Here is a 115,343-nt window from a genome sequence, read left to right as displayed (position 1 = left end):
GCAAAAAAATACTCTTAAAAAGTCTAAGAGAGTTGAAAAGGAAGCTTAATAAAAGGAATAGCTTGTGGCTTTTGCTTCTGTAAATAATGCTCCTATGCTTTTTTTTAATGATGGGGCAGAAAAAGCAGTCATTTCTAGTATATTTTATAACCCGGAAAAGTTAGAAGAAGCTTCTCTGTATTTAAAGTCAGATGACTTTTATAATAATACGCATCAAATGATATTTAGGGCTATGATTTCTCTTTATGAAAAGAGGGAAAATATTGATCCAATAACTGTCTTTGAAGAAGTATCTGCCTTAACGCCTAAGTCTCAGCTTTTAGGTAATTTTAAAACTTTAACGGGACTGCAAGATTATTTAAGTCTTTTGTCGGGATATCTTCCGACAGATAAAACAATAAATGTTCATGCAAAAATTATAAAAGAATATCGCATTAGAAGAGATGTTTCTAAAATTTCTAGAGAGCTTAATGATTTGGCAAATGATTCTACAAAAAAAGTTGACCAGTTTGTGGAAGAAGCGCAAAGACAGGTTCTTTCAATTGACCTAGATTATTCTAATAAAAATTTACATCATGCAAAAGCTGTTGTTGAAAGAGTACATGCTGAAATATATGAGAGAAGCATGAAAACGCGAGAGGCTAATTTTGGAATTTTAAGTGGGTTTAGAAAAGTGGATGCTCTTATAGGAGGTTTTAGAGATAGCGATTTTATTATTATAGGTGCTCGTCCTAGTGTTGGTAAGACAGCTTTTGCATTAAATATTGCATCAAATATTGCGTTAAGAAGTGATAAAAGAAATAAGGTAGGTTTTTTTTCTCTTGAAATGACTTCAGATGCTTTAATAAAGAGAATAATGGCGTCTATGGCAAATATTGATAGTTTTAAGGTTCAAAATAGCATTTTGTCTGGGCGTGAAATTCAGGCATTAAATGCTGTGGCAAACGATATTAGTAATGCTGAGCTTTATATCGCAGATACTGCCAATATGAGTTTGTTAGCGCTAGCGACTCAAGCTAGGAAGCTCAAGAAATTTTCTGGTGTAGATATAATATTTATTGATTATATTAGTCTTATTTCGCTTGAAGCTAAGAATCTACCAAGGCATGAGCAAGTAGCTTCAATTAGTAAGGCGCTTAAGGAACTTGCAAGGGAGCTTAAAATACCTATTGTTGCATTATCTCAACTTACAAGGGATACTGAAGGAAGAGAGCCTAATCTTGCAAGTTTAAGAGAGTCCGGCGCATTGGAACAGGATGCTGATATTGTTATATTGCTTCATAGAGATAAAGATTTAAAAAGCAGTGGTGGCGAAGAGACGCCAGCAGCACAAACTCAGGTTATTATTGCAAAACATAGAAATGGACCAACGGGAAGAGTTGATATATTGTTTTTGCCTCATGTTGTTAGCTTTGTTAATAAAGATAATGAGAATGAATATTAGAATTTTGTTATGAGATTGCATTTAATATACTGTGTTGAATATAGAAAAGTTTAAGTTTTAATTTCCACACCAATTCCAATGTAATGAAAAGTTAATTTATGCTTATCTAATTTGTTAGTACCTATGTTGTAAACAAGTGAAGAATAATTAATTTTTGTAAATATTTTGAGATTGTATATTGCTTTATTATATTTAAATGTTTCTATTAATACACCAGGCTCTAATTCAAGTCCTATGTTAAGTGTATCTTTTATTTTTATCGGCCTGTAAATAGATTTAACGTCTTTATTATCTTTATTATAAGACAAAAATATTCCAGAGCTTATGTATAGTGCAAATAAGCCTTTTGTAAATAATTCGTATTTTATTCCAGATGAAAATCTATTTGCAAAACTATTTGTTTCAGTTATATCAATATCATAATTTGTTGCAATAGCAAAGTAATACTGTAATTCAGGAATGATTTTGTAATATATCAAACTTCTTGTTTGTATTGGAATCATAAGTTCATAACCAAGAGAAAAATTTTGATTTAGAGTATGAAAAACATTGTCCGAGTTATTTTCATATTCTTGGGTTAAGGTTATTCCAAAACCCCCCACGCTTAAGTAATCTTCCTTATTTGAAAAATTTGTTAAATTTAGATTATTTGTTGTAAAAAGATTTTTAGAATAAAGTCTGTATTGAAACCCGATTCCATTCTCTGCTTTTTGTACTTTTGCATATGTTTCTATATCATGTATTTTGTTTTGATTTTGATAAAAGAGTTGGACTTCAAGCCCGATAGCTTCATTTCTAAAGTCCATTCCAATACTTGTTTTAACAAAATAATCCATAAAGTAGGATAAGTCAAAATAAGTTTCAAGATTTAAGAATCTCATATAGGAATAGTTTATTGCTGAACTTAAGAATCCTCTGTAGTTATAGTTGTCATAATTTTTAGGAAATGGCCGGTGTTGTCTTAGAGCAAAATGTACTAATTGTTGCATTAATCTTCCACCCCAGTTTCCATAAAGTAGATTTTTAATGCCAATGCCTATGTTAATTTCTCCAAAATATTTTATTCCTGATTGAATTAAGAATGGAAAATAATACATAAAGCCAATTTCAAAAAGATCAACTCTTTTTCTAAGATGTTCTGGGTCATCTTTGTATCCTCTAAAAGTTAACATGTGGGCTTCTGCATTTATTATGAAATTATATTTTGACTCGTGGGTAAATATAAGAGAACCACTTCTAAGGTCATCAAAGAAGTCGCTAAATGAGAATCCAAAACCGTCATTTAGTGATTCAAAGTGGTATTTGTCAACTCTGTCATTTTTATATTTTATTGAATAATTGTAAGAATAAGCATTAATGGTCAGGATTGTCATTATTATGTTTATATGAAATTTTGTTAAGCACACTTAGTGAAATATTTTATAATATTTAGGTTTAAATAGGTAGCATTTAAAATGCTTTCTGTTAATTATTATGAATAATTTAAGCTGTATTTTTTTATAGTAATATTTTGTTATTATATAAATGAAAAATATTTTTATTTGAGGTTTTAAATGAGGAAAGTAGCAATTGTTGATGGACTTAGATCTCCAATTACTAAGTTTGGAGGAGTATTGAAGGGGATGGACATTATTGATGTATCCTCAGGCATTATTAAAGCTTTACTTGGAAGAAATAATATTGATAATGTCGATGAGGTTATTATTGGAAATGTGATATCGGCAGGACTTGGGCAAAATATAGCTAGACAAATTGTTTTAAGAGCGAATTTGAGTGAAAGTACTCCTGCTTATACTGTAAATAAGGTATGTGGTTCAGGACTTAAATCTTTAGAGCTTGCTTTTAACTCTATTGTTCTTGGGAATAGTGACATTGTTTTATCTGGAGGCGTTGAGAATTTAAGTAATGCACCTTATCTCTTGCCAAGAGGTGTAAGATTTGATGGTTTAAAATTTGGAGACTTTAAGATAGAAGATTCAATATATAAAGATGCCTTAGTAGATACTCTGAGTGGTACTGTTATGGGGCTTACGGCAGAGAATTTGGCGGAAATGTATGAGATTACAAGAGAAGAGCAGGATGAGTTTGCATATAATTCACATATGAAGGCGAAGGAAGCAAGAGATAGTGGATATTTTGAAGATGAAATATATCCTTTATCAGTTGTTGATAAGAAAACAAAGCTTAAGAATATTATATCTAGTGATGAGGAGATACGAGATAATTTAACTTTAGAAAAACTTGCAACTTTAAAGCCAGTCTTTAAAGAAGGGGGAACTGTTACTGCAGGTAATTCTTCTAGTTTAGACGATGGAGCTTGTTTTTTAGTATTGGCAGGTGAAGATGTTGTCCAGAGGATGGGCATTAAACCTTTAGCTTATATTGGTGGATTTAAAAGTGTAGGGCTTAATCCTCTTCATATGGGATTTGGAGCATATCTTGCTATTGATGAGATAATAAAGAAATTTAGTTTAATCCCTAGTGAAATTGATTTTATTGAGACAAATGAAGCTTTCGCAGCTCAAGCTTTAAGTGTTTTAAAAGCTTTGTATAAAAAGTATAATATAAAAGATAGTAATATTAATGTTAAGGGAGGAGCTATTGCATTAGGGCATCCGTTTGCGGTTAGTGGGGCAAGAATCTTATTAACTCTGGCTCGTCTTATGAAAATTAATAACAAACATAAGGGGGTTGCATCTCTTTGTGTGGGAGGGGGGCAAGGAATAGCTTCTTATTTATATAGATAGGTATGTTGATTATTTTAAAACTAGATTTAAATTTAATGTTTTGCTAAAATTTTGATTATTGATGTAAGGTTGGTTTATGCGTAATTTTTTATGTTTTCTGTTGATTTTTGTGGTAATGGTAAATTCTTTTGCTCAAAATGCTCCTGTTGTGATTGTTAATTTGCACAGTAATGAAATTATTACTAAAACAGAATTTGATTCTAAAGTGAATACTTTAAAGAAAACACAGGGGCGAGATTTAAGTATTGCTGAGAAAAAACAGGTTTTGCAGGTCTTGATAGCTGATATTCTTTTTAGTCAAGAGGCTTTAAAACAAGGAATTAAAGTTGAGGAAGCAGAGGTTATGCAAACGATTAGAACTCAATTTGGACTTACGACTTTTACAGATGAACAAATTAAACAAATGATAGAAAAGCAAGGTACGAATTGGAATGAACTTTTGTCTTCAATGAAGAGATCTCTTTCTGCTCAAAAATTGGTTTTAAAAGTTGCTCAGCCTAAATTTTCAGAAATAAAAACACCAGGTGAAAAGGAAGTGGTTGAGTATTATGAGGCTAATAAAACCAAGTTTGTTAATCCGGATATAGCAAGAGTAAGTCATGTTTTCTTTTCTTCTAAGGATAAAAAGAGATCGGATGTTCTTACTAAGGCAAAGGATATTACGAATCAGATAAAAACGAAAAAGATTACCTTTGAGGAAGCTGTAAGAAAATATTCAGAGGATGAGGGGTCTAAGGCTAAGAATGGTGATCTTGGGTTCTTGGCAAGAGGTGAGCAGAATGCACAAAATGTACTTGGGGCAGATTTTGTTAGAGAAGTTTTTGCTCTTAATAAGGGAGATATTTCTCAACCAATATCGTCAAAAGAGGGTTTTCATATAATTAAAGTTACTGAAATGTATTCTCAAAAGTTTTTGGGACTTAAAGATAAAATATCTCCTAATGTGGATATGACTGTAAAGGATGCTATAAAGAATAATATGGTTAATGCTCAGCAACAACAAATTGTTGCTAAGGTGCAGCAAGATATGTATGATAAACTTAATAAATCTGCTAACGTTCAAATATTGGACTCTGATCTAAAATAGAGATAATGCTTATTATTAGTTATGAACTTGAGATATAAGGTTAGAGAATTAGCTTTTAAAAAGATTTACAGCATTGATATTAATCGTAATGCAAAGGATAATATTTATGATATTTTTATCCTTGAAGATGTATTAGAAATAGAAGAATTAAAATTATTTTATTCTGTTTTAGTTAATGGTACTTATGATAATTTGGAATCTATTGATAAATTAATCAGTGATATTTCTCTTAATTGGCGTTTGGAGCGTATGGATAAGGTAGACCTTGCTATATTGAGGATGAGTGTATTTTCACTTAAATATCAAGATTTGAAAGTGCCTAAAAGAACTATAATAGATGAGGCTGTTTTGATTGCCAGAAAGTATGGTAGTAAAAATTCTTATAAGTTTGTTAATGGAATACTTGATGGTTTATTAAAGAGTATGGAGAGTTCATTTGAGAATAAATAAAAAATTGATGTTTGTTTTTACATTTTTAATCATTCTTGTATTAGGTGTTTTTTATTTTAACTCAAATCCATATATTTTATATATGTTAAAGGGTCAAAGAGATTTTAATGAGCTTATTGTGGAAGTTGATAATCATCTTTTGAAAAATAATTTATACGGTGCTGAGAGAGTAATAAGATTATCTTCATCTTATGCGGATACTGAGTTTAAATGGATTTCTTTAATTAAGAGAGTAAAGCTTTATTCTCTTAAAATTAAGGATTATTTATTAATGAGAGATATTGTTGAGCTAGGAGTTAAGAGTTTGCCTGGCAATTTAAAGCTTAGGGCTCTTGAAGTATATTCTAAATTAAAAGTGGGCTCTGTTACAGAGGCTTGTGATATTGCACAGCAATATCTTTTTGAACATGAAGAATATAAATACTTGTATGATGAAGCTTTTATTAAAAGTTTAACTTTGAATGATAATTTAAAAAGTGTTAAAGATTTTTTAAAAAAGATAGAAAAAGAAAAGGATGCTTCTATTTTTAAGAACATAGGTTTAAATCTTAGGAATAATGCGTTTTTAATTAATGCAATGCTTTTATATATAGAGAATAAAGATTTATCTTCTGCCAAGGAAATACTTTTAAAAATAAAAGAAGATAAAGATTTTGCTAAGGAACTTGCTTATATTTCTTATGGTCTTGATAATTTGGATTTTACTATTGCCAACCTTAAGCTTATTGATGATAATAATGAACCGAGTTTGATGTTTTTACTAGCAGATGCATATCTTAAGAAGGGTGATCTTTATAAAGCTAAGGCTGAATATTTAAAACTTTATACTAGGTTTCCTGATTACAGTATGATGATTTATCTTGGATTGGCATTTATTGCTAAGAAGGAGAATGACCTCAAACGAGCGATTGCTTATTTAAATAAAGCGAATGAAAAGTTTAAAGATAATAAAGTAATGAATTATTATTTAGCTAGTACATATTTTGAAGCTAATGATTATTTTAATGCAAATGAAATTGCAAAAAAGTATAAGGACGATCCTTTATTTTTTAAGCTTTACTTTGTATTAAATTATTCAAACCTTGATTACGAGGCTAAGAAATCTTTTTTGTGGCGTTTATTTTATAGGTCAAATTATAGTTCTGATATTGCACAACTTTTGTCTTGGAATTTACTTCTGTATTCTGACCTAAAGGACTTGGATTTATTTTTTAAGATTTATAATCCTGTTGATGATGCACATAATTGGTATTACTTTTATAAGTTTTATTATGATTTTCTAAAGAAAGACTTAAATTCTTCAGAAAAGGTAATTTTTGAGAATCAAGTAGGTAAGCATTTGTATGGTGTGTATTATAATCTTGGAATTTTGCAATTTTATCAAAAAGATTATAAGGAAGCTGAAGGATGTTTTAAGAAAGCGGTTTCTTTTTTGCCTTTTAATCTAGATGATAAGAATAGAATGAGTTTGGAAGAACGAGAGAGTGTAGCAAAGGTATATTTAAAGAGGGGTATTAATTATCTTTATTTAGGTAAATTTGAAGAAGGACGAGAATCTATTTTAACTTCTCATAGTTTTTATGAAACCAATGAGAGTAAAGTTTATATGAATATGATAGAAGTATTTAAGGAAAGAAAATAAATTTGGGTTTAAGGTTAAAGAGTAGAAAAGATATTGAGAAAATAAAGGCATCGGCGAAACTTTTAGCTCAAACTCTTTTAGAGGTTGAACAAAATATTGTTCCTGGAATGAGTACTAAAGACCTTGATGCTGTTGCTAGCAGTTTTATTGCTAGTAATGGAGCTAAGCCTGCTTTTAAAGGGTATAATGGGTTTAAGGGCGTTATTTGTGCTTCTGTAAATGAAGAAGTTATTCATGGAATTCCAGGCGTAAGAAAGCTTAGGAAAGGTGATGTTGTTAGTATTGATTGTGGGGTTATTTTGGATGGGTTTTACAGTGACATGGCTAAGACTTTCAAGGTAGGCCGAGTGAAACCTGAGATTAGTAAATTATTAGAGGTAACAGAAGAGGCTCTTTATAGAGGAATTTCGGAGATGAAGGTTGGTAATCGAATTTTAGATATATCAAGAGCTATAGAAAATTATATTAAACCATTTGGGTTTGGAATAGTTAGAGATTACACAGGTCATGGGGTTGGCTTTGCTTTACATGAAGAGCCAAGTGTGCCTAATTATTATGCTCCTTTTTTTAAGAATGTTAGAATTCAGGAAGGAATGGTATTGGCAATTGAACCAATGGTGAATTTAGGGGGCCATAAAGTTTCTGTTAAGAAGGATGGTTGGACAGTTTTTGCATCTGATTTTAGTTGTTCTGCTCATTTTGAGCATACTGTTGCTGTAGTTGATGGTGTTCCTTTAATTTTAAGTAAAATTTAATGAATGTTAAGTAAGAGTTATTTAAAAGATTTGATTGAATAATATGGAGGTGTTTAAAGTGAAGAAAAATTTTTTTTCTATATTTTGTGTTAGTTTTTTAGCTTTAGGTATTGGATTTGTTATTGGAATACACTATTTAAGACCTGATAAAAATACTATTGTTTTTGCACAAGAGAAAGGAGATGCTCTAGAATCTTTTCAAAATTCTTTTAGAAAAGCTTCTAAGAAAATTTTGCCGTCTACGGTAGAAGTTTATGCTACTGGAGTAATTAAGGAAAGAGATCCTTTTCATTTTTTCTTTTTTGATATGCCAGGATTTAATATTGAAAGGAAAGCTAAATGGGCTGGTTCTGGGATAATAATTGGAAAAGATTCTAAGAAGTCAAATTTATTTTATGTTCTTACAAATAGCCATGTTGTAGATAAGGCTATTGAATTTGAAATTGGAACTTATGGTAATAAGACTTATAAATCAAAACTGGTAGGTAAGGATGATAAAAAGGATCTTGCACTTATTAGTTTTGAGGCTGATGATTCAGAAATTAGAATAGCTGAACTTGGGGATAGCGATGGACTTGAGGTAGGGGACTGGGTTATAGCCGTTGGAAGCCCTCATCAATTTAGTTTTACGGTTACTGCAGGTATTGTAAGCGGTCTTCATCGTTCAGCAAATCCTAATTTGAAGGCGAGAAATTTATTTATACAGACAGATGCAGCCATTAATCGTGGTAATTCTGGAGGGCCTCTTGTAAATATTAGGGGTGAAGTTATTGGTATTAATACATGGATATCTTCTCCTTCTGGAGGCAATGTTGGACTTGGATTTGCTGTTCCTATTAATAACGCTAAAAATATTGTGGATGCTTTTATTAGTGGAAAGAAGATTGAATCAGCTTGGCTTGGGGTTTCTTTTTATAATTATAGAGAAAAAGATATGGAAGTTCTTAAAAGCTTAGGTTATGATGATGAATCTGTCTCATCTGCAATGATTGTAAATATTTATGTGGGTTCACCTGCTTTAAAAGTGGGACTTAAGCCGGGTGATATAGTTAGCAAGGTAAATGGGGTAGCAATGAATATTTCTCAAGATGTTGTACATTATCTTAGTGATTTTTATGCGGGAGAAAAGGTTGAAATTGAGGTTTTAAGAAAGGGAGAGACGAAAAAAATAGAAGTTGTACTTGCTGTGAGACCGGATGATAAGGAGATTTTATCAAACGGCAAATTGGTGCCAGGGTTTGTTGTTTATCCTTTAACTAGTGATGCTAAAGCACAACTTGGGTTAAGAAATTGGATCAATGGAGTTGTTGTTGATAATGTTGATAAGAGTTTAGGGAAGAGTGCTAAAATTTCAACAGGGGATGTAATTACAGCTGTTAATTCAAAAAATATTAAGAGTTTAAGGGATTTTTATGATGCAATTGAATTTGGGAAAAATACTTATAGTATATTAAGAGGTGGTCAAACTTTAAAAGTCTCTTTCTAATAAAATTTATTTTGATAAATAGACTTAGAGATTTAGTTCTTTAGGTCTATTCAATTTTATATATTTTTTTGAGTTTTATGTTTAAGTAACTCAATTTGAGTTATAATAGATAATTAATTTAAAAGCTTATCTGATATAAATTAAGAGATTGAGTAGGGGATGAGTTTATTCTTGTAAGACTTTTTGATTTTAATAGTAAATAAGATTAATAGGAGTGACATGTAATGATTTTTTGTGTAAATATTAATTTTTATGTATTTTCTGAGGTGTTGTGTTGAAGAAAAAGTTCATTTCTTATGAAGAAATAAGAATAAATGGAATCAAGCTTGCTTATAAAATATATAAAGATGGATTTATTCCTGATATTATTTATGTCTCTTTAAGAGGAGGGGCTTATCTTGGTAATATTATTAGTGAATTCTTTAAATTTATTAAGATTGAAAAACCCCTTCTTTATGCTGCTGTTGTAGCAAGATCTTATGATGTTTATAATGATCAGAAAAAGATAATGATAGATGGATGGACTTATGACCCTAAATATTTAAGAACAGGGGATAATGTTTTATTTGTTGATGATATTTTTGATACTGGTCGTACAATTATGTATTTGAAGGAAGAGGTTCTAAATAGAGGAATAGATAGTCAAAATATTAAAATTGCTGTTTATGATTATAAACATAGAGGGGATGTAAAATATGAGCCCGATTATTATGTGAATAAGTATTCAAATACAGAAGTAAACACTTGGATTCATTATCGTAATCATGAACTGTTAGGCTTAACAGAAAATGAACATAAACTAAATTTTGAAAAGATAGATGATGAATTGAGTGACATTTTAAAGTTTTTGTCAAAAAAAATTTAAGTTTATTCAATTTTTATGTATTCTAACTCACTATACCCTTTTGTTGCTAATGTTTTTGTTATTTTTCCTAAATTATCTTCTAATATTGGACCAATTAAAGCAAAATTTTTGTTTATTTTTGTTTTCATTTTACTATTTATTGCGTTTATTGTTTTTATTTTTTTAAAGTTGTCATTGTTATAATTTGGATAAACTTTAATGTTGTACCATGTATTTTTACCTGAATGTTCTTCTCGTATATTTACTCTGTCTTTTGGATATTGTATTTTACTTGATTGCCTTATTTCTATGTTATTATTTGCAGTAATTTTTGCATTTTCATGTTTGTTATATGATAAATTTTTCTCTATCTTTTTAGAATCTTTTTTTGTCGTAAGGTCATAATTGTAAATTTTTTGTGTTTGCGGATATTTAATTTCAGTTGATTGATTAATGCTAGTATCTTCTTTATTCTCATTTAATTTTATATCTAAGAGCTCTTTTTCTACATCCGACGATAGTTTTAGATTACCCTTTAATTCTTCTGAAAATAACATTAAATCTGATAGTGATAGTAATATTATTGTACATAAAATTTTTCCTTTCATTCCTTTCTCCTAACTCTTTATTAGAAGCAAATATTTTTAGGAGTCCTTGGAAATGGTATTACATCTCGAATATTAACCATTCCCGTTACATATTGCACCAATCTCTCAAGTCCAAGCCCAAACCCAGAATGAGGAGTTGACCCAAATCTCCTTAAGTCTAAATACCAATTAAGAGTTTCAACATCTAAATTTAGCTCTTTTATTCTTTTATTCAATTTCTCTAAATTATCTTCTCTTTCACTACCCCCAATAATTTCTCCGATACGTGGAACTAAAATGTCCATTCCTTTAACAGTTTTATTGTCTTCATTCATTTTCATGTAAAATGCTTTAAATTCTTTTGGATAATCAATAACTACCGTAGGTTTTTTGAAAATTTCTTCTGTTAAGTATCTTTCGTGTTCTGTTTGTAAATCTATTCCCCAATAAGGCTTTGTCTCAAATGCTTTATTTGTATTTTCAAGTTTCTTAATTGCTTGAGTGTAGGTAATAACTTCAAAGTTTGAGTTTATTACATTCTCAATTTTTTTTATTAAACCCTTTTCAATAAAATTATCAAAGAATTCCATGTCTTGACTACAATTATTTAGAACTTCTCTTAGAATATATTTAAGGCAATCTTCTGCTAATTTAATATTATCTTCAAGTGTACAAAATGCTATCTCAGGTTCAATCATCCAGAATTCTGAAGCATGGCGTGTTGTATTAGAATTTTCTGCTCTAAATGTTGGGCCAAATGTATATATTTTTGATAAGGCCATTGCATAGGCTTCGCCATGTAGTTGACCAGTTACATCAAGGAATACTTCTCTTCCAAAAAAATCGTCTTTAAAATCAATTTCTTTACCCTTTGAAATACTTTTAAGGTCTAGAGTGGAAACTCGAAACATCTCTCCACATCCTTCTCCATCATTTGATGTGATTATTGGAGTATTTACATATACAAATCCATTTTTTTGAAAGTATTCATGAATTTTGTAAGAAACTTGATTCCTAACTCTGGCAACAGCTCCAAATGTGTTAGTTCGTATTCTTAAATGAGGAATTTCTCTTAAGAATTCAAAGGAATGCCTTTTTTTTTGTAAAGGATATGTTTCTTGATCTGCTTCTCCAATTATATTGAAGCTTATCGTTTTAATTTCGTGTGTTTGTCCTTTTGCAGGACTTAAAATTAGAATTCCCGTTAAGGATATGCTGGCTCCTGTTGCAAGCCTTTTAAGTTCTTTCTCTTGAAAGTTAGAATCTTCTTCATCAATGACCGCTTGAATTCCTTTAATATTTGAACCGTCATTGATTTCGACAAATGAAATTTTACCATTGCTACGTTTTGTCCTAATCCATCCTTTTACTGTAATTTCACTCTCTATTATAGGGTTGTCTAGAATATCTTTTATACTTTTGTACATACTTCCTCTTAATATAACTTAACTTAATTTATAATTATTATAGCTTAAATATATAGTAGTTTTAGCATACAGTGTTCTTAATATTTGTGCTTATTGAAAGAAAATAAATTAATATCTATACTTAAATTTAAAACAAGACTATGAGCAATTTAAAAGATGTGGTAGTTATTTTTGATTCAGGGATAGGTGGATTATCTTATTTTGAGTATATAAAAAGTAGACTTAGTAAGCAAAACTATGTTTATATTGCGGATAATAAAAATTTTCCTTATGGGGAGAAGACTTCAGAGTTTCTTTTAAAAGAGATACTAAAACTAATTTTAAAATTGAGAGAAATTTGTAATATTTCTTCGATTGTTTTTGCCTGTAATACAGCATCTGTTATTACATATGGTAAGTTAGATTTTACTTTTCCTGTAATATATACCTTGCCTTCAATTAGTTTAGTAGAAGAACTAGTATCCAAAAAGGTTATTTTAATAGCAACGGATACTACTATTAATAGCGAATTTGTTCAAAATGAAAAGAGATTACATGGTGATTTAATGTTAAGGACTGCCGGAGAACTTATAAATTTTGTAGAGTATGGAGATAGGTTTAAAGATCATGCATTGAGATGTTTGGAATCCTTAAAAATAGAGGTTAAAGCCAGCAGACGAGATGTAATTTTTTTAGGGTGTACTCATTATTTGCATATTAAAGATATGATTGAAAATTTTTTAGAAATTCCTATTTATGAAAATCGTGCAGCTGTAGCAAATGAACTTGCTAGGACGGTAAAAATTACTGATAGTGATGATGCTTTTACAAATTACTTTTATTTAACAAAAGATGAAAATTTGTGTTTTTATAAAAGTTTTTGTGAAAAATATAGTCTTCAATTTAAAGGAATAATTGATTGAATGACCTTAAATTTGAAGTTCTCTGGGGTGTTAATAACATTTATTCTATTATCGAAGTTAAGACCAATTTAATTTATGAAGGAGTTATTAAGGGTAAGGTTTTAAATATTCAAAATAAGGAATATAGTCCTTTGGTACCTGGTGATTTTGTGTTAGGAGATATTTATGACGAGTGTAAGGTATATATTAAAGAGAGATTGGAACGCAGAAATATTTTTTGGCGTTATAATAAAAAGGCTGGTCTTAGGCAAGTTATTGTATCAAATATTGATAGTATTTTAATTGTTAGTTCTGCTTCACTTCCTGAGATAAAAAATTCATTTATTGACAGGATATTAATAGTTGCTGAGGATCAAGGGATTACTCCGATTATTTTGCTAAATAAAGTTGATGAAGGCATAACTAAGAGAGCTGCAACTTTGATTAAAATTTATGAAGATTTAGGATATAGAGTTATTCAAACTTCTGCTGTTACTTTACAGGGTATTGAAGAATTAAAATCAATTATTAAGGATTTTAAAACTTCTTTTATTGGACAGTCTGGAGTAGGGAAATCTTCACTTATAAATTTGATTGATTTAAATGCGGCACAGGCTATAAATGAAATATCTTATAAGTATGCTAGAGGAAGACATACTACAGTTTATGCTATGGCTTTTCATTCAGATAATGGAATAGTAATGGATACTCCAGGCGTTAAAGAGTTTGGGATTGAAACCTTAGACTATTTGAAACTTAAGCATTGCTTTAGAGAATTTAGGGGTTTAAATGATTTATGCAGGTTTAATTCTTGCTTACATATAAATGAGCCAAATTGCTTTATAATGACTCAAATTGGATTTAAAGTTTCAGAAGATAGATATAAAAGTTACTTAAAAATTTTAGATGAGCTTAAGAGATATAAAAGCTATGCAAGATAAATATCTAGAAAAAATTAATTTTTATCAAATATTATCTATAGTCTCTTCTTATGTAGTTATTTCAGATACCATTAATCTTTTTAACAGTCAAAGAATGCTAAAAGAAAAGGAAGAGCTTAATAAAATATGTTTTTTTGTTAAGTTGATTAGGAATCTTATTGAAGTTTATGATGAATATCCAAATTCTTATCTAGAGAGTATAAGTGATTCTATTGTTTTACTTCTTAAGGAGAATTCAAGAGTTTCTATTGAAGAAATTAGGAATATTATTTTTTTTCTAGAAGAAGTTTTAAGAATAAATTTTTTCTTAGATAGAAATGAATTTAAAGCTAAAAATGAAATTGGAAGTTTAAAAGATTTATTGTTTCTAGACCCAAGTCTTAAGCATTTATTAGGGGTTTTATCTAGGTATATTGATACTGATGAGCTTAAGATAAAGAGAGGTGTTGTTAAAGATTATGATGAGATTGATTTTGAGATTAAAAATTTAGACAAAAGAATAGAAAAGCAGATAAAGAAAATAATAGCTTTAAATTCAGAATATTTAACATCGACTCTTGTCTATTATAAATCAGATAAATATACTATTGCACTTAAGGCTAGTTTTAAGAATAAGATTAAGGGGAATGTGATATCTATTTCATCCTCTGGTGAAACATTTTATATTGAACCGAATGAGATAGTGAGTGAAAATAATAGGTTAAGTTTTTTAAACATAGAAAAGACACGCATAATTTTAAGAATACTACATGAGCTTTCAGATGAAATTCGCAAGCAAATTGTTCTTTTGAAAGGTCTTTATAATAATTTTTTATATTATGATTCTCTTAAAGCTAGAGCAATTTATGGAATAAAGACCCAGGGTGTATTTCCTATTATTGGTACTAATCTTAACATTTTAAATGCTCGTCATCCTTTAATACAGAATGCGAAAGAAATAAATTTTTGTCCGTCAGAGAATAGAGTTGTGGTTATTACAGGACCTAATGCTGGCGGAAAGACAGCAACTTTGAAAACTGTTGCCCTCTTGAGTGCTATGTTTCAATTTGGAATTCCTGTTCCGGTTGATGAGTCTAGTACTTTTAAGATCTTTGATAATATTTTCATTGATATTGGAGATGAACAATCAATTGAAAATTCGCTTTCAACTTTTTCAAGTCATATGAGTAATATTTCTTATATTTTAAAAAAAGCAACAATAGATAGTCTTTTAATATTTGATGAATTTTGCTCAGGGACAGATATTGAGCAAGGGCAGTCATTAGCGGTAGCTATGCTTGAATATTTAATTAAAATTAATTGTTATGTAATTATATCTACTCATTATAATGCTCTTAAGTATTTTGCATATACACATGAAGGCATTATTAATGCATCTATGCAGATGAATTTAGAAAGAATGGAGCCTAATTATAATTTAATATTTTCTCTTCCAGGGGAAAGTTTTGCTTTTAGTGTTGCAAGTAAATCTTCTATTCATCCTGATATTATACTTAGAGCGCAAGAGATATATTCATCTAGTAAGACAGAAGTGAATGAAATACTTGAAAGGCTTACAGATAAGGAGAGAGAGATATATTTACTTGAGGAGAAATTGAAAAATAAACTTAAACTTATTGAGCTTAAAGAAAATGAGATTGATAGCATTCAGGAAAAGATTCTTCTTAAGGAGAAAAATATAGAAGAGAAACTTATAAATGAGCAAAAGAATTTTTTGAATTATTCAAGGAAAACTTTAGAAAATTTGGTTAGAGAGATAAAAGAAGGAAGCGTTTATTTTCACAAGAATAAAGAGTTTATATCCAGTATTGCAGATAGGATATCAGGTAAGACTGCTAAGGTTGAACTACTTACTAAGGAAATTGCTACTAATATTGAATTTAAAGTGGGTGATAAAGTGAGAGTAACTAATCCAAGCACTTTAGGAGAAATAGTGAGTATTACCAAGAAAGGATTTATTGTAAATACTGGTGTTTTTAATATTACAGTTTCATCTTCTAATTTAGAGAAAGTATTAAACAAGAAAGAACCTAAGGGTGCTTTAAAGAAAGACTTCAGTTTTTCTTTTGAGAGTCAGGATGATGATTTATTGAGTATGACTCTTGATATTAGGGGGATGAGAGTAGTTGAGGCTATAGATTTTTTAAGTAAGAAGATAGATAATATGGTATTAAGAAATGTTGGTAAATTTGAAATAATTCATGGCAAAGGGGAGGGTCTTCTTATGACTAGCGTTCATGAATTTCTGAAGGAATTAAAATTTGTTAAGAAGTATTATTTTTCTCATCCGAGTGATGGAGGAGCTGGAAAAACAATAGTAGAAATTTAAATGGGCATAGCAAAGTTTGAAGAACTTGAGAATATATTGTTCAATATTTGCCTTGATGTTGATTATGTTCTTGAGGATGAATTTGGAAGTGCCTATGAGGTGCATCCAAATAGACCTTTTAGGGGCAAAGCGGCTAATGGTATTTTGGATGGACTTTTTCGCGTGACTACATCTTTTACTCCTGGGTATGGCTCTAATTTTGGAAGAGGATATTTAATTATTATTGAGATAATAACTCTTGATGTAGTTGATATGGAATTTAGCAAAAGAGTGATAGAGAGGGGTATTAAAGTTTTTAAAGAAAAGTTGAGAGAAAAATTTCCAGGGAAAAAACTAGCTATAGTTCATGATATTAATGTTTATAAAATTATTGGAGATTTTTTTAGTAATTAATTTTGAATTTGTTAATTGTTAAGTTTAAAAGGAATCAAAATTATTAAAAAGGAATTATTTTAAAAATTTAATTTTGATTTATACTTAAAATATATATAAAATAACCTTGAATATTTTATATATTAGTAATAGTATTTTAATATTGAAATTTATTAATAATTTCTCTATTTTTTTGTTTGTTGAATTATTTTATATATTTACTTGAGGAGATCTCATGCAATTTGAAGTTAAGGATTTGATAAGTAGGATTAAGAAAGATGGACTTGAGGAAGCTGAGAGGTTGGCTAGCGAGATTGTTGGGAATGCAAAGAGAGAAGCTGAGGCTATTGTTTTGAAGGCTGAGAGTGATGCTAGAGAATTAAAAATAAAAGCGGAAAAGGAAGTTAGCGAGTATAGGAGGCATGCGCTTGAGGCATCTCGTCAAGCTGTTAGGGATTTGATTATTGGTACTGAAAAAAACATTAAATCTCTTTTTGAGACTGCTTTAAAGGATTCTGTTTCTAGTCAGTGTGACAATGGTTTTTTGAGTACGCTTATTGTTAGGGTTGTGGAAGGCTGGAGTAAGGGGGATAGGATAGATGTTATCCTTAATGAATCTGATCTTTCTGATCTATTGTCTCTTTTAAGAACAAAGATAGGCGAGAGACTTAAGGGTGAGATTGAGGTTAAGCCTTTTAGAGGAATAAATAAGGGATTTAAAATACAGCAGAGAGATAGCAATCTATATTATGATTTTACTACAGAAACTATTTCTGATATTCTTTTTGAATATTTAAATCCAAGGTTTAAAGAAGTTATTAAGGTGGTTTAGGAGAGGTATTATGCTGAATCCTTATTATTATGTGATATCGTCATTACCTTATCTTGATTTAAAGATTGGAAAAGTGTGGAGTGTGTCAAATTTTTTTGAAAATGTTGAAATTGCTTTAAACAAAGAAGATTTTATTTTTTTAAAAAATTTGTCAGAGTTTGGGATTGTTAGAGGAAGCTTGAAGGCGATTGATTGTTTTCTTGATTTTGAAGAAGAAATAAAATATACATTAGCTTATATTAGGGCAGAAAAATTAGGTCTTTCAAGAGATTTGTATGTGGAATCTTCTTATTTTTCAAGTTATTATTTAGGCGTTTTAAAAGCTATTTGTCTTAAGGAAAACCCTTTTGAGGTGGAATTAGGGCTTGATATGTTGAGGTGGCAATTTTTAACGGATCTTGAAGTGGGAAATGAGTTTAATTTTGAAAAATTAGTGATTTATTTTTTGAAATTAATGCTGGTCTCAAGAAGAAGTCTATTTGTAGAAAAAGTAGGTGAGAGTAATTTTGCAGACATTTGTCAAAAAATAAGCTTGGATATGAATAAGAAATATTAAAAGAGGAATTTTAATGGAAACAAAAGGAAAAGTAGTAGGAGTAATTGGGAATTTAGTTACTATTGAGGTTGTTGGTACAGTTGCCATGAATGAGGTTGTTTTTATTAAGAGTGCTGGTAGGAGTTTAAAGGCTGAAATAATTCGTGTTAGGGATGGGGAAGTTGATGCTCAGGTGTTTGAGATGACTAAGGGAATTTCTGTTGGAGATAATATTGAGTTTACAAATAAGCTTTTAACCGTTGAACTTGGTCCTGGTCTTTTAACTCAGGTGTATGATGGTCTTCAAAATCCTTTACCAGAACTTGCTGCTCAATGTGGGTTTTTTTTAGAGAGAGGTTTGTATTTAAGAGCTCTTGATAAGAATAAAAAATGGAATTTTAAAACAACTGCGAGAGTTGGTGATGCTGTTACTGCGGGAGATTATCTTGGATTTGTTGTTGAGGGTACAGTTAATCATCAGATAATGATTCCATTTGATAGAAGAGATTCTTATAATATTGTGGAGATTGTTAGTGATGGGAATTATACTGTAGATGACAAGATTGCTGTTATTCAAAATGATGCTGGAGATAGACATATTGTAACTATGTCATTTCATTGGCCTGTTAAAATTCCTATTACAAACTATAGAGAAAGAATTATTCCTAGTGAGCCTATGGTAACTCAAACAAGGATAATAGATACATTTTTCCCAGTGGCTAAGGGCGGTACATTTTGTATTCCTGGACCTTTTGGCGCTGGAAAGACAGTCCTTCAGCAGGTAACAAGTCGTAATGCTGATGTTGATATTGTAATTATTGCTGCTTGTGGAGAGAGAGCAGGTGAGGTTGTTGAGACTCTTAAGGAATTTCCTGAGCTTACAGATCCGAGAACAGGTAGGTCATTAATGGAGAGAACATGTATTATTTGTAATACATCTTCTATGCCAGTTGCTGCTCGTGAAGCCTCAGTTTATACGGCTATTACTATTGGGGAGTATTATAGACAAATGGGACTTGATGTTCTTTTATTGGCTGACTCAACTTCAAGGTGGGCTCAGGCTATGAGGGAGATGTCGGGTCGTCTTGAAGAAATACCAGGGGAGGAGGCTTTTCCTGCTTATCTTGAATCTGTTATTGCATCATTTTATGAGAGAGCAGGTATTGTTGTTTTAAGTAATGGGAATATTGGTTCTGTAACTGTAGGTGGGTCTGTTAGTCCTGCTGGAGGTAATTTTGAAGAACCGGTGACTCAGGCAACTTTAAAGGTTGTGGGCGCGTTTCATGGACTTACAAGAGAAAGATCGGATGCTAGAAAATTTCCAGCTATTAGTCCTCTTGAATCTTGGAGTAAATATGGAGGGGTTGTTGATACTGAGAAAACAGAATATGCAAGGTCGTTTTTGGCAAAGGGTAATGAGGTAAATCAGATGATGAAAGTTGTTGGAGAAGAGGGAATAAGTAATGATGACTTTTTGGTTTATTTGAAAGCAGAACTTTTAGATGCATGTTATTTACAGCAAAATTCGTTTGATAATATTGATGCAGCTGTTGGGCCTGAACGTCAAAATTATATGTTTGATATAATTTATGATATTTTGCAGTCAACTTTTAAATTTGAAAATAAATTGGAAGCAAGAGATTTTATTAATGAGTTAAGACAAAATATCTTAGATATGAATCTTACTCCCTTTAAAGAAGAAAAGTTTAATAAATTAGAATTTGCTTTAACTGATTTAATCAATTCTAAGAAATTAAATTTTAGAGGTAATAGTGATGAAAAGAATATACAGTAAGATAGAGTCTATTGTAGGGAATGTAATAACTGTTACGGCTCGCGATGTTAAGTATGGGGAACTTGCTATTGTAAAGGCAAATGATACGAGTTCTTTAGCGGAAGTTATTAAGTTGGATAGGGATAAAGTCTCTCTTCAGGTCTATAATGGTACAAGAGGTGTTTCAACGTCAGATCAAATTAAGTTTTTAGGGCATCCTATGCAAGTTACATTTTCTGAGAATTTGCTTGGTAGGATTTTTGATGGGGCTGGAAATCCAAAAGATGGGGGGCCTCGTCTTGAAGATAATTTAATTGAAATTGGAGGGCCTTCTGCTAATCCTGCTAAGCGAATTATTCCGAGGAATATGATACGAACAGGAATTCCAATGATAGATGTGTTTAATACTCTTGTTGAATCACAAAAGTTGCCAATATTTTCTGTATCTGGAGAGCCTTATAATGAACTTCTTGTAAGAATAGCTTTGCAGGCAGAAGTTGATTTGATTATTCTTGGAGGAATGGGACTTAAGAATGATGATTATTTAACTTTTAAAGATTCTCTTGAGAAAGGTGGGGCTTTAAGTAGAACCATATTTTTTGTTCATACGGCTAATAATTCTGTTGTTGAATCTTTAACAGTGCCTGATATTTCTCTTGCTGTTGCTGAAAAATTTGCTCTTCAAGGAAAAAAGGTTTTAGTATTGCTTACTGATATGACTAATTTTGCTGATGCTATGAAAGAAATTGCTATTACTATGGAACAAGTGCCTTCTAATAGGGGTTATCCTGGTGATTTATATTCTCAGCTTGCATCTCGATATGAAAAGGCCATTGATTTTGAAGGCGCGGGCTCTATTACTGTACTTGCAGTTACTACTATGCCTGGTGATGATGTTACTCATCCAGTACCTGATAATACGGGCTATATTACTGAGGGGCAATATTATTTGAAGGGAGGAAGAATTGAGCCTTTTGGATCTCTTTCAAGACTTAAGCAGATGGTTAATGGGAAGACAAGAGATGACCATAGAACAATTATGGACTCTATGATTAAGCTTTATGCATCTTCAAAGGAATCTATCGAGAAGAAAGCTATGGGATTTAATATGACGGAGTGGGATAAAAAACTTCTTAAGTATAGTGGTATGTTTGAAAGTAAATTGATGGATTTATCTGTTAATATTCCTTTGGAGGAGGCCTTAGATTTGGGATGGGAGATACTCTCTAGTTGTTTTGAGCCGAAAGAAACTGGAATTAAGACAGAGCTTGTAGAAAAGTATTGGCCCAAAAAAGAGGCTTAGAATGGCTAAAGTTAAGTTAACTAAAAATGAACTTAAGAAACAAAAAGATAGCCTTAAAATGTTTAGTAGGTATTTGCCTACATTACAACTTAAGAAGCAACAACTTCATTTAGAAATTAGAAAGGTTGAGGGACTTAAGCGAGAGAGAGCGCTTGAACAAGATAGAATAAGAGGAAATATTAGTTCTTGGGTTTCTTTATTTGGTGAAGAATTTCCTTTTCAGGATTGGATTCAAGTTAAAAGAGTAGTGAGAGGTTTTACAAATATTGCAGGTATTACTATTCCTATTTTTAATTCTATTGAGTATGAGGATATTAGGCATGATCTTTTATCAACTCCTTATTGGGTAGATAGAGGGATAGAAGTTATTAAGAGTGTAATTCAGATAAATGCAGAACTTGAAGTTTTAAGTGAACAGAGTAGGTTATTAGAGGCAGAACTTAATACTACTTCTCAGAGAGTAAATTTATTTGAGAAGGTTATGATACCTGTCACTAAAACTAATATAAAGAAGATTAATGTGTATCTTGGAGATCAGCAAACAGCGGCTGTTGTAAGAGGGAAGATGGCTAAGGCTAGTTTGATTGATAGTAGGTAGGGTTTTATGATTGTAAAAATGAAGAAAGTTTTGCTTTTGACTTTGTTGAAATATAAGAGAGAGGCTCTTGAAAATTTAAGAGAATTGGGAGTTGTCCATATTGATTTTTACAATAAAGTTTCAAAGTCTTTAGAAGAGGTTATTGAAACTAGGGGAATTTTTATTCAGGCTTTATCTTTGCTTGAAGATGATTATGAGGTGAAAACTTTAAAATCTTCAAGTGAAAATTTTTTGGATATTGCAAAAAATATAGTTAAGTTAGGTACTGAGATTAAAGATCTTAGAGATACAAGGCAGGAATTATTACATAAAAGGGATAGCATATCCTTTTGGGGATATTTTTCTCTTGATTTGGTAAATAAATTGAGAGAAAACAATATTTGTGTACAATTTTTTAAGTCTCAAATTAGTGAATATAAAAAAATATTGACATCTTCTGAAATTAAAGTTGCTCTTGTTAATAATGTGAAAGGCGCAGCTTATTTTGTAGCTATTAATGATTCTATGCAAACAATAGAAACAGCGGAAGAGTATAAGTTTGAGCTTGACCTTATTTTGATTGAAAATAAATTAAAGATTATTAATGAAATTTTGGAACAAAAAGTAACTCAAATATCACTGTTAAATAAGTATAAAGATGTTTTAAGGGATGAGATAAGAAAATATAATCAAATTGTTGAGTTTGAACAGGTTGTAGCTGACATGAGGGTAGAATGCAATAATTTTGTTTATATTACAGGATTTATTCCGGAAGATAAGCAAGAAAAGCTTAGAAATGTAGCTGGAGATAAATTTGCTGTTCAATTTGCAGATCCAGATGATGAAGATATTGTACCAACTTATGTTGAAAGAAAAGGATTGGCTAAGCTTGCTGGACCTATTTTTGATGTTTTAGATACAATTCCTGGGTATAAAGAGAGAGATGTTAGTTTCATTTTTATGTTATTTTTCTTTGTATTTTTTGGAATGATAGTTGGTGATGCAGCTTATGGTGTACTATTTTTGCTAGTAGGAATTATACTGAGTGTGGGCAATTTAGTGAATAAGAAGCCTTTAACATCTGTTCATGCTTTGATATTTTATCTGAGTACATCGGCTATTATATATGGTTCAATGACTGGCACTTGGTTTGGAAGTGGTCCTTTTGTACTTGAATTATTCCCTGCTTTAAAGTTTTTTAAGATTGACTACTTGACAGGCAGTAACAGTATGCAAAATATTATGTTTATATGTTTTACAATAGGTCTTTTGCAAATATCATTAGCTCATATATGGAATTTTATTCGACAAGTAAAGGAAAAGCCTCATATACATGCAATTGCTCAAATTGGTTGGCTTGTTGGAATTTCTGGACTTTACTATTTAGTACTCAATTTGATATTAGGGGAGGATAGATTTCCTATGAGTAGTTATATTTTAAATATGATATATATTGGAGTTGCTCTTGTCTTTATTTTTGAGAAGCAAGATGGTTCAAACTTCTTTATGTGTATATTAAAAAGCTTTGGTGGGGTAATAGAACAATTTTTGACTACTGTTGCAGGATTTGCAGACATAATATCTTATATTAGGCTTTTTGCTGTTGGGCTTGCAGGACTTGCAATTTCTGATAGTTTTAATAGTATGTCAGCATCTTTATTAAAATCATCTAATATTGGTCTTATAATAAGTGGCATTATTATAATACTGTTTGGACATATTCTAAATATAGTTTTATCTTTATTGTCTGTTGTTGTTCATGGAGTAAGACTTAATATGCTTGAATTTTCAAACCATTTGGGTCAAGAATGGAATGGATGTTCTTATAAGCCCTTTAGAAAAATAAAAAATCAATAAGGAGATACATATGGATATAGGTTTAATAGGAGTTAATTCAGCTTTAACAATATCTGCAATAGGTTCAGCTTTGGGTATGGGGGCTGCAGGAAGTGCTGCTATTGGAGCATGGAAGAGGTGTTATATGCAAGGCAAGCCGGCTCCGTTTTTATTAATTGTTTTTGTTTCAGCACCTTTGACTCAAATAATATATGGATATATATTGATGAATACTTTAGCGGGGGTAATGGAACAGGTAAATCCTTGGTTATTATTTGGAGCGGGTTTTGGTGGTGGACTTGCTATTTCTGTTTCTGCTTTTGCTCAAGGAAGAGCGGCTGCTGGAGCTTGTGATGCTTTTGCTGAGACTGGGAAGGGATTTGCGACAAATCTTTTGATTTTAGGATTAATAGAATCTGTTGCTCTTTTCGTAATGGTATTCTTAATGATATTTAAGTTTGTTTAAATTTTAACAAGTCAAATATTAAATTTTCTCGAAATTTATGAGAAAATTTAATATATTTGTAATTATGATAAAAAATTTTATACCCTTTTTAGTTTTCAGTTTTATTTTAAATTTAAATGCATCAGTAGATAAAGAATTGCCATATTGGATTTTACTTGAAAGAGGAAGACAGCTTATTTATTCTAAGGAAAAATTTATTCAATCTAACCTTACTGTTGCTATTAGTTATTTGCAGGAAGCTTTGCTTAGAAAGGGAATATATCCTGAGGCTAATTATTACTTATCAATAGTTTATGGTAGGACTGGCAATGTTGTTCTTGAAAAATTGCATCTTAAGAAGGCTTTGGAAGATAAAGACTATTTACTAGATCAATCTTTTGAGAAGAATATACTCTTTTCTTTGGCTAGATTAGCTGAGTTTGAAAATAATTATGTGGATATGATTGATTATTTAAATGAAGTTTTAAATAGATTTTCAAATGATGATGATTATTATAATTATCATTATGTTGTGCAAAAACGTGAAGGTGTGTCGAGCAGTAAATTTAATATGGGTTTTTATTTAGATTCTTACTTAAAGAATGTAAGAGGGACTTCTGGTCTTGATTTCACTTTTAATCTTTATAGGTTTAAAAATTATAATGTTATTGATGCTCATGGGCTGTTATCGAAAGTGTATTTAAGGATAGGGGCTTACGAGCTTGCAATTACTCATGGACTTATAGCTGCTGTTGGTATTTTGACTAGAATGAATGAGTATGTGAGTTACTATGAGCCACTTTATAAGTTTAAAAATTTAAGATCTTTTGCTCAAAAAATAAATGAATATACGGACATTAGAGCTAGTTTTGAATCTACGGATTTTTGGGAAGTAGTATATAGAGTTGCTTATGCTACTTATATGTATGATAATCATAAGAACAAATTGAGGGCTATAGATACTTGGAAATTAATTGTTGATCTTGCTCCTAAGTTTTCACCTTATGTTTCAAAATCAAAGAGTCAGATCAGAAATCTTCTAGTGAATAAAAGTGTATAATTAGTGTAATATTTTTGAATATTGTAGTTTGATTTAGGGAGTTTGAGATTAGTTCTTATAAAAAAAATTTTTGCATTATTGCACATATTGATCATGGTAAGTCAACCTTGGCGGATAGATTTATACAGAAGGCCAAGATAGTCTCAGATCGAGATTTTAAAAGTCAAATGCTTGATAGCATGGATATTGAAAGGGAGAGGGGCATTACAATTAAGAGTCAAGCTGTTACTATTGAATATAAGAGCAATGATGGAAATATTTATGAGCTTAATTTTGTAGATACACCAGGTCATGTTGATTTTTCTTATGAAGTTTCAAGAGCAATTTCATCTTGTGAGGGCGCACTTTTACTTATTGATGCAAGCCAAGGAATTGAGGCTCAAACTGTTTCTAACTTTTATATGGCATTTGAACATAATCTTGAAATTATTCCTGTTATTAATAAAATAGATTTACCAAGTGCGAATATTGATTTTGTAAAAGAACAAATAGAACGTGATTTAGGCCTAGATTCAAATATTGCTGTTCCAATATCTGCTAAGAATGGAATAGGAATTGATGAGTTGCTTGAGTCTATTTGTAAATATGTTCCGTCTCCTAAGGGTAGTGTTAGTAATGCATTGAAGGCTTTAATTTTTGACTCGCATTATGATTCTTATCGTGGTGTTATTGTACATTTTAGAATTTTTGAAGGTCGGATCAAGACGGGTGATAAAATTAAATTGATGCATGCAGATAGGGAATATTTAGTCGAAGAGATTGGAATCTTTAGAATATTACTTGAAAGAAGGGATGTTTTGGAGGCTGGCGATGTTGGTTATTTCATTGCGGGGATAAAGAATATATCAGATGTGAAGATTGGAGATACTGTAACTTTTTTCGATGAACCAGCAAGTTTTCCTCTTGAAGGATTTAAGGAAGTTAAGCCTGTGGTATTTTCTTCTGTTTATCCGGTTGATGCTAATCAGTATGATGATCTTTTAAAGGCGATGGATAGACTCAAGCTTAATGATGCATCGCTTACTTTTGAAAAAGATGCTTCAGCTGCCCTTGGTCATGGATTTAAATGTGGATTTTTAGGGTTGCTGCATTTAGAAGTAATTCAGGAAAGAATTGAGCGTGAGTTTGATCTTAATGTAATCTTAACTTCTCCTTCGGTTCGTTATAAAATTGTTCCTAAAAAGGGAGATCCTTATTTTATTGAGAGTCCTGAACAATTTCCTGGAAATGAGTATATTGAGAATGCTCTTGAACCTTATATTAGAGCTAATATTATTGTCCCTACTGAGTTTTTAGGGAATGTTATGAGTATTTGTTTACTTAAAAGAGGAATACAAGAAAACTTAATTTACCTTGATACAAAACGTGTTGAGATTATTTATAAAATGCCACTTGCAGAAATACTTTTTGATTTTTACGATAAAATTAAATCTGTAAGTCGCGGATATGCTTCTTTTGATTATGAATTATTAGGTTATGAGGAAACAGATTTAGTTAAATTGGATATTTTAGTTAATGGGGACAGAGTTGATGCACTATCTCAGTTGGTCTTTAGAGATAGTGCAAGGACAAAGGCTACGGGTATTTGTAAAAAATTAAAGGAAGAGATTGCAAGACAGCAGTTTAAAATAGCTATTCAGGGAGCTATTGGTTCAAATATTATTGCTCGTGAGACAATCTCACCTGTTAGAAAAGATGTTACTGCTAAATGTTATGGTGGTGATATTACTCGTAAAAGAAAACTTTTAGAAAAGCAAAAGGAGGGGAAGAAACGAATGAAGATGATAGGAAATGTTGAAATACCTCAAAGTGCATTTCTTTCTGTGCTTAAGTCAGATGATAAGTAGATATATGAGTTATTTTGGATGTTTTATTGGTTTTAATTAGTTTGTAGTAGAGAATTTTAAATGTATTAAATATAAGTTTATAACTTAAAGGAGAGGAAAGTAAGTGAAATTTATTGAGAGAATAGAGGAGTTAATTAAAAAAGTACAAATAAATAAAGATTCTGTTTTTAGTGAAGCTGTTAATAAGCAAGTGTTTGATTATATTTCAATAAATATCTTATAAAATTTAGTTATGATAATATTTAAATTTTATAAGATATTTAATTTATATTTTAATGTAAAAATGTTAAGGAGTTTTTATGTGTATGAGGTTTTTTCAAGTAGAATGATAAGTTTAAAAATATTTTATAAGGGAAAAAAGGATTAAAAATGCAATTTAAAAGACATATAATGAGCTTGAGTAAAAAAGTTAGGGAAGTTAAAGATAGTGTTTTACTTGAAGAGGCTACAAAACATCACCTTGTTTTACCTCTTTTAACAATATTGGGCTATGATTACACCAATCCTCTTATTGTTGAACCTGAATTTACAGCTGATTTTTCTAATAAGAATGCAAAAAAAGTAGATTATGCTCTCTTATTAGAAAATAATCAGGGTATTATTTTAATGGAAGTTAAGCATCATAGTGAGAATTTAGAAAGGCATGTTGAACAATTGGTAAATTATTTTAATAATCTTAAACCTAAAAGATCTGTTGAATTTGGAATTTTGACCAATGGGCTTGAGTATCAATTTTTTACTGATTTAAGTAATGATAATTTATTGGATACAGAACCTTTTATGGTTGTGAATTTAGAGGAAATTACTCTTGAGAGCATTGATAACTTAAGAAAATTTTGTAGGAAAGATTTTGATGTCCGAGTAGTGAAGTCATTTGCAAGGGAAATAAGATATAGAAAATTTGTTTCTCAATATTTGAAAACAGAGGCAAGTAATCCAAGTGACGATTTTATTAGATTTATAAATAGAAAAATTGAATTTAAAAAGCCAGCATTATTGGATGCTAAAAATGTAGTAAGAAGTGTGTTTAGTGAGATACTTTTTCCAAGTTGTGCATTACGAAATAATAGGGTGGTAGTATCTAGGATGATTGATGAGAAAACTTTAAATAATAATAATAGATCTAATGAAGAGAATACTAAAAATTTAGAAAGATTGGCAAAATCAAGTATTGAAGTGCAAAATTTAAATAAAATATTGGAGAATTTTATTTTTACTCTAGATAATGTGGAAAAATATGAAAGTCAACATTATACAGGATATAGGATTGTTGGTGGTAAACTTTTTGCAGATTTAGTATTTAGACCTAAAAGGAATGTAATACTAATTACAGTTAAAGTTCCTTTGGAAAAGGTATGTTTAAAAGAAGGTTTTGTTCGTGATGTTAGTGGTATTGGAACTTATGGGAATGGGAATATTGAAATTGTTTTTGTAGATGAATCACAATTTGAAGAGGTTAAAAGACTCATAAGATTAAGTTTTGATTTATGTAATTAATTTTGTATATAATATATAAATATGAAAGAATTATCGCATGCAATGAAATTTTTCAAGCTTTTTTCTGAAAATAAAGTAATTAAGTTGGAAAATTTACATATTAAACCTGAAAAAGATATACAAAAAATATTTGAGTGTCATTTAGAAACTTTTTTCAAAGTGAAGTTAATAGCGACTGAATTTAAGATAGGAGATAAAAGAATAGATACAGTTGGAATTATGGAAACAAGTGATGGTGTTGTTCCTGTGATATTTGAGTATAAGAAAAATTCAAGTCCTATGCATGTTTTGCAGGCTGTTGGATATGATGAGATATTGAAAGATAGGAAGAGTGATTTTTTGCTTGCGATTATAAAGAGGTTTGGTCAAACTTCTGAGAAGTACAATAATGTAGATTTTGATTCAACTAAGATTATTTGTGTGGCCAGAAAATTCGAAGGAGAAGCTAAGACTCAGGCCAAAAGAGATTCTTCAGAAATTATTCTTGTAGAGTATGATATGTATGAAGATAATTTAATAACATTAAAATTAACTACTTATCCTGCTGGTGATAGTGATATTAAAGTTTCTAAGAATAAGAAAAGTAAAAATGTATCTCAATCAGAAAAGGTACATGATGTAGTTTCTCAAAAAAATGACAAAAAAGATTTTTTATCAACAAGTAATCTAAAGAAATTGGCGAAATCAAGTGTTGAAGTACAAAATTTAAATAAAATATTGGAGAATTTTATTTTGGGTCTAGATAATGTGGAGAAATATGAAATGGAGTATTATACGAAATTTACTAAATCGGGTAAAATTTTTTGTGCGATACAGTTTTTGAAAAAAAAAGTATTGGTTTTTATAAAAGATAAGAATAAAAAATTAGATGAGGTTAATGGATTTATTAGAGATGTTACAGATATAGGGCATTATTGTACTCCAGCAAACATTGAAATTACATTTAAAGATGAAACTCAGTTTGAAGAGGTTAAAAGACTTATAAAATTAAGTTATGACAATTTTTAGTTTTGATTAAAACTTTATTAGTTTATTTAATTGTTTTGTTATTTAACTTATTTATTTTTATAATTTTACTATTAAGTTGTTTAAATGCATTTTTAGATAACTTATTAGATATTTAATTCTTATTAAAAATGTTGGAAAAGTATTTTAAAATGTTATAAAATTATTTTATTGATATAAAATAATTTTAGATGGAGATGATTTATGCTTAAGTGTAATAAGGTAGTTCTTGTTGGAGCTGGGGGTGTTGGTTCGAGCTTTGCTTATGCTTTAACAATAGATAACTCACTTGTTCATGAACTTGTAATTATTGATGTAGCTCAAGATAAGGCTAAGGGTGAGGTCATGGATTTAAACCATGGACAGATGTTCTTAGAGAAAAATATTAAAATAAAATATGGAACTTATGGAGATTGTTCTGATGCTGATATTGTTGTGATTACTGCAGGACTTAATCAGAAACCAGGTGAAACAAGGCTTGACTTGGTTGGGAAGAATACTAAAATCTTTAAAGATATTGTTACAAGCGTTGTTTCAAGTGGTTTTAGTGGTATTTTTGTAGTTGCAAGTAATCCTGTTGATATTATGACTTATGTTACAATGAAGTATTCCAATTTTCCAATGCATAGGGTTATTGGGACTGGAACAACACTTGATACTTCAAGGCTTAGATATTTTTTATCAGAGCATTTTAATGTGAATACTCAAAATGTACATTCATATATTATGGGAGAACATGGGGATAGTTCTTTTGCTACTTGGGATGAAACTAAGGTAGCTATGAAACCTTTGTCTGAATACATTACTGAGGGAAAAATAAGAGAAGAGGAACTTGATGAGATGCATAGGCGGGTTGTTAATGCTGCTTATGAAGTAATTAAGCTTAAGGGTGCTACTTATTATGCTATTGGACTTGGAATTAAAAATATTGTAAATGCGATTGTTAGTGATCAAAATCTTATTTTGCCTATATCTTCATATATTAATGGTCAATACGGTGGATCTGTTAAAGATATTTATATTGGTGCGCCTTCTATAATATGCAAAGAGGGTGTTAAAGAGGTTCTTGATTTTAAAATAAGTGATAGAGAATTTGAAAAGTTCAGAGCTTCTGCTAATCAACTTAGAAGCTATATTGATAAAATAGAATTTTAAAAAGCTCGAGGGCTTTTTAAAATTCTTCAATAAGTTGTTCACCACTTTTTCTGTGCTCAATGGCTTCTAGTAATGATTCTCTTGAGATATGGTTTTCTTCCTTTAAATCAGAAATTGTTCTTGCAATTTTTAATATTGAATGAGTGGCTCTTGATGATATATTAAGTTTATTTAAAATGTAAATCAATTCATCTTTTAATATTTTATCTAACTCACAGTACATCGTAATATGTTCTGGCTTAAGGTCGGAATTTTTGTGTATGCTTTCAATATTTTCATATCTTTTGCTTTGGATATCCCTTGCTTTTAATATTCTCTTTCTTATTTCACTTGAACTTTCACTTTTTTCTTGGAATAATTTTTCATTGTTCACTGGTTTGGTTGGAACTCTAATATCAATCCTATCAAGCATTGCTGCTCCAAGTTTTTTCCAGTAGTTTGAAACCTCTTGTTGAGAGCAGAAACATTCTATATCTTTTTTACCAAGATTGCCGCATGGACAAGGGTTTGTAGCGATGACTAACTGAAAATTTGCAGGATATTTGAATGATTTTGCACTTGCTCTTACAATTGAGATTGTTTTATCTTCAATGGGCTCGCGTAGAGATTGCAAGATTGATTTTTGAAATTCTAAAGCTTCATCTAAGAATAAAATTCCATTGTGTGCCATTGATACTTCTCCAGGTAATGCATTAGAACCACCACCAATTATTCCTTCTTTGCTTGCAGTATGATGAGGTTGTCTGAATGGTCTTTGTTTTATTATTTTTGTATCTATTAATTTGCCCGCTACTGACCAGATTCTGTTTGTTTCAATTAATTCTTTATTTGTAAGTGGGGGTAGGATTGATTTTATGCATTTGATACTAATAGTTTTTCCACTTCCAGGCGGACCAAATAACATAAGATTATGTCCCCCGGCAATTGCAATTTCAATTGCCCTTTTCATTCTATGGTGTCCTTTTATGTTGTTAAAATCATATTCAAATGTTTCTTCAGACTCCTCTGTATTGTCTTCTTTTGTAAAATCAATTGTGTGTTTTGTTGGAAATATATTCTTATTAAGATGCTCTACTATCTCCAGAGTTTCTTTTAAAGTTTTAACTCCCCAAATGTTTAGATTATTTATTAAAAGACCTTCTTCTAGATTGTCAAAAGGTATGATTATACACTTAATACCTCTTTCCTTTGCAAGTGATATAGCAGGTAACACCCCCTTAATTGCCCTTATTTTTCCGTCTAATTGTAATTCTCCTAATATTAAAATACCTAAATTATTATTTTTATTTTCATTTGTAGTTATAATACTTGTTGCAATTGAGAGGTCAATTGCAGTTCCAATTTTTTTGATACCTGCTGGTGCAAGATTTATTAATATTCTGTCTTTTGGAAAACTGAATTCTGAGTTTTTAATAGCTGCTTTTACTCTTTCTCTTGATTCTTTAATTTCACTTCCAGCAAGCCCAACAATATCAATACCTGGTATTCCCTTTCTAATATCTACTTCAATTTCAATTAGTTCTCCATCATATCCTATGGATGAGTGGGAATATATTTTCATGTAATTCTCCTTAAATTAAAAGTTATTTCATTATATTTAAGCTTTCATTTAGGGCTTTATAAGGCAGTATGAAGCAATTTTGTCTATTTGTATGTATGAAATTTTCAAAATTTTTAAGACTTGTATCAATTTCTTCTAAACTTTCAAAATTTTTATTAATTGCCTTTGTGATGATTTCTAGTATTTCTTTTCTAGATTTGTTGTCACATATTTTAGTTAATGTATAAGCGCTTGCAAGAAGAATAATGCATCCCGATGCATTGTATTTTAATCTGATTTTATCGTTGTTCATGTTTATTTGAAAGGCTATTTGGTCACCACAATTAGACTTATATACTAAATTTTGATTTTTATCTGTTTTAAAAGTGTATTTACTTATTTTACTAAGCCTTATTAGTTCTTTTTTTATTTTCTCTGAGAGCATATTTCAATTTTAAGTAGTTTATTTGATTAAATCAATATAAAGTAATAAAGGATTCTTGTAAAGGGTTTAATGAAATGCTTTTATTGTTCTCTTCAGACAAAATATAAAAGTATCAATTTCTTCTTTTGTGTTATATAAATAAAAACTTATTCTTAAAAGATGATTTTTTTTAATATTTTCTGAGAAAAAAGCAAGATAAGTACAAGTACGACCAGATCGGATTGCAATGCCCATTGTATCAAGATATGTTTCAATATCATGTGAATGGATATCTTTTATTGTAAATGATATTATTGCTTTTCTTTTAATATCTTGATTTAGAAGGAATTCAACCTCATCAATTTCTTTTAATTGTTCAACACAATATTTAACGAGTTCTTTGTCATGTTCTTTAATAAATTCCATTGAAACATTATTAATGTATTCTATTGCTTTGCCAAGACCGATGATTCCTGCAATATTAGGGGTACCTGATTCGAATTTATTTGGTGATTCAAGAGGTTTAAAGCAAATTTCATCATTTTCTATGAAAAGATCTTCTATAGTATTGCCTCCTAGTTTACAGCTATTGAGTTTATCTATAATGTTATTGGAGATATATAGCACTCCTGTTCCTGTTGGAGCAAGCATTTTGTGTCCTGAGAATACTAAAAAATCACAGTTTATTTTGCATACATCTATGTCTGTGTGGGGCGCCATTTGAGCTGCGTCTACGAAAAAAATCATTTTATTTTCTTTAGCAATTTTTCCAATTGCTTCTAAATCTTGAGAAGTACCTAATATATTGCTTATGCCGGATATAGCAATAATTTTAGTTTTATCTGTAATTAAGTTTTGTATTTGCAAGGGTTGAATAAGACCCATTTCATTAAACTTTGCAAGTTTGATTTTTAAATTTAAATATTTAGCGATATTGACCCAAGGAAGTAAATTACTGTTATGTTCTAGATTTGTTAAAATGATTTCATCGTTTTCTTTTAAAATTTTTGAAAAAAGTAATGAATTTGCTACTGTATTTATACCATCTGTTGTTCCAGAATTAAATATTATATTTCTATTAGATTCTGCATTAATAAATCTTTTTACAAGTTTTCTTGTCTCTTCTATTTTTAAGCTGGATTGAATTGCAAGTTCATGTCCACTTCTGTGAACATTTGCATTATAATTTTTGTAATAATCGACTTCAGATAAAATAACATTTTTAGGTTTTTGAGAGGTAGCAGCGTTATCAAAATAAATAATTTTTTTATTGTTTATAGTTTTATTTAAAATGGGAAAATCTTTTCTTAAAATTTTAGCTTTTTTATTTGTATCTTTTATAAGATGAGCCTTCATTTTTTAAAGCTTCCTTTCTTTTTCATTTCGTTGTCATTTTAAAATAAAAGCTTTTACTTTAAGAAAGTATAACATTATTTATTGTTTTATTTTGATAATGAAAATCATTTTGCAATTAATATTTTATTTTTAATATGTGACTATCCTTTGCCTTTTATATTTTGAGTATATCTTTATGTTATAATTCGTTTTATGAAAGAAATAATTTATAGATTTGAGAAAGCTGAAGATTATAAGTTAGTACCTGTTAATAATATTTATGGAAATGTAACTAATACTGGAGAGATTTTTTGTGATCTTGTCTTTGAATCCACAGAAATACCTGAGGAGATTGTGTTTACTAAAACTAAAGAAGGTGTGCTGGAAGAGATATCTGGAGAACTTAAAGGTTCTAAGGAAAGGATAATTTTAATAAATTCTTTTTTTGGAATTTCTATTACAAAAGATACTGCTAAAAATATTGCTTATTGGCTTTTGAAGAAGGTTGATGAGTTAGAAGATAATGAATAAGACTTCTGAAGAACGAATTAAAGTTTATTTATCTAAGTTAAGTAAATATAAAAATAGGGTTTTAAAAGAAAAGAATATAAAAGATATTATTTTACGAGCAGATTTATCCGATAATGATATTGAAAATATTAAAGTACATTTTTCTAAGGGATATGATAGAGCACAAAGATTAGAACAGATGGGGCAGTTGGATTCTTCTTTAAGAGAATTAGAGGAGATATACTTATATTCCCTTCATAATAAAACTATGTTTACTTCGTTTTTAAATCTTTATGAAAAGATTGTAAAAAGGCTAAATAACAGAAAGGGAAATAAAAGAGCAATACATGTGGGATTACAGGCTAGAGAATTTGGGATAACGGGTGGAATTGATCTAAGCCCTTATGATGAGAATAAGAAATTTAAACATAGAATACTAGTATTATTTTTGAGTCTTGTATTAATAGGTATTGTTTCATTTATTACATATACGATGGTACATTCCTTTATTGGTGGAGAAGAGGAGTTTGCCAGTGAACAGGATGTGCCTGAGACTATGTTACAACAAGGATTACCTTCAACTACAAGAGCATCTGATTTAATCGTTGAATCTGCTAATCTTGCAACAGATCCTTCTGCTTTGTATCATGTTGAAGTTGAGGGAGCTAAAGTATTAATTTTTGAGGATGCACATTCTTACCAATTAAAGGCAGGGGTTATTTCGAATAAAGAACCTATTAAAAAAATTTCTTATGGTATTACTATTTATGATGATTTGGGTAAACCTATATTGAATAAAGTTTTTGAGAAGATAAGTGATTTGCCTAATAGGTGGGGTAAAGGTGTATATGCTCCACTTGATTTTGTATGTAACATTCCTAAAGAGATTAAAGGGCATCCTAAGAGAATGGTTCTTGATATATTTTTAGTTGAATTTTTTAGTGGGGTTGATAGTGCTTCTGGTGTTAATTTGAACACAGATTCTTCAATTTTGAATTTTAAATATCTTGGAAGTTATTTCAAACAATCTTTTGGAATTTATGAGGCAAATTCTTTAATAGAGGTGTTTAATAACTTAAAAGATGATATTAAAAGTTTAGAAGTTGAGATTGCTTATCTTACTAAGGGGGGTCTAACTATTAGGTCATTGAGACGAAAGTTAATTTCTGAATCAAATTCTTCTCTTAAGAAACACACTAGACAAAGTTTTGTATTAAAGACTATTTTTCCAAAAGAGATTTATCCTAATATTAGAGAAGAAATATCGTCTATTAAAATTATTAATGTGTATATAACGTAATACTGTGCTTGTAATAATTATTTATTCATCTTAGAATTTCTTTTTCTTTAAGCTTTGAAATGATGTTTAAAGGAATAAGTGTTGTTGCAATGCTTAATAAGGTGTAGGATACTAAGATAATTAAGCTAAATTTTATGCTTATCTGAATGTTAAATTCAGAGATATAATAATCAGAGTTTAAAAGTTCTGTATTTTCAACCCCAAATATTTTTAAAATTATATTAATGATAATGTCTATTATATTGATTAAATATTCGATATTAATGATTATATAGTTTCCAATGAGTATGCCTATTATGCAAGATATGAAACTTAGAACGGACGCTATTAAGATGAATATTATTTTAAGACTTAAATTATTCATTCCAATTGATTTAAATATTGCAATCTTCTTTTTATTTTCAAGTATTAGCATGCAAAGAGAAGAGGATATATTAATACTTGCAAATATGACTATAAATGCCATTATGAATAATAAGAGTTTTTTGCTGGTCTCTAGATTCATGTATTTATTAAAATAAAGTTCATAAAATGTTTTTATTTTATATTCTGAAAAGTCTTTTGCAAGAGTTTTCTTTAAACCATCAATTTTTTCTTTGGTATTGAGCTTAAGAGAAAGTCCAATTATGCTTTTAGAAAATTCCTCTGACATTATATTTGAGTTTTGTAGGGAGATGAAAACTAAGTTTTTATCAATTTCTCTTAATCCCGTTTCAATGATTCCAGATATTTTAAATTGCTTTACTCTAGGTATTGTCTTTTGATGCTTGTTATTTGGTACTACTACATAGATAGTTTCATTAATATTTAAATTAAGTTTCTCTTTGATTTGTTTTGAGATTAGTATTTCATCTTGTTTTAAACTTTTCTTACCTTCTATTAATTTTATGTGTTTATTTTCATCAATAAATTTGGACTCTACTGCTCTTATTAAAGCCCCTTGTTTTTTTAGGTTCCCAATTATTCCATAGGTTCTTCTTTCAAAAAAGTATCTTAACGTATTATAGTGATGTTCTTTTTTAAATTTTTCTAAGGTTGATCTAAAAAGTGCGTCTTTTTGAACCTCATTATGCTCAATTTGTACAGAGAATCCTTCATTTTCTATATATTTATTTATTGTTGAATTCATGATGTTGTTTGACATATAGTAAACAATAATTAAAGGAATCATTACTAAACTTAAGGATATTCCAGAGCCAATTAATGCCTTTTTGTTTGTTGAATTTATAAAGATTATGTATGCTATTTTTGTGAGTTCTTTAATATTTGGTTGCATCATATTCTCTTTAATTTCTTTTCTCTAAGTTCATATTTTATGTCTGCTTTATTGGCAAATTCTGGATTATGACTAACTAAGATTAATGTTTTTTTAAATTTTTTAGCAGTATCTATTAATAAAGATTCGACTGTTTTTGCTGTGTTAATATCTAGATTGCCAGTAGGTTCATCACATAATATTATATTAGGTTCATTTATTAAAGCTCTAGCAATTGCTACTCTTTGTGCTTCTCCACCTGAGAGTTCTGAAGGGTAATGCTCTGCTCTTGTATCTATTTCTAATATTTTCATTAAATTTAGAGCTTTTCTATTGATTATTTCCAGGTTATCTTGTCCTTCGATTATTTTAGGTAGAGTAATATTTTCAAGCACATTAAACTCATCAATTAAATTATGATTTTGAAAAACGAGCCCTATTTTTTTATTTTTATACAAACTTAGTGTTTTTTCATTTGCATCTTTTAATGATATTCCACAAGATACTATCTCGCCAGAATCCATTTTATCAATTCCTGATATAATGTTAAAAAGTGTTGATTTTCCACATCCGCTTTTTCCTTGAATGGAAATAAAGTCTCCACTTTTTACATTTATGCTTAAATTTTCTATTACTTTTATTTTTGTTTTATTTTTAATATATGTTTTGTGTATTTCTTTGATAGTTAGTATGTTTGTCATTTATATTGCCCCATTTATTTTCTGGATATATTTAATCTTTTTTGTTAGCCTAAGGCTTGAGTATATTGTAAAGAAGCTAGCAAAAGAAAATGTAAATAGTAAGTCGCTTAAGAATATTTTAGGAGTAATTATGTTTTTTACTATCTTTATTTCAACAGTTTCCAATTTTAAGTTTAATATGTAATTAATAACATTGATGAAACTATTTACTAGAATATCTATTAAATTTAAGATTTCATTAATATTTAAAGATATAAGAACAGCTGCAATGAGTCCAATGATGCTGCCTAGTATGCAAATTATTGCTGAGTGGATTAAGAAAATTTGCCTAATTTTTTGAGATTTAAGACCAAGAAATAATAGTATTGAGATTGATTTGCTCTTGTTTATTAGTATTCTTTTTTGTAAATAATATGTATTAACAGCAATAACAAGAAATATGCTGGTTAAAATTATGAGCATTGTGTTTCGCTCTATTTTTAGTGCCTTATAGAGTTCTTTATTGTATTCGTTCCATGTTTTAAACTGTATGTTTGGATTAATATTTTTGATAGTGTTTATTAATGTTTTACTTGGATATAAATTTAGTGTTTTTATTTGATAGCTGATATCTGATTCTTTTATGATTTTTTTTTTGTAAAAGTAGTTAATATTCATAAATACTGTGGATTCATTTATTTTTGCATAATTACTCTTAAAAATTGATCTTATTTTAAAATGCTTGATTTGGTCCTTTAATGTTTTAAAGTTTTGTATTTCATCACTCACTATTAATTCTATTGTATCCCCTTCAAATATTCCTAAATTGTAAGAAAGTACATCTCCTATTATGATTTCGTCTTCATTAAGTTCAACTTCAAATTTTTCAAGACCCGTTAGAAGAAGAAAATTTTCATCTTTTGTAATATCTTTTGTATCAAGAGCGATGATATTTAAAATGCTTGGATAGTAATAGCTTTCAATTCCAATTCCTTGTGTTTCATATATTTTGTTGATTTGAGTTATCTCTTTAATCTCTTTAAGAGAATTAAACTCTTCTTTATTTAATTTGCTTTCAATTTTTAAATTACCACTCTCTAGGGTAGATATACTTGTAAAGAAATCATTTTGAAAACCATTCATTATTGATATTGTGATAATGATAATGATTTGTCCAAGTACTATGCTTAAGATTATTACAATTGTGAGCGATAAGCTATTTTTTTCATCTAATATTAGTCTTTTTAATAATAATTTATTTAGTCCCATTGCTGTCTCTGGTAATATCTTGATTTATTTCTTCAATAACCTTGTCATCTTTATATCTTACTTTAAAGATAGCCTCTCCATCATAGTAAATTTCTTGCTCGTATTCATTGTCACTAAAGTATTCAATTTTTAATGATATTAAATCATTTTCATAAATTCTTTTTAACTTTAGCTTATTATCAGAATCATATTCATATTCTGTTTTAGTAGTGTACTCTTTTTTCTTTTCTTTTACAGTTACATTTTCAACTGTAATGAGTCCAGATTCATTATATTCAAAATCACTTACATTTATTATTTCATTATTTTTGTATATTTCTTTTTTTATTAAGTTACTTCCTTTATATTTTGATATAGTTTTCATATCATCTTCTTCAAGAGTATTTATTGTTTCATCTTCAAGATATTTATTTTTTTCTCTAGATTTTATTTTATTATTATCTGTTATTATGCTTTCTAAATGCTTTTTGTTTTCGTCATATCTGATTGCTTTTGTTTTAGATTTGTTTATATCAAAATATGTTGATTTTATGTCTCCATTAAGACCATAATTCCAAACTTGAAAATTCGATCCAGTTATTTTTAGAAGTTTTCCATCTGTGTTTCTCATGTAGTGTAGTGTTTTTGGTTTTTGATCTAAAATTTTTATTTCTTTGCAGATTAAATCGTTGTTTTTGTAAAAGTAATTTACGGATTCAAGTAATATTCCTTTAGTGCTGTACCTTATCTCTTGTATTTTATTGTGCAAATTGTCGTATATTTCTTCTTTTGTTTTTATTTCTTTTTCATTATAATGTGTTATTTTTTGCCTATCTTCTATTATTTCTTTTGTTTTGTATTTTATTAGTTTCAAGTCTTTAAAAAGACTAATTTTTTCAGTATCGTCAATTTTTTCATATTCAATATAAAATCCTGTTTGTGGTATTTCGTATATTTCCTGATATTTGTTGAAAAATACATCTGACAAAAAATAACTTTTGCTATATGTAATAGTTGTTGTAAACAATAGAAATAAGATTAATATCCTATTTGTCATAGTAGTTTATTAAAGTAGTCATCAATATTAAATTCTTTAATATGTTCTACTTTTTCTCCAAATGTAAAGAAGTATATTGGCTTGTTAAATAGCTTTGAAATATTTATTATTCCACCAGCTTTGGAAGATGAGTCAAATTTTGTGGCTATTATGCCATCTATTTCTATTGCTTTGTTAAATATTTCTGCTTGATTGTTTGTATTCTTTCCAGAGGTAGAGTCTATTACTAGTATTTTTTTATAAGTAGCGTCTATTTGAGCTATTTGTTTTTTTACTACATTGTCCATCTTTTGAAGTTCCTTAATTAGATTATCTTTGTTTTGAAGTCTTCCTGCTGTATCAATGATTAATGTATCATAATTTTTAGCATTTGCGCTTGAAATGCTATCAAATATTACTGCTGCTGCATCGCTTCCTTGGTTTTGAGATATGACTTTAACCCCAATTTTTTCACTCTGTATTTTAATTTGTTCTATGGCTGCTGCTCTAAATGTGTCTGCTGCTGCTATTAAAACATTTTGCCCTTCATTCTTAAGTTTATGTGCAAGTTTGATAATGCTTGAAGTCTTACCAACGCCGTTTACTCCAATGATTAATAATATGTTTAAGCTTTTATTTTCTAAATTAAGGGTTTCTTGATTTATGTAACTTTTCAATAATTCTTTTAGTTTAAGAAGTGTTGCGGATTCCCCTTTAACTTTCATTTTTTTCATTTTTTCTATTATTTCAATGACTATATCATTTTTAATGTCTGCTTCTAGGAGGATATCTTCCAAATTTTCAAGTATTTGTGTCTCTTCTTTATTTTTAAATAGGTTCTTTATTTTTGTAAAAATGCCCAAAACTTCGTTCTCCTATTATTGAAATTACTTAAGTAATTTTACAATAATTTATTCACCTTTGCTGGCTTCTTGAATATATTGTACCAAATGGATTATTAATGGAATAAAACTACCAACAGATAAAGTTAATCCTGTACCCAGCAAAAATGTTGTAATCATTTGTTCTGATTTTGTCTTGTATAAGTCTTGGGGTGTTATTCTTTTACTAATAAGGTGGTCTGATGCCATATTGTAAAGTTCTGATGATTCATTGTAAAGGGTACCCGCAAATGCAGTACCTATTAAGCTTAGTGTAAAAACGGCAAGGTTTACATAAAATAGATCTCTTGCAATAATAAGGTTACTCTTATTGTCCTTTAGCATTTCTACATGTATTTCTTTATCTTCTTTTTTTAGCATTTTGAACATATTTTTGTATCCTTCAGCTTGAAATAAAATAGATTCTATTTCCTCAGGCTCTTCAATCTCAATTGGAGTCTCACCCATGAATATTCCTTTTCTAAATACTCTAGACTCTACATTACTTGTGATTAATATTTTGTTAGAATTTTCTTTTTGTAGCCTAACATTTAAGTTAATAGTATCTCCATTTTTTACCCTTATCTTTGCTGAGTGAGGTTTAAAAGATGCATTTGTAATGTGAATGTTAATTTCTTTTTTTTGCAGTTCTGAAATATCGAATATATCATTGTTATATATTCCTTTTGACACAAATTTTTCGTTTATATATATTTTGGCATCTAAATTATTTAGTACATTGATTTTAATTTTAATAAATTCTCTTCCCAATATTTCTTCAAAACTAAGTTCTGCTATTTTATATGCAATATCATCAACGGAGGATGATAGTTTAAAAATTTCTCGCTTAACTTTGACTCCTTTAGGTGTAATATTAGTAATTTCAACTAGATAATATTTTTCTACTCTTTTAAAGTGAATATAGTTCATAAAAAACAATTCTTCGCTTGTTAAGAATTCTGAGTTCAAATTTGACAAATTGATTTTTTCTTTCATTTTTTTGTATTTTGCTTTTATTTTTTTTAAATTAGTAAGGTACTCTTCAAGTTCTTTTTGTTTAATTTTGATGTTTTCAATGTCTTGTCTAAGGTCATTAATCTTTATTTCTATGCTATTTTCTTCTCTTGAGCTTATTGAATTTTGAAGTCTTTTCTTGTCCATGTCTTCTCTAAGATTACTAATTTCTCTTTCTTTGCTTATTATATGTTGGTGTATGTAGAGATGTCGGATAAAATCTTTATCGTTGTTATTAACAACATGTTCATTTATTGTTTCATAGATCTTATCTAGTGTTTTCTCAATTCCTTCTTTAAGATTTTCATTTTCGTCTTTTGTATTGATGACATAAGAGAATCCGTACTCAATATTACTTTGAGGATATAATGAATTTGTTATAAAAATTAAAAATAATATTATGGTATTTAGCTTAAACTTTTCCATTTTAGATATTCTTCTATAAAGTTATCAATGTTTCCATCCATAACGGAGATGATATTAGGATTTTCAAATTTTGTTCTGTGATCTTTTACTAAATTGTAAGGATGAAATACATAAGATCTTATTTGATTACCCCAAGATATATCTTTTTTCTCTTCTTGTTTAGATTTATTTTTTTGTTGTTCAATTTCTTTATAGTGCTCATAAAGTCTTGATTTGAGTACTTTCATTGCTAACTCTTTATTTTTATGTTGACTTCTATCACTTTGAGATTGAGTTACTATTCCCGTTTTAAGATGAGTAATTCTTACTGCTGATGATGTTTTATTAACATGTTGTCCCCCAGCTCCGGATGCTCTATATGTGTCAACTCTAATGTCCTCTGGTTTAATTATTATTTCAATTTTATCATCAATTACAGGAGCAACAAAAACAGATGCAAAAGATGTGTGTCTCTTTTTTGCAGCATCAAAAGGAGAAATTCTTACAAGGCGATGTATTCCCACTTCGCTTTTTAAAAGACCATAAGCATAATCTCCTTTTACTTCGACTGTAACAGATTTGATTCCGCCCTCAGCTTCAAGTAAATCTATAAGTTCTGTTTTGTATCCTCGTCTTTCTGCATATCTTGAATACATTCGATATAGCATGCTAACCCAATCACAGGCCTCTGTACCACCTGCCCCTGAATGTATTGTTAAGAACGTATTATTTGTATCAATTTCTTCTTTAAAATAAGATAATGTAAGGAGGTTTTTATATGTATCGCTTAATATATTAAAATCGCATTCTATTAATTTTGTGTCTTTTGTGCTCTCTGCGAGTAGGCAAAGTTCTCTTAAGTCTTTAAGTTTACAGATTAAATCTTCCCAAGGTTCTACTTTATTTTTTAAAATATTTTGTTCTTTAAGAATTTCTTGTGCTTTTTTGTTATCATTCCAGAAGTTTCCATCATTTATTTGTGTGTCGTATTCTTTGATTTGCGCCTTAATGGTATGGCTGTCAAAGTTTCCTCCAAACATTTTCAATTTGTTCCAATAATTCATTGATTCTTTCTTTCATCGTAAATTCTCGCTACTATTTATTAATATAATTATATTTGGAATTAAAGATAAAATGAACATTATAAAAAAATACATTGCTTCATTTTCTAATATTTTAGACATTAATCTTTTTTCAAAATTCCTCTTTATTAGTATTATTAATATAAGGGCTATTAAGACGCTTAATGAAGATAGAATGATAATTCCGATTCCTTCAAAAAAGCTATGACTTTTATCTAGACCAAAGAATATTATTGCAATTAAGCTACTATTGGATAGCAAAAAATCATTTGAGTATTTTGATTTTTTGTTGTAAACAGATAGGATATTGGTTAGTGCTTTAAGTCCTATTATTATTATATAGAGTAATATTACATATATAATTGGAATTATAAATAATAAGTTATGTTCTGCAAACAATTTATAAAAATAAAAAAGCAATGAATAAATTAATAGAGAAGTTATTATTATTGTTAAATATTTTTTTGCTAATGTCTGATTATCTTTTATTTTTATATCTTCAATACCGATAAAGTGTATTAGTAATAAATTATTGACTAATAGATACATCATTAAGTTGTTGGTCATAATTTTATAATTTCTTCTCCATTTTCATTTTTGTGTTCTATTGTTTTTGTTTTATTCATACTTAAATGATGCAGTATTTTTTTGATTTGAAATGTTAAGCTGTATTTTTTAATTAAGGTTGAATTTACTTGTAATATAAAAATGGATATTACAGCTGATAGGGTTTCAAATGGAATATAGCTTAGTATTATGAGGTGAAATAGAGATAGAATACAACCATATAGTATTTGTTCAAATTTAAATGAGGGTGCTATTTGTAGTTCTGTTCCCGTTGTAAATATTAAGAGCATTGGAATTGGTGAGATTGCTAGAGACAACATATCAAAAGTTATATGACTGTAAATATTTATACTTTTTAGCATATAAGCAAGTAGTAGAAGGCTTAAATAAAAAGACAATGGTATTAATTTATTTATGATAAATTTCCCGAGAATAAATGAAAATCCGATATAAAGCAAAATAGGAGATAGATATTTTTCGTTTTGTAGTCCAAAGAGGCTTTCAATATGGAATCTTGGTATGATGATATTAAAATGAGATAATATTTTTTCGTTTGTAAACTTTTCAATCATGTCAATGTACTTATTTTCATGCCTTTTAAATTCTTTTAAGCTTTCTAAGCTTTTAATATTTGGGTTTTTCTGAATTACTTTATCCCAAGTAGGAATTATATCTTCTAGTTTTGAGAGTTCTTCCGGATATGTTTGTTTAAAGCTTGATGGAAAATTGAGCAATAAAAACATGAAAGAAATTAAGATGGGATTTACAAGGAATTTAGAAAGTTTAGAAAAATAAAAAAATACTAAAAATGTAAAAAGTAGTGCCAGCATTTTTAATACGATAGAAAGATTTAAGGGAAATATTATGCTAATAATTAATGCAGTATATATGAAGAATGATAGACATTTATGTTTGGCCTTAAGCATTATTGGGAAATAGACTACTAAGCTTATTATTGTTAGTATTAGAGTATCAATAAAAAATTTTGTATTATTAAAAAAAGAAAAAATTAGATTAGGAATTAGAGCCAATATAATGGTTAAATAGATGTCTTTTAGATTATTTTCAGTGTATATTGGTTCATTTTTTGGAGTGACATTTAATATTTTTTCCTTGATTTCTTTTTGAACCTTACTTATTTCTTCTTCGATTTCAGTTTCAGTATATTGTAGGAATTTAAATTTTTTATTCTCATTTTTATTTTTACCCTTGATCTTTGAGAAAATAACCTCTTCAATGTATAGTGGTGAAAAACTTGGTATTTTAAAGAATTTTATCTTGCTAAATATTGATTCTTTTTTAAGTATTGTAATGCTATATATGTCTCTTGTTATGGGTACATTTAGATTATTTATTTTTATTTTATTTACTGGATTGTTTAAAAATACATCATATTTTGTTGTATTAATATCTTCATTTATTATTTGGCGGATAGATGTTCCAATTTTTACTTTTATTAGTTTGCTTTGTATTTTTTGATTGCCATTTATAGTTATGAATTTTTCTTTATATGGAATGTTTGTTTTGATTGCGCTGTGAACATTATAAAGGTCTTCAACATTTGCTAAGAGTATATTTTTGTTTGGGTTTATGCTCTCTTGCATATTCTCTTCATTATATAAAAAGTGCATAATCATTTCATGATTTGAATATGGTTGTGGAGTATTGGGAATGAGTTTAATTCTTAATTTTTTGTCTTTAAAATTAATTAAATTTTCAAGTTCTTTTTTTAAGGTGTAATTGCTTAGCACTATTAATATTTCTTTGAATTTAAAGATTTTGTTGACTATTTCAAATCCATAAAGAATTTCATCTAACTTTTCTTTTATGAGTATTTCTGAGATATTTGTAAATGAATCTCTTCCATTTATTAATAAAATCATTTTATCTATTTTTTTACATTTGCTTACATATTGGAATAGTGAATTATCATTAAACCAAGGAATTCCTAATCTAATTAACTTTTCTAATGTTTTTTCTCTTGATTCTTCCTCATCTGATTGTTCTTTTTCATTTTTAATTCTTCCTTGAAATCTTATTAGTGCTGATTTTAATTGTTGTCCATTTGGAAAATTAGCAATATATATTTTCTCTATTACCCCAGATATTGGAGAATATGTACACAAATCTACATTTATGTTTTTTGATAATATTTGTCCTTCCTCAATTCTTTGATTTTCAATCACATATATTGTAGACTTTGAGTTTTCTGTTTCTAGTGGAATGAGAACATATTCAGGAATTTGAATTTCGTCTATATTGACTATGTACCTTATCTTTATTTCTGTTTTTATTGCTGGCTTTTCTGAGTTAGGCATTTAGGTGTTTCCTCTAATCTCTAATATATTTTCTATAGTTTTTTTCGCTAATATTTAAAAGAATTGTAAATCTTATTGCTTTAAATAGGAATAGCAATAAGAAAAAAGGTAGGGAAAGAAAAAATAAAATTGTAGAATTATCTTTATCCATTGCAATACTTTGATTTGTTTCTTTATATATTAAGATGGGACTTTCATTGTCTAGGAATAATTTTGAAAGTTCTTGATTAAGATGTTTAGATATGAATTCTTTGTCTACTTTGTATACAGTTTTAGGGTTGATGGTTATTTTGTTATTTTCTATTTCAAAATAGTCTTCCTTTACGTTTTTAGTAGAATCGCCATACTTAGATGTTATTTTATATTTAAGTTCATTTTGATAAAGGATATGAGACATATATCCCATAATGTTTGGAATCTCTTCGTTGTATCCCACCATTAAGTAAATGCTGTTGGGGTTTAAGTAATTAAAATAGTTCAATTTTTTGCTGTAAAGATAATTAAAATTTTGGTAAGAATTGAGTATATATTGTGAATAAAAGAAAGGCATTAATGAAGCTATAAATAGTAACATATGTGTGATAATTTTTAATTTCATAATCTTTGCTTCTCTTTTTTGCTCTTTTAGTTCAATTAAAAATAGAAATGTATCTTTAAAATTTCTCTCAGTTTTGATCCAAGTGAATATTAAAAAAATACAAAGCGTTGATATTGATACAAAAATAATAAAAATTGGTTCAAGATTAGTAGTTAAAAAATGAATTATCACATTATAGTATAATACTATAAATAAAAATAAGAAGATTGGAAATTTTATTCTTTTAATTAGTGTTAAAAAACTGATGTCTTGTAAGTATATTTTATTGTAATTTTTATTGAAATTATCAATCAATACAAATAATAGATAAGCAAGAATAGTCAAAGGATAAAAATAAAGCATCTCGTTGCTAAATATCAGTATGGTACATGAACTTATTAAAAATAGTAATATAAAGGGTGAATATTTGATATTTAGTAATAATAACAGTGCTATTATTAGTATGAATACTATGTTTGAAAAATAGTTAATTTTAGTTTTGTAGTTAAAAGAATGTAATTCTCCTTCAATATTTTTATCTTGTTTAAGCTTCTTTAAGTCATTATTTGTGAATGATGAATCGACATAGAGTATTTTTTTATTAGATAGATTGAAGAGATTAGGGAGGTTTTTTAAAAATAAATCTTTTCGTAAATCGTAATCATTAATTTTTGTTAATTCATGGATTTTTATTTCTTTGAAATTTGGAAAGTCTAGTATATTTACTTTTGTTGTGTATTCAGATATTGTTTTATACCCTAATGAGTTTATATAATCATTTGCAGTCTTTAAATCTTCTTCTCCTTTAAAGTATATGGGCTTGTAATCCCCAAACTTTGCCATGTTACAAGAGGTGAGAAGCACTAACATTATATATAAAAGCTTGAGTGGATTCATTGTTGCCTTTGTAGTCTCTTATTTATATTATTCGATGACATACTGCCCATGCGGAAATTATACCAATAAGCACTCCTGTAAATACTTCTTTTTTTTTATGTCCTTTAACCACTTTGATTTTTAAGGGCTCGATTTTAATTGCAATTTTTAATTGTTCAGATAAATCATTAAGATATTCTGCTTGAACCCCTGCCATATATCTGACTCCAAAAGAATCTCTTATTGTTATTAAAGCGAAAGCGAGGGCAATAATGAAACTGGTATTTATTCCTTCTGTTATAAATATTGATGTTGCAAGAGCTGTAACCGTTGAAGAGTGACTGCTAGGCATCCCCCCTGTTTCTAAGAAGATGCTTTTTATAAGATATGTTGGACTTAATTTAAGTTTTTTTGTTTTCATTGTTTGAATAGCATATTTAATAACTTGTGCAACAATTCCTGATACAAAACAAGAAAAGAAAAGGTCATTTGTAAATAACTCTTTTATCATTATTAATTACTCCAATTTATTTATAATACGAATTTCCCATTTTGTATTATTGTATGTTCTATTCCCTTTTTATCAGTGCCAATAACATTTATATCGTTACTTCCAATCATAAAATCGGTATGAATTAAAGAAACATTACATCCATAATTCAATTTTTCAACATCCGTTTTTAAGTTTTCTTCATTGCTTAAGCAAGAAGAATAAGCACCCCCCAGTGCAATATGACAACTCGCATTCTCATCGTATAGTATGCTGTAGAATGTAAGTCCACTTTGATAAATTGGAGAACTGCTGTCTACTAATGCAACTTCGCCTATGTATTTTGCTTGCGTATCAGTTTCTATATGTCTTTTAAGTATTGCTCTTGAGTGCTCATCATCGCATCCAAAATTAACTACTTTCCCGTCACTAAATTCTATCCATATTCCAGTTATTAAGTTTCCAAGTACCATGACAGGTCGAGTAGCGTACATGATTCCATTTGTTTTTTTATAGTCTGGGGTTGTGAAAACCTCTTCTGTGGGTATGTTTGCGTTAAATTCAATATCTGTTCCTTTTATCTTTTCACTTCCTCCTGTCCAAATGGAAGTATCTAAAAGATATACTTCTAGGTTTGTTTTCTGATTTTTGAAAACTAATTTTTCTAATTTGAGTTTATTTAAAATTGCGCATCTTTTATGAAGTTTAGCTCCATGATCTTCCCAAGCCTTTATTGGATTTTCTGAATCAAGTAGTAAGATTTTCTTTTGAATTTCAAAAAATTCTTCTAATGTCTTTTGACTGTTAGGTTTATTTAAAACTTTTGAAGCCCATTTTGGCCCTGGTGCACAAACCACACACCAAGATAATTCATTGTTCATTGTTGCAGTTGAAACTTGCTTAGATGCTAGTCTTAATTGCCTAAAGTATTTTGATATTTTTTTACTGTCGATATCTTTTAATCCATCTAAATTTTCTGTATCATCAATTCGTATCTTTGCCCACTTTTCCCCTACCATTTCTTCAAAAAATTTGTACTTAAATCCTGGAATAAATTCTAATAAATCTTCTGGTGAGTACTTAAATCTGGTTTTTAAAATATCAATATCTTCAATATTTAGTTCTACATATTTTGCACCATGTTCATAAGCTTTTTTTGCAAGAATTCTTAAAAACTCGTAATTTTCAATTGAGCCTGTAATTAATACACATTGATTTTTTTGTAAATTAATTCCTTTTAAAATAATAAGTTCTGCATATTTGATTAAATCTTCTTCCATATTTTCTCCTATACAGGTTCTTCTAGAATATTGTCATTGATATAATGAGCAACAGCTTCCTCATCGTTTGTGCCTATTACTTCTAAGTAGGATAGCATTAACTTAAGTCTATAATTTGCATTTCCCATTAGTAATCCTTTTTTTACATTTTCTAGCATATCAACATCATTAAATCCATCTCCGAATGCAATTACTTCGCTCAAATCAATGTTAATAATTTTTAAAACATCCTTTAATGCACTTCCCTTTGAAACTTTGTTATTAACGATTTCAAGCGAATGAGGCGTTGATAGATAAACATTTATTTCTTGTCTATATTTTTCTAAGATCATAGTTTCATATTCTATTAGATTTGGTTCTTCATCATACAAAATAATCTTTGCTACATTGTTAAAGTTTTCAAGCTCTCTAAAGTGATTAACTTCATGAAATTTTATGCTTGTATCTTTTAATTCTTTTTCCATGTATTTATGTTTCTTTGATAATTCATGTTCTTTTATTTTCTTACGAATAGCATTGTTAGTGATGCTATCAGTATAAAGATTATCACCCACACCATTAGATTTCTGTAAAAAATGAGGTATGTCCTTATATTTGTCTTCTCTGAGGTTTAAAATTTCATTTACGATTTCAGAGGATAAATCATAACTGTTTATTAATTTCCATTCATGATTGTAAACTCTTGCACCATTTAATGTTATAAAAAATGAAACATTTGAGTTTAAATTTTTTGTAAAAGGTATTATTTCACTTCTGCTTCTTCCTGTTGCAATAATGAATTTTTTGTTTTCTTTTGTTAGTTTTTTTATTACAAGCTCACTAAAAGCTCCTATTTGGCTCTTTGAAAGCAAAAGTGTTCCATCAAGGTCAGAAACAACAGTCTTAATATTTTTCATATTTTATCCTTCGATTTTACTCTTGTTTTAGATTATAACAAATAAAGAAATTTTTTAAAATTGAATTATTTGTTATAATAAATGAAAATTACTAAATTAATTGGTTAAAAGGAGCTTGCTCATATGGATATTGAAACGAAAATATTGTTTTTGAGAAATTTGATGATAAAGAGTGGTATTGATGCATATATAATAGCAAGTTATGATCCACACATGAGTGAGTATTCTCATGTTAGATTTAATGCTCGTGAATTTATTACAGGTTTTACAGGAAGCGCTGGAACAGTAATTATTACAGAAAAAGAGGCACTTCTTTTTACTGATGGCAGATATTTTTTACAGGCAGCAAGTGAAATTGAAGGAACTGAGTTTAAGCTAATGAAGCTTGGTGTTAAGGGGTATCCAGATGTTTTTGGTTATATCAATACAAATCTTAAGGGATTGAGGCTTGGGTTTTATGCTGAAGATATTAGTATAAAGTTTTATAATGATTTAGTTAAGAAGTGCAGGAATACGGAGATTGAAATTTTAGATGAAGATTTGATTTCAAACATTTGGAATGATAGGCCTATATTGGAAGGAAATAAAATATTTGAACTGAGTGAATCACAGAGGAATAATAAACGAGCGGATAAGATTAATAATCTTAAAGTAAGATTAGAAGAAAAGGCAGTTGATTTTTACATCGTAAGTTCTTTAGATGAAATAGCTTGGATTTTGAATTTGAGAGGATTGGATATTAAGCCGTCTGCTTTATTTTATGCTTTTTTGTTTATTACTAGGAGTAAAAGGCATAGAAATGTTCTCTTTATTGATGTTTTAAATCTTGATTCTGATTTAAAAGAGAGACTTGAGGGTGAAGGATTTGAGATTGAAGACTATGGTAATTTTTATTCATTCTTGATGGAAATCAAGCATGAAGGGAAGTTTTTTGTATCAGTTGATAGTAATGTTAAGATATTAGAATCTATTGGTGAATCAAATACAGTTCTTGGACAAAGTATTGTTAATGAGCTTAAGACAATAAAATCGGATTATGAAATTAGCAAAATGAAAGAGGCGCATATTATTGATGCTGTGAGTTTGATAAAATTTCTGTATAGCTTTAAGAATTTAAGTAGAGATGAGTTATCTAAGCTAGATGAAGTTGATATTGCAAATATGCTTTTAAGTTTTAGGATGTTGAATAATGAATTTTTCAGTTCTAGTTTTGATTCAATAGTTGGATTTAAAGAAAATGGTGCTTTGCCTCATTATAGTCCCAAGAAAGGTGCTAAGAGAATAGACTCTAGTGGGTTACTTTTAATAGATTCTGGAGGTTCTTATGTTGAGCTTGGTACTACAGATATTACAAGGACTATCTTGATAGGAGAGCCTTCTTTTGAAGAGAGGGAAGATTATACTTTGGTTCTTAAATCTTTTATTGCTCTTGCATCTTTAAAATTTCCATTTGGTATTTCAGGTGCTTCTCTTGATGGAATTGCTAGGCTTCCTTTGTTAAAGAGGGGGTTAAATTTTGCTCATGGGACGGGGCATGGCGTAGGATTTTTTTTAAATGTACATGAGCTTCCTGTTTCTATTAGTCCTTTTTCTACTTATTCTTTTAAGGGGTCTGAGATTTCTTCTATTGAACCTGGAATTTATCGTGATTCTAAGCATGGAATTAGAATTGAAAATTTAGCTTTTGTAAAGCAAAGTTATTCAAATGAATTTGGAAATTTTTTAGAATTCGAGCAATTAACGCTTGTTCCTTTTGAAAAAGAATTGATTGTAAATGAAATGCTTTCGGAAGATGAGTTGCAATATATTAACAGATATCATGAATTTGTGTTTTTTAGTTTAAAAGAACATTTTAGTGGTGAAGAGTTAAAATTTTTAGAGAGATTAACTAGCAAAATATGAAAATTAAAGCTTTATTGATAATGTTTATTACTTTTGGGTTTGTGAATTTATTTGCACTAACATCGGATATTATTTTTGAGAATTCTTATAGAGATGCTATAAATGAAGCTAGAAAGTTAAATAAAAATGTTTTAATTTTGGTTGGTAAAGATATTAAGGATAATTTAATAAAAGATTTTTTGAATTCTTTTAAAGATGATCAAATTCTTAAAGTTGTTACACAAAATAATGTTTTTTTAGTTGTTGACATGAATAATGAAATTTTTGATGAAATTAATTTAAAACAAAGTCCTACTTTATTTTTTGTTGATTCAAAAAGCGAGCAAATTAAGGCTGCCTATGTGGGGTCTATCAAGGATACTGTTCAGTTTGATAAGGATTTTTTAAGTTATGTTTTAGGAACTTCAAAATTAGATGATATTGTTCATACGGGTAATCATTATGAAATTAATACTTTTGATGATAAGGTTTTTTTTTATAAAACACTGGATGGTCATTGGAGATTGAGGATGAATGGCCAGGATAAAAAACTCTTTCCTTCAAAGATAGAACTTAAGGAATATTTGGTATTCAAGGATGAAAATGAAGATAAACTTTATGCTTTTCCTAAATCTCGGAAGGGTAGTATCTATTTTTCAGAAGTAGGTAATGAAGAGTGGAAACTTTTTGGTAAGATAAAGACATAGTCTTAGATAAAGTGGTTTGAAGATTTTATGAAGATGGTTTTATATCCTGATGATTTGCTTAGGGTGCAGACTAAGTCAGTCTTAAATATTGATGATGACATTAGAAATACGGCTTTTAAAATGATAGAGTTAATGGATGCTAGTAGTGGTGTTGGATTAGCAGCACCTCAGGTAGGTCTTGATTTATCTATTTTTGTTGTAAGAGAGGATAAATTAACAAAACCTTTAATTTTTATTAATCCTTTAATAACAGAAACTTCTTTTGAACTCTCTGTTTATAAAGAGGGTTGTTTGAGTATTCCTGGAATTTTTTATGATCTCGTAAGGCCAAAAGCTGTTGCAATAGAGGCTTATGATGAGGATGGTAATTTTTTTAAAATCGAAAATTCGGAATTTCTGGCTAGAATTGTTCAGCATGAGATGGATCATTTAAAAGGAGTGCTTTTTATTGATTATTATGAGGATAAACTTAGAAATAGATTGTTGAGATCTTATATGAAAAAAAGGAGACTTGTTGAGAGGTGAGAGTTTTTTTTGCAAGCTCTAGTAGTATTGCTTTAGAGGTTTTTAAAGAGATTGCTGGTCAACATAGTATAGTTGGTGTTTTAACGGCACCTAATAAGCCAAGTGGACGGGGTTTAAATTTAAAAGCAAACAAGATTAAGATTGAGGCCGTGAATAGAGGTATTCCAGTTTTAGATCCTTTGGTACTTAATTTATCTACGATAGAAGCAATTAAAGAATTGAAACCTGATCTTATGTTGGTTTTCTCTTATGGAAAGATATTTAAGCAAGAATTTTTAGATATTTTTCCAATGGGAAGCATTAATGTACATCCTTCTCTTTTACCAAAGTATAGAGGGCCTTCTCCCATTCAAACAGCTATTTTAAATGGGGAAAGTATTAGTGGAATTACAGTACAAAAAATGGCTTTAGAGATGGATAGTGGCAATATTTTAGCACAGAGGCAGTTTGAAATAAAGAGCTTTAATACAAGTGCTGATATTTTTGAATATGTTTCTTTAAATAGTGTTGAACTTGTTCTGGAAGCTTTAAGTAAAATAGAGAAAGGAAGTGTTGGAGTTCCTCAAGACTCAAATCAGGCAACGTATTGTTCTTTTTTGAGTAAGCAATATGGGATTATTGATTTTAGTTTGAGTGCTTTTGAAATTAAGAACAGAATTAATGCTTGCAACCCTTGGCCACTTGTAAGGGCTAAATTAGGAGAGGATGAAGTTATTTTTCATAGAGCAAACTTTATAGAGAATAATGATTATTGTGATAAAGCAATAGGGGAGATTGTTTCATTTTGTCCCAATAAAGGTCTTTTTGTAAAGACAGGAGATGGAATTCTTTTGCTCTTAGAACTTCAAAGAGCTGGTAGAAAGGTTTTGGATTATAAGTCTTTTTATAATGGAAATAGAGATTTGATAGGAAAAATTTTTCTTAAAGTTTGAATGTAAGGGATGGTGTAATATTGAATGATAATAGGAAGCAGAATAATTTCTTTTTAGACAGTAAAAAGATAAATAGACATCATAGTTCGTATAAAGAAGATGAAAATTTTGATGACGAAGTACCCATTTTGCCTAGTCATATAGTCAAAGGTTTAATGATTACTATTTTTGGATCTCTAATTATTTCGTGTGCAATATTTTTTATCTTTTTGAAGAGTAATGATATTGTTATTGTTCCAAATCTCAGTGGGCTTTATCTTGAAGATGCGATTACCGAACTTCAATATAAAGAGCTTGTTCCTTATATTGAGCTTAAATTTTCGTCAACCTCTCTTGATAAAGGAAAGGTAATAGAGCAGAGACCTAAGGCTGGTACTGCTTTAAGACTTGAAAATAGAGTTACGATATTTATTAGTAAAGGAGCAGTGGTTAATAAGGTTGATAGTTTTATTGGGAAGAATATTGATGATGTGCTTGTTAATTTGAAAGCTAATTCAATAAATAATAATAGAGTTTTTTATCATGCGCTAAAACCTATTGAAGTTGAGAGCGAGCTTTCAAAAGGAACGATAATAAGGCAAGAACCATCTCCAGGTACTAAAATTACAGGTTTAGTTGACCTTCAGTTTTTAGTAAGTAGGGGTCAGACAAAAAATTTGGTTAAACATGTTAAAAATTATATTGGGCTTTATTATAAAGATGCGATTATCTCTCTTTTAAATGATGAAATTCCTTTTGATATAAATTTGGTGAAGGGAAATAATTATGGAAGTGTTATTCTTCAATCTTTGCCAGCAAATACTGAGATTGAGAATTTAAGTAAATTGATAATTACTATTAATGAACCCAAAATAGATAATTTGAGTGTTTTTGGTATTTTGACTTATAAGCTAGATATGTATCCCTCTAATGTAGATATAATGATTAGAGTAAAAGATTCTAGTGGGAATAGTTCTTTGCTTTATTCTTTTAAATCTAGGGGAGGTCTTATTAAATTGCCTTATGAAGCATTAAAAGGCTCTATAGTTGAACTTTATATTTATGATAAGCTTATAAACCAAACAGTAGTAAATTAAGTTATTATGCAGAATACTTTATATTATGGTGATAATTTAGATATTTTAAGGGAGTTTCATAAGAAATACCCGAAGGGATTTATTGATCTTATTTATATTGATCCTCCTTTTAATTCAAATAGAAATTACAATATGCTTTTTGAAGATATGATTAAGGATAAAGAGAATGGAGAAAAAAATAGAGTTTTAAAAGAAGCTTTTATTGATACTTGGAGCAATGTAAAGCTTTCAAGTGAAATTGAGCAGCTTAAAGGTCTTGATAACTTGAATCTTTACGAGTTTTTGACTACTAATCGTAAAATTTTTACAAATTCTCAGAGTTCTTATCTTACAATGATGGCGCATCGTATTTATTATATGCATAAGGTTTTAAAAGATACGGGAAGTTTTTATTTACATTGTGATCCTACAATGTCTCATTATTTAAAAATTATTTGTGACATTATTTTTGGGTTAAAGAATTTTAGGAATGAAATTATTTGGCATTATAGAAGGTGGACAGGAAAGGCAAATAAATTTCAGAGTTTGCATGATATTATTTTTTTTTATACAAAATCTAGGAGTTATACTTTTAATTTGCTTTACACTGATTATACTGAAGCTTCTAAAAAGAGGAAGATGCAAGGTATTTTACATAGGGTTAAAAAAGGTGAAAAGTATTTTGTTAGTAATAAAACTTTGAATAAGGAGGGTGTTAGAGAAGGTGATGTTTGGAAAATTTCTTATATTAGCTCTCAGGCTAAAGAGAGACTTGGGTATCCAACACAAAAACCTGAGGCTTTACTTGAGCGTATTATTAAGGCCAGTTCTAATGAGGGGGATCTTGTTGCTGATTTTTTTTGTGGCTGTGGAACCACTGTTACTGTTGCTGAAAAGCTTAAAAGAAGATGGATTGGAATTGATATTAACCATCTTGCAATTGGACTTATTGAAGAGAAACGGCTTGCACCATTATCAGCTTCCTATAGTGTGATAGGATTTCCTATTGACATTGCAGGAGCTGAGAAACTTGCATTGAAAGATAAACATGCTTTTGAACGATGGTTAATAGAGTATATATTTAAAGCTCATCAAACGAAACAAACAGGAGATGGTGGTATTGATGGACATATTGCGTATAATTTTAATGATAAAAAACTCCTTGCGGTTATTGAAGTTAAAGGAGGTGGTGTCACTATTACTCAAGTTAGAGCATTTAAAGATTCAATTGTAAGACATAATGCTGACTTTGGTATTTTTATTGCTTTTAAAGACAAAATTACAAGAGGAATGTTCATTGAGGCAGATTCATTAGGTATGATTGAAAATGTAAATCAAGATAATATAGGGCAAGTTGGAATATTTTCCATTAAAAGGATGTATATAATATCAGTTGAAGATATTTTAGATAAAAAACTTCCGGTTGAGTTACAATATCTTTCAAAAAATGTTACTTATTAGTCATTTTTGATGCAATAATGCTGGAAGATACGATTGTAGCTGTTTCTGTTCTTAATATGTTTGAAGATATGGAATAAGGTAGAAAATCATTGTCTTTTATTGACTTTATCTCTTTTTCTGTAAATCCTCTTTCTGGTCCAATCATAATAATAGCATTATCTGTTTTTATGTTGACATCAATCAAATTATTATCGCTTTCTTTTTCAAGTAGTATTTTTGTGCGCTTAAAGTTTTCATATTCTGCATTTCTTAGAGTATCTGTTAGATTATTGAGAATTTTTACTTTTGGTATATAGGTAATACCACCTTGCATGGCACCTTCTATTAGATATTTCTCATATTCTTTTTCTTGAAATAGTTTAGAGCATGAGTAAGTTTTTTCACTAAGCGAGGCGTTGAAGAAAATAATTTCAGAAACTCCAATGCTAGCAAGGTCTTTAATTATTCTTTTTGCTGTTATTGGACGCACTAAACCAAGTATTACTTTTATCTTTTTTAGCTTATTTGACTTTGCTATTTTATGATTTTCTTTAAAAAAAAGTTTTATATCTTTTTTGTATGTACAAGAATAAATCCATTCTTCTTCAATGATTCCAAATTTAAATTTTTCGTTGTTTTCAAGCTTGAGTATTTCAGTAATATGTTTTGCTCTAAAATCACTCATAATAATTCCATTTTTGAATTCTTGTAAGCTTATTAGTATTAAGTTCATTTTTATATTTAGTCCCTTATTGATTATATTGTATTTATGTTATAATGAAAAATCGATTAATTTAGGAGAAAATATGGCAATTAGTTTAACTAAGCAGGAGTTTATTGATAAAGTTTTTGATTATGAGAATAATAAAGAATGGGCTTTTAAGGGCAAAAAACCTGCAATAATTGATTTTTATGCTGATTGGTGTGGTCCTTGTAAAATGCTTTCCCCAATTTATGATGAACTTTCAAGAGAATATGGAGATAGAATTGATTTTTATAAAGTAGATACTGATAAGGAACAAGAAATTTCTATGTCACTTGGTGTTCAGAGTCTTCCTACTATTATATTTGTTCCTGTTGGAGATAAACCAAAAGTTTCTGTTGGGTATCTTCAAAAAGATGATTTTGAAGATACGATTAAAGACTTTTTTAAAGTTTAATTTTAAAAGGGTTTTAATTATAAAATTAAAACTTATTCTGTTTAACATGATATCTTTTTTAGGTTATAATTTTTCTAGGATATATTGAATTGATAGAAGAAGATTTAAGCTTATGGGCAGAAGATGTTGAGTTTGAGCATTTGGATGCTTATTATAATTTTGTTTTATCTGTTTTGGGTTATCTTTGCGTTAAAAAATATGAGCTTTCTATTGTTCTTTGTAGTAATTCTTATATCCAAAAGTTGAATAGTGAGTTTAGACAAAGAGCTGAGCCCACTGATATTCTTTCTTTTAATTATCTTGAAGAGAGTGGTCAGTTGAATCGTGGAATACGGGGTGATCTTGTAATATCTCTTGAATACTTAAAGTTTAGTGCTTTGGAATTTAATGTTGCAATATATGAAGAGCTTCAAAGAGTTACTATACACGGAATACTACATTTAATAGGATATACTCATAAAACAAATGATTTTCAAAAAGAGGCGATGCTAATTATTCAAGAACAGGTCTTAAGAGAAACCCGAAGGGTATTTTGATGTTAAATTTTTTTAATTTAATTAAAAATAAAAAAAGAAGAGGTGCTGATGAGGATAATGAGAGTAAATCGAAATTTGAAACTTCTTTAATAAATAATTTTAATTCTCTTAAAGGAACTATTGTTAAGGAAATTATGATTCCAAGAATAAGTGTGATCTTTGTTGATTATTTTGGAAGTAAAGATGAACTTTTAAAGGTTGTAACATCTAGTAATCATTCAAGATTTCCTGTTTATAAGCAAACAATTGATGATATTATTGGGATAATTCATACTAAGGATATTCTTTTTCATATGTATAAAAAGGATTTTTATGAAATAGATTTAAAAGATATTATGCGTAATGTAATGTTTGTTCCCGAGAGTAAGAAAATTGATTCTCTTTTAAAAGAATTTCAAGAGAGTCATATTCATATTGCTATTGTGGTCGATGAGTATGGGGGAGTTTCAGGCCTTGTTACCCTTGAAGATATTCTTGAGGAGATTGTTGGAGATATTCAAGATGAATTTGATAATGAACTTGACGAAATAGTTCCTCTTGATGATGGTAGTTATCTTTGCACTGCTAGAGTTTTGATAGAAGATTTAAATGAGAAACTTGGATTGAGTCTTCCAGATGGGGATTTCGACACTCTTGGTGGGTTTGTTTATGATTTATTTGGAAGAATTCCTTTAAAAAACGAAAAAATAGAATATAATAACTTGACATTTACTATTAAAAATATGCAACAGAGAAACATTAAGGTAATAAAGATTTCCCGGAAGGAAGTGTTGTGAATTTGAAGCGATTTTTAGGCATTTTTTTAATTTTTAATTTAAGTTTTGGAAATTTAATAGGATCTGTAACAGCAATTGAGTATTATCAAAGTGCGCAAGAATATTATCTTGTACAAAAATATTATGATGCTATTGATGAACTTCTTGAGGCTGTTAAGATAAATCCTAATTATTATGAGGCATATAAGTTTATTGCGGAAATTTATTATCTGTTAAAAATATATAGTCAAGCTCAATTTTTTATAGAAAAAGCTTATAAAATGTCAAATGGTGATATTGAGTATAAAATCCTTTATGCGAATATATTGCTTAAAAACAATAGAGCGACACAAGCTAAAAAATTTTATTCGGAAGTTCTCTCTAAACAGAAAAATAATATTGATGCTTTAGTAGGTCTTGCTTCAATCTTTGAGGAAGAGGGTTTGCTTATTGCAGCTGCTAATTATTATCTCTCAATTCTTGAGTATAGTCAGACAAATTATAATGCCTTTGAACGTCTTATGAATATTTATGAAAAATTGGATATGAATGATAAAGCACAGCATTTGATTAACAAGGTTAGGGGTAATTTTACTTCGTTTCCAGATTTTCATAAAAGAGTATCAGAATTTTTTATTAGTACTAAGAACTTAGGAGTTGCAGAGAAATATGCTCAAAATTATTTAATGTTGGTAGGTACTACTTATAAAGATTTTGGATTTGTTGATGCTTACCGCTTGCTTGCGCTTGTTTATTTGTATCAGTCTAAATATGAAGATGCAGTTGATGCTCTTCAAAGGGCAATACTTGTTGATAAGAATGCTGATGAGCTTTATTACTTGCTTGGTTATTCTTATTTAAAACTTGGAGAGGTTAATAAAGCTATTTTAAACTTAGAAAAAGCTAAAGGCATGAAAAAGGACTTGGAGTTTTATGCTATTGCTTTAGAGGAGAGTTTCTTTGTATCTAATTTTAGAAGTTTTGTTCAAAATAATAATGTTAATGTGGAAATTTCTAAGAGGTATGAAAAAGAGGGGCTTAAAGCTTTTAAAAATTTGAATTTAGACGGAGCAATATTTAATGCAAAAAATGCTGTTGATATTTATCCTGATAATGATAGTGCTAGATTTTTACTTGCAAAGATTTATAAGCTTCTAAAATTGGATGTAATGGCTTATGAAGAACTTTATTATTTAACAAATCAGAGAAATATTTTGGATTCTAAGATTTTGGATTTTTATGATATGGTTGCATTTGATGTTAGAAGTTCTTTATTTTTTAGATATGGGTATAGGAGTATTGGTGATTTAAATAAGCTTTATGAAGATCGAACGGTATATAGGGTAGGTGTTTTCACTCAAAATGAGAATAAAGTTTTTGGAGCAAATGATTTAATTTTAAGATATGCTGAGAGAATAATTGAGCGCAATCTAAGCATAGAAGTAGTAAATTATAGCTTTGATTATAATAAAAATAAAGATTATTTGATAAGTAGCTTTTCTGAAGGATTTTCTTATGCAAGAAACAATGATCTTGATTTGTTTTTGATTTTTGATCTTGATGTAGATGTTTTTAAAAATTCGGCTAGCTTAAAGATTGATGTTTATTCAGGGAAGACAGGCGTTAAGGTTAGTACTTTTAACTATAACTCGGGAGGAGTTCTTTATTTGAGTGAAGTTTTAAATTCTTTCTCTAGGGATTTTAATAATTATTTGCCCAAAAAGGGAAAAATACTTCAAATTAAAAAAGATGATGTTCTTATTAATGTAGGAAGCATGAATGATGTAAAAAAAGATGATGTATTTTTAGTTCTTAAAGAGGGAGCTTTAAAATATAATAACGATAGCTCTAGTTTTATTAGTTATAATAAGTCAGATATTCTTGGTGAAATTTTGGTTGAAGAAGTAGGTGACTATATTTCTAGGGGGGTTTTAAAATCTTCTACTCTTTTAAGAGATTATATACAGGAAGGATATACGATTTTTATAAAAAATAGTTTGACACTTGCTATTAATTAATTTATGATTTAATAATTCTAGTAGTAATAAAAAAATATGGAGGTTTTGTATGAAGTTAGCTATTAATGGCTTTGGACGTATAGGTAGAAATGTTTTTAAAATTGCTTTTGAAAGGGGGATTGAAGTTGTTGCGATAAATGACTTGACAGATCCTAAGACACTTGCTCACCTTTTAAAGTATGATTCAACTTTTGGGGTATACAATAGGAAGGTTGAAGCAAGAGAGAAGGCTATTGTAGTGGATGGTAAGGAAATAAAGATTATTGCTGAGAAAGATCCGAAGAACCTTCCTTGGGGGAAACTTGGAGTTGATGTTGTAATTGAATCAACAGGGGTTTTCTCATCAGCGACAAGTGATAGGGGTGGATATCTTGACCATGTTGAGCATGCTGGGGCTAAAAAGGTAATTTTGACCGTTCCTGCTAAGGATGAGATTAAGACTATCGTGCTTGGTGTAAATGATCGTGAGATTACTTCTGATTTGAAAGCTGTTTCAAATGCTTCATGTACAACAAATTGTCTTGCGCCTCTTGCAAAAGTACTTCATGAAGCTTTTGGGATTGAACAAGGACTTATGACTACTGTTCACGCTTATACAAATGACCAAAAAATTCTTGACCTTCCACATTCTGACCTTAGAAGAGCAAGAGCAGGAGCGTTGTCAATTATTCCTACTTCAACAGGTGCTGCTAAAGCTGTTGGTCTTGTTTTGCCTGAGCTTAAGGGTAAACTTAATGGTACTTCAATGAGAGTTCCTGTTCCAACAGGTTCAATTGTTGACCTTACAGTGCAACTTAAGAAAAAGGATGTTACAAAAGAGGAAATAAATTCCACTCTTAAGAAAGCGTCTGAAACTAAGGAACTTAGTGGTATTTTAGGGTATACGGAAGATCCTATAGTGTCTTCAGATATTAAGGGAAACTCTCATTCTTCAATAGTTGATGGTCTTGAAACAATGGTATTATTGAATGGTTTTGTTAAAGTGCTTTCATGGTATGATAATGAGTTCGGATATTCTACACGAGTAGTTGACCTTGCACAAAAATTAGTTAAATAAGAATAAATACTCATGAGGTAGTTGTTAATGTCAATAAAAACAATAAAGGATTTTGACTTTTCGGGTAAAAGAGCTTTGGTAAGGTGTGATTTTAATGTTCCTTTAAGGGAGGGAAACATTAGTGATGATACTAGGATTAAAGCAGCATTACCTACTATAGAATATCTTAAGGGTAAGGGAGCTAAGGTGATTCTTATGAGTCACTTGGGTAGACCAGATGGGGAGAAGAATCTTAAGTATTCTCTTATGTCTGTTGCTAAAAGACTTTCAGAGTTATTGGGAGAGGATGTTAAGATGCTTTCTGATTGCATAGGCGATGAGGTGGCTAGAGCTATTTCTTTTATGAAAGGTGGGGATGTTGTTTTACTTGAAAATGTAAGATTTTATAAGGAAGAGGAACAAAATTGTAGTGATTTTGCTAAAAAATTATCTCAGAATGGAGATGTTTTTGTAAATGATGCTTTTGGGACGGCTCACAGAGCCCATGCTTCTACGGCGGGGGTTGCAGCTTATTTACCAGCTGTTGGTGGGTTTTTGATGGAAAAGGAAGATAAATTTTTGGGTAAAATTTTGAAAAATCCCGAAAGTCCATTTGTTTCAATCATTGGAGGCTCAAAAGTTTCTTCAAAGATTAAGGTACTGGAATCTCTTTTACCAAAATCAAATGTAATGGTAATTGGTGGTGGGATGGCTTATACTTTTTTAAAGGTAGAAGGATATTCTATTGGGAAATCTCTTCTGGAAAATGATTATATTGATGTAGCTTCATCTTTTTTAAAGAAGGCAAAGGAATTGAATGTAAGAGTTATTTTACCTCTTGATCATGTAGTTGCTAGTGAATTTAAGGTAGATTCTATTCCTGAATATATTGATGCTGTTGATATACCTGATGGTAAGATTGGAATGGATATTGGTGAAAAAACTTTAAGAGAAATTGAAGGGGTTCTTAGTAATGCAAAAACTGTGATTTGGAATGGCCCTCTTGGAGTTTTTGAATTTGATTCGTTTTCTAAAGGAACGGCTAGAGTTGCTAATTTTGTGGCAACTTGTCCTGGGGTTACAGTTGTTGGTGGAGGAGATTCAGTAGCTGCTGTGAATAAATTTAATTTATCTGAAAAAATAACTCATGTTTCAACAGGAGGAGGAGCTTCTCTTGAATATCTTGAGGGAAAAATTTTACCAGGTATAAAGGTATTGGAGAAATAGGTATGAGAAAGATATTTTTAGCAGGAAATTGGAAGATGCATTATACAAGCGAAGAGGCTTTAGGTGTTGCTAAACAGATTGTAGATGGAGTGCAGTATATTAAGGATGATGTTGTGGTTATGATAACTCCGCCCTTTACATCTCTTTGTAAAGTATGCAATGTTACTAGGGGAACTAATGTTCTTCTTGGTGCACAAAATATGTCTTATGAAAATAGTGGAGCAAGAACGAGTGAGATTTCACCTTCTATGCTGTTGGAATTTGGGGTTGATTATGTAATACTTGGACACTCAGAATGTAGGACTTATCTTGGAGAAACAGATGAGATAGTGAATAAAAAGGTTCTTACAGGTCTTAGAAATCCATTTAAATATTTAATCCTTTGTGTTGGCGAAACTCTTAAGGAGAGAGAAGAACACAAAACTTTGGACATTGTTTTAAATCAAATTAGAAAAGGGTTGGCTTCTGTATCTGAATCTGAGCTTGGAAGAATAATTTTAGCTTATGAGCCTGTGTGGGCAATTGGAACTGGTAAAACAGCGACAAAGGAAGAAGCTCAGGAAGTTCATCGGGCAATTAGGCTTGAGATTGAAAAGCTATATTCTAAGGTAGCGGCTAATAATATTATAATTCAGTATGGTGGTTCTGTTAATATTGATAATATAGAAAGTCTTATGGGAGAGAGTGATATTGATGGAGCGTTGATTGGTGGTGCATCTTTGAAAGCTGATTCTTTTTTGAGTATAATTAGTAAGGTAGCTAAGTAGAGAGGTTTACTTTGGAATTATTTAAATTTTTGATGTTTGTCTTTTTTATTGTAACTTCGTTTATGATTATTTTATTGGTATTGTTTCAGGATGAACAAGGTGATGGTATTGGAGGAGTATTTGGAGGAGGTAGTTCTTCTATTTTTGGAGCTAAATCTTCAAATGTTGCAATAAAGATTACGGGATTTTTTATTGCACTTTTTTTTATATTTGTTGTTACATTGTCTTTTATTAATACAAAAAGAGTTGATGATAGTTTATTGAAAGATATTAAGACGAATGAAAAGAGTTCACCATTTTGGAATGATGATACAAAAGAAGAGAAAGAAACTGACAGGGAAGAGACTTTAAAGAAAAAAAGTTGATGTCATATAAAAATAGCTTATCTATACTGTTAATAGTTTAGTTAGAGTTATTGAAAGTCTATTAGAGTTTTGTTATGTTTTATAAGATATTCTAAAGTTTGATTGAAATGATTTGAACCTAGGAAACCGTTATTTGCAGAATAAGGAGACGGGTGGCTTGTTTCAAGAACTAAATGTTTTGATGTGTCGATTAAGTGCTTTTTACCTCTTGCAAAGTTGCCCCATAGCATAAATACGATGTTATTTAAATTTGTTGAAATGATTTTTATTACTTCATTTGTAAAAGTTTCCCATCCGATGTCTTTATGAGAAGATGGGATTCCTTCTTCTACTGTTAATATTGAATTTAGTAAAAAAACACCTTGTATTGCCCATCTTTTTAAGTCTCCATTTGCAATGGTTTTAATTTTTAGATTACTCTCTATTTCTTTGAAAATATTTTGTAGTGATGGAGGTATTTTTATGTCTGAATTGACAGAAAAGGCTAATCCATTAGCTTGTCCTTTTCCATGGTATGGGTCTTGTCCAAGTATGACGACTTTTATATTTTTAAAAGGCAAAGAGTCGAATGCATTAAATATAAGCTTTGGAGGTGGAAATATTTTTCCATTTTTTGTTTTGTATTCATTTTTTATGAAGTTCACAAGCCTTTTAAAATATGCTTTGTTAAATTCACTTTGTAATATTTCTTTCCAAGATTCTTCAATTTTTACTTCCATTCTTTGTATTATATAAAAAATAATTTGTTTTTAAAGATATTATTTTGATTTTATTATTTTTTATTTAGACTAGGGTTTAGGTTTAATGGTATATTGAACCTAATATAAGATTTTGATTTTATTATTAAGATAAAAGCTACGCTCTTAGAATTTTACTATTAATAAAGGGCTTGGAGATGCAAAAATTAATGAAGGATAAAATTTAAGCTTCTTGTACTTTAAGAGAAGTTAGAAAATGATAAATAAAAGTATCAGTTATCATTATTGTTATAACAAAAATCCAAGAACCTTTTATAATGCAATCAATATCGTAGTCACGATATAAATGTGAAATTACATACACGGAAGCCTTAATTAGTATATAAGAGATAAATAAGGTAGTAAATCTTGTTAGGTTATGTTTTATCCACTTTATTTTCATATTTTTCCGTTTTAATGCAGCATACATATATATATTAATATTCTGACATATGTATATAATATAAGTACCAATGACAGTTAGGGCGCTATATGAATTGTTATAGAATAATATTTTAAAATGTATATTTGAAGTATCAAATTCATTATTTTGAAAAGCTAATGTAAAGTTTATCATTAATACAAAAGTTATATTTATAAGCATACCCAGTGTTGTGCATTTTATAGCTGATTTAGCATTATATTTTTCTGTAATTAAATTAAGTGAGAAAAGAATGGATAAAAAAGTTATTGTTGTTAAATTTGCAGTTTGTTCAAATATAATTACTTTTTTTAGTATAAAAATTTTTGAAATTATTGTAGTAATAGCAACGAAACAAAAAATACCCGCTTTTCCGAATAGGTAATAAAATATTGTTAAGAATAGATAAACAGATAACAATAAAGATGCCCATAGGATTAGGTCTGTCATAGATTTGTCATTATATCAAATTAGCCATTAATAGTTAAGTTAATTAACTGCTCTCATATTATTTTTTTTGCTGTGATATAAGTTTTGCGGTATAAATAAACGGAGTACCTAAAAGCCCAGCAAATGCTTTAATGACATATGTGGAAAGCACTATATCAAAATAAACTTCTTTTGGAAATACATTGAAATATGTTGCAATACTCACAAATACTATTGTATCTATTAGTTCACTTACTAATGTTGATCCATTACTTCTTATGAAGAGGAATTTGGGAAATTTATTTTTAATGAGTTGGTATAGATATATGTCATTTAGCTGAGATATTATATATGCAATTATCGACGCGACTAGTAAAATTGGGATTGAAGAAAAAATATTTTGTAAGCTGTTGAAATGTATATCATATTTGTTTGGTGAAAAATAAAGTTGAATATTTGTGTTGAAAGCGAAAGCTATGAAACTTATGAAACCGATATAAACTGCTTTTTTTGAAACATGACGGCCGTAAAATTCCGATAAAATATCGGTTGCAATGTAGGTTGACGCATAAATAATATTACCAAGAGTGGCGTTAAATCCAAATATTGTAATTTGCTTTAAAACTTGAATGTTTGCAATAGCCACAGAAGACGAGACCCATACGAACAATCCTTTTTTCCCAAAAAATTTGTATATAACAATTAAAATTGAATAAGTACAGATTAACATAATAAACCATAAAGCTTCGTTACTCAAAAGACCCTCATTATCTCATTTATTACATTTAATATTATTATAAAACTTTATATGTTGTTTTTCAAATTGTATTATTTTGCTTTTTTGATGTATTTATATTATAATTTTAGTTTAAAGTACTTAGGGGATGTTTTGGATTTGACTAAGAAGTTAGATAGCGTAAGTTGCAGGCAGAGTGAATCTCTTAAAACTTCTTTAATAAATGCAAAAAATAATAACTTTACAAGTTCAAATCTTGTAATGGCTGCTTAAATTAGCAGAGAGTTTTGTTGAATTTTGCTTTGAGATTTAGCTTATACTCTTTAAAAACATCAAAGCTTGCTTAAAAATGTTTCAAGTTCATTTTTAGGGACTTCTTAACTTGTAAGTAATTTGGTGGTTTGCTAGCGTTTCCATCTCTTTACTAAGTAAAACACTGGCTAAGCTTGTAGACACTTATGATATTATTTTTAGGACGCGGGTTCAAATCCCGCCATCTCCATAATGAGTAATGAGTAAACATTAAATAAGCGTCCTATCGGAATCGAACCGACATCATTAGCTTGGAAGGCTAAGGTAATAGCCATTATACGAAGGACGCATTAATATCAAATCTGATTTTATAAAAAAATGTATTTTATGTCAATTAATTTATTATTAAGTTTATCTAGTATTTTTTTTTCTTAATAAGTACAATTATGTTAACTTTTATGAAAGTCAATAATATAAATGCTTTTTGAGTGGAGGAATTAATGGGCGAGCGAGGGGAAATATATTCTGATAAGTTATTTACAAATTCTGAGAGGACTTATTTTTTTAATGTTAAAGAAAATAGGAAAGGTGATTATTTTTTAAATATTGTTGAAAGTAAGAGAAATGCTAGTGGAGATTTTGAAAGACATTCAGTTTTTATTTATGAGGAAAATATAAAAGAATTTGAATCAAGTTTATTAAGAGCAATTTCTGTAATTAAGAAAAAGAATTCTGGAAATTATGCTACAGGAGAGACAAGGCATAATGATTTTGAGCCTCATAATGAAGGATCTAGGAGAGATAATTCTAATTTTGATAAAAATTATCACTATTCAGGAAGATCTAGAAATAGAGATTATTAAAAATTTATTTAAATAAGTTTAAAACTTTTTCTGTGAAGGCTTAGGATTCCATGTTCTTTTATTGCATCTTTATGTGCTTGAGTTGGATATCCTTTGTTGGTTTTTAAGGAGTAAAGAGGATAAATTTTATCATACTCATTCATTAATTTATCTCTTTGTACTTTTGCGATAATTGAGGCTGCTTTTATTTCATTAATAATAGAGTCTCCCTTGATTATTGCTTGAATTTTTTTAGCTTTTATTGTTGGAATGAATTTTCCATCCACAAGAACTAAATCACAGTCAATATTGAGTTTTTCATATGCAAGTTGCATAGCAAGAAGAGAAGCATTGTGAATATTAATTTTGTCAATAATATCATTAGATACTTCTGCAAAGGCATAGTATGAATTTTTAAGTATTAATGAAGATAAATATTCTCTTTTTTCTTTTTTAAGTTTTTTTGAATCGTCTAATTCATTTAAAAAAGTAGGTCTCCCTTTAAAAATAACTGCTGCACTTAAGACGGGCCCAAAAATGCATCCTCTTCCAACTTCATCAATTCCACAAATCATAATCAATTATATTATTCTAATAGAGAAAGTGTAATATTTAATATATAATTTATTGCGTAATCAAGGGAATTTTATGAGAGAGAAAAAGTTTTATTTTCAAAAATATTTTTTAATTTTAATATTTTTATCGATTATTATTGCTTTTATTACCTATCTTTATTCAAGTAACATAATTAGAAATACTCGCAAAAGTACAGAAGAGGATTTAAATAAGAAGTTAAAATTAATTAATGTAGAAGATTTTTATTTTGATTTAAATTCTAATCTCAATATGAATGATTTTTTCTTTCCTAAACCTCATCTGCCTAGCAGTGAACTAGAAGATAGTTTAACTAAACATCAGCCAATTAATGATAAACTGCTTAAGGAACTATGGGTAAAATCAGAAAATTTATTTAATATTGATTTAGAAAAGCAAAATGAGATATTGATTGATAGAATTTTGGAAAATTATAAGTGAATAAATATTATTTTATTTATTTTAATATTTTATGTCTTGTTGTAAATGTAGCATATTCGTTTGCTTCTGAGAATAGTTATAGTACTTATGAGCTTGATTTTAGTAGCGAAGAGAGAGAATTTTTAGTAAAAACTAATTCAAAATTTAATTTTTTTTTTAAGGACGAGGCTTGGATTTATATAAAGAGTCCTAAAAATAATTCTTTTATTAGACTTTTAGGAGAATCTTATCAGAATGGAGCTACTTTTACTTTTCAAACTTCAAAGAAAGTGGGGAATATTATATTAACTTTTAGTTATCAAAATGTAAAGAATTCTAGGGAATTTACTAAAAATGTAATTTTGAAAATTACTCAAAAAGAAGTGCATAATAAGTTAGATGAAAATGAGTTAAGTGAACATACTCAAGATGATAAAAGCGTTGGACTAAAAGATAAAAATTCTGGCTTAAATTTTAAGGAGATTATTAGGAGAGCTTTAAATTTATCTTATATTAATGATTATAGGGGTGCAATTGAATTGCTTAATAGCTATAATTTTAATGAGAGTGAGTATACTTTGTTAAAGGCTGATCTTTATTATAAAAATGGAGATTATTTAAATTCTTATGAAAATTACTTAAGCTTAAGAGATAAGCACTTTAATCAGATTTTTTTAAATCTTATTAGTCTTGGAATTAAGTTAAATAAGGTAGAAAGTGTATTAAAAGATACTAGGTTCTTAATAGAGAATAATATTGATTTTAGTGAAAATGTTTATCTTGATATTCTTGAGTTTTTGTTGCTGAGTGGTGAGTATGAATTTTTTTTAAATTTGAGCTCTCTGTATTTCCCAAAATACTCAAACTCAAGCTTTCCAGATAGATATAATTATTTATTGGGTAGACTATATGAGACTGAGAGCAAACATAGAGATTTTCTAAAGGCTCTTGATTATTATAAGAGGGTTATTGATGACTATCCTTTTAGTAATTATTATGAGATTTCTAGGTTAAGATATTTGTTTTTAAAAAGGTTTTTTTAGGAGGATTTGGTATGATTAGACGCAAACTTACTAAACAACTTGAGGTGATAAAAGATTATCTTTGGGATATGAAAGAATGTGTACTTAAGATAATAGAAGATTCTTTAATAGCTTTAGAGTCTAGAGACAAAAATTTGGCTAAAAAAATCATTAATGAGGATGAAAAAATAATAGATGATTATCAATATGATATTGAGGATTTATGCGGAAGAATCATTGCTACTGAACATCCTGTGGCTACTGAGCTTAGAGAAATTTTAGCAATTATTAAAATAATAAGCTCTCTTGAACGTATTGCAGATCATTCTACTAAAATTGTAAAGGTTGTACTTCTTTTAGAGTCTAATGCAGCAGATTTTTGTTCTGTTGACCTTTATCTTAAACCTTTAAGAGAAATGGCAGATACAGCGAAAGATATGCTTTCAAATATTTTTGACGCTTACTTTGATGGAGATTTTACTAAAATACTTAAGATAGTAAAGTACGATAATGTTATAGATAAATTATTTTCCAAACAAAAAACTATTGTAATTGATGCTATGAAAAATAATCCAGAAAATTTGGATTATCTTTTGAATATATTATTTTTAAATAGTTTTTTAGAAAGAGTAGGAGACCATGTTGCTACAATAGGTGAGTTGCTTTACTTTGTTAAAATAGGAGAAAAAGTAAATTTAACCTAAAGGAGACTATATGACAAGTGATGAATTAAATAGGTATATTGATGATAAATTTATGTTAATTTTAGATAAGGTTAGTAACATAAGGAATAGGCTTTATAAAATTTTAAAAGAGATTAAGAAAGGAAATTTTGATGATATTGAATACGAACTTAGTGAAATTGAGAATTTAATTAATAATGTTAATGTTTCACAAGCAGAATTTATGAGTGATGACAAATTTGTAAAAAATGTATATTTATCATTGACTATATTCAATATTCAAAACTGCATTATGGGTTTATTGAGTGAGAAAAATCTTATTGAAGAACTTATTTATTTGAATAAAAAGATACAAGGTAAATAAATATGCCTTGTATTAGTTTGATTTTTTATATGTTGCAGGCATGATATATTCAAAATTTTTATTTCCTCTAATTGTTTCTGAATGACCGATGAGCAAATAACATTCATCCTTTAAACATTTATTAAATTTTTCAGCAAGTAAATTTCTAGTTTCTTCATCAAAATAAATCATTACATTTCTACAGAAAATTAAATCAAATTTTTTCTTGAATGGAAAATATTCATCCATTAAGTTCAATTTTTTAAATTGAACCATTCTTTTAAGTGTATCCTTGACTTCGAATTTGTCATTTTTAAGTTGATTTAAATATTTAAGTTTTAAATGTTTAGGCAGTGTTTTTACGCGATCCCCTGGATAAATTCCTTTACTTGCTTCTTTTAAAACAGTAATTGAAATATCGGTTGCTAATATTTTTGTATTTAAGTGGATTTTATTATTACTTATGTGTTCATTTATTATCATCGCAATTGTATAAGGCTCTTCTCCACTTGAACATCCAGCTGACCATATACGAATTTCTTTTTCTCCCGATTGTGACATTTGATTAATCATTTTGGGTAAAAGTTTTTTTTCAAGAAATTCAAAATGATTAGGTTCTCTAAAAAAATAAGTATGATTTGTTGATATTTTATCCACTAACTCTATTAAGGATATTTGGCTTGTATTATTTTCTAAGTAGTTAATATATTCTGTGAAATTGCTAAAATTTTTTGCTTTAATTGTTGATGATAGTCGACTTTCAATCAATAATTTTTTTTTCTCACTAAGATTAATACCAAAATTATTGTAAACTATTTTTATGAGTCTATTAAGTTCGTTTGGTTTTATGTGAATAGTGAAATTATTACTTTCCATAACTTCCTGTACATTGTTGAACAGTTAAAGAGCATTAAACCATTAATCATTTTTACTTATATTTAAAAAATAGTTCTTAATATAAATATTTCAATTGAAATAATGCTTTAATTATGCTATTTTAATACTTAAAATGTTATATTATTTAAATTTTTAAGGTTGTTTTTATGCGGAAGAGAGTAAAACAGATAAGAGAAGAAGTGCCTAGGGTTGATTCTTTTGATTCTAATGATAAGAGGGTTGGTATTTGGGGTCTTTTAGCCCTTATATTAATTGTGTTTGGATTTATCATTGCACCTTTGATGCCTGGTTTGTTTGATAGTTCTGATTCATCTGGGTTAAGATTTGGTACTTATAAGGGACAACCAATTTATTATGAAAAGAATAATAAATTTGCTAAATATGTTAATTATTATTCAAATCTTTATTCTAGATTAATGCAAAATAAAAATAATTCTGACATGGAGTATGCTATTTGGAACTTGGCTTTTGTTAAGCATATGGAAGATATTGCTTTCCTTGATTTAGCAAAAGCTAATAACTTTTATGTTTCAAAAAATATGTTAAATAAAAATTTAATGAATTCTCCTGTATATCTAGACTCTGCTGGTAATTTTAGTCCTAAGAGATATAACAAAGTTTCTGATTATCAGAAATACAAGATTCATAACGAAGCAGTGGAAGACTTACTTTCTTCTAACATTCAGATTTTATTGAACAGTAGCTTTATATTTGCAGATTCTCTTCCTAATGCAATTAAGGATATGAGTAAGGTTAGAAGAAGTATTTCATATGTTTCACTCTCATATCAAGATTTTCCACAAGATGAAGTAATTTCTTATGCTGAGAGAGCTTTGGGTTTATTTAAAAGTATTGAAGTTGCATCTATTCGTTTTAAGAATTTAGGTGATGCAAATGATGCTTATGAAAAATTGTCTAAGAGTACTCCTTTTGAGGAGATTGCTAAATTTTATTCTGAGGATATTACTAATTTTAAGGGAGTTGCTTCTTCTAAGAAATATTATTTTGATTTTGAGCTTGCTCTTGAGAGAAAGGAAGATGTGGGGGTAATTTTTTCTTTGAAAGTGAATGAAATTTCTAAGCCTATTAAAACTAAAAATGGGAATGAGTATGAGATATATAAAGTATTGAGTAATATTTATGATTTTGATAAAAATTCAGGACATGATATTAGTGTGGCTAGAAACTATGTGGAAACTTATGAACCAAGCATTATTGAGACTTTTCTTGAAAATAAGCTTAATAAAATTATTGATGAAATGAATACTGATGGAGTACAGAAAACTCTTAGAAAAAGTAAGTTGTCATTGAAGAAGGATATTGTCAATCTTGCTTACAATATGAGTATTTATCCTAGTACTTTAGGAGAGGAGTTGTCTGGTTTTAAAAATAGTAAAGATTTTTATGATATCATTTTTGCCTTAAAAGAAAATCATTGGTCTAAGCCTTTTTTAGCAGATCGTAAAGTTTATGTATTTTCTTTAAACTCAGGTGGTAGCTATTCTATTGAGTCTAATGATGTGATTAAAGAAGATAGTATTCTTGATAACCTTTATCAGGCAAATAGTAGGCTAGTGATAGATTCTATGTTAAATAAAGGTGACTTTGAAGAAAATTTTAATGAAGCATTTTTTGCTTTGCAGAATTTTAATTAAAAAAATTAGTAGTTGGTATGAATAGAATTTATAGATAAAAATCATATGGTATGCGTTTTAAATTAATTTTATCTTTCGTCTTTATTTTGTTTTCTTGTGTTAAGGAAAATAAAGATTTTATTGTTTTCAATAAGGGTATAAAAGAATCTAGCGAAATAAATTATTCTGATGTGAGTGTTTCAAGTGGAAATAATGGAGAAGATGTTTTTGGGTCACTTATTGACCTTAAGGGTTATAAGATTCTTTCAGTTCAACAGGAAAATTTAAATTTAGATGTTTATTTTGAACAAGTAGTTTTAGCACAGGATTTTTCAGATCTTAAATCTTATCTGTTTATTATTGGTTTTGATCCAAAAACTCAAGAGGCTATAGTTCTTTTTAAAGAGCAGGTAGATATTGATTCTAAAAAATCTTACAACATGTATCTTGAGGATATTACTGGTGATTATGATTTTGACATAGTTGTACAAGGATTTTTCAATGAAGAGACTGTTTTATATGTTTTTCAAAAAGCGATTGCTAATGATGTTTCGTCATACAGACCTATATTTTTTCATAAAGTGAATGGAAGTATTATTATAAATAAGTATGATAGATCCTTAGCTTATGATGATAAGCAATCTAGAGAAAGTTATTCTATTTCTTTAGAAAGATATGACAAGCAGGGTGAAGATATAATAGTTAGCCGAGTTGAAGTATATGAATATTCTCACTTGCAGAGAAGGTATTATCCTTTATCTGCGAGTGAGAAGGTCAGACGGATGGATAGTAATGTTTATAAAACTTTAAAGGATTTGACCAAAGAAGGAGTATATAAGTTTTTATATGGTGTTTGGTATGACAGTGGTACATATCAAAGGTTGGGAAAGTCGAGTCTTGATGATGTTTTATTTTTATCGTTTAATAGACATTTTAATGAAATTAGTATTTTTAAGAAAAATTATCAAGAAATAGCACATATTGAGTATATGTCAAAGCCGGCTTATAATACTCTTAATATTAGTACCAAATCTATTTTTTCAGATTTAATAGTTTATAATTTTTGGATAAAAATCATTGATGGTGATAATATTGAGGTAAAAGTTGATACTGGAACAAATGCTTATGATAAGTATGGATTCTCAGGCATTTTTAAACGATTTGATGATTCCATCTTGGAAGAAAATAGTAATGAAAAGAACTTTTTTATTCCAAATGGTAATTATGTGTATAAGGATATTATTTATGATTTTTCTTATCCTAATCTTACTTATATTATTGAAGATAATATTTATTATGGAATTTTTAATGTTTTTAGTTTAAAAAATAATTTAATTCTTGAGTATGAAGTTAGTATGGGTGATGCTAGGATGAGAGAATCTTTTATTGTTGAATATAGCGAGAGAGTAGTACAGAAGCAAAAATTTTCTACAATTATTCTTAATCCTGTTAAAATTTTGAAAGATGAAGTAAGTTTGGTTAAAGGACAGAAATTGAAGCTTGAGAGAATAGAAAAATTGGATTAGTTTTTATGAGAGTATTAAGAAATATTGTTACTTATATTAATGTTCTTTTCTTTTTTTTGGTTTTTACTGTTTTGTTTCCAGTATATTTGATTTTTAAAATTTTTAAATTTGAAAGTTATTTTGTAAAATTTAGTTTTATATTAATGAGATTTGGTATTAATATTAGCTTATGGCTTGCTGATGTTAAGGTTGTTGTTACTAGAGACAATGATGCTTGTTTGTCTGGTAAGGGTAGTGTAGTGATTATGGGAAATCATGTTGGTGCAATGGATCCTATTTTTTTAATTTATATATTCATGCAACCCTTTGCAGTAGTTGCTAAGAGATCACTTTTTAATATTCCTTTTCTTAATTTAATCTTAATTTCCATAGGAGCCATTCCTGTAAATAGGAGTAGTATAAAATCTTCTGCTAATGCCCAGAGGAGGGCTCTTGAAGTTATTAAGGAAGGGCGACTTATTGGAATTTTTCCTGAAGGAACTAGGAGTCGAGATGGTGAGGTTGGGAAATTTAAGAGAGGTGCTATGAACTTAGCTTTAAGAACAAATTCTTCAATTATACCTGTGACTTTGCTTAATACGCATAAAGTCTTTATTAAAAATTTTATATTTAATTCGGGATTATCTGTATATGTTCATGTTCATTCTTTAATAGATGTGTCTATTTTAAAAAATGATGAGAAAGAAAATCTTCATGTTATTGTTAGAGATAAAATAGTTAAAAAATTAGAAAAAATGAAAATGCAATATAGCATTGATAGGGATTTAAATGAAGACAAATAATTACGATGAGAGTAAAATTATTACCTTATCTTCCCTTGAGCATATTAGATTGCGGTCTGGAATGTATATAGGGAGACTTGGTGATGGTTCTAATATTGATGATGGTATTTATATTTTAATTAAAGAAATAATTGATAATTCCATTGATGAATTTATTATGGGCTATGGTAAGGAAATATTTATAAGAAAAGAAAATAATATTATTGGTGTTAGAGATTGTGGACGAGGCATTCCTCTTGGAAAAGTTGTAGAGAGTGTTTCTGTTATTAATACTGGTGCTAAGTATAATGATGATGTATTTCAATTTTCTGTGGGTCTTAATGGAGTTGGAACTAAAGCTGTTAATGCTTTAAGTTCAAGATTTTTGGTAAGGTCAATAAGAGATGGTAAATTTTTTGAGGCTCTTTTTTCCAAGGGAAATTTGATGAAGACTGCAGAGGGGAGTTCTGATGAGAAGAGCGGTACTTATATTGAATTTTTAGCTGATACAGAAATTTTTGGCAAGTATAAGTATAGTGAAGATTTTTTAAAGAGAAGGTTTTTTCATTATGCTTGCTTAAATAAGGGTCTAAAGATTAATTATAATGATCAAATTTTTGAGTCTAAGAAAGGGCTTTTAGATTTTATAAACTCTGAAATTAAAAATGAAGATCTACTTTATGATTTTGTTTATTATTCTAGTAAGACTTTAGAATTCGCCTTTTCTCATACAAGCAATTATGGAGAGACATATTTCTCATTTGTAAATGGGCAGTATACTAGTGATGGAGGGACACATCAGACAGGATTTAGGGAAGGATTTGCTAGAGCTATTAATGATTTTCTTAAGAAAACATATTCATCTACTGATATTAGAGAGGGACTTGTAGCTACTCTTTCTATTAAGATAAAAGATCCAATATTTGAAAGTCAGACTAAAAATAAACTTGGTAACATTGAAACTAGGAGCAATGTTGCTAAGGAAGTGCAGAGAATAATATCAGAAATTCTTTATAAAGATAAAACTTTAGCAAAGGCAATTGAGAGTAAGGTAGTTGATAATGAGCGCCTTAGGAAAGAATTAAGTAGTGTACGAAAAGAAGCAAAGGAGAGAGCTAAGAAAATATCTTTTAAAATTCCTAAGCTTAAAGATTGTAAATTCCACTTTAATGAAAAAAGCATTCAATCTGAGGCTACTATGATATTCTTAACGGAAGGAGATTCTGCAACAGGTTCAATGGTATCTTGTAGAGATGTGTATACACAGGCTATATTTTCTCTTAGGGGTAAACCTCAAAACATGTTTGAGAAAAGTAAGTCTGAGATATATAAGAATGAAGAACTTTATAATATGATGGTAGCTCTTGGGATTGAAGAATCGATTGAAAATTTAAGATATAATAAGGTGGTAATTGCTACAGATGCTGATTTTGATGGGTTTCATATTAGAAATTTACTTTTAGTATTTTTCTTAACGTATTTTGAAGATTTGGTTTTAAATGGACATATGTATATATTAGAAACTCCACTTTTTAGAGTAAGGAATAAAAAATCTACTGTTTATTGTTATTCTGAGGAAGAGAAACAAAAAGCTGTTCTTGAATTAAGTAATCCTGAGGTAACAAGATTTAAGGGGCTTGGAGAAATTTCTCCGAATGAGTTTAGGAATTTTATTGATATTTCTAATATTAAACTTACAAAGGTTGATCTTTTCAATATTAAAGATATAAAAGAAAAGCTGGGATTTTATATGGGGCAAAATACTCCTGAGAGGCGTAACTTTATTATGGAGAATTTAATTTAATGGACATTAGAACATTACTTAGAGATAATTTTTTACAATATTCATCTTATGTTATTAAGGATCGTGCAATTGCTAGTGTTATTGATGGGTTTAAGCCTGTACAGAGGCGAATTATACATTCTCTTTTTGAGATGCATGATAGCAATTTCCATAAGGTTGCAAATGTTGTTGGAAATACAATGAAATATCATCCTCATGGAGATACTTCCATTTATGAAGCACTTGTTAATATGGCAAATAAGGATTTATTTATTGAGAAGCAAGGAAATTTTGGTAATCTTTTGACTGGTGATCCTGCTTCTGCATCGCGTTATATTGAATGTCGATTAACTCCTTTAGCATTTGATGTGCTTTATAGCAAGGAAATAACATCTTATGAACCTTCTTATGATGGTCGTAATGATGAACCTTTGATTTTTCCTGCAAAAATTCCTGTAATACTCATTCAAGGAAGTGAAGGGATTGCTGTTGGTATGGCTGCAAAAATTTTACCTCATAACTTTAATGAAATTTTGATTGCCGTGAGAAGTGAGTTACTTGGTGAATCTTATGAACTTTATCCGGATTTTCCTACAGGTGGAATAGTTGATGTTAATGAATATGCGGATGGAAATGGAAAAGTTTTAGTGCGTGCTAAAATTGAGGCTACAGATGACAATAAGGCCATTTTAATAAGAGAATTGCCATTTGGAGAGACTACTGAGAGTATAATAGCTTCGATTGAAAAAGCTATACGCAAGAATTATATTAAGGTGACAAGCATTAACGATTTTACTACGGAGAATGTAGAAATTGAGTTGACTCTTCCAAGAGGAGTATATGCTAGTGAGGTTATTGAGAAATTATATCATTATACAAATTGCCAGGTATCTATTTCTGTTAATTTGCTTTTACTAAGTGATAGATATCCTGTTATTTATACCATTACGGAGATTATCAAGTTTCATGCAGAACATTTGCAGAGAGTGTTAAAGATGGAGCTTGAGTTACAAAGAAATAAAATCCTTGAAAAAATTTTTTATAAAACCTTAGAACAAATATTTATTGAAAAGAGAATTTATAAGGTTCTTGAGACTATTTCTAAGGAATCTGATGTTGTAAGCATTATTTTGAGTAAAATTTTAAAATATAGAGATAATTTCTATAGAGAGATTGTTTTGGGTGATATTGAAAATTTACTTAAAATTCCTATTCGAAAAATAAGTATTTTTGATATTGATAAGAATAATAAAGATATTAGAACTCTTAGTAAGGAATTAAAAAGTGTGGAGAGTAATATTGGGTCAATTAGAGGATATTCAATAAATTTTATTGATAAACTTCTTACAAAATATTCTAAAGCTTATAAGAGGAAAACAGAAATATCTCTTATTAAATCAAAAAATGTTAGAGAAATAGCTACTAAGAATATGAAGGTTTATTTAAATTTGAAGTCTGGTTTTGTTGGAACTAGTCTTCTTGATGGTGAATTTATTGGTAATGCTAGCTATTATGATAAGATATTAATATTTAAGAAGAAGTCTTATATTCTAAAAAATATTGAGGATAAAACTTTTATTGATAAAAATAATATAGGTGCTTTAGTTTATGATATAAATAATTCGAAAGAGCAAGTATTTTCCATAATTTATCTTAATAAGCCTGAAAACCTTTATTATGTTAAGAGATTTAAGATAGATAAATTTATTACGGATAAGATTTACAAATTTTTAGATGATGAAGATGAATTTGTAGATTTTGCTTTAAATCCAGAAGTTGTAGAATTTTCCACTAGTAAGGATATTGTTAAAACGATGAGTATTGATGATTTTATGATTAAGTCTAGAGTTTCTGTAGGCAAGAGAATTTCAAGCAGTAAACTTAAAACGGTTAAATTTAAGTAGAATTTTTTATATCTTTTTGTTATCATTATGATGTTAAACAAATTTGTTTTATACACATAATGAAGGAGGATATTTAATGAAAAAAGTTTTGATTATGGTTTTGTTTTCTTTTTGTACTTTTGCTGGCTTTGCTCAGGTTGAGGATAGCAAAGTTGTTGATAATTCAGTGGATAAGTTATTAAGATATGAATCTTCTAAGAAAGAGCCTTTAATTCCCTTTATTTTGAATCTGATTTTAGGATTTGGAATAGGATCTTTTGCACAAGGAGATTTTATTGGTGGGTTGTCTATTTTGGGTTTTGATGCTCTTGGAGTTGGTTTATTAGCTTACGGTATATATTCTGTTGGTGGTGTGAGCGAGTTTAAGGCTAAGAAGGATGAGGAGTTACCTGTGCTTGCGGTTTCTTTGATGGCAGTAGGAGGAGCTACTTTGGCTATAACAAGGCTTGTTGAAATTATTCTTCCTTTTGTACATGCATCTAATTATAATAAAAGGCTTAGACAAAGCTTGGGAGCTACTTTAGGAGGATTTCAACCTGACTTTGGTGTTACTATGAATGAAAGTAATATGCTTGGATTTGGAATTTCTTTTGCAAAAAGTTATTAATTATATAATTTGAAGTTAGTTAGGTTAGAGTAGTTATTTTTATAATTACTCTTTTTGTGATATTTCTTTATAAGTTGGATTATCTATATTGTTTGATTTCACGACTTAGGTCTTTTTTGATGCTTTTTTGTTTTAAAACTTCTCTTTTGTCAAATAATTTTTTACCTTTACATATGCCGAGTTCTACTTTTATTAGTGAATTTTTTAGGTAAATTGAAATAGGAACTAATGTATATCCTTCTTTTTCTCTAAATTTTTTTAGTTTTTGTATTTCTTTTTTTGTAACAAGAAGCTTTCTGCTTCTTATTTCTTCATGGTTAAAGATATTGCCTTCTTTATATTTTGATATATGTAAATTTTCAAGCCATATTTCATCTTTTTTAATAATAGCAAAACTATCATTAAATGAAAATTTTTTTAATTTAATAGATTTAACTTCAGTCCCTTTTAATACAATACCACAGTTTATTTTATCTTCAATGAAATAATTGAATCTTGCTTTTTTGTTTTCAAGCAAAAGTGAGGTCACATCTATTCCTTTTCAATAATTAGCCTAAATCCGATATTTGGCGAACTCCAATTTTTTAAAAAAGAAGCTTTTGTTGAAGGCTTAAGTATTGAGTTATCGTTATATTTATATGTTCTAACTTCGGTTATTAGTGAGTTAAAGTGTGTAGAATATATGTTGTTTTTATTTTCATCTCTGAATAATAATGTATCATTAAAGCTTGAGCTTTGCATTAGGTTCCAAAATCCAATTTTTTGAGATATTTCATTGATATTTAAGTTATTGACTGATTTTGATTCTTCTCTTTGGTATAATTCCCATTCTTGAGATAGGGGAAGTCTTGCTGTAAATCCTTTTGGCAGATTTGAAGAATACCATTTAGCATACTCTAGAGCTGCATAGTAAGATATGTCAGTAATATCTTCATTTGAAGGCATTTGTTCAAAATTTTTAAGATACCTTTCGTCTACAAGTTCTTCTTTTATTAAATTATCTTTATTATTTAATTTCCACTTGGGATTTTCATTTAAAAACATCTGATATTCAGCTTTAGTAATATTTTGATTCTGCATTAAAAATTCTTTTAATTTATATGTAGTTTTAATCGTAACATCGTGAGAATGTAATTTATAATTTTGAATACTTTCAATAGTACCTGAAGCTATTTTTTTAAAACCTTTAAAATCTAGGTCTACATTTTTATTTGCAAATGTTAATATTTTATTTTCATTTTTTAATTCTTCTATTAGTCTTGTAAACCATGTTTCATTAGATATTTGTTCTTGTTGCTCTTTGTCTAGATTTTGAAAAAACCAAATAATTGCTCTGTTCTCTAGGTTAAAATTTTGTTGTAAAGATTCCCATATTTCTTTATTGTACTTAGTGTTTATTAAGTAAATGTCTTTATATGCTGTCAAGAAATCTTTAAACATTGCACTTGAATTTAGATGCGGAATAGAAATTTTAAAGAAATTTTTAATGTGTTCTGGGTTGTCTTTTAAATCGTTTAAAAGTAGTGAGAATATAGGAATTGGCTGTATATTGTCGCTAGTGTTTTTAATTTTTGTCATAACAGAGAGTTCTTTTTGTCTTTGATTCATTATTTTATCAGGATCTTTTAATTCTAAGTTGACATTAAAGTTATAACTTGTAAAAAATTTATTTTGTATCTCAATTTGCTTTTCATAAGTATCAAATCCTAATCTTTTGATTCTTAAGGTTCCTTTGGTAACATTTATGTATTTATTTAATGGAGTTCTTCCTAGATATTTTTCGTCTAGGTAAACATGTGCATTATAAATATTAGTTTTTATATGTAAATAGGCTCCGGGGTTTTTTAGTTTGGGATTTATAAAAAAAATAAATAACAGAGTTAAAAGCAGGATAAGTAGTATTAATAAACAATAAACCTTTGGAACTATGCCTAATATTGGTTTTAATTTTACTTTAAAAACTTCATCATCAATATCAATTATATCGTCTTTTTGCATTACATGTGTAATTATAGGGAAGTATAAAGATAAGGTCAATGTTATCTGTTGCTTTGTCTTTAAGCATTCTTATATTTGTAAGTATTTTAATAAATGTTGATTTTATGTATATTTTATTATTAAAGGCGGAATTTATGTATTTAGGAAAATTAGATAAATTAGCTAACTTTTTAGTGGAGTCTATTGAGAGGTATCTAACCTATAGAAAAAGAAAGAAGTATCTTTATAAGTTAAAAGTTAAGAAACGAGGTTTTTTGGTAAACTTTTTGTTTGAGTTTTTAGGTGCTGTACTTTTTGTTTTGGCAGTAAATCAGTATTTTTTTCAAGGATTCAGAATTCCAACAGGATCTATGGAAAATACTCTTAAGGTAGGAGACTTTTTGTTTGTAGACAAATTTTCTTATGGACCTGAATTTTTACCTGGAATGGGAAAGATAAATGGAATTAGAGAACCAGGAGAAGCGGATATTGTTATTTTTGAAAATATCGAATATAAAACAAAGGGGACTTTTTTTGATATTTTGCAAAGAATAATTTTTATGTTGACTTTTTCTTTTATTGATCTTGATAGAGATGAAGATGGAAATCCTAGTGTTAGATTTTTTGTAAAAAGAGCGCTGTTTGCCGATGGTAAAGTTGTAAGATTTCGTAGTGGAAAAGTGTTTGTTAAGAAAGAAGGCGAAGAAAATTTTGTAGAAGAAGAATCGTATAAAGCTTCCTTGGGATATAATTTCACTTCTAAGAAACTTGTCGAAGAAGAGGATTATAAGATTTATGATAATCTTGCTATGTTTATTGCATTAAAACAATTAAATCTAAATCTAGAAAATATGCCCGATTTTTCATTTTTTAATGTGAGAGTTATTGATAGATTTGAGGTTGAGAGATTAGAATATCGCTATTTAGTGGCTTTCATGCCATATGTTGATTATTATATGGAAAAAGCAATAATGAGAGAATATGGGTTATATGTGCCTTATGGATATGTATTACCTATTGGAGATAATAGAGATAATTCTCATGATGGTAGATTTTTTGGAGTCATAAATAAAAATAAGATACTTGGCAGAACTTTTTTCTTGCATTTTCCTTTTTCTAGGATGGGTTTTCTTTAAAAATGGCTGCTTATTTAACTTTTGAGCAAAGACTTTTAAGAAAAAAACGAAGGAAAAATTTTTTTAATTTTATTTTGCTATTTTTAATATTAAATTATGTGTTTACAAAATTTGTTATACAAATTTTTACTTTTCAAGGAAAAGAAATGTCGCCTTTAATAGAAGAGAACCATAATTTAATTTTTGTTTCAAAATATGTTAGATCTTTTTTTGTACCTTTCAGAGTGAACGATATTGTGCTTTATGAAGATTTAACTTTAGAGGGCAATATCGTGTTAGATTTTTTCAGAGATTTATTTTGTTTGAATAAAATTTTTAATACAAAAAAGCATAGTATATCAAGAATAGTTGCTACTTGGGGAGATTTAGTTTATGTCAAAGGTTTTGATGTCTTGATTAATAGAGGAGGCAATAATTCTTTTTATTTAAATGGCAATTTCATATCTAATTATAGATTAAATGATTTTTTTAAATCTAGTGAACCAATTAAATGCTTTGCTTTAAAGAAAAATGAATTTTTTCTCTTAAATGAGAATTTAAAGATTTTGAATGATTCTAGAGTATTTGGACCTATTAAGAAAGAGAAAATAGAATCTTTTTTAGTAGTAAAGATAGTGGATTATAAGATTGTTAGATAAGATTTTTGTTGATGCTGATTCTTGTAATTTAAAAGTAATAAAATTTTTGCAAAATTTTGTGCTTAAAAGAAGTGTAGAACTTATTTTAGTTTCAAATAAATCTTTAAATTTAAGTAGCACTAGGAATACTGCATTTAAGGTTGTAGAAAATGTTGATTCTTTTATTTTGGAATTAGTTGATAAGAATAGTATTGTAGTAACAAGAGATATATTATTTGTTAAGTATCTGTTGGATTTGGAAATTAAAGTTATCAATGATGAGGGAAAAATTTTTAATACAGATAATATAAATTATTTGTATTTTAGATCTAATATGAATAATAACTTAAGTTTTATTAAAGTAAAGAAATATTTTAATTATGAGTCTAGTAAAGATAGATATTCAAATTTTGCAATGAATTTTCATCGTTTATTCTTTAGTTAATTTATGGTTCTCAATTTTCCATAATCCTTTTCCTTGGGTTAGTATATAGGTTTTGTCATTAATAGGTATGATGTTATTGAGTCTTGTTTTACTTAATTGTGAAGCATGATAAGATCCTTCCGATACAGATTGAGAAGGTGATTGTAGGGCAAATGTATCTTTATCTTTGACAAGTTCCACAAATCCGCTATTACTGCCAATAAGGATTGTTCCATTGACTTCTCTTGCAAAGTATGCCATAAAACCTCCTATGTCTTCTCGGTTAAATATTGGATCTTGATAATTATTTGTACTTGAATATATCATAAATTTGTTATCTGATGTGTCATGACCTCCGCCAGTCATTACCAGAGTTTCAGCAAATCCACGGATATTTGTATCTATAATAGGCATTATTTCATTTTTTGAATTAACACTTATAATGCTACCGTCTAGGTTCCAAATTTTTGAGAATCTTCCTGTGATTAATTGATTTTTATTTGAGATTTGATAAAATTTGTCATCCTTGTTTGCACCTGAAGGAGTTTTATTAACTCCATTAAGCTCTAGAATAACTTGATTTCCATTTAATTCTGATGCTAAGATATAAGCTGCTTTGACCCCAGTTGTGTCTATAGATTTTAAGAATTTAATGGCATTTAAATTCTTTTGAAGAGTAAGCTTCCAGCTGTCATTTTCAAGGGTGTAGAGTTCTAGTTTACCATCTTTACTTTGTGATAATAGGTATGTTTTATCTGAAATGTTAACGAGATCAATTACAAATTCATAAGAATTACTAAAGTTTACTTTTTCAACAACCCCATTTTCTTTTTTAAATAAGTGCATAGCTGCAATATATAAAGTATCATTAACTAACGAAATACCATTTGGACTTGAGCTGTCTAAAATGTTATTATCACTATTTATTTTTTGTAACTTACTAAGTTGGGAAAAAATAGATTCACTTGAGCATGAGCTAGTTAGTAATATTAATATTATTAGCATGAATTTTTTAAAATCTTTATTATCCATATTAAACCTACAATTTATTTACATTTACTGTTACCGAGAGAGAAACTAATAAAAAGTGTCCTGTTTTAGCTGAGTTCCCAAATTCAAACATTGTCCACCATGCAGTTGTAAAACCAAAAGCCCATTTATAGTTGAAGTTCCACAGGATACCAGAACCAATTGAAAGAATAGGCATTGCATCAAAAGTTCTTAAATTTGAGATATTATCACTTTTGTCTCCGTAAGAGTTAAGAGAAAATCCTATATTTGAAAATATGGGTATTTGAAAAAGTTCTCCAATATCAAGCACGTAGTTTATTAAAAATGTAATAGGTACTATACTAAGTGTTTTACCTATACCAGAGTCTGGGTTGAGCAAGTTAAATGAGTGATTAATGTCAAAATTGAACAAGTATCTAAGTTCAAGTCCCATAGATAAGTTACTTAATATGTGATATTGATATTTAAGAGCTCCGATTCCTCCAGGATACAAATTGGAAGGAAAAATTTTTGATAAATCATTATAAAAAAGAGGTATACCTAAGCTTAAATCTACCCCGATAACAGAATTTCCATTTCTATCAATTGAATATGCCTCAATTTTTGGCATATTTGTACTTAACAAGAATAGCGAGATTAAGCCAACTAAAAGGTTCTTTTTCATTATTCTCCATTTTTCAAAAACTCGTTAGTTACAGTTATTATATTTAAAAAAAGGTATTATTACAATTCATTCTTTTGCAAATTGATTTTTATTTACATTTACAATATAAGTATAATGTATAATATTTGACTAATTTGAGTGGAGGTTATGATTTGACCAATGTTTTTGATGGTAAACTTTTTGCAGGGAAATATTATTTGTTATTGAAAAAATTTTTAACAGAATATGATTTGGTAAATAAGATTTCTTTAAAAGTTATTTTGGCAAACGATAATCCTGCAAGTAAGCTTTATGTGTCTATTAAAGAAAGAGTATCAAAAGAGATTGGTATTAATTTTTGTGTTCTTAAGTTGGTTAATAACACAGAACAGGAGAATATTTTGCAGTTGATTGAAGCTGAGAATTTGAATAAAGATACCGATGGAATTATTGTTCAGTTACCTCTTTTAGGTGAAATAAATGTAAATATGGTTTTAAACAAAATAGTACATACAAAGGATGTAGATGGACTTTCTGCTGTTAATTTAGGTAAATTAGTGTTGGGTGACAAAAAAGGATTTATTCCTTGTACAGCTCTTGCTGTGCTTAAAGTTTTATTTGACGAGAAAATAGAAACTTCTGGTAAGACTGTTGTTGTGATTGGAAGAAGTTCTCTTGTAGGACGGCCTATTTCTATTTTGCTTTCTTGTAAGCCTTATAATGCAACTGTAATTACATGTCATAGTAAAAGTACTTATTTGGATGTTTATGTGAGACAAGCAGATATTATTATTTCTGCTGTTGGAAAGCCTAAGTTAATTGATTTGAATATGATTTCTGGAAGTCCTTATGTTATTGATATTGGTATTTCTGAAGTAGAAATGGAGGGTAGTAATGTTTTGGCTGGAGATGCAGACTTTGAGTCAATAAAGGATCATGTTAAATTTATTACTCCTGTAAGAGGTGGAATTGGTCCTGTGACAGTGCTTATGTTAATGTTTAATACAATTAAAGCACATTTGATTAGTCATGGTAAGTTTGATGTTTTGGAAAAACTGGAAAAGTTGGTGGAGGTTTGAATGTCTGGACATAGTAAATGGTCAACTATAAAGAGGAAAAAAGGTGCTCTTGATGCTAAGAGAAATAAAATTTTTACTAAATTGATTAGGGAAATAAGTATTGCTGCCAAGATGGGTGGAGGTGAAATTGATTCTAATCCTAGATTAAGAGTTGCTGTTAATAAGGCAAGAATATCTAATATGCCTAAAGATAATATTGAAAAAGCGATTAAAAAAGGTATTGGCGATAATACAGGTGATGAGTATTTTGAACTTACTTATGAAGCGTATGCTCCTCATGGGGTAGCTTTAATGATTATGTGCTTGACTGATAATAAAAATAGGACAGCGAGTGATGTAAGGAGCGTTCTTACAAAGGGTGGTGGTTCTCTTGGGGCTCCTGGTTCTGTATCTTATATGTTTCACAGGAAAGGGTTGATTTCTTATAGTCTAGATAAATATTCTGAAGATGAAGTAATGGAACTTGCATTAGAAGCAGGGGCAGAAGATATTTTGAGTGAAGGATCTGAGGTAGAGGTAATAACAAGTGCTGAAAATTTTGAAACTGTTTTATCTGTTTTAAAAACTAAGTTTGAAGAAGAGATGGCAGAGATTGTTCTTATGCCTGAGAATAAAATTTCTTTGAATAAAGATCAGATGGATAAAATACTTACTCTTGTTGAAAAATTGGAAGATTTTGATGATGTACAGGAAGTTGTTCATAACTTGGAAGATTGTGATGAGTTTGATTAATTTGCTGCTTAATTTTGAAATTTAAATGAGAATATTGGGTATTGACCCTGGTCTTGCTAATGTTGGTTGGGGAATTTTAGATAAGAGAGGAAGTAGGTATGTATATGTTCTAGATGGGACAATTATAACTAATTCTTCTATGTCTTTAAAAGATAGAATAAAGTTGATTTCTGAAGAACTTGTTTTAATTATTGATAAGTTTAATCCTGATGTTGCAAGTGTTGAAGATATTTATTTTGCTAAAAATAAAAAAACGGCAATAGGAATAGCTGAGGCTAGAGGAGCTATTATTTTAACTCTTGCTTTAAAAAATATAGATTTTCATGCATACACTCCAATACAAGTTAAAAATGCAATTTCTGGATTTGGAAGGCTTAAAAAGATACAAGTAAAATATATGATGCGTATTTTACTTGGAATAAAGTCAGATTTTGTTTTTAATAGTGATCATAGTAGTGATGCACTTGCACTTGCACTTTGTCATGGCAATTATAATTAGTTGTAGTATATCCGTAGATTTTGTTTCCAAAGTCATCTGAGAATAAAATTGAACCATCCCAGTAAGTGATAATGTCAACAGGTCTTCCTATTTTAGAACCATCGGAGGTTAAAAGACCTTCTAAGAATATCTTATAATTTGTTACAGTTTTTGTATTTGAATTGATGTCTAGTGTTGTTATTCTGTATCCAACAGGAACTGTACTATTCCATGATCCGTGTTCGGCAATAAATAATTTATTTTTATATTCGCTTGGAAACATATTCCCCTTGTAAAAATGTATTCCAAGTGGCGCTACATGAGCAGGTAGTTCATAAATAGCAGGTGTAAAATCAATATTTTTAGGAGCTTTAAGGAAAAAGGAGGGATCTTTTCTATTTTTACCAAACACATATGGAAATCCAAAATGTTCACCATATTTGGATACTAAATTAATCTCGTCTGGTGGTAAATTATCACCTAAGTGATCTCTTCCATTATCACTAAAATAGAGATAGTTATCAATTGGGTGAAAATCAAATCCTACTGAATTTCTAACGCCATACTCTACTATATTTTTTTCTTTAGTTGCAAGATTAATACCTAGCAAGACGGCTTCATGTTCTTCCTTAGGAATTCTAGCGTTGCTAGGAGATCCAATATTAACTATTAAATTTTCATTCCTTTTGTCTACCTTAATATATCTGCCAGCATGTATTTTTGAATTTGTGTCTGGTAAAATAACAAACTCTTCCATTTTCCATTTATATGGTTGATTGGCATTTACAGTATTGTTTATCTCTTTTTCTACATCTTGAACAACGTAAATTTTGTTTACCGATGAGATGTATAATTTGTTGTTAAAGTAAGAAATGCCTATTGGTTTTTGAAGGTTTGAAGCAATGGTGTAAATATTTTTGCTTTTTGTGATTAAATAAGCAAAATTACTTGAAGATCCTATAAAAATATTGCCTTCATCATCACTTGTAAGTCCCCGAGGTTTTTCAATGTTGTTTATAAATATTTCAACTTGAAATCCATTTGGAACTTTTAATTTGTTGATTTTTGCCTCTAAGTTTAGTGGTAAGCTTAACAAGAGTAATATATAAATAGAGTATCTAGCACTAAATTTATTTTTCATAACGCGACCTCTTTATCTCATTTTATACTAATTAGTTAATAGAAATAAGATAAATTTAAGTTTTTGATGTATTATAATTTAATTCTATGATAAACAAGATTTATGGTAAAATTATCGAGAAAAGAGAATCCAGTGTTGTTATTGTAGCACTTCCCTTTGAATTTGAGATTTTAGTTAGTTCTTTTTGTATGACAGAATTGAACTTACTAGAAGATGCTGAGGTATTAATTTATCTTCATTTAAGGGAAGACGAAATTAAACTTTTTGGTTTTGCAAATACAGAGGAGAGAGAAATTTTTGAAGAGCTTATTAGTGTAGACGGAATAGGGCCAAGGGCAGCTTTAAGGATACTGTCAGGCATTAAATACAGTGAATTTAGAGATGCAATTGAAAGGGAAGATGTGAAACTTATTTCTAAAGTTAAAGGCATTGGAAACAAGACAGCAGGTAAAATATTTTTAAAACTTAGAGGGAAACTTGTTAAATCTGATGAATTGAGTTCAGATATATTTAAATTTAAGGACCTTGAACAATCAATTGTTAATATGGGTTTTGATAGGAAGCTTGTTGTGATTAAGATAAGAGAAGTTTTGTCTACTGATGAATTTTTGATGTTAAGAGAAGAAGATCAGGAGCAATTTTTATTCGGAGAAACCTTAAAAAGACTTTCAAGTTAATTTTATTTAGCAAATATTTAGAGAAGGGGGCTTATAGATGGATTTAGGAGAGGGATCTGATTTTTTAAGTTCTGACAAAAATTTTCTGTATGACAGAAATGAGAGTGAACTTAGACCGAAATCCCTTAGAGATTTTTCAGGACAGTCTCACATCAAGGAAAACTTAAATATTTTTATAAAAGCATCTAGGGAGAGAAATGAGGCGCTTGATCATGTTTTTTTAAGTGGTCCTCCAGGTTTGGGTAAGACTACTCTTGCTAGTATTATTGCTTTTGAAATGAACACTATAATAAAGGTGACTTCAGCACCGGCTCTTGATAAGCCAAAGGATATTGTTGGTATTTTAACAACTCTTGATGATAAGAGTGTTTTATTTATTGATGAGATACATAGACTTAAACCTGTAATAGAAGAGATGCTTTATATTGCAATGGAAGATTATGAGATAGACTGGATAATTGGACAAGGTCCTGCTGCAAGGACTGTAAGAATTCCTATTCCTAAGTTCACTTTGATTGGGGCTACTACAAAACCAGGAAAAGTGGCGTCACCTCTTTATGCAAGATTTGGCATTGTGTCTAGATTTGATCTTTATAATGAAGAAGAACTTGTAAAGATAATAAAGAGGAATTCTGTTATTTTGAATGTTAAACTAGAAGAAAAGGCCGCATATCTTCTTGCAAGAAGCTCAAGGGGAACGCCTCGTGTAGCAAATAGGATATTGAGGCGAATGAGAGACTTTGCGCAAGTTGGAGGTTATGGATTGATTACAGAAAATATTGTAAGTTCTGGGCTTGAGATGTTAAAAATTGATAAAGAAGGACTTGATGAGCAGGATAGAAATATTTTGAAGAGTTTGATACTGAAATTTAAAGGTGGTCCTGTTGGTGTTGAAACTTTAGCAATTTCTGTTGGTGAAACAGCTGATTCTCTTGAAGATTTTTATGAACCTTATCTTATTTTAAAGGGTTTAATTGAGAGAACCAGTAGAGGACGCAAGGCTACTGACTTTGCGTATTTTCATCTAAATTTGGATAAAAATGAACATAATGACTTAAGTGAAGAGAAGCAAAATGGATACCAAGGAATTTTATTTTGATTTGCCATCTAATTTAATAGCACAACATCCAAGTAAAAAAAGAGGTTTATCAAGATTAATGGTTCTAGATCCTAGTAATCAGAAAGTTTACCATGATCATTCTGTAAATGATATATTGAAGTATATTAATAGCAATACTTTTTTAGTTTTTAATGATTCGAGGGTTAGAAAATCGAGAATATATGCCAAAACAGATAATGGGGGTAGTGTTGAATTTTTAATGCTAGCTAGAATAGCAGATGATATATTTACATGTCTGATTTCTAAGGCAAGGAGGCAAAATGTTGGCAGAGTCTATAAATTTCCTCAGGATTTATTAGCTCAAGTAATTTCAAAGACAGATAGTGAGTTTACGCTTAAATTTAATCAAAATGTGGATGAATCTTATTTTGAACAATATGGACTTATTCCTTTACCGCCTTATATTAAGAGAAATTATGAAAAAGAAGATGAGGAGCGTTATCGTACAATTTATTCAAAGTATATAGGTTCAACAGCCTCAGCTACGGCAGGGCTACATTTTAGTAGGGAACTTTTTTCTTTATTAGATAAAAATAGGATTGAATATGATTTTATTACTCTTCATGTTGGCCTTGGAACTTTTCTTCCTGTAAGAACAAAGAGAATAGAGGAACATAAGATGCATTTTGAGAGATTTTTTATAAAAGATTCTGTTGCACTTAGACTTGAGAAGGCAAAGGCTTTAGGTAAGAAAATTTTAGCTATTGGAACCACCACCCTAAGGGCATTGGAGTCAGCTTATGACAATAGCAACTTTATGAGGGGCGAGCAACAAACAGATCTTTTTATTTATCCGGGGAAGAATTATGACTTTAAATTTGTTGATATGCTTTTTACAAATTTTCATACACCAGAATCAACTCTTTTAATGTTGGTGTCTTCATTTGGAGGTAAAGACTTTGTATTTAGTTCTTACAGGGAAGCTGTTGAGATGAATTATAAGTTTTTCTCTTATGGTGATGCTACTTTATTTTTAAATCACGTATAGATATTAATTCTTAATTATTTTAATATTTAATAATAAGTAGGATAAATCTTTAAAGGAGGAAGAAATATGATTTCATCTTTACAAAAAGAAAGATATCAATATGCACCTAAGTTGCCTAAAATTTTGGAACATGATTTTAAAAATATTAGTGTAGTTTTTGGTGAAAAAACGGAAGGTCTTCAAGATAGAGAAGCCTTAAGGGAAGTTTTTAAAAATACTTATGGACTTTCGGTTATTAGTTTTGCTCAGGGATCTTCAAGTATAGACTTTTCAAAGGTTTTAAATGTGGGGATAATCCTTTCAGGTGGACCTGCTCCTGGAGGACATAATGTTGTGGCTGGTGTTTTTGATGCAATGAAGAAAGCAAATTCAGGTTCAAAAATTTTTGGATTTAAAGGAGGGCCTTCAGGCTTATTGGAAGATAAGAAAATTGAAATTACTAGTGATTTAATAGATTCTTATAGAAATACTGGAGGTTTTGATATTATATCTTCTGGACGAACCAAAATAGAGACAGAGTCTCAGTATGAACAAGTTTTGTCAGTTGCTCTTAAAAATAATCTTAATGCAATTATTGTTATTGGTGGTGATGATTCAAATACTAATGCAGCCTTGTTAGCAGAATTTTTTAAAAAAAAGAAACACGATATTCAAGTTATTGGTGTTCCTAAAACAATAGATGCTGATCTTAAGAATGAACATATTCAAATTTCATTTGGATTTGATTCTGCTACTAAGACTTATTCTGAATTGATAGGCAATTTATGTCGTGATGCTATGTCAACTAGGAAATATTGGCATTTTGTTAAACTTATGGGAAGAAGTGCATCTCATGTTGCCCTTGAGTGTGCATTAAAGACTCAACCTAATGTATGTATTATATCTGAGGAAGTTTTAGCGAAAAATAAGACCTTATCGGATCTTGTTAGCGAAATAACTTCTGTTGTAGTAAAGCGTTCTTTGAAAGGATATGATTTTGGTGTAGTTATAGTACCTGAGGGTGTTATTGAGTTTATCCCTGAAGTTAAGTCCTTGATGACTAACTTGTGTAGTATATTTGATAGCAATGAGAATGAATTTAAAGGGTTGAGCGTTGAAGCTATAAGAGAAATTTTTATTTCTAAACTTAATGGGTATATGAAAGAAGTTTATTCATCTTTACCTTTATTTATTCAAATTGAACTTGTGAATTCTATTTTGGAAAGGGATCCTCATGGTAATTTTAATGTATCAAGGGTACCTACTGAAAAATTATTTATTGAAATGGTTAATGTTAAGCTAGAGGAATTAAGAAAGCTTGGAGAGTATAGTGGTAAATTTATTCCTGTTGATCATTTCTTTGGCTATGAGGGTAGAAGTGCTGTGCCTTCAAATTTTGATAGTAATTATTGTTATAGTTTGGGCTACAACGCTGCTTTGCTTGTTTTAAATGGTTTAACAGGTTATATGTCTAGTATAAAACACTTAAATAAAAATGCTACTGAATGGACAGCAGGGGGGATTCCTTTAACAATGATGATGAACATGGAAGAAAGATATGGTGTGGCAAAACCTGTTATTAAGAAAGCGCTTGTTGATTTAAGCGGAGCTCCCTTTAATGAGTTTGCTAAGAATCGTGAAAGGTGGGCAGTGGATAATTTATATATTTACCCAGGTCCTATTCAATATTTTGGTCCTTCTAAACTTGTTGATGAGACAACTTTGACATTAAAATTAGAGCTAGAGAATTAAAAATTATATATATGATTGTTAGATTTTTATTTTTGCTTTTTAATATTTGTATTCTCTATTCCAATTCTTTTGATTATTATAAACTTGATGTTGATTATTTGAATTTGAGTCAAAAATTTTTGCTGGGAAATCAAATTTTTTCCAGCAAAAATAATATTAATTTTGATAATGAAATTTTTGTTAAACTTCAAGATAAAGGAGAGGATGATTTTCTTTATAAAAATATTCAAGAAAATGAGACTTTAAATGTGGAAAAGACTATTGAATCTAATTGGGGGAAGAGAGCTTTTAGATTTTCAGCAATAGGTGTTGGTACTTTTCCTATAGCTTTACTGGTAAGCTTGTTTTTTTTTGATTTGTCTTATTATTTTAATAATGGCATGGATTCAAAATATCTCCCATATCCTTTCTCAAGTGGTTTTAAGCTTTCTAAAGATGAAACTTTTAAAAAATTTATGATATCAGCATCAGCTGGGTTGGCAGTGTCTTTAATGATAGCGTTGATTGATTGTTTGATTTATTGAATGAAAAAACTTCAGGAAGAGTTTGTTGTAAAGGAAGATTGTCAAAGGCTGGATATTTATTTATCTGAAAAATTTTGTATCTTTACTAGAAGTCAAATTAAAAAAAGAGAAGTAATTGCCTTTAAAAACAATGGTGATGTTTTTGTTTCAATAAAGTTATCAAAACCTGTTTTTGTAGGAGATAAAATATTAATAGAATTTAATGAAGAAATTGATTTAAGAGAGTATGTAAGACCTTTTAAATTACCTATTAGTATTATTTATGAAGATATAAATCTTATTGTTGTAAATAAACCTCAAGGTATTTTAAGTCATCCTGGCATGTCTAGGTTGGAAAATACTGTTGTAAATTTTCTTTTGTATCATGTATCAGATTTAGAGGATAATTTTAAAGAGGATAAGGTAAGGCCTGGAATTGTGCATAGACTAGACAAAGACACATCTGGGGTATTAATTTGTGCTAAAAATCTAGCAACTTTGAATTTTTTATCTACACAGTTTAAGGAAAGAGTTGTAAAGAAAGTTTACATTGCAATTGTTAAGGGTAATCTTAAAAGTTCTGCTGGTATTATTGATACTTTTATAGATAGAGATAAAAATGATAGAAAAAAGTTTAGTGTAAATAAAAGTAGAGGTAAAAGGGCATTAACTGAGTATAGAGTGTTGATTAATATGGGGAATTATTCCTTAGTAGCTTTAAGCCCTAAGACGGGGCGTACGCATCAGTTAAGAGTTCATATGAAATATTTAAATCATCCAATATTAGGGGATGTTATTTATAGTAGGTTGGATAGGGATTTTAGGGATGTATCTTTAATGCTTCATGCTTTCAAACTTGAGATTAATATTAGAGAAGGTTTTTTGAAAAAATTTGTCTCAGAATTTCCGCAGAGATTTATTGATTTTTTATCAAATTTTTATAGTAAAAAAGAGTTAGATGTACTTGTTCTTAATTTTATTAAATTTTTAGACGAGTTTTAAGTTTCAATATCTTGTTTAGATTGAGTTGACTCTGTAATTTTTTTACCACCGGTTATTTCGTTTGTATTAAGTACTGTAATGAAACAGTTGGGATCGACCTTTTGAGAAATATATTTAATTCTTGACATACGTATTGTGGGGACCACTATGAAAACTATAGTCTTATCATTTCCCGCCCAAGCACCTTGTCCGTCAATTAGCGTGGCTGCTACTTTTAATTTATTGGTAATAAGATAAGATATTTCTTTCCCCTTATCTGAAATAATGAATATTGCTTTTTGATTGCCAAATCCTATGCTTGCCTTGTCTGTCATAACAGATGTTACAAAAGAAGCAATTAAAGTATAAAGAGCAATCTCGACATTAAAAAAGACAGCTGCAATTAATAATACAGCAAGATTAACAAGAAAGTTTGTAGTTCCAATACTAATTGAATATTTTTCTTTAATGATCATAGAGACTATGTCTGAACCCCCTGAGGATCCCTTTGCTCTAAAGATTAAACCAAGTCCAAGACCTGATATGAGGCCTGCTAAGATAGATACAAGCATCATGTCATTAAGTTGCATTTTACCTTGCAAAAATTGTGAATAGTTTACCATGATAGAATATAAAGCCATTGCAATCCAGCTTTGAATTACAAATGTTATGTTTAAAAATTTGATTCCAAGAATGAATAGTGGAATATTTAAGATGAATATTGTGAGTCCTAAGTTGAAGCTTAAAAGGTAATGAAGCATTAAAGCAATTCCAGCAATTCCTCCACTCAAAAGACCATGTGGTATATATAAAATATTTGTAGATATTGCCATTAAAAGAGAACCAATTGTTATTTGTAGTGTACTAATCAGTATTAGTTTAGGATCTTTAAAGATATTTTTAAGTCGTTTTCTAAGTATTATGTGTATAATAAACCTAGTCTTGTGCTTTATTCTCTTCCACTTGTTCCTTTTTTTCTTCATGTTGACTTATGACTTACTCTTTAATACAAAATTATTAATTCATTTGAATTTTATATTAATTTTATTAAAAAAACAATTTTATTTTATTGAAATTGTTTCTTTTTTTTTGATATTATTGTTTTATAACTAATATGCTAGTGGATTATGTAAAGTTTATACTCTTAATACTTTTCCTTATTTTTTATGTTTGGCTTTTTATTATTTTAAAAATGAAAAGGTCTAATCTAGCTTTGCTAGAGAGGATTAAAGAAGGGGCAACAATATTAGATATTAGATCTGCTAAAGAATATAATAAATTTCATTATGCAAGGGCGGTTAATATTCCTTTTAATAATTTATTTGCTAAGAAAGATAAGTTAGGTAGTGTTGATAGTCAAATAATAATATATGGTAGAAGTTTTAATAAATGTTTTGAAGCTGAGAAAATTTTAAGAGGAGTAGGATTTAAGAATATATTTGTTGCAGGAACTTTGAAGAATATGCCTAAATTGCAAGAAGAAGGTAATGGTTAAGATTATTGGAATAGCTGGTGGGTCTGGAAGTGGGAAGACTACGGTTGTTAATAAAATTAGCGAAGTTATTCCTGAATTTGTTCTTATATCTCAAGATAATTATTATAAAAGTGTTGGTGATTATGAATATCAATTTTTAAATGTTAATTTTGACCATCCAGATGCTTTTGATAATAATTTATTTTATGAACAGTTAAAAAAAATAAAACAAAATGAGCCAATTAATATGCCTCTTTATGATTTTATTAATCATAGAAGAAAACCGGAAACTGTAGAGATATATCCAACTCCTGTTGTTATTGTTGAGGGTATTATGATTTTTGTTGAAGAGAGAGTGCGCAATCTAATAGATTTAAAGATATACATTGATACACCTAATGATATTAGGTTTATTAGAAGGCTTGAAAGAGATATGTCTAGAAGAGGACGTACGTTGGAATCGGTTATTGAACAGTATTTAAATACTACAAGAGCAGGGTATTATAGATTTATTGAGCCCACTAAGGAATATGCTGATCTTATTATTCCTGAGGGAGGGCATAATGAGAGAGCTCTTTATGTACTCTCATCATTCTTAAGAGCTCTTGGAAAGGATAGTTCGGATTTTTTTTAAATTAGGGAAATTGGATAATAGTCTATTTCGATGTATATGTCTTTTGTTAATCTTATTTTTTCTTTTGTGCTTCGTATTAGTTTTTCTAGTAGGTTGAAGGATTTTGATAGGTATAGTATGTTGTATCTATAGTGTTTAGCTATTTTTGACATGGGAGCTTGGGAGGGTCCAAGGTATTCAATTTCTTCATTTAAAAATTCTTTAGATATTTCAAAAAATTCTAAGCATTTATGTTTGGCAGATTCTTTTTTATGGCTTCTAACTATTATTCTAATGATTTTTTTAAAGGGAGGATAATTGAGTTCTTTACGGATTTTTATCTCTTCTTTATAAAATGCTTCATAATTACCTTCATAGGCATATTTTATAGCATAATAATTGGGATTTTTTGTTTGAATAATAATTGTATTGTCACTTTGAAATCTTGCAGCTCTTCCTAGTACTTGTGAAATTATTGCAAACATTCTTTCACTACTCCTAAAGTCAGGAAGACCCATCCCAACATCAGCGTTAATAATTCCTAGTGTTTGTATTTGTTTAAAATTAAATCCTTTTGCAATAATTTGTGTTCCAATTAAAATATCTAATTTTTCATTTTCAAAATCAGTTATTGTATTGATAATCTCTTTTTTATTAAGATCAGAATCTGTTCTTGCTATTCTTGCGTTTGGTAAAAAATTTTTTAGTTCCCTTTCAATAAATTGAATTCCATATGTTTTATATGTAATGTTTTTTGCATTGCAACCAGGGCAATTGGTTACTATGCTTGTTTTGTGGTTGCAGTAGTGACAAACGAGTTTGTTTTCATTTTTATGATATGTTAAGTTAAAAGAGCAATTTGGACAGCAGATGATATGTCCGCAAATGTTGCATTCAAGTGTTTTTGAGTATCCTCTTTTATTGAAGAATATTAAAACTTGTCTTTTGTTAATTAGGCTTTTTTGTATGCTATAAAGCAATTCTGAGGATATAATCTGGCGTTCTTTTTTCATATCTACTATTTTAAGTTCTTTAGCTGTTTTATTAAAAAATTTGTTTTTTAATGTCATCTTTTTTATCTGATTATTTTCCATGGCCATGTATGCTTCAAGTGATGGGGTTGCACTTCCCATCACAAATTTGGAATTAAAAACACCTTGTAAAAAAAATCCTATGTGTCTTGAATGAAATCTTGGAGTATTTTCAGATTTATATGTGTGTTCATGCTCTTCATCCATTATTATTAAACCTAAATTCTTAAATGGTAGCATTAATGCACTCTTAACTCCAATTATAATCAAGCTTTCTCCATTCTTTACTTTATTCCAGGTTAAAACTTTTTTTGAATTTGGTACTTTTGAGTTGTATTCGTAAATCTTATTTGTACTTAAATTCGATTTTATTCTTTTAATTATTTGATAACCCAAAGAGATTTCGGGGATTAAAAAAATTATTTGTTTTTCTTGTCCTAAATAGTACTCACATAATTTGATGAATATTTCTGTTTTTCCAGATCCAGGTATCCCGAATAGGTAAAATGTATTTTGTGTTTTTGATTCGATAATTTCTTGATAAATGTTATTTTGTTCTTCATTTAATTGAATGGGTATATTGGAACTTGGGTTTTTATTGTCGTTATTTTTTATTACTTTGCTTGAAGTTGAAATTTTAGGGAGTCCACAAAATAAAGCTTCTCCAAATCCAGAAAATGTTTTTCTACTAATCCAATTTGCAAGATTAATGTTGTGTTCTGTTATTAGTGCATTTTCATCAATGATCTTTAGTATATCTTTGATTTCAAATGTAAAATCTGTATTAAGCTCGTCTTTAGAATATCTTTTTATTATGATTCCAAGTGTTTCTCTTCCATTAAAGTTTGTTATTACTCTTATTCCTATTTCTAATTTGAAGTTGTGTTTGTAAAAAAAAAGCTTATTTACAGGGATGTTAAAGGCGACTTCGTAATAAAAGTTATTATTTAGAGTATTATCCATATTTTATTATGCCTTTTATTATTTTTAAGTCTTGCCAGATCTCTTTTTTTAACGTTGGATTTTTGACTTGATTCATGGGAAGATATGTGAATACTAATGGAATTCCTTTAAATCTGAGTTCAAAGCCTCTTACAATTTGAATTCTTAAGTTTTGATTTAAAAAAAATTCAACTTCTTCGCAGGAGAGAATTGCTTTAGGTTGTTTATTAATCTCTAATCTTAGCATATTAAAATTATCTATTATTTTGTAATTCAATATGTTAATACTTTTACACCATTTTTTTACTATTTCATTTGCACTTTTATTTAAGTATTTTTTATCTATATATACTATTAATAGGTCTTTCTTGTCATTTTTGTTTTTATTGCATTCTATTGATTTTGTTAATTTTGTCTTTTCTTGTGTATCTTTTTGTGTTTCCTGGTTTAATATTTTTATACTTCTAGATTTTATTATCTTGTTTTTGATTTTCTTAAGTTCTTCTTCTTTATGCCCATAAATATTACCCGATATATTATTTTTAAGCATTTTTAGAAGTGTCAATTTTTTAATGAATGTATTTTTATTCATAGTAAACCTTATCTAAAAATAAAGCTTTTGCAGGTGCTGTTGTTCTTGCAAATTTTCTGTTTTTTGAGTTTAAAATCTGCATAAAAGTATAAACAGGTTCATTTTTTATTTCGATGTCAAGCATTGTTCCTACTATTGATCTTACCATTTTCCATAAAAAAGAAGAGCCTGTTATTTCAAAGATAATAAACTTATTTTTTTTCTTAAATCTAGCAAAATAAATTTTTTTCAATTTTGGATTTGTTTGATCTCTTATGCATGAAAAGGTCGTAAAGTCATGTGTTCCAATTAACATTGCAGACATTTGATTTAATCTATTGATATTTAATTTTTTCTTTACATAATAAGCTTGATATGCTTCCCAAGGATAATGATTTTCGTTGTTGAGTATGTAGTAGCTATATTTCCTTCTCTTAGCATTAAATCTAGGTTGAAATTCATCTTTTGTGTATTTTAATTTTATTATCCTAATGTCATCATTTAATAGAGAATTTAGTGCTATTTTTAAATTTTTTGGGGCAATATTTATGTTTATAGAAAAAGATATTATTTGTCCTCTTGCATGAACTCCTTTGTCAGTTCTACCCGATGAATGAATTTTGATTTTTGTTTTGCTTATCTTCTCTAGAGCTTTCTCAATTTCTCCTTGTATTGTTGGGGTTTTAGGTTGGATTTGAAATCCATGATATCGAGACCCATCATATGCTACTTTTGCAAGTATTTTTTTCATTTATTTTAAAGTTTTTATTTCTTTTGAAATTTTAAAATAAACTTCTTTTATTTTGTCTAAAAGTATTGAGGGTTTTTCTTTTGATGATTTTCCCATTCCAGCTATTTTAGAGAGTATAGTTTTAATTTCAATGAGTTGATTGTATCTATATTCTTTATTTTCTTTATTACCATAAAAATATTCTAGTAATCCTGATAAATATAGAACACTGTCATATCCATAATTCTTATCGGTGTCAGGACCAAATATTGCCTCGTTAGAGATTGGTTCTGAATTATCTTGTTCTTTTTCAATTGTTAACTTATAAAGATAAGCTGCTTTGTAATAAAATATTTTTTGCAGATAGTTATAATTTTTATTTGGATTTTCTTTGTGAAGATCTTCAAAAATCCAAGCTGCCCTTATTGCACATTTTGCTTGATTTAGAGTCGGGTTGTGATTTTTATCAAGAAATTCATAGCACATCATAGCAAGTATATAACTGGCAGCTCCTTCTTTAAGACCTCGTGGTTTATTGAAGTCTAGATTATCTTCAAAAAGTGATTTTATTTCTTTTCGTTTTTGCTCACGGCTTATTAAAATTTGCTTCATTTGGGTACTAGCAAGTGTTATTGCATTAAATTCATTTGGAAAAGCAGCTAAGTAGCAATTAGGACATACTGTGATTGAATATATTCTAGGGTATATATTTCCATATTTTTCGTTTTTTACATATTCTCTTTTTAAATCAACTTTTAACTCTCCAGATATTAATCTGCTACTTCCTGTTAAGAGGTCTTCTTTTCTAAATTTATAGCTACATAAAGGACATTCAATTTCGTATTTTGTAAAATATGATATCTTTTTCATAAATTAATCTTCTGCTATTACAAATGCAATAGCGTACTCCCTTTCATGTGAGATGGTCAAATATAATTTTAAGTTCATTTGATCAACCAAACTTTCAATATCATTGTGTAATTGAAATACAACATTTCCAGTTGGTGATTTAACGACTTCAATATCTTTAAGAGAGTACTTTATTGTGTTTTCTAATAGAGGACTTAATGATTTAATTAGTGCTTCCTTCGCTGCAAATTTACCAGCTAGACTTTCTAAAATTCCTTTCCCTTTCATTTCTAAGTTTGCAATTTCTCTTTGTGTAAAAAATCTCTCTAATTTTTTTCTATTTTTTAAAAAACTATTAAGTCTGATGACTTGTATTATATCACATCCTATTGATTTCATAATTTTATTGTTCACTTGGAATTACCTCTAGTCTTATTGTTTTGGGCTCTTGTTCATAAACCTCTATGCCATGAGTATTGTTTTTAAATATTATATCTGCATTAACATTGTAAATTCCAGGGGTTTCAATATGACTTAAATCTAGATTAAAATTTATATTTTTGTTATCTATATGCATTTTAATTATTTTCTCTGATAGTCTGCTTCTTATTTTAATAAACATTTCGTTTTCTGGATTTAGGATATTATCTTTATTTTTTATTTCTAGTCCATTTTTGAGATTATTGAAAATCAAATTAGGATTTTTTATTGTTGTATGTGTATATTTTTTGCTTAGTGTAATAGTAACTATTACATGGCTTTTGTCAAGTGTTATTAGTGGATTTGGAGATACTACTTCAAGATGTTCTGATATAAATATGGTTCTTGTGTCAAATTCTTTTATTTCAGTTTTAATTGTATTAATTGTTTCTATTACTTTTTCGGGGCCATATATTGTTAGTTTTTCGGGTGAGATATTATACTTGGCAATAAAATATTCTCCTTTGTTTTCTCTTTCAAGTAATGTAAATTTAGGCTCAACTTTGACTAATTTTGAAGTTTTTTTATCAAGATTGAGTGAAATTGTGCTTTTTGAAAGGCTGTATTCAGCGATGGGAATAGAATTAAGGTTTTTGATTTTTATTGGAAGTTCATATTCTCCTGCTTCTTTTATGTTTGTAGCTTCAACGAATAATATTATACGGTCAAGGTCTAAGTATTTTAAGTTTTCTTTATTAATTTTTACTGTAAGTAGTATTTTTGTAAAATCAGGAATTTTCCCTAGTGTGATTTCATCTTTTAGTAAAATTTTGAATTCTTTCTCTATTGTAATCGACTCTATATTGTTCAAGTAAAATGTTGTAAACATAACAATAGCTATTAAAATAGAAATAGACTTATTTTGCCAGTCTTCAAAAAAAAATTTCGTTATGTTTTTAATTTTTTTGTTTATATTCATTCTATTAATGCAAGATTTAATTTTTTTCTAATTTCATTTAAGCTTAAATTATACTCTAGTTTTCCATTACTTGTGAGTGAAATAGATCCAGTTTCTTCAGAAGTTATTATTGTTATTGCATCTGAATTTTCAGAAATTCCAAGACCTGCCCTGTGTCTTGTTCCAAAAGTTTTGCTAATAGATTCAATATTAGATAGAGGCAGAAAAGATCCAGCATAAACGATTTTGTTATTACTGATAATGACAGCTCCATCGTGTAGAGGTGTTTCATAGTCAAAAATTGATATTAAGATTTCGTTAGATACAATGGAATCTAGCTTTATTCCTTTGTTTATTATTTGCTCTAACTGTATTTTTTTTTCAATACAGATTAAGCTACCAGATTTGTTCTCTGATAAGTGTTTGATTGCTTTTATTATCTCAGAAATAGTTTTAGTAGTTTCTTCTTTCCGGTTTGCAAGTTTAAAAGATAAGTTAAAGTTACCAATTTGCATTATTATCTTTTTTATTTCTTGATTAAATAGAATAAGCATTGCAATAGGAAGTATATTTGCTATGTAGTTTAAGAGCCAGTTTATAGTATGTAGGTTGAAATAATAGGAAATAATTCCAATAGATGCAATTATGATCATTCCTTTAAGTAAGTTTACAGAATAAGAATTGACCACATTTTTATATATATAATAAACTAAAATACTTATTAAACTTAGATCTAATATTCTAGAGAGAGCATCTTTTATTTGAATTATATTAACTATATCTATCATAAACATTTCTATTTAATTTGTTTTGTATTACTATATTGCATATATGCGCAGTTATATATATATTTTAATACAACTTAGTGTTAATTTAAATTAATTTTTGTTTATGAGTAAAAAAGAAAGAATAATAGCTTTAATATTTGATTTTGATGGTACTTTAATTTATGGAAATATGCAGCAGGTGCTTTTTGATGAGTACAGTGTTGATGCGAACTTGTTTTGGAATGAAGTTGAAAATTTATCTGTTGTTTATAACAAAAATAGTTATAATATTATTGCAAATGAAATGATATATTTGTCTCATTTTTTAACATATGTTAAAGAAGGTATTTTAAAAGGTTTAAATAATAAAGTATTATTTAATTTGGGTTCAAAATTGAAATTTTTTGAAGGTGTGATTGAATTATTTGAAGAAATAGATGCAATCAATAAAGATATAAAGGAATCAGGTGTTACGGTAAATATTTATATTGTTTCAAGTGGATTTAGACAGATGATTTTGGGAAGTAAAGTTGCTCCTTATATTACTAAAGTATGGGCTTGCGAATTTATAGATGCATATCTTATGCCTTTTTATGAGAACTTAGAGAGTAAATTTTCAGAAAATAGTGTTTTAAGCAGTGTATGTTATTTTGTAGATCATACAATAAAAACACGTGTAATTTTTGAGTTGAATAAAGGGTCTTATGATAAGATTAATAAGAGAATTCCAAAGAGTAGAAGAGAAATTCCTTTTGAAAATATGTTTTATATTGCAGATGGGTTTAATGATATTCCAGCTTTTGAAATATTAAATAATAATTTAGATCATTATAAGAATACATTAATAGTTTATTATGAGAATGATAAGGAAGCTAAAAGGTTACTTAAAGAAAAAAGGGTTGGCGATGTAGCTGAAGCTAATTACAGTAAAGGAACTAAATTATATAATTGGATAATGGAAAAAATTCATTTAAATATATAAATTAGTTTCAAACTTTTTATGAATATGTGAAAACAATATTTGTGTATTTTTAATGCTGTGTAATCATTTAAGTGTTAAAGGGAGGTAAGATGGCTTTAGATTTAGAACCAACGGATAAGTTGAAATTTTTTAAAATTCAGTCTATTTTTTATGCTATAGTATTGGTGGTAATTTTAATTAGTGCCTTAAAGATAGCACAGACGGTTTTTAAGCCTTTAGCTATTGCGGTAGTTCTTGGATTTTTGGTATATCCTATTTATACTTTTCTTAAAAGGTTGCTAATTCCAAGAGTTTTGGTAGTGCTTGTGATTTTCTTTTTCCTCTTTTTATTTTCTTATTTAGTTTTTAATTTTGTTTACTATAGTATTACTATTTTGATAAAGCAATTACCTTATTATCAAAAGCAGTTAATTTTTATTATAAGAGATATTTTAGATAAATATAGAATAGATAGTGCTATTATTGGCAATATAGATTTTTCTGGATATGTTTATCCTTTTTTAACTAGAATATCTAATGAAATTATTGGTTTTGCAAGTAGTTTAGTGGTATTGTTTTTATTGTTATATTTTTTGCTATCGGAGATACATATTTTTGATATAAAGGTTAGGAAGGCTTTTGGACATTCCACTTCGGAGAGATTTGTAGAGGCTTTGGGTACAATAAATAATCAAATTAGTAAATACTTAGTAATAAAGGTTTTTGTTAGTTGTTTAACAGGTTTGCTAGTATTTATAGGGTTAACTTCGTTTGGACAGGATTTTCCTCTTGTGTGGGCAGTACTTACATTTGTTTTTAATTTTATTCCAAGCATAGGGTCGATTTTGGCTGTGTTTTTTATTGTAATAGCTGCTTTGGTACAATTTTATCCTAATTTAAATTTGGTGCTTTATATCTTCATATATAATATTTCTGTACAAGTATTGATTGGAAATATTCTTGAGCCAAAAATGCAGGGACATCGGCTTGATATTTCTCCTTTTTTACTGCTTTGTTTTCTTTTCTTTTGGGGTTGGCTTTGGGGTATTGTAGGGCTTTTAATAGCTTATCCTTTTACAGTAATTATAAAAGTGATAGTGGACAATATAGCTTATTTAAAGCCTTTCTCTGTGTTTTTGAGTGGTTCAAAGATGTTAAGCGATATTAATGATAAATTGAGTAGTAGGGAGAATTAAGTTTGCAGAAGAAAGTTATGCTTACAGGGGACAGGCCTACCGGCTCTCTTCATTTGGGGCATTATGTTGGTTCTATTGTAAATAGATTAAAATATCAAGAGGAATATGAAACTTATGTTATTATAGCTGACTTGCATACTCTTACTACAAGGCCAGATTTAAATAGTATTAATGAAATATCTTCTAATGTTAGGGAAATGGTTTTGGATTACCTTGCTTGTGGAATTAATCCAGAGAAGGCTCATATATATTTACAATCAGCCATACCAGAACTTTTAGAACTAAATTTAATACTTTCAATGATTGTTATGGTTAATCGTTTACAAAGGATTCCTAGTATAAAGGATATGAGTGTTGCTGCTGGGTTTACAGAGGTTCCTTATGGACTTTTAGGATATCCGATACTTATGAGTGCAGATATTTTAATGGCTAAGGCTAATTTGGTTCCAGTCGGACGTGATAATGAGGCTCATATTGAGCTTGCAAGAGAGCTTGCTAGAAAGTTCAATTCTCTTTATGGAGAAAACTTTTTTCCAATTCCTGAAGCTATTTTTACAGATACTCAATCTCTTGTGGGAATTTATGGCAAAAATAAGATGAGTAAGAGTCTTGGCAATGCAATATTTTTAAGTGATGATGAGAATTTGTTGCGTAAAAAGGTTATGTCTATGTTTACAGATCCAAAAAGAGTGAGAGCGGATATACCGGGAGAAGTTGAGGGTAATCCTGTTTTTATTTATCATGACTTTTTTAATGATAATGTTGATGAGCTTTATGAACTTAAAACTAGATATAAAAAAGGTACGATTGGCGATGTTGAGGTTAAGGAAAGGCTTTTTGAGGTTTTAAATAAATTTTTAATACCAATTAGAGAGAAAAGAGAATTTTTTAAAGCTAAAAAAAATTATGTCGATGAGATAATTTTTGAAGGTACAAATAAAACTAGGAAAGTTGCAATAGAGGTTGTAAGGGGTGCTAAAAAAATAATGGGTCTTTCGAAAACTTGGAATAGTGTGAGGAGAAATGTAGAAAAATCTTTAAAAGATGTTTTAAATGTGTAGTCATTTATGTTAATGAGTATGCGTTTTGAATTAGCTCTTTATTAAATTCTAAAAGATCTAGCAGTTTTTCTTGTTTTTCAGATTTAATTTCACTGAGTACTCTGAATATTGGTTCTGTTTTTGAACCTCTCATCCATAAGGTTGCAATTATTTCGTTTTTTGCATTTTTAAGTAAGACTTTAAGTCCTCCTGAAGAATCTCCAGTTCGGGTTTTGCTTTGTTTAATGCCTTCATAGTTGATTATTTCAAAATTGTCTATTAATAATTCTGAAATAAGTTTGTTATTGCTTTTCATTTCTTTTTCTAGTAATTTTTCATAATGTGTTTTTAGTATTTCTTGATTTTCTACCTTGAGTTTTAGTATAGCCTTTTCAGATGAAGTTTCTACATTACTGTAGAAATTTATTGTCTTCAATATATCACCTAGATTATAATTTTCTTTATATTCATTGTTAGATAAATTGCACCATGTTTTGTAAAGTTCTTTTATTCTTAGCAATTTAATTATACTAAAGACTGTCGCTAGAGGGTCTCGTACTTTTGAGGGATATGTAATATTCCCGCCATTTGATCCTTCTCCTAGAATTTTTACTATCAGTCCTTTCCCTCTTAAGATATCTGCCATTTCCGTTAAATTTGCTTCACCAACTTCAACTCTGTAAACTTTTGCATTAAATAGAGTTGCTATTTTTTCAATATTTAATGAAGTTGCATCATTAACCACAACTGCTAAATTGGTTTTAATCCCAATATGATAAAGATAACTAAGCTCTGAGAGTACTGATAGTGCAAATATTTTTTGTGCTTCAATGATTTTTGATTTTCCCTTTATTTCATCAATGAACACTAAATTTCCTCTATCTCCATCACAATCAGGAACATAGCCTAGTTGGAAAGAACTGTCTTCTTTAAATTTTTCCTCTAATATTCGCTCACACATATATAAAGATTTACCTTCAGGAATCATTCCATGTTTAAAAACTCCTAATTGGGTGTTATGAAGTTCTAATTTTAGTCCAAAGGATTCGATGATTTTTCTATCTATTGAATTGATACGAGAGCTACCATTCATTTCTCCTATTATTCCTATAGGATTTTTTTTGATATTTTCTTTTAAGTTTTCAATATTCTTTTTATTGTTTATATCTGAATATATTATTTCATGCATTAATGACTTATATGCATTATAAGATTTTGCCTTATTTTGAGTCTTGTTTTGAATAATTATTTCATATAGTTTTAAGTTAGTTTCATTTGTGTTGAAATTTCTTAAGTTTTCTATTAATTTTTTTATCAAGATTTCGTTTTCAATATTTGATTTGATTTTGTGTATTATTTTATTTATTTCTTTTGAATTTAACACACCGCCATCGTCTAGGCCAATTTTAAGTCCGTTATATCCTTTGGGATTATGGCTAGCGGAAATGTATATGAATCCTTTTGAATTTTTACTATTCTTTGTATAAGCTAAAATTTCTGGTATTGGGAGTATGCCAAAAAATTTGACATTATTGTTGTTTGATATTAATGTCTTGATTATTATTTCAGAGATTATACTTCCAGTTGCCCTTGAGTCTAGTCCTATATTGATGTATTCTTTTGCTTTATTTTTTAAATAATTTGCTATTGTAAAGGTTATTGTTGCAATTAATATCTTATCATCATCATTGATTTCACAATCTGTTGAATTTTCATCTTTTGATTTTGCAAATATTTTCCTAAATCCTGAAGGGGAGAGTATCATTTCATCAATAGCATTCTTTAGATTTATCATGTTTAGTATATATTGTTTTAGCATGTTGTCCTCTTAAAGTGATATATTTTAGTATTGAACTTAAATATTATAATAACATATCATGAGATAAGACATATTAGTATATTATAATTGTGCTATAAGATAGATATAATTATTGTTTATTTTGGATTTAGATGAGGATTCTTTAAACTTGTGTATGTTTGAAATGATAGATAAAGATTTTTCTAGAAGAATGCTTGATGAGCTTAATAGTCATAGGCTTGAACTTTTAAATGTCTCTATTAAGAGTTTTCCGGATAAAAGACACAAAAGTATTTTTAATCTTTCTGGTGATATTATTAAATTAAAGTTTGAAAAGCGACTTGTTGAGAATAATTTGAAAAAATATATTGATAATTTTTCAGAATTTTTAAGAGTAGAAGAAGATAATTTTTATATTTTTACTGGAGATGAATTAGAAAGGTTGGGGTTAGCTTTATATCCTTATCTTTCGTTTGGAATTTTGAACGGAGGATCTGCAACTAGTTATGTTGATATTTTGAAAAATAGTGATTTTAATGAGGAATTGTATCTTTTATATGAGAGTAAAATACTTGAAGCTAAGGAAGCTTTTAAAGATTTACCAAAAGGGATAACACCTGCATATATTAATAAGAATGGTAGTTATGGATTTTCATTCTTAGCATTGAAAATTAGACATCTTTTGATGCTTTCTAAAAGATATATGGATATTTACGGAGTAAGTGAAAAGCCTTCAATGTTTCAGATGACTAGTTTTAAAACAGATACATTCATTTCTAAATTTTTGGATGATATTTTTGATGAAGATTTGATTAAGAATTGCAATTATTACAATTTTAAAAAAGAAGATATTCTTACAGCTATTCAACCTTTAGTTTATTGTTATAGAAAATTGGATAATGGTCAATATGTTTATTTTGATTATGAAAAGGATGGCGAAAAAACTATATTAGCTTTACCTGCTGGACACGGTCAAAATTTTAGGGTTTTAAGAGATATTTATTTTAAACTTTATGAGTCTGGGAAAAGATTTGTATATATTGGTAATATTGATAATATTGGTTTTACTGTTAATTTAAAGGCTCTTGCCATAATGGCTATAACAAACAGTTCTTCTGGCTTTGAATTTAGTGATAAAACAGCACTAGATACAAAAGGAGGAATTTTGATTGTAGATAAGGATGATGATTTAACATGTGTTGATATTGGCGGGGCTATTTCTAAAGAGGATGTTCGAAAAGCTGAATATAGAGGAGAGAAAATACTGTTTAATTGTGCTACTGGTCTTTTTAATTTAGAATATTTGGTCAATAATATTGATAAAATAATAGAAGAGATGCCTAGTAGAATTATTGAGCAAAATAAAGAGGTGGGTAAGTATATTGCGATTGAACAAATAACTTGGGAAATAGTAAAGTTAGTGGATAATCCCTTAATTTTTGAAGTTAGTAGAGGAAATAGGTTTCTTCCTGCAAAGTTATTTATTGATATGCTTATTGCCAGTGGTTACTTAAAAGAGAAGCTTTCATTTAATATTTCTTATATTGCTGATTACTTAAATAATTCTCTTAATAATTTATTGAAGAATGATTATGGTTTGGTTTTTAGAGATGGTAAATGGAATATTTAAGTTTTTATTGATAGAGATCTTATTTTCTTTGAATTTGTATTTATTGGGAAATGTTCCTGAGATAGATTATGATTACTTCGAGCAGGATAAATCTGACCTTGTAAGTATTGAGAAATTTTTGGGAAAAGTTGATTTTAAGGATAATTTAAAGGAGAGACGTTTGTTTATTGGCATTAGGAATGTTGCAGAACCTAATGCTGTTCAAAGACTTAGTAGAGATGAGCTTGAAAAAATAAAAGAGATTAATCCAATAGGGGTGATTTTATTTAGAGAAAATTTCAAAGAGGCTGATCAAACCAAAGAGTTGATTGACTCATTAAAGCAATATCTTGGCTCTGATATTTTTATTGCTGTTGATGAGGAAGGGGGATTGGTTAATAGAGTTAGTGAAAATAAAAAATTGGGTGTTTATAATTTTCCTTCTATGGAATCTGTTGGTGGAACAAATGATGTGCATCTGGCTTATAAAATTGGTGAAATACTTGGAAAACAACTTAGACGACTTGGAATTAATGTCAACATGGCACCAGTAGCTGATGTAAAATTTGCTCCTGTTAGTCCTTTAGTGAACAGGACTTTTGGACATTTAGTTTACAATGTTGGGCTTATGGTAGAGTCATTTGTAGAGGCAATACAGAGGCAAGGTGTTTCTGCAGTGGTTAAACATTTTCCCGGACTTGGAGGGACTAAAGTGGATACTCATAAGGAAATAGCTTTTTTGCCTTATAGTAAAAATTTTTTAATGGGAAACAATTTTGTGCCATTTATTTTTGGTAGAGAAGCAAAATTTATTATGATTGGTCATGTTTTAGCGTCTAAGATTTCTAAAGATATAACTAGTATGTCAAAGGATATTGTGGATATTATAAGATATAATTTAAATATTGATAGTATGATAATAACGGATGCGTATGATATGGGAGCAATTGTGAATAATTTTAGAATAAAAGATGCAATTAAAAAATCTTTAAGCTCGGGTATTGATATTGTGCTTATTCCAGAGGGATATCAGAAACTTAATAAAAATATAAAATAGCTTCCATAAATAAATGATATGTCAAGTCCTGGGATTGTATGTGAGTTATTTGTAGATAAATCTAAAGACAAGTGGAAGGTAAGAATAAAGAAAGTAAGTAGGAAGGGAAAAGTAAAAAAATAAATAAAAAGCCATGTGAAATAAAATTTCTCAAGACTTTTTATAAATGGTTAAAGGTTAAAGATAAATAATATTTTACCGCAAAATCAAAAAAAAACAATAAAAATCACTGAGAAGAAAAGAAATAATAAAAAGGGCATACAATTGTATTAATTCTTATTTGATATATATTATAATAATGTACACAAAATAAAGAGAGAAAAAAATAACTTAGGTTTGAGGTGATAAAGATGAGAGGAATTAAACAAACAAATAAGGGAATCTTTCCTATGATACTGTGTTGTGAGAAGTGTTGTGAGAATATAGTATCTGAGAGGAAGGAAACTTTTTTTGGGAATGCAGAGTATGAGGCAAATTACAAGGCTAGGGTTAATGGGTATGTTATTGACTTTTTCAGAATACCTAGAAGCTTAAAGAATAAGTATGAAGTTAATATTAAATCATTAAGCAATCCAGACCTTCCGTTTGGGAATATAGCAATGAATTGCATAAATATATTTAAGCTTATAGTGGACATTGTGAATATGCAGACAGGGGAAGAGTATGATTATGATAAATTTATAACAGAGATGGAAACAGATAAGATGCTTTATTACGGAGCAAAGGTAGTCTCAGCGCTAACAAGACATTTTGATGAGCTTAGTGGAAATAATCATAATGAGGGATATTATGAGTGGGAGAAGGGATGGGTAGATAGGAAGTGGATTGATTATGAACCCAGTGAGCTAGAGATTAAAGAAATGCAGGAATCAAATAGAAAACTTGACTCAAAAATGTGTATGGGAGCAAGGGAAGAGCTCAATAAGTCAGGTATAAGTAAGGGAGAGCTTAGACTCTTAAGAGCAATAGAGAAAGCAAGTAAGTAAGTGACATAATAAAATTGATTAAAAATATTTACAAAATTAAAAAAATAAAATAATATTATAAGTAGATATAAGAAGATAGAAAGCATTCTATCAATAGTCCCCAACACTCCTATTAATCCTCTCCAAAACAAGATATAGGAGTAGGGACTTTTTTTATAAGCTCTTATATCTTAATAAAGGTATATCAAATAAAAGAGAATGACAATAAATCTTGTGTTAATATAATCCTATTGAAATATCATGCCAAGGATAGGAATAATGACTTCTTGTAAGCATTACAGAAAGCCTGTTGACTTCATATTTACTAAAATAAATGCTGGGGAAATCATAAGTATTAGAATTTAGGAATAAGACACCATCAGAGTAGTAAAGATTAGCGTATGATATTATACCTGTAGGTGTATTCAGTTGAACTTGAGTAACTAATTTGCGGACTCCAAATAGATTAAATTGTATATCAGAAATAATTGATCGTAGAGATTCAATAGATGATGTTGGTATAGAGAAAGAATGCCCTGAGTGTAGAAAAAATTGAAGCTTGATGTCGCCTCTTAAATAAATCTCTTTAATACCCTCTCTGGAACTTACAAGATGGGTGAAATGTCTAGGAGCTACAAACTTAAGGGTATAAGGAATACCGTGTCTTTTATAAAAGGAAAACCTGTTGTTAAAACTAAATTCTTTAAGCATAACAGTACCCTTTCCTAATGTTATGATTTCAGCTAAGCTTATATCATCAAAATTGGATATAGAATACCTTCTAACTTCTCCTGGTACATAACAAGCATTGAAGAGGGTGAAAAATAAAAGAATATATAAAATTTTAAACAGGGGGTCTTGTCTCACAAACTGCTCCTAAGGATAAAATATTTATAGTTTAAATAACTTGTAATAATATTGTAACACATTTAAGTCTTTCTGTTTGTATAACTTACGCTCAACAAAGATTTGTATCTTAAGGGGAAATAGAATTACCTGTTTTATAGAATTAAGAACAGAAAGGATATAATAGAAAAATAATTTAGAAAAAACTGGAAATAATCAGATTATTGAACTAATAATTTAATTATTAAATATTCTCCTTTTTTAAAATTAAAAGAATTTATTATCAATATTTACTTCATACCATACATTCTTTTAAATAATCCCCTTCCCCAAGGGGTTTTCTTTTTTTTGGGGGGAATAGGGAATTTAGAATATCTATATATGCAGGTATAGAAGATAAATAACTAATAATATTTTTAAAGTGAATGACGTTATTTTTAGGTTTAAAAGGAGGTTGGGTATAAAAGCATAAAGATTAATAAAGTACCCAATTAGTTGATTGAAAAAGGACTGTATTGCATATAATACTATTTATTGAATAACTATTAGATTTAACCTAAGGTCTCATACGAGGGAAACTTTGTTATATCAATAGGGTTACTCTTGTTAAGATTTAAGTTTAAATATCCTCCCTATAATGATTTAAAAAGTATTTTTGTTTAGCATAATGCTATTTTTTATGTTTAAGTATTTAATATGTAAAAAATAGCTTCTTTTGCTTATAAATTAATTTATCAAACAGCGCCTTAAGGTAATTTTATTCACTAGGACAAGATACAAGCTTGGTTTTTAGTTATTATTTAAAGTTATTCAATAAATATTTTTAAATAACTTTAAATTTGAGTATTACTGTAAACTAATAATTAAAATATATAAAATTTATTGTAATCCAATAAGGTAAATTGAAATTTGACTTTTATTATTTTTAAAATTAAGGTATGAACTATTTGAGTTAAAGAGATATATTTCTCTTCTTAGCCCTTTATTATGGCATTTTACCTTTAATTATCAATTATTTCTACTTTGAAGTTAAATTCTTCCAAAAACTTTTGAATCTCATTTTTACTGAAACTAACAATTGTATAGCTATTAGCGGTATAAACTTTAAACTCAGCTATTTTATTGTATTTATTTTTTATTTTAATAAATTTTAAAAATTCTTCTTCTGGAATGATAAATTTAGAAATTTCTGTTACAATGTCTCTTTTTTCTATTACTGTTTTTGATTCATATGGGAAATAAGGATTATAAGATTCATCGTATTTTATGATATTTTCAGTGTTTTCAGATATTAATTTTCCTATAGCTTCAAAGTGTGTATCTGTGATTATTTTGTAAGCTTGTACTTTCCCTGAGTGTCTAGTTTGAGCTTTAACTAAAATTGAATATTCTTTCTCTCCTTTAGGCTTGTTATACCTTATTGAGATTAAGGATTTAATTATACCATCTGCTGAATATTTTGTCTCTAAATAATATTTAGAGCTTAGTACTTGAGCAAATTTGTCGTATTCTATTTGATAAGTTTGACAGGACACCATAAGAAGAATGAAACTAGAAAAAATTTTATTGATGCTTGATTTATAATTCCACATATGTTCTCAATATTTTCTCTTGCTACCTTGTTCTTATTATACAATAAAATAGATACTATATCAATTTGATTTGCAAAACTAAACAATGAGATTTATTATATACTAAAAAACAATAAAAT

General features: G+C 28.8%; 113 protein-coding genes, 1 tRNA gene and 1 other RNA gene (1 of these 115 running past the window's edge). 73 read left to right on the top strand and 42 right to left on the bottom strand.

Features of this window, described 5'->3' with window-relative positions; genetic code table 11:
• Together rplI and dnaB are read left to right on the top strand one after the other, a co-directional pair.
• On the top strand, positions 1–49 hold the 3' portion of the coding sequence (gene rplI / locus DB313_RS00575; RefSeq protein WP_120103928.1) for a 50S ribosomal protein L9. Its footprint begins 446 nt before the window's first position; 49 of the gene's 495 nt are visible here — the last part of the coding sequence; the start codon falls outside the window, past its left edge; the stop codon is at positions 47–49.
• Between the two features lie 45 nt (positions 50–94).
• Positions 95–1,444, top strand: a complete 1,350-nt coding sequence (dnaB, locus tag DB313_RS00570) for a replicative DNA helicase (protein WP_420808982.1) — start codon at positions 95–97, stop codon at positions 1,442–1,444.
• 50 nt (positions 1,445–1,494) lie between these two features.
• On the opposite strand, the gene DB313_RS00565 is transcribed toward dnaB, so the two are convergent.
• Entirely contained in the window at positions 1,495–2,817 is a 1,323-nt protein-coding gene (locus DB313_RS00565; RefSeq protein ID WP_120103926.1) for a hypothetical protein, read from the bottom strand.
• Positions 2,818–2,997: 180 nt separating this feature from the next.
• Between DB313_RS00565 and DB313_RS00560 the strand changes: the two genes are divergently transcribed.
• The 7 genes from DB313_RS00560 to DB313_RS00530 all read left to right on the top strand — a co-directional run bounded on the left by DB313_RS00560 (position 2,998) and on the right by DB313_RS00530 (position 10,476).
• On the top strand, positions 2,998–4,191 hold the full coding sequence (locus DB313_RS00560) for a thiolase family protein (RefSeq protein ID WP_120103925.1): 1,194 nt from the start codon (positions 2,998–3,000) through the stop codon (positions 4,189–4,191).
• 76 nt (positions 4,192–4,267) lie between these two features.
• Positions 4,268–5,278 carry a peptidylprolyl isomerase gene (locus DB313_RS00555; RefSeq protein WP_120103924.1) on the top strand — a complete coding sequence of 337 codons (1,011 nt, stop codon included), beginning with the start codon at positions 4,268–4,270 and terminating at the stop codon, positions 5,276–5,278.
• A 21-nt stretch (positions 5,279–5,299) separates the two neighbouring features.
• Complete coding sequence (gene nusB / locus DB313_RS00550; RefSeq protein WP_120103923.1) at positions 5,300–5,728, top strand: transcription antitermination factor NusB; 429 nt, start codon at positions 5,300–5,302, stop codon at positions 5,726–5,728.
• Positions 5,715–7,370 carry a tetratricopeptide repeat protein gene (locus DB313_RS00545; protein ID WP_120103922.1) on the top strand — a complete coding sequence of 552 codons (1,656 nt, stop codon included), beginning with the start codon at positions 5,715–5,717 and terminating at the stop codon, positions 7,368–7,370. Before nusB ends, DB313_RS00545 begins: the two co-directional genes overlap by 14 nt.
• A gap of 2 nt (positions 7,371–7,372) precedes the next feature.
• Positions 7,373–8,125, top strand: coding sequence for a type I methionyl aminopeptidase (gene map, locus DB313_RS00540; protein WP_120103921.1), 753 nt, complete (start codon positions 7,373–7,375; stop codon positions 8,123–8,125).
• Between the two features lie 58 nt (positions 8,126–8,183).
• Positions 8,184–9,611: a Do family serine endopeptidase gene (locus DB313_RS00535; RefSeq protein WP_174220824.1), complete on the top strand. Its 1,428-nt coding sequence runs from the start codon at positions 8,184–8,186 to the stop codon at positions 9,609–9,611.
• A gap of 271 nt (positions 9,612–9,882) precedes the next feature.
• Positions 9,883–10,476 (top strand): phosphoribosyltransferase, encoded by a 594-nt coding sequence (locus tag DB313_RS00530; protein ID WP_174220823.1) that lies wholly within the window; start codon positions 9,883–9,885, stop codon positions 10,474–10,476.
• Between the two features lie 2 nt (positions 10,477–10,478).
• On the opposite strand, the gene DB313_RS00525 is transcribed toward DB313_RS00530, so the two are convergent.
• A complete protein-coding gene (locus DB313_RS00525; protein WP_120103918.1) occupies positions 10,479–11,063 on the bottom strand; it encodes a hypothetical protein in 585 nt (194 codons plus the stop codon).
• A gap of 20 nt (positions 11,064–11,083) precedes the next feature.
• Positions 11,084–12,469, bottom strand: coding sequence for an asparagine--tRNA ligase (gene asnS, locus DB313_RS00520; RefSeq protein WP_120103917.1), 1,386 nt, complete (start codon positions 12,467–12,469; stop codon positions 11,084–11,086).
• 140 nt (positions 12,470–12,609) lie between these two features.
• Between asnS and murI the strand changes: the two genes are divergently transcribed.
• The 16 genes from murI (at position 12,610) to DB313_RS00440 (ending at position 30,858) form a co-directional block, all read left to right on the top strand.
• Positions 12,610–13,371, top strand: a complete 762-nt coding sequence (gene murI / locus DB313_RS00515; RefSeq protein ID WP_120103916.1) for a glutamate racemase — start codon at positions 12,610–12,612, stop codon at positions 13,369–13,371.
• Positions 13,368–14,291 (top strand): ribosome small subunit-dependent GTPase A, encoded by a 924-nt coding sequence (rsgA, locus tag DB313_RS00510; protein ID WP_120103915.1) that lies wholly within the window; start codon positions 13,368–13,370, stop codon positions 14,289–14,291. The genes murI and rsgA overlap by 4 nt, the downstream gene beginning before the upstream one ends.
• On the top strand, positions 14,281–16,620 hold the full coding sequence (locus tag DB313_RS00505; protein ID WP_174220822.1) for an endonuclease MutS2: 2,340 nt from the start codon (positions 14,281–14,283) through the stop codon (positions 16,618–16,620). Before rsgA ends, DB313_RS00505 begins: the two co-directional genes overlap by 11 nt.
• A complete protein-coding gene (locus DB313_RS00500; RefSeq protein ID WP_120103913.1) occupies positions 16,621–17,013 on the top strand; it encodes a hypothetical protein in 393 nt (130 codons plus the stop codon). It abuts the gene before it with no gap.
• Between the two features lie 214 nt (positions 17,014–17,227).
• A complete protein-coding gene (locus DB313_RS00495) occupies positions 17,228–17,824 on the top strand; it encodes a V-type ATP synthase subunit E (RefSeq protein ID WP_120103912.1) in 597 nt (198 codons plus the stop codon).
• Between the two features lie 10 nt (positions 17,825–17,834).
• The gene (locus DB313_RS00490) at positions 17,835–18,380 is read left to right on the top strand and encodes a DUF2764 family protein (protein WP_120103911.1); all 546 of its coding nucleotides are present in this window, start codon (positions 17,835–17,837) and stop codon (positions 18,378–18,380) included.
• A gap of 13 nt (positions 18,381–18,393) precedes the next feature.
• Complete coding sequence (locus tag DB313_RS00485; RefSeq protein ID WP_120103910.1) at positions 18,394–20,154, top strand: V-type ATP synthase subunit A; 1,761 nt, start codon at positions 18,394–18,396, stop codon at positions 20,152–20,154.
• Positions 20,135–21,436 carry a V-type ATP synthase subunit B gene (locus DB313_RS00480; protein ID WP_120103909.1) on the top strand — a complete coding sequence of 434 codons (1,302 nt, stop codon included), beginning with the start codon at positions 20,135–20,137 and terminating at the stop codon, positions 21,434–21,436. Before DB313_RS00485 ends, DB313_RS00480 begins: the two co-directional genes overlap by 20 nt.
• Before the next feature lies 1 nt (position 21,437).
• Positions 21,438–22,034, top strand: coding sequence for a V-type ATP synthase subunit D (locus tag DB313_RS00475; RefSeq protein ID WP_120103908.1), 597 nt, complete (start codon positions 21,438–21,440; stop codon positions 22,032–22,034).
• 6 nt (positions 22,035–22,040) lie between these two features.
• Positions 22,041–23,870, top strand: a complete 1,830-nt coding sequence (locus DB313_RS00470) for a V-type ATP synthase subunit I (protein ID WP_120103907.1) — start codon at positions 22,041–22,043, stop codon at positions 23,868–23,870.
• Positions 23,871–23,880: 10 nt separating this feature from the next.
• The gene (locus DB313_RS00465) at positions 23,881–24,315 is read left to right on the top strand and encodes a V-type ATP synthase subunit K (RefSeq protein WP_120103906.1); all 435 of its coding nucleotides are present in this window, start codon (positions 23,881–23,883) and stop codon (positions 24,313–24,315) included.
• 64 nt (positions 24,316–24,379) lie between these two features.
• Positions 24,380–25,354 (top strand): tetratricopeptide repeat protein, encoded by a 975-nt coding sequence (locus tag DB313_RS00460; protein WP_120103905.1) that lies wholly within the window; start codon positions 24,380–24,382, stop codon positions 25,352–25,354.
• Positions 25,355–25,401: 47 nt separating this feature from the next.
• Positions 25,402–27,201 carry a translation elongation factor 4 gene (lepA, locus tag DB313_RS00455; RefSeq protein ID WP_120103904.1) on the top strand — a complete coding sequence of 600 codons (1,800 nt, stop codon included), beginning with the start codon at positions 25,402–25,404 and terminating at the stop codon, positions 27,199–27,201.
• A 369-nt stretch (positions 27,202–27,570) separates the two neighbouring features.
• Positions 27,571–28,698: a type I restriction endonuclease gene (locus DB313_RS00450; RefSeq protein WP_120103903.1), complete on the top strand. Its 1,128-nt coding sequence runs from the start codon at positions 27,571–27,573 to the stop codon at positions 28,696–28,698.
• Positions 28,699–28,719: 21 nt separating this feature from the next.
• Entirely contained in the window at positions 28,720–29,706 is a 987-nt protein-coding gene (locus DB313_RS00445) for a hypothetical protein (RefSeq protein WP_152031112.1), read from the top strand.
• Positions 29,707–29,907: 201 nt separating this feature from the next.
• Complete coding sequence (locus DB313_RS00440) at positions 29,908–30,858, top strand: L-lactate dehydrogenase (RefSeq protein ID WP_120103901.1); 951 nt, start codon at positions 29,908–29,910, stop codon at positions 30,856–30,858.
• Positions 30,859–30,874: 16 nt separating this feature from the next.
• On the opposite strand, the gene DB313_RS00435 is transcribed toward DB313_RS00440, so the two are convergent.
• From DB313_RS00435 to DB313_RS00425, 3 genes are all read right to left on the bottom strand, one after another.
• Entirely contained in the window at positions 30,875–32,419 is a 1,545-nt protein-coding gene (locus tag DB313_RS00435; protein ID WP_120103900.1) for a YifB family Mg chelatase-like AAA ATPase, read from the bottom strand.
• A 22-nt stretch (positions 32,420–32,441) separates the two neighbouring features.
• Positions 32,442–32,843, bottom strand: coding sequence for an iron-sulfur cluster assembly scaffold protein (locus DB313_RS00430; RefSeq protein ID WP_120103899.1), 402 nt, complete (start codon positions 32,841–32,843; stop codon positions 32,442–32,444).
• A 66-nt stretch (positions 32,844–32,909) separates the two neighbouring features.
• A complete protein-coding gene (locus DB313_RS00425; RefSeq protein ID WP_120103898.1) occupies positions 32,910–34,178 on the bottom strand; it encodes a cysteine desulfurase in 1,269 nt (422 codons plus the stop codon).
• Between the two features lie 192 nt (positions 34,179–34,370).
• On the opposite strand from DB313_RS00425, the gene DB313_RS00420 reads away from it, so the two are divergent.
• Both DB313_RS00420 and DB313_RS00415 read left to right on the top strand, forming a co-directional pair.
• Positions 34,371–34,688, top strand: a complete 318-nt coding sequence (locus tag DB313_RS00420; protein WP_120103897.1) for a hypothetical protein — start codon at positions 34,371–34,373, stop codon at positions 34,686–34,688.
• Positions 34,681–35,967, top strand: coding sequence for a hypothetical protein (locus DB313_RS00415; RefSeq protein ID WP_120103896.1), 1,287 nt, complete (start codon positions 34,681–34,683; stop codon positions 35,965–35,967). The genes DB313_RS00420 and DB313_RS00415 overlap by 8 nt, the downstream gene beginning before the upstream one ends.
• Before the next feature lie 25 nt (positions 35,968–35,992).
• Here the strand turns inward: DB313_RS00415 and DB313_RS00410 are convergent, their stop codons facing one another.
• From DB313_RS00410 to DB313_RS00350, 13 genes are all read right to left on the bottom strand, one after another.
• Positions 35,993–37,246, bottom strand: coding sequence for an ABC transporter permease (locus DB313_RS00410; RefSeq protein ID WP_120103895.1), 1,254 nt, complete (start codon positions 37,244–37,246; stop codon positions 35,993–35,995).
• Positions 37,243–37,923, bottom strand: coding sequence for an ABC transporter ATP-binding protein (locus tag DB313_RS00405; RefSeq protein WP_120103894.1), 681 nt, complete (start codon positions 37,921–37,923; stop codon positions 37,243–37,245). Before DB313_RS00405 ends, DB313_RS00410 begins: the two co-directional genes overlap by 4 nt.
• Complete coding sequence (locus tag DB313_RS00400; RefSeq protein WP_120103893.1) at positions 37,924–39,171, bottom strand: ABC transporter permease; 1,248 nt, start codon at positions 39,169–39,171, stop codon at positions 37,924–37,926.
• Complete coding sequence (locus DB313_RS00395) at positions 39,158–40,207, bottom strand: hypothetical protein (protein WP_120103892.1); 1,050 nt, start codon at positions 40,205–40,207, stop codon at positions 39,158–39,160. The genes DB313_RS00400 and DB313_RS00395 overlap by 14 nt, the downstream gene beginning before the upstream one ends.
• A complete protein-coding gene (gene ftsY / locus DB313_RS00390) occupies positions 40,204–41,049 on the bottom strand; it encodes a signal recognition particle-docking protein FtsY (protein WP_120103891.1) in 846 nt (281 codons plus the stop codon). Before ftsY ends, DB313_RS00395 begins: the two co-directional genes overlap by 4 nt.
• Before the next feature lie 48 nt (positions 41,050–41,097).
• Complete coding sequence (locus tag DB313_RS00385) at positions 41,098–42,507, bottom strand: hypothetical protein (protein ID WP_120103890.1); 1,410 nt, start codon at positions 42,505–42,507, stop codon at positions 41,098–41,100.
• Positions 42,489–43,566 (bottom strand): peptide chain release factor 2 gene (prfB, locus tag DB313_RS00380; RefSeq protein ID WP_174220821.1). Its coding sequence is split into 2 segments (ribosomal slippage): positions 42,489–43,512 and positions 43,511–43,566, totalling 1,080 coding nucleotides; the frame shifts between segments, so codons are not numbered across the junction. The genes DB313_RS00385 and prfB overlap by 19 nt, the downstream gene beginning before the upstream one ends.
• Entirely contained in the window at positions 43,563–44,135 is a 573-nt protein-coding gene (locus DB313_RS00375; protein ID WP_120103888.1) for a hypothetical protein, read from the bottom strand. The genes prfB and DB313_RS00375 overlap by 4 nt, the downstream gene beginning before the upstream one ends.
• Positions 44,132–46,453, bottom strand: coding sequence for an RnfABCDGE type electron transport complex subunit D (locus tag DB313_RS00370; RefSeq protein WP_120103887.1), 2,322 nt, complete (start codon positions 46,451–46,453; stop codon positions 44,132–44,134). Before DB313_RS00370 ends, DB313_RS00375 begins: the two co-directional genes overlap by 4 nt.
• A gap of 13 nt (positions 46,454–46,466) precedes the next feature.
• Positions 46,467–47,927, bottom strand: a complete 1,461-nt coding sequence (locus DB313_RS00365; RefSeq protein WP_120103886.1) for a hypothetical protein — start codon at positions 47,925–47,927, stop codon at positions 46,467–46,469.
• Positions 47,928–47,949: 22 nt separating this feature from the next.
• Entirely contained in the window at positions 47,950–48,417 is a 468-nt protein-coding gene (locus DB313_RS00360) for a divergent PAP2 family protein (protein WP_120103885.1), read from the bottom strand.
• 20 nt (positions 48,418–48,437) lie between these two features.
• Positions 48,438–49,676, bottom strand: coding sequence for an aminopeptidase (locus tag DB313_RS00355; RefSeq protein ID WP_120103884.1), 1,239 nt, complete (start codon positions 49,674–49,676; stop codon positions 48,438–48,440).
• 8 nt (positions 49,677–49,684) lie between these two features.
• Complete coding sequence (locus DB313_RS00350; protein WP_120103883.1) at positions 49,685–50,572, bottom strand: HAD family hydrolase; 888 nt, start codon at positions 50,570–50,572, stop codon at positions 49,685–49,687.
• 123 nt (positions 50,573–50,695) lie between these two features.
• Here DB313_RS00350 and DB313_RS00345 point away from each other — a divergent pair, with 123 nt between their 5' ends.
• The 6 genes from DB313_RS00345 to DB313_RS00320 are packed head-to-tail and all read left to right on the top strand — an operon-like array spanning position 50,696 to position 57,133.
• Positions 50,696–52,474: an aminopeptidase P family protein gene (locus DB313_RS00345; protein ID WP_120103882.1), complete on the top strand. Its 1,779-nt coding sequence runs from the start codon at positions 50,696–50,698 to the stop codon at positions 52,472–52,474.
• Entirely contained in the window at positions 52,471–53,160 is a 690-nt protein-coding gene (locus DB313_RS00340) for a hypothetical protein (protein WP_120103881.1), read from the top strand. Before DB313_RS00345 ends, DB313_RS00340 begins: the two co-directional genes overlap by 4 nt.
• A gap of 27 nt (positions 53,161–53,187) precedes the next feature.
• Positions 53,188–53,685: a peptide deformylase gene (def, locus tag DB313_RS00335; RefSeq protein WP_120103880.1), complete on the top strand. Its 498-nt coding sequence runs from the start codon at positions 53,188–53,190 to the stop codon at positions 53,683–53,685.
• Positions 53,682–54,617: a methionyl-tRNA formyltransferase gene (gene fmt / locus DB313_RS00330; protein ID WP_120103879.1), complete on the top strand. Its 936-nt coding sequence runs from the start codon at positions 53,682–53,684 to the stop codon at positions 54,615–54,617. The genes def and fmt overlap by 4 nt, the downstream gene beginning before the upstream one ends.
• 17 nt (positions 54,618–54,634) lie before the next feature.
• Positions 54,635–55,693, top strand: a complete 1,059-nt coding sequence (locus tag DB313_RS00325; RefSeq protein WP_420808981.1) for a PASTA domain-containing protein — start codon at positions 54,635–54,637, stop codon at positions 55,691–55,693.
• Positions 55,694–55,699: 6 nt separating this feature from the next.
• On the top strand, positions 55,700–57,133 hold the full coding sequence (locus DB313_RS00320; RefSeq protein WP_120103878.1) for a DNA methyltransferase: 1,434 nt from the start codon (positions 55,700–55,702) through the stop codon (positions 57,131–57,133).
• On the opposite strand, the gene DB313_RS00315 is transcribed toward DB313_RS00320, so the two are convergent.
• The gene (locus DB313_RS00315) at positions 57,123–57,845 is read right to left on the bottom strand and encodes a 16S rRNA (uracil(1498)-N(3))-methyltransferase (RefSeq protein WP_120103877.1); all 723 of its coding nucleotides are present in this window, start codon (positions 57,843–57,845) and stop codon (positions 57,123–57,125) included. The genes DB313_RS00320 and DB313_RS00315 overlap by 11 nt on opposite strands.
• 73 nt (positions 57,846–57,918) lie before the next feature.
• Here DB313_RS00315 and trxA point away from each other — a divergent pair, with 73 nt between their 5' ends.
• The 8 genes from trxA (at position 57,919) to secG (ending at position 64,976) form a co-directional block, all read left to right on the top strand.
• Entirely contained in the window at positions 57,919–58,272 is a 354-nt protein-coding gene (trxA, locus tag DB313_RS00310) for a thioredoxin (RefSeq protein ID WP_120103876.1), read from the top strand.
• An 89-nt stretch (positions 58,273–58,361) separates the two neighbouring features.
• Entirely contained in the window at positions 58,362–58,808 is a 447-nt protein-coding gene (ybeY, locus tag DB313_RS00305; protein WP_120103875.1) for an rRNA maturation RNase YbeY, read from the top strand.
• Positions 58,808–59,584 (top strand): hemolysin family protein, encoded by a 777-nt coding sequence (locus DB313_RS00300; protein ID WP_120103874.1) that lies wholly within the window; start codon positions 58,808–58,810, stop codon positions 59,582–59,584. Before ybeY ends, DB313_RS00300 begins: the two co-directional genes overlap by 1 nt.
• Positions 59,581–61,581, top strand: a complete 2,001-nt coding sequence (locus DB313_RS00295; RefSeq protein ID WP_120103873.1) for a tetratricopeptide repeat protein — start codon at positions 59,581–59,583, stop codon at positions 61,579–61,581. The genes DB313_RS00300 and DB313_RS00295 overlap by 4 nt, the downstream gene beginning before the upstream one ends.
• A 49-nt stretch (positions 61,582–61,630) precedes the next feature.
• Positions 61,631–62,638 (top strand): type I glyceraldehyde-3-phosphate dehydrogenase, encoded by a 1,008-nt coding sequence (gap, locus tag DB313_RS00290; RefSeq protein ID WP_120103872.1) that lies wholly within the window; start codon positions 61,631–61,633, stop codon positions 62,636–62,638.
• A gap of 27 nt (positions 62,639–62,665) precedes the next feature.
• Complete coding sequence (locus tag DB313_RS00285; protein WP_120103871.1) at positions 62,666–63,844, top strand: phosphoglycerate kinase; 1,179 nt, start codon at positions 62,666–62,668, stop codon at positions 63,842–63,844.
• Positions 63,845–63,846: 2 nt separating this feature from the next.
• Positions 63,847–64,611: a triose-phosphate isomerase gene (gene tpiA, locus DB313_RS00280; RefSeq protein ID WP_120103870.1), complete on the top strand. Its 765-nt coding sequence runs from the start codon at positions 63,847–63,849 to the stop codon at positions 64,609–64,611.
• Between the two features lie 11 nt (positions 64,612–64,622).
• Positions 64,623–64,976: a preprotein translocase subunit SecG gene (gene secG / locus DB313_RS00275; RefSeq protein ID WP_120103869.1), complete on the top strand. Its 354-nt coding sequence runs from the start codon at positions 64,623–64,625 to the stop codon at positions 64,974–64,976.
• A 47-nt stretch (positions 64,977–65,023) separates the two neighbouring features.
• Here secG and ung read toward each other — a convergent pair whose 3' ends face one another.
• The 3 genes from ung to DB313_RS00260 form a co-directional block, all read right to left on the bottom strand.
• Complete coding sequence (ung, locus tag DB313_RS00270; RefSeq protein ID WP_120103868.1) at positions 65,024–65,695, bottom strand: uracil-DNA glycosylase; 672 nt, start codon at positions 65,693–65,695, stop codon at positions 65,024–65,026.
• Positions 65,696–65,897: 202 nt separating this feature from the next.
• Complete coding sequence (locus tag DB313_RS00265; RefSeq protein ID WP_120103867.1) at positions 65,898–66,584, bottom strand: VUT family protein; 687 nt, start codon at positions 66,582–66,584, stop codon at positions 65,898–65,900.
• 58 nt (positions 66,585–66,642) lie between these two features.
• On the bottom strand, positions 66,643–67,320 hold the full coding sequence (locus DB313_RS00260) for a queuosine precursor transporter (RefSeq protein WP_174220820.1): 678 nt from the start codon (positions 67,318–67,320) through the stop codon (positions 66,643–66,645).
• 123 nt (positions 67,321–67,443) lie between these two features.
• Here DB313_RS00260 and ssrA point away from each other — a divergent pair.
• Positions 67,444–67,804, top strand: a transfer-messenger RNA (tmRNA) gene (ssrA, locus tag DB313_RS00255).
• A gap of 24 nt (positions 67,805–67,828) precedes the next feature.
• Here the strand turns inward: ssrA and DB313_RS00250 are convergent.
• Positions 67,829–67,900, bottom strand: a tRNA-Gly gene (locus DB313_RS00250).
• 151 nt (positions 67,901–68,051) lie between these two features.
• Here DB313_RS00250 and DB313_RS00245 point away from each other — a divergent pair.
• On the top strand, positions 68,052–68,414 hold the full coding sequence (locus DB313_RS00245) for a DUF3276 family protein (RefSeq protein WP_174220819.1): 363 nt from the start codon (positions 68,052–68,054) through the stop codon (positions 68,412–68,414).
• Between the two features lie 8 nt (positions 68,415–68,422).
• Here the strand turns inward: DB313_RS00245 and DB313_RS00240 are convergent, their stop codons facing one another.
• Positions 68,423–68,968 (bottom strand): ribonuclease HII, encoded by a 546-nt coding sequence (locus tag DB313_RS00240; RefSeq protein WP_120104634.1) that lies wholly within the window; start codon positions 68,966–68,968, stop codon positions 68,423–68,425.
• Positions 68,969–69,041: 73 nt separating this feature from the next.
• Here DB313_RS00240 and DB313_RS00235 point away from each other — a divergent pair, with 73 nt between their 5' ends.
• The 4 genes from DB313_RS00235 to DB313_RS00220 are packed head-to-tail and all read left to right on the top strand — an operon-like array spanning position 69,042 to position 71,476.
• Positions 69,042–69,428, top strand: coding sequence for a hypothetical protein (locus tag DB313_RS00235; protein WP_120103865.1), 387 nt, complete (start codon positions 69,042–69,044; stop codon positions 69,426–69,428).
• Positions 69,425–70,450, top strand: a complete 1,026-nt coding sequence (locus DB313_RS00230; protein ID WP_120103864.1) for a tetratricopeptide repeat protein — start codon at positions 69,425–69,427, stop codon at positions 70,448–70,450. Before DB313_RS00235 ends, DB313_RS00230 begins: the two co-directional genes overlap by 4 nt.
• Positions 70,451–70,461: 11 nt before the next feature.
• Positions 70,462–71,133, top strand: a complete 672-nt coding sequence (phoU, locus tag DB313_RS00225; protein WP_120103863.1) for a phosphate signaling complex protein PhoU — start codon at positions 70,462–70,464, stop codon at positions 71,131–71,133.
• A gap of 10 nt (positions 71,134–71,143) precedes the next feature.
• The gene (locus DB313_RS00220) at positions 71,144–71,476 is read left to right on the top strand and encodes a PTS lactose/cellobiose transporter subunit IIA (RefSeq protein WP_120103862.1); all 333 of its coding nucleotides are present in this window, start codon (positions 71,144–71,146) and stop codon (positions 71,474–71,476) included.
• Between the two features lie 12 nt (positions 71,477–71,488).
• On the opposite strand, the gene DB313_RS00215 is transcribed toward DB313_RS00220, so the two are convergent.
• Positions 71,489–72,331 (bottom strand): CheR family methyltransferase, encoded by an 843-nt coding sequence (locus DB313_RS00215; RefSeq protein WP_120103861.1) that lies wholly within the window; start codon positions 72,329–72,331, stop codon positions 71,489–71,491.
• A gap of 167 nt (positions 72,332–72,498) precedes the next feature.
• Between DB313_RS00215 and DB313_RS00210 the strand changes: the two genes are divergently transcribed.
• The 6 genes from DB313_RS00210 (at position 72,499) to DB313_RS00185 (ending at position 80,567) form a co-directional block, all read left to right on the top strand.
• A complete protein-coding gene (locus DB313_RS00210; protein ID WP_120103860.1) occupies positions 72,499–74,007 on the top strand; it encodes a peptidylprolyl isomerase in 1,509 nt (502 codons plus the stop codon).
• Between the two features lie 50 nt (positions 74,008–74,057).
• On the top strand, positions 74,058–75,512 hold the full coding sequence (locus DB313_RS00205) for a pallilysin-related adhesin (protein WP_120103859.1): 1,455 nt from the start codon (positions 74,058–74,060) through the stop codon (positions 75,510–75,512).
• Positions 75,513–75,517: 5 nt separating this feature from the next.
• The gene (locus DB313_RS00200; RefSeq protein WP_120103858.1) at positions 75,518–76,294 is read left to right on the top strand and encodes a lysophospholipid acyltransferase family protein; all 777 of its coding nucleotides are present in this window, start codon (positions 75,518–75,520) and stop codon (positions 76,292–76,294) included.
• A complete protein-coding gene (locus DB313_RS00195; protein WP_120103857.1) occupies positions 76,281–78,077 on the top strand; it encodes a DNA topoisomerase IV subunit B in 1,797 nt (598 codons plus the stop codon). The genes DB313_RS00200 and DB313_RS00195 overlap by 14 nt, the downstream gene beginning before the upstream one ends.
• Positions 78,077–79,960: a DNA topoisomerase IV subunit A gene (locus DB313_RS00190; protein ID WP_120103856.1), complete on the top strand. Its 1,884-nt coding sequence runs from the start codon at positions 78,077–78,079 to the stop codon at positions 79,958–79,960. Before DB313_RS00195 ends, DB313_RS00190 begins: the two co-directional genes overlap by 1 nt.
• Before the next feature lie 76 nt (positions 79,961–80,036).
• A complete protein-coding gene (locus DB313_RS00185) occupies positions 80,037–80,567 on the top strand; it encodes a P13 family porin (RefSeq protein ID WP_120103855.1) in 531 nt (176 codons plus the stop codon).
• A 79-nt stretch (positions 80,568–80,646) separates the two neighbouring features.
• On the opposite strand, the gene smpB is transcribed toward DB313_RS00185, so the two are convergent.
• On the bottom strand, positions 80,647–81,096 hold the full coding sequence (gene smpB / locus DB313_RS00180; RefSeq protein ID WP_420808979.1) for an SsrA-binding protein SmpB: 450 nt from the start codon (positions 81,094–81,096) through the stop codon (positions 80,647–80,649).
• A gap of 2 nt (positions 81,097–81,098) precedes the next feature.
• Complete coding sequence (locus tag DB313_RS00175; RefSeq protein ID WP_174220857.1) at positions 81,099–82,550, bottom strand: PEGA domain-containing protein; 1,452 nt, start codon at positions 82,548–82,550, stop codon at positions 81,099–81,101.
• A gap of 149 nt (positions 82,551–82,699) precedes the next feature.
• Between DB313_RS00175 and lepB (DB313_RS00170) the strand changes: the two genes are divergently transcribed.
• Genes lepB (DB313_RS00170) through DB313_RS00160 form a run of 3 tightly spaced genes read left to right on the top strand, consistent with a single transcriptional unit; the run spans position 82,700 to position 84,742 of the window.
• Positions 82,700–83,680 (top strand): signal peptidase I, encoded by a 981-nt coding sequence (gene lepB / locus DB313_RS00170; RefSeq protein WP_120104632.1) that lies wholly within the window; start codon positions 82,700–82,702, stop codon positions 83,678–83,680.
• Between the two features lie 2 nt (positions 83,681–83,682).
• Positions 83,683–84,318 (top strand): signal peptidase I, encoded by a 636-nt coding sequence (lepB, locus tag DB313_RS00165; RefSeq protein WP_120103853.1) that lies wholly within the window; start codon positions 83,683–83,685, stop codon positions 84,316–84,318.
• Positions 84,308–84,742, top strand: a complete 435-nt coding sequence (locus tag DB313_RS00160) for a DUF188 domain-containing protein (RefSeq protein ID WP_120103852.1) — start codon at positions 84,308–84,310, stop codon at positions 84,740–84,742. The genes lepB (DB313_RS00165) and DB313_RS00160 overlap by 11 nt, the downstream gene beginning before the upstream one ends.
• Here the strand turns inward: DB313_RS00160 and DB313_RS00155 are convergent.
• Together DB313_RS00155 and DB313_RS00150 are read right to left on the bottom strand one after the other, a co-directional pair.
• Positions 84,728–85,753: a hypothetical protein gene (locus DB313_RS00155; RefSeq protein WP_120103851.1), complete on the bottom strand. Its 1,026-nt coding sequence runs from the start codon at positions 85,751–85,753 to the stop codon at positions 84,728–84,730. The two genes, DB313_RS00160 and DB313_RS00155, sit on opposite strands and share 15 nt — an antisense overlap.
• A 7-nt stretch (positions 85,754–85,760) precedes the next feature.
• Positions 85,761–86,396, bottom strand: a complete 636-nt coding sequence (locus DB313_RS00150) for a BB0027 family outer member beta-barrel protein (protein ID WP_120103850.1) — start codon at positions 86,394–86,396, stop codon at positions 85,761–85,763.
• A 152-nt stretch (positions 86,397–86,548) separates the two neighbouring features.
• On the opposite strand from DB313_RS00150, the gene DB313_RS00145 reads away from it, so the two are divergent.
• The 3 genes from DB313_RS00145 to ruvC are packed head-to-tail and all read left to right on the top strand — an operon-like array spanning position 86,549 to position 88,685.
• Complete coding sequence (locus DB313_RS00145) at positions 86,549–87,454, top strand: bifunctional 5,10-methylenetetrahydrofolate dehydrogenase/5,10-methenyltetrahydrofolate cyclohydrolase (RefSeq protein WP_120103849.1); 906 nt, start codon at positions 86,549–86,551, stop codon at positions 87,452–87,454.
• Positions 87,455–88,186, top strand: a complete 732-nt coding sequence (locus tag DB313_RS00140; protein ID WP_120103848.1) for a YebC/PmpR family DNA-binding transcriptional regulator — start codon at positions 87,455–87,457, stop codon at positions 88,184–88,186. It begins immediately after the preceding gene.
• A 25-nt stretch (positions 88,187–88,211) separates the two neighbouring features.
• Entirely contained in the window at positions 88,212–88,685 is a 474-nt protein-coding gene (gene ruvC, locus DB313_RS00135; protein ID WP_120103847.1) for a crossover junction endodeoxyribonuclease RuvC, read from the top strand.
• Here ruvC and DB313_RS00130 read toward each other — a convergent pair.
• A complete protein-coding gene (locus DB313_RS00130) occupies positions 88,624–89,805 on the bottom strand; it encodes a PQQ-dependent sugar dehydrogenase (protein WP_120103846.1) in 1,182 nt (393 codons plus the stop codon). The two genes, ruvC and DB313_RS00130, sit on opposite strands and share 62 nt — an antisense overlap.
• A gap of 86 nt (positions 89,806–89,891) precedes the next feature.
• Between DB313_RS00130 and ruvA the strand changes: the two genes are divergently transcribed.
• The 6 genes from ruvA to DB313_RS00100 all read left to right on the top strand — a co-directional run bounded on the left by ruvA (position 89,892) and on the right by DB313_RS00100 (position 95,826).
• A complete protein-coding gene (ruvA, locus tag DB313_RS00125) occupies positions 89,892–90,482 on the top strand; it encodes a Holliday junction branch migration protein RuvA (RefSeq protein ID WP_120103845.1) in 591 nt (196 codons plus the stop codon).
• 37 nt (positions 90,483–90,519) lie between these two features.
• Positions 90,520–91,581 (top strand): Holliday junction branch migration DNA helicase RuvB, encoded by a 1,062-nt coding sequence (gene ruvB / locus DB313_RS00120; protein WP_120103844.1) that lies wholly within the window; start codon positions 90,520–90,522, stop codon positions 91,579–91,581.
• Positions 91,556–92,590, top strand: coding sequence for a tRNA preQ1(34) S-adenosylmethionine ribosyltransferase-isomerase QueA (queA, locus tag DB313_RS00115; RefSeq protein WP_120103843.1), 1,035 nt, complete (start codon positions 91,556–91,558; stop codon positions 92,588–92,590). Before ruvB ends, queA begins: the two co-directional genes overlap by 26 nt.
• 66 nt (positions 92,591–92,656) lie before the next feature.
• The gene (locus DB313_RS00110) at positions 92,657–94,321 is read left to right on the top strand and encodes a diphosphate--fructose-6-phosphate 1-phosphotransferase (protein ID WP_120103842.1); all 1,665 of its coding nucleotides are present in this window, start codon (positions 92,657–92,659) and stop codon (positions 94,319–94,321) included.
• An 11-nt stretch (positions 94,322–94,332) separates the two neighbouring features.
• Positions 94,333–94,845 (top strand): hypothetical protein, encoded by a 513-nt coding sequence (locus DB313_RS00105; protein ID WP_120103841.1) that lies wholly within the window; start codon positions 94,333–94,335, stop codon positions 94,843–94,845.
• Complete coding sequence (locus DB313_RS00100) at positions 94,846–95,826, top strand: RluA family pseudouridine synthase (RefSeq protein WP_120103840.1); 981 nt, start codon at positions 94,846–94,848, stop codon at positions 95,824–95,826.
• On the opposite strand, the gene DB313_RS00095 is transcribed toward DB313_RS00100, so the two are convergent.
• Positions 95,823–96,788, bottom strand: coding sequence for a YitT family protein (locus tag DB313_RS00095; protein WP_120103839.1), 966 nt, complete (start codon positions 96,786–96,788; stop codon positions 95,823–95,825). The two genes, DB313_RS00100 and DB313_RS00095, sit on opposite strands and share 4 nt — an antisense overlap.
• A 131-nt stretch (positions 96,789–96,919) precedes the next feature.
• On the opposite strand from DB313_RS00095, the gene DB313_RS00090 reads away from it, so the two are divergent.
• Together DB313_RS00090 and udk are read left to right on the top strand one after the other, a co-directional pair.
• Positions 96,920–97,300 (top strand): rhodanese-like domain-containing protein, encoded by a 381-nt coding sequence (locus DB313_RS00090; RefSeq protein ID WP_174220818.1) that lies wholly within the window; start codon positions 96,920–96,922, stop codon positions 97,298–97,300.
• Positions 97,293–97,913 (top strand): uridine kinase, encoded by a 621-nt coding sequence (gene udk / locus DB313_RS00085; RefSeq protein WP_120103838.1) that lies wholly within the window; start codon positions 97,293–97,295, stop codon positions 97,911–97,913. The genes DB313_RS00090 and udk overlap by 8 nt, the downstream gene beginning before the upstream one ends.
• Here the strand turns inward: udk and priA are convergent.
• Genes priA through cdaA form a run of 7 tightly spaced genes read right to left on the bottom strand, consistent with a single transcriptional unit; the run spans position 97,910 to position 104,181 of the window.
• Positions 97,910–99,886 carry a replication restart helicase PriA gene (gene priA, locus DB313_RS00080; protein WP_120103837.1) on the bottom strand — a complete coding sequence of 659 codons (1,977 nt, stop codon included), beginning with the start codon at positions 99,884–99,886 and terminating at the stop codon, positions 97,910–97,912. The two genes, udk and priA, sit on opposite strands and share 4 nt — an antisense overlap.
• The gene (locus DB313_RS00075; protein ID WP_120103836.1) at positions 99,879–100,457 is read right to left on the bottom strand and encodes a uracil-DNA glycosylase family protein; all 579 of its coding nucleotides are present in this window, start codon (positions 100,455–100,457) and stop codon (positions 99,879–99,881) included. The genes priA and DB313_RS00075 overlap by 8 nt, the downstream gene beginning before the upstream one ends.
• On the bottom strand, positions 100,450–101,187 hold the full coding sequence (truA, locus tag DB313_RS00070) for a tRNA pseudouridine(38-40) synthase TruA (RefSeq protein WP_120103835.1): 738 nt from the start codon (positions 101,185–101,187) through the stop codon (positions 100,450–100,452). Before truA ends, DB313_RS00075 begins: the two co-directional genes overlap by 8 nt.
• The gene (locus DB313_RS00065) at positions 101,188–102,036 is read right to left on the bottom strand and encodes a DUF2225 domain-containing protein (protein ID WP_120103834.1); all 849 of its coding nucleotides are present in this window, start codon (positions 102,034–102,036) and stop codon (positions 101,188–101,190) included.
• Between the two features lie 3 nt (positions 102,037–102,039).
• Positions 102,040–102,414 carry a holo-ACP synthase gene (gene acpS, locus DB313_RS00060; protein WP_174220856.1) on the bottom strand — a complete coding sequence of 125 codons (375 nt, stop codon included), beginning with the start codon at positions 102,412–102,414 and terminating at the stop codon, positions 102,040–102,042.
• Positions 102,415–102,418: 4 nt separating this feature from the next.
• Positions 102,419–103,414: a CdaR family protein gene (locus DB313_RS00055; RefSeq protein ID WP_120103832.1), complete on the bottom strand. Its 996-nt coding sequence runs from the start codon at positions 103,412–103,414 to the stop codon at positions 102,419–102,421.
• Complete coding sequence (gene cdaA / locus DB313_RS00050) at positions 103,411–104,181, bottom strand: diadenylate cyclase CdaA (RefSeq protein WP_120103831.1); 771 nt, start codon at positions 104,179–104,181, stop codon at positions 103,411–103,413. Before cdaA ends, DB313_RS00055 begins: the two co-directional genes overlap by 4 nt.
• Before the next feature lie 103 nt (positions 104,182–104,284).
• On the opposite strand from cdaA, the gene DB313_RS00045 reads away from it, so the two are divergent.
• From DB313_RS00045 to trpS, 3 genes are all read left to right on the top strand, one after another.
• Positions 104,285–105,142: an HAD family hydrolase gene (locus tag DB313_RS00045; protein WP_120103830.1), complete on the top strand. Its 858-nt coding sequence runs from the start codon at positions 104,285–104,287 to the stop codon at positions 105,140–105,142.
• An 89-nt stretch (positions 105,143–105,231) separates the two neighbouring features.
• On the top strand, positions 105,232–106,317 hold the full coding sequence (locus tag DB313_RS00040; protein WP_120103829.1) for an AI-2E family transporter: 1,086 nt from the start codon (positions 105,232–105,234) through the stop codon (positions 106,315–106,317).
• A gap of 2 nt (positions 106,318–106,319) precedes the next feature.
• On the top strand, positions 106,320–107,378 hold the full coding sequence (gene trpS / locus DB313_RS00035) for a tryptophan--tRNA ligase (protein WP_174220817.1): 1,059 nt from the start codon (positions 106,320–106,322) through the stop codon (positions 107,376–107,378).
• 4 nt (positions 107,379–107,382) lie between these two features.
• Here the strand turns inward: trpS and DB313_RS00030 are convergent, their stop codons facing one another.
• Positions 107,383–109,176 (bottom strand): phosphoglucomutase, encoded by a 1,794-nt coding sequence (locus DB313_RS00030; RefSeq protein WP_120103828.1) that lies wholly within the window; start codon positions 109,174–109,176, stop codon positions 107,383–107,385.
• A 154-nt stretch (positions 109,177–109,330) separates the two neighbouring features.
• Between DB313_RS00030 and DB313_RS00025 the strand changes: the two genes are divergently transcribed.
• The 3 genes from DB313_RS00025 to DB313_RS00015 all read left to right on the top strand — a co-directional run bounded on the left by DB313_RS00025 (position 109,331) and on the right by DB313_RS00015 (position 112,807).
• Positions 109,331–110,785, top strand: a complete 1,455-nt coding sequence (locus tag DB313_RS00025) for a UTP--glucose-1-phosphate uridylyltransferase (RefSeq protein WP_120103827.1) — start codon at positions 109,331–109,333, stop codon at positions 110,783–110,785.
• Complete coding sequence (locus DB313_RS00020; RefSeq protein ID WP_120103826.1) at positions 110,748–111,821, top strand: glycoside hydrolase family 3 N-terminal domain-containing protein; 1,074 nt, start codon at positions 110,748–110,750, stop codon at positions 111,819–111,821. Before DB313_RS00025 ends, DB313_RS00020 begins: the two co-directional genes overlap by 38 nt.
• A 350-nt stretch (positions 111,822–112,171) precedes the next feature.
• Entirely contained in the window at positions 112,172–112,807 is a 636-nt protein-coding gene (locus tag DB313_RS00015; protein ID WP_120103825.1) for a hypothetical protein, read from the top strand.
• Between the two features lie 216 nt (positions 112,808–113,023).
• On the opposite strand, the gene DB313_RS00010 is transcribed toward DB313_RS00015, so the two are convergent.
• A complete protein-coding gene (locus tag DB313_RS00010; protein ID WP_120103824.1) occupies positions 113,024–113,653 on the bottom strand; it encodes a hypothetical protein in 630 nt (209 codons plus the stop codon).
• Between the two features lie 980 nt (positions 113,654–114,633).
• On the bottom strand, positions 114,634–115,224 hold the full coding sequence (locus tag DB313_RS00005) for a hypothetical protein (protein WP_238614500.1): 591 nt from the start codon (positions 115,222–115,224) through the stop codon (positions 114,634–114,636).
• Positions 115,225–115,343 lie beyond the last annotated feature (119 nt).

Source organism: Borrelia turcica IST7 (assembly GCF_003606285.1).
Lineage (GTDB): Bacteria > Spirochaetota > Spirochaetia > Borreliales > Borreliaceae > Borrelia > Borrelia turcica.
Note: the sequence above shows the minus strand (reverse complement) of the source record. Positions and strands in the feature narration are given on the sequence as shown.

Bases quoted from the DNA above. Each gene is read 5' to 3' on its own strand.
- dnaB (WP_420808982.1), top strand. From the start codon at position 95: ATGCTTTTTTTTAATGATGGGGCAGAAAAAGCAGTCATTTCTAGTATA.
- DB313_RS00565 (WP_120103926.1), bottom strand. From the start codon at position 2,817: ATGACAATCCTGACCATTAATGCTTATTCTTACAATTATTCAATAAAA.
- DB313_RS00560 (WP_120103925.1), top strand. From the start codon at position 2,998: ATGAGGAAAGTAGCAATTGTTGATGGACTTAGATCTCCAATTACTAAG.
- DB313_RS00555 (WP_120103924.1), top strand. From the start codon at position 4,268: ATGCGTAATTTTTTATGTTTTCTGTTGATTTTTGTGGTAATGGTAAAT.
- nusB (WP_120103923.1), top strand. From the start codon at position 5,300: ATGAACTTGAGATATAAGGTTAGAGAATTAGCTTTTAAAAAGATTTAC.
- DB313_RS00525 (WP_120103918.1), bottom strand. From the start codon at position 11,063: ATGAAAGGAAAAATTTTATGTACAATAATATTACTATCACTATCAGAT.
- asnS (WP_120103917.1), bottom strand. From the start codon at position 12,469: ATGTACAAAAGTATAAAAGATATTCTAGACAACCCTATAATAGAGAGT.
- murI (WP_120103916.1), top strand. From the start codon at position 12,610: ATGAGCAATTTAAAAGATGTGGTAGTTATTTTTGATTCAGGGATAGGT.
- DB313_RS00505 (WP_174220822.1), top strand. From the start codon at position 14,281: ATGCAAGATAAATATCTAGAAAAAATTAATTTTTATCAAATATTATCT.
- DB313_RS00500 (WP_120103913.1), top strand. From the start codon at position 16,621: ATGGGCATAGCAAAGTTTGAAGAACTTGAGAATATATTGTTCAATATT.
- DB313_RS00495 (WP_120103912.1), top strand. From the start codon at position 17,228: ATGCAATTTGAAGTTAAGGATTTGATAAGTAGGATTAAGAAAGATGGA.
- DB313_RS00490 (WP_120103911.1), top strand. From the start codon at position 17,835: ATGCTGAATCCTTATTATTATGTGATATCGTCATTACCTTATCTTGAT.
- DB313_RS00485 (WP_120103910.1), top strand. From the start codon at position 18,394: ATGGAAACAAAAGGAAAAGTAGTAGGAGTAATTGGGAATTTAGTTACT.
- DB313_RS00480 (WP_120103909.1), top strand. From the start codon at position 20,135: ATGAAAAGAATATACAGTAAGATAGAGTCTATTGTAGGGAATGTAATA.
- DB313_RS00475 (WP_120103908.1), top strand. From the start codon at position 21,438: ATGGCTAAAGTTAAGTTAACTAAAAATGAACTTAAGAAACAAAAAGAT.
- DB313_RS00470 (WP_120103907.1), top strand. From the start codon at position 22,041: ATGATTGTAAAAATGAAGAAAGTTTTGCTTTTGACTTTGTTGAAATAT.
- DB313_RS00465 (WP_120103906.1), top strand. From the start codon at position 23,881: ATGGATATAGGTTTAATAGGAGTTAATTCAGCTTTAACAATATCTGCA.
- DB313_RS00460 (WP_120103905.1), top strand. From the start codon at position 24,380: ATGATAAAAAATTTTATACCCTTTTTAGTTTTCAGTTTTATTTTAAAT.
- DB313_RS00450 (WP_120103903.1), top strand. From the start codon at position 27,571: ATGCAATTTAAAAGACATATAATGAGCTTGAGTAAAAAAGTTAGGGAA.
- DB313_RS00445 (WP_152031112.1), top strand. From the start codon at position 28,720: ATGAAAGAATTATCGCATGCAATGAAATTTTTCAAGCTTTTTTCTGAA.
- DB313_RS00440 (WP_120103901.1), top strand. From the start codon at position 29,908: ATGCTTAAGTGTAATAAGGTAGTTCTTGTTGGAGCTGGGGGTGTTGGT.
- DB313_RS00435 (WP_120103900.1), bottom strand. From the start codon at position 32,419: ATGAAAATATATTCCCACTCATCCATAGGATATGATGGAGAACTAATT.
- DB313_RS00430 (WP_120103899.1), bottom strand. From the start codon at position 32,843: ATGCTCTCAGAGAAAATAAAAAAAGAACTAATAAGGCTTAGTAAAATA.
- DB313_RS00425 (WP_120103898.1), bottom strand. From the start codon at position 34,178: ATGAAGGCTCATCTTATAAAAGATACAAATAAAAAAGCTAAAATTTTA.
- DB313_RS00420 (WP_120103897.1), top strand. From the start codon at position 34,371: ATGAAAGAAATAATTTATAGATTTGAGAAAGCTGAAGATTATAAGTTA.
- DB313_RS00415 (WP_120103896.1), top strand. From the start codon at position 34,681: ATGAATAAGACTTCTGAAGAACGAATTAAAGTTTATTTATCTAAGTTA.
- DB313_RS00410 (WP_120103895.1), bottom strand. From the start codon at position 37,246: ATGATGCAACCAAATATTAAAGAACTCACAAAAATAGCATACATAATC.
- DB313_RS00405 (WP_120103894.1), bottom strand. From the start codon at position 37,923: ATGACAAACATACTAACTATCAAAGAAATACACAAAACATATATTAAA.
- DB313_RS00400 (WP_120103893.1), bottom strand. From the start codon at position 39,171: ATGGGACTAAATAAATTATTATTAAAAAGACTAATATTAGATGAAAAA.
- DB313_RS00395 (WP_120103892.1), bottom strand. From the start codon at position 40,207: ATGACAAATAGGATATTAATCTTATTTCTATTGTTTACAACAACTATT.
- DB313_RS00385 (WP_120103890.1), bottom strand. From the start codon at position 42,507: ATGGAAAAGTTTAAGCTAAATACCATAATATTATTTTTAATTTTTATA.
- DB313_RS00375 (WP_120103888.1), bottom strand. From the start codon at position 44,135: ATGACCAACAACTTAATGATGTATCTATTAGTCAATAATTTATTACTA.
- DB313_RS00370 (WP_120103887.1), bottom strand. From the start codon at position 46,453: ATGCCTAACTCAGAAAAGCCAGCAATAAAAACAGAAATAAAGATAAGG.
- DB313_RS00365 (WP_120103886.1), bottom strand. From the start codon at position 47,927: ATGAATCCACTCAAGCTTTTATATATAATGTTAGTGCTTCTCACCTCT.
- DB313_RS00360 (WP_120103885.1), bottom strand. From the start codon at position 48,417: ATGATAAAAGAGTTATTTACAAATGACCTTTTCTTTTCTTGTTTTGTA.
- DB313_RS00355 (WP_120103884.1), bottom strand. From the start codon at position 49,676: ATGGAAGAAGATTTAATCAAATATGCAGAACTTATTATTTTAAAAGGA.
- DB313_RS00350 (WP_120103883.1), bottom strand. From the start codon at position 50,572: ATGAAAAATATTAAGACTGTTGTTTCTGACCTTGATGGAACACTTTTG.
- DB313_RS00345 (WP_120103882.1), top strand. From the start codon at position 50,696: ATGGATATTGAAACGAAAATATTGTTTTTGAGAAATTTGATGATAAAG.
- DB313_RS00340 (WP_120103881.1), top strand. From the start codon at position 52,471: ATGAAAATTAAAGCTTTATTGATAATGTTTATTACTTTTGGGTTTGTG.
- def (WP_120103880.1), top strand. From the start codon at position 53,188: ATGAAGATGGTTTTATATCCTGATGATTTGCTTAGGGTGCAGACTAAG.
- DB313_RS00320 (WP_120103878.1), top strand. From the start codon at position 55,700: ATGCAGAATACTTTATATTATGGTGATAATTTAGATATTTTAAGGGAG.
- DB313_RS00315 (WP_120103877.1), bottom strand. From the start codon at position 57,845: ATGAACTTAATACTAATAAGCTTACAAGAATTCAAAAATGGAATTATT.
- trxA (WP_120103876.1), top strand. From the start codon at position 57,919: ATGGCAATTAGTTTAACTAAGCAGGAGTTTATTGATAAAGTTTTTGAT.
- DB313_RS00300 (WP_120103874.1), top strand. From the start codon at position 58,808: ATGTTAAATTTTTTTAATTTAATTAAAAATAAAAAAAGAAGAGGTGCT.
- gap (WP_120103872.1), top strand. From the start codon at position 61,631: ATGAAGTTAGCTATTAATGGCTTTGGACGTATAGGTAGAAATGTTTTT.
- DB313_RS00285 (WP_120103871.1), top strand. From the start codon at position 62,666: ATGTCAATAAAAACAATAAAGGATTTTGACTTTTCGGGTAAAAGAGCT.
- tpiA (WP_120103870.1), top strand. From the start codon at position 63,847: ATGAGAAAGATATTTTTAGCAGGAAATTGGAAGATGCATTATACAAGC.
- ung (WP_120103868.1), bottom strand. From the start codon at position 65,695: ATGGAAGTAAAAATTGAAGAATCTTGGAAAGAAATATTACAAAGTGAA.
- DB313_RS00265 (WP_120103867.1), bottom strand. From the start codon at position 66,584: ATGACAGACCTAATCCTATGGGCATCTTTATTGTTATCTGTTTATCTA.
- DB313_RS00245 (WP_174220819.1), top strand. From the start codon at position 68,052: ATGGGCGAGCGAGGGGAAATATATTCTGATAAGTTATTTACAAATTCT.
- DB313_RS00240 (WP_120104634.1), bottom strand. From the start codon at position 68,968: ATGATTTGTGGAATTGATGAAGTTGGAAGAGGATGCATTTTTGGGCCC.
- DB313_RS00235 (WP_120103865.1), top strand. From the start codon at position 69,042: ATGAGAGAGAAAAAGTTTTATTTTCAAAAATATTTTTTAATTTTAATA.
- phoU (WP_120103863.1), top strand. From the start codon at position 70,462: ATGATTAGACGCAAACTTACTAAACAACTTGAGGTGATAAAAGATTAT.
- DB313_RS00220 (WP_120103862.1), top strand. From the start codon at position 71,144: ATGACAAGTGATGAATTAAATAGGTATATTGATGATAAATTTATGTTA.
- DB313_RS00215 (WP_120103861.1), bottom strand. From the start codon at position 72,331: ATGGAAAGTAATAATTTCACTATTCACATAAAACCAAACGAACTTAAT.
- DB313_RS00210 (WP_120103860.1), top strand. From the start codon at position 72,499: ATGCGGAAGAGAGTAAAACAGATAAGAGAAGAAGTGCCTAGGGTTGAT.
- DB313_RS00205 (WP_120103859.1), top strand. From the start codon at position 74,058: ATGCGTTTTAAATTAATTTTATCTTTCGTCTTTATTTTGTTTTCTTGT.
- DB313_RS00200 (WP_120103858.1), top strand. From the start codon at position 75,518: ATGAGAGTATTAAGAAATATTGTTACTTATATTAATGTTCTTTTCTTT.
- DB313_RS00195 (WP_120103857.1), top strand. From the start codon at position 76,281: ATGAAGACAAATAATTACGATGAGAGTAAAATTATTACCTTATCTTCC.
- DB313_RS00190 (WP_120103856.1), top strand. From the start codon at position 78,077: ATGGACATTAGAACATTACTTAGAGATAATTTTTTACAATATTCATCT.
- DB313_RS00185 (WP_120103855.1), top strand. From the start codon at position 80,037: ATGAAAAAAGTTTTGATTATGGTTTTGTTTTCTTTTTGTACTTTTGCT.
- lepB (WP_120104632.1), top strand. From the start codon at position 82,700: ATGTATTTAGGAAAATTAGATAAATTAGCTAACTTTTTAGTGGAGTCT.
- lepB (WP_120103853.1), top strand. From the start codon at position 83,683: ATGGCTGCTTATTTAACTTTTGAGCAAAGACTTTTAAGAAAAAAACGA.
- DB313_RS00155 (WP_120103851.1), bottom strand. From the start codon at position 85,753: ATGGATAATAAAGATTTTAAAAAATTCATGCTAATAATATTAATATTA.
- DB313_RS00150 (WP_120103850.1), bottom strand. From the start codon at position 86,396: ATGAAAAAGAACCTTTTAGTTGGCTTAATCTCGCTATTCTTGTTAAGT.
- DB313_RS00140 (WP_120103848.1), top strand. From the start codon at position 87,455: ATGTCTGGACATAGTAAATGGTCAACTATAAAGAGGAAAAAAGGTGCT.
- ruvC (WP_120103847.1), top strand. From the start codon at position 88,212: ATGAGAATATTGGGTATTGACCCTGGTCTTGCTAATGTTGGTTGGGGA.
- DB313_RS00130 (WP_120103846.1), bottom strand. From the start codon at position 89,805: ATGAAAAATAAATTTAGTGCTAGATACTCTATTTATATATTACTCTTG.
- ruvA (WP_120103845.1), top strand. From the start codon at position 89,892: ATGATAAACAAGATTTATGGTAAAATTATCGAGAAAAGAGAATCCAGT.
- ruvB (WP_120103844.1), top strand. From the start codon at position 90,520: ATGGATTTAGGAGAGGGATCTGATTTTTTAAGTTCTGACAAAAATTTT.
- queA (WP_120103843.1), top strand. From the start codon at position 91,556: ATGGATACCAAGGAATTTTATTTTGATTTGCCATCTAATTTAATAGCA.
- DB313_RS00110 (WP_120103842.1), top strand. From the start codon at position 92,657: ATGATTTCATCTTTACAAAAAGAAAGATATCAATATGCACCTAAGTTG.
- DB313_RS00105 (WP_120103841.1), top strand. From the start codon at position 94,333: ATGATTGTTAGATTTTTATTTTTGCTTTTTAATATTTGTATTCTCTAT.
- DB313_RS00100 (WP_120103840.1), top strand. From the start codon at position 94,846: ATGAAAAAACTTCAGGAAGAGTTTGTTGTAAAGGAAGATTGTCAAAGG.
- DB313_RS00095 (WP_120103839.1), bottom strand. From the start codon at position 96,788: ATGAAGAAAAAAAGGAACAAGTGGAAGAGAATAAAGCACAAGACTAGG.
- DB313_RS00090 (WP_174220818.1), top strand. From the start codon at position 96,920: ATGCTAGTGGATTATGTAAAGTTTATACTCTTAATACTTTTCCTTATT.
- udk (WP_120103838.1), top strand. From the start codon at position 97,293: ATGGTTAAGATTATTGGAATAGCTGGTGGGTCTGGAAGTGGGAAGACT.
- priA (WP_120103837.1), bottom strand. From the start codon at position 99,886: ATGGATAATACTCTAAATAATAACTTTTATTACGAAGTCGCCTTTAAC.
- DB313_RS00075 (WP_120103836.1), bottom strand. From the start codon at position 100,457: ATGAATAAAAATACATTCATTAAAAAATTGACACTTCTAAAAATGCTT.
- truA (WP_120103835.1), bottom strand. From the start codon at position 101,187: ATGAAAAAAATACTTGCAAAAGTAGCATATGATGGGTCTCGATATCAT.
- DB313_RS00065 (WP_120103834.1), bottom strand. From the start codon at position 102,036: ATGAAAAAGATATCATATTTTACAAAATACGAAATTGAATGTCCTTTA.
- acpS (WP_174220856.1), bottom strand. From the start codon at position 102,414: ATGAAATCAATAGGATGTGATATAATACAAGTCATCAGACTTAATAGT.
- DB313_RS00055 (WP_120103832.1), bottom strand. From the start codon at position 103,414: ATGAATATAAACAAAAAAATTAAAAACATAACGAAATTTTTTTTTGAA.
- cdaA (WP_120103831.1), bottom strand. From the start codon at position 104,181: ATGATAGATATAGTTAATATAATTCAAATAAAAGATGCTCTCTCTAGA.
- DB313_RS00045 (WP_120103830.1), top strand. From the start codon at position 104,285: ATGAGTAAAAAAGAAAGAATAATAGCTTTAATATTTGATTTTGATGGT.
- DB313_RS00040 (WP_120103829.1), top strand. From the start codon at position 105,232: ATGGCTTTAGATTTAGAACCAACGGATAAGTTGAAATTTTTTAAAATT.
- DB313_RS00030 (WP_120103828.1), bottom strand. From the start codon at position 109,176: ATGCTAAAACAATATATACTAAACATGATAAATCTAAAGAATGCTATT.
- DB313_RS00025 (WP_120103827.1), top strand. From the start codon at position 109,331: ATGTTTGAAATGATAGATAAAGATTTTTCTAGAAGAATGCTTGATGAG.
- DB313_RS00020 (WP_120103826.1), top strand. From the start codon at position 110,748: ATGGTTTGGTTTTTAGAGATGGTAAATGGAATATTTAAGTTTTTATTG.
- DB313_RS00015 (WP_120103825.1), top strand. From the start codon at position 112,172: ATGAGAGGAATTAAACAAACAAATAAGGGAATCTTTCCTATGATACTG.
- DB313_RS00005 (WP_238614500.1), bottom strand. From the start codon at position 115,224: ATGTGGAATTATAAATCAAGCATCAATAAAATTTTTTCTAGTTTCATT.